The organism is Propionispora vibrioides (assembly GCF_900110485.1).
GTDB classification, from domain to species: Bacteria; Bacillota; Negativicutes; order Propionisporales; family Propionisporaceae; genus Propionispora; species Propionispora vibrioides.
In genome coordinates this window covers 1-85064 of sequence record NZ_FODY01000021.1, presented here as the reverse complement: position 1 = coordinate 85064, position 85064 = coordinate 1, and the positions used below count along the sequence as shown (strand labels likewise).

General features: G+C 50.2%; 79 protein-coding genes, 2 tRNA genes, 1 other RNA gene and 1 riboswitch. Of the genes, 9 read left to right on the top strand and 73 right to left on the bottom strand.

The window, feature by feature from the left end; genetic code table 11:
- Window positions 1-299: 299 nt before the first annotated feature.
- From BMW43_RS15400 to BMW43_RS15295, 24 genes are all read right to left on the bottom strand, one after another.
- Window positions 300-1436 carry a sensor histidine kinase gene (locus tag BMW43_RS15400; protein WP_091749540.1) on the bottom strand — a complete coding sequence of 379 codons (1137 nt, stop codon included), beginning with the start codon at window positions 1434-1436 and terminating at the stop codon, window positions 300-302.
- A gap of 389 nt (window positions 1437-1825) precedes the next feature.
- Window positions 1826-3817 carry a transketolase gene (gene tkt / locus BMW43_RS15395; protein ID WP_091749537.1) on the bottom strand — a complete coding sequence of 664 codons (1992 nt, stop codon included), beginning with the start codon at window positions 3815-3817 and terminating at the stop codon, window positions 1826-1828.
- Window positions 3818-4011: 194 nt separating this feature from the next.
- Window positions 4012-4842, bottom strand: a complete 831-nt coding sequence (locus BMW43_RS15390; RefSeq protein WP_245732517.1) for an HAD-IIA family hydrolase — start codon at window positions 4840-4842, stop codon at window positions 4012-4014.
- 25 nt (window positions 4843-4867) lie between these two features.
- Complete coding sequence (locus BMW43_RS15385; protein ID WP_091749533.1) at window positions 4868-6235, bottom strand: sn-glycerol-1-phosphate dehydrogenase; 1368 nt, start codon at window positions 6233-6235, stop codon at window positions 4868-4870.
- Window positions 6236-6512: 277 nt separating this feature from the next.
- Window positions 6513-6725, bottom strand: coding sequence for a hypothetical protein (locus tag BMW43_RS15380; protein WP_091749529.1), 213 nt, complete (start codon window positions 6723-6725; stop codon window positions 6513-6515).
- 183 nt (window positions 6726-6908) lie between these two features.
- Window positions 6909-7163, bottom strand: a complete 255-nt coding sequence (locus tag BMW43_RS15375; RefSeq protein WP_091749527.1) for a hypothetical protein — start codon at window positions 7161-7163, stop codon at window positions 6909-6911.
- Window positions 7160-7774 (bottom strand): hypothetical protein, encoded by a 615-nt coding sequence (locus BMW43_RS15370; protein WP_091749524.1) that lies wholly within the window; start codon window positions 7772-7774, stop codon window positions 7160-7162. Before BMW43_RS15370 ends, BMW43_RS15375 begins: the two co-directional genes overlap by 4 nt.
- Window positions 7775-7785: 11 nt before the next feature.
- A complete protein-coding gene (locus BMW43_RS15365; protein ID WP_091749521.1) occupies window positions 7786-8346 on the bottom strand; it encodes a peptidoglycan recognition protein family protein in 561 nt (186 codons plus the stop codon).
- 11 nt (window positions 8347-8357) lie between these two features.
- The gene (locus BMW43_RS21225) at window positions 8358-8531 is read right to left on the bottom strand and encodes a hypothetical protein (protein ID WP_177173621.1); all 174 of its coding nucleotides are present in this window, start codon (window positions 8529-8531) and stop codon (window positions 8358-8360) included.
- Between the two features lie 45 nt (window positions 8532-8576).
- A complete protein-coding gene (locus BMW43_RS15360; protein WP_091749517.1) occupies window positions 8577-9359 on the bottom strand; it encodes a glycine-rich domain-containing protein in 783 nt (260 codons plus the stop codon).
- 9 nt (window positions 9360-9368) lie between these two features.
- Entirely contained in the window at window positions 9369-10241 is an 873-nt protein-coding gene (locus BMW43_RS15355) for a hypothetical protein (RefSeq protein WP_091749515.1), read from the bottom strand.
- A 21-nt stretch (window positions 10242-10262) separates the two neighbouring features.
- Window positions 10263-15191, bottom strand: coding sequence for a host specificity factor TipJ family phage tail protein (locus BMW43_RS15350; RefSeq protein ID WP_091749512.1), 4929 nt, complete (start codon window positions 15189-15191; stop codon window positions 10263-10265).
- Window positions 15188-15592, bottom strand: coding sequence for a C40 family peptidase (locus BMW43_RS15345; RefSeq protein WP_091749509.1), 405 nt, complete (start codon window positions 15590-15592; stop codon window positions 15188-15190). Before BMW43_RS15345 ends, BMW43_RS15350 begins: the two co-directional genes overlap by 4 nt.
- On the bottom strand, window positions 15585-16202 hold the full coding sequence (locus BMW43_RS15340; protein ID WP_091749506.1) for a DUF1833 family protein: 618 nt from the start codon (window positions 16200-16202) through the stop codon (window positions 15585-15587). The genes BMW43_RS15345 and BMW43_RS15340 overlap by 8 nt, the downstream gene beginning before the upstream one ends.
- Window position 16203: 1 nt before the next feature.
- The gene (locus BMW43_RS15335) at window positions 16204-16566 is read right to left on the bottom strand and encodes a hypothetical protein (protein WP_091749503.1); all 363 of its coding nucleotides are present in this window, start codon (window positions 16564-16566) and stop codon (window positions 16204-16206) included.
- A 196-nt stretch (window positions 16567-16762) separates the two neighbouring features.
- On the bottom strand, window positions 16763-17398 hold the full coding sequence (locus BMW43_RS15330) for a T6SS immunity protein Tdi1 domain-containing protein (RefSeq protein ID WP_091749500.1): 636 nt from the start codon (window positions 17396-17398) through the stop codon (window positions 16763-16765).
- 12 nt (window positions 17399-17410) lie between these two features.
- Window positions 17411-19369: a hypothetical protein gene (locus tag BMW43_RS15325; protein ID WP_091749497.1), complete on the bottom strand. Its 1959-nt coding sequence runs from the start codon at window positions 19367-19369 to the stop codon at window positions 17411-17413.
- Between the two features lie 182 nt (window positions 19370-19551).
- Complete coding sequence (locus BMW43_RS15320; protein WP_091749494.1) at window positions 19552-20496, bottom strand: phage tail tube protein; 945 nt, start codon at window positions 20494-20496, stop codon at window positions 19552-19554.
- A gap of 10 nt (window positions 20497-20506) precedes the next feature.
- Complete coding sequence (locus BMW43_RS15315) at window positions 20507-20983, bottom strand: hypothetical protein (protein WP_091749491.1); 477 nt, start codon at window positions 20981-20983, stop codon at window positions 20507-20509.
- Window positions 20984-21006: 23 nt separating this feature from the next.
- Window positions 21007-21156, bottom strand: coding sequence for a hypothetical protein (locus tag BMW43_RS21220; RefSeq protein ID WP_177173620.1), 150 nt, complete (start codon window positions 21154-21156; stop codon window positions 21007-21009).
- A 59-nt stretch (window positions 21157-21215) separates the two neighbouring features.
- Complete coding sequence (locus tag BMW43_RS15310; protein WP_143050637.1) at window positions 21216-21410, bottom strand: hypothetical protein; 195 nt, start codon at window positions 21408-21410, stop codon at window positions 21216-21218.
- 4 nt (window positions 21411-21414) lie between these two features.
- A complete protein-coding gene (locus BMW43_RS15305) occupies window positions 21415-21816 on the bottom strand; it encodes a LuxR C-terminal-related transcriptional regulator (RefSeq protein WP_091749485.1) in 402 nt (133 codons plus the stop codon).
- 784 nt (window positions 21817-22600) lie between these two features.
- Window positions 22601-23020 (bottom strand): pyridoxamine 5'-phosphate oxidase family protein, encoded by a 420-nt coding sequence (locus tag BMW43_RS15300; protein WP_091749483.1) that lies wholly within the window; start codon window positions 23018-23020, stop codon window positions 22601-22603.
- Between the two features lie 85 nt (window positions 23021-23105).
- Window positions 23106-23465, bottom strand: a complete 360-nt coding sequence (locus BMW43_RS15295; protein ID WP_091749480.1) for a winged helix-turn-helix transcriptional regulator — start codon at window positions 23463-23465, stop codon at window positions 23106-23108.
- 825 nt (window positions 23466-24290) lie between these two features.
- Here BMW43_RS15295 and BMW43_RS15290 point away from each other — a divergent pair.
- Entirely contained in the window at window positions 24291-26267 is a 1977-nt protein-coding gene (locus BMW43_RS15290; RefSeq protein ID WP_091749477.1) for a methyl-accepting chemotaxis protein, read from the top strand.
- A 730-nt stretch (window positions 26268-26997) separates the two neighbouring features.
- The gene (locus BMW43_RS15285; RefSeq protein WP_091749474.1) at window positions 26998-28977 is read left to right on the top strand and encodes a methyl-accepting chemotaxis protein; all 1980 of its coding nucleotides are present in this window, start codon (window positions 26998-27000) and stop codon (window positions 28975-28977) included.
- 114 nt (window positions 28978-29091) lie between these two features.
- On the opposite strand, the gene BMW43_RS15280 is transcribed toward BMW43_RS15285, so the two are convergent.
- Both BMW43_RS15280 and BMW43_RS15275 read right to left on the bottom strand, forming a co-directional pair.
- Window positions 29092-29475, bottom strand: coding sequence for a DUF1634 domain-containing protein (locus BMW43_RS15280; RefSeq protein WP_091749471.1), 384 nt, complete (start codon window positions 29473-29475; stop codon window positions 29092-29094).
- The gene (locus BMW43_RS15275; protein WP_091749467.1) at window positions 29472-30311 is read right to left on the bottom strand and encodes a sulfite exporter TauE/SafE family protein; all 840 of its coding nucleotides are present in this window, start codon (window positions 30309-30311) and stop codon (window positions 29472-29474) included. Before BMW43_RS15275 ends, BMW43_RS15280 begins: the two co-directional genes overlap by 4 nt.
- Window positions 30312-30550: 239 nt before the next feature.
- On the opposite strand from BMW43_RS15275, the gene uvsE reads away from it, so the two are divergent.
- Window positions 30551-31504, top strand: a complete 954-nt coding sequence (gene uvsE, locus BMW43_RS15270) for a UV DNA damage repair endonuclease UvsE (RefSeq protein WP_091749464.1) — start codon at window positions 30551-30553, stop codon at window positions 31502-31504.
- A 43-nt stretch (window positions 31505-31547) separates the two neighbouring features.
- On the opposite strand, the gene BMW43_RS15265 is transcribed toward uvsE, so the two are convergent.
- The 8 genes from BMW43_RS15265 to BMW43_RS15230 all read right to left on the bottom strand — a co-directional run bounded on the left by BMW43_RS15265 (window position 31548) and on the right by BMW43_RS15230 (window position 39147).
- Window positions 31548-33275, bottom strand: a complete 1728-nt coding sequence (locus BMW43_RS15265) for an ABC transporter ATP-binding protein/permease (protein ID WP_091749461.1) — start codon at window positions 33273-33275, stop codon at window positions 31548-31550.
- 270 nt (window positions 33276-33545) lie between these two features.
- Window positions 33546-34148, bottom strand: a complete 603-nt coding sequence (locus tag BMW43_RS15260; protein WP_177173619.1) for a DUF3794 domain-containing protein — start codon at window positions 34146-34148, stop codon at window positions 33546-33548.
- A 90-nt stretch (window positions 34149-34238) separates the two neighbouring features.
- Window positions 34239-34922, bottom strand: coding sequence for a uracil-DNA glycosylase (locus tag BMW43_RS15255; RefSeq protein ID WP_091749455.1), 684 nt, complete (start codon window positions 34920-34922; stop codon window positions 34239-34241).
- Between the two features lie 115 nt (window positions 34923-35037).
- Window positions 35038-35367, bottom strand: a complete 330-nt coding sequence (locus tag BMW43_RS15250; protein WP_091749451.1) for a hypothetical protein — start codon at window positions 35365-35367, stop codon at window positions 35038-35040.
- A 136-nt stretch (window positions 35368-35503) separates the two neighbouring features.
- Complete coding sequence (fosX, locus tag BMW43_RS15245) at window positions 35504-35959, bottom strand: FosX/FosE/FosI family fosfomycin resistance hydrolase (RefSeq protein ID WP_091749448.1); 456 nt, start codon at window positions 35957-35959, stop codon at window positions 35504-35506.
- A 15-nt stretch (window positions 35960-35974) separates the two neighbouring features.
- Window positions 35975-37162, bottom strand: a complete 1188-nt coding sequence (locus BMW43_RS15240; protein WP_091749445.1) for a M24 family metallopeptidase — start codon at window positions 37160-37162, stop codon at window positions 35975-35977.
- A gap of 251 nt (window positions 37163-37413) precedes the next feature.
- Complete coding sequence (locus tag BMW43_RS15235) at window positions 37414-38364, bottom strand: TraB/TrbI/VirB10 family type IV secretion system protein (protein ID WP_091749442.1); 951 nt, start codon at window positions 38362-38364, stop codon at window positions 37414-37416.
- A gap of 135 nt (window positions 38365-38499) precedes the next feature.
- Complete coding sequence (locus BMW43_RS15230) at window positions 38500-39147, bottom strand: hypothetical protein (RefSeq protein WP_091749439.1); 648 nt, start codon at window positions 39145-39147, stop codon at window positions 38500-38502.
- 229 nt (window positions 39148-39376) lie between these two features.
- On the opposite strand from BMW43_RS15230, the gene BMW43_RS15225 reads away from it, so the two are divergent.
- Window positions 39377-41383 carry a tetratricopeptide repeat protein gene (locus BMW43_RS15225; protein ID WP_091749436.1) on the top strand — a complete coding sequence of 669 codons (2007 nt, stop codon included), beginning with the start codon at window positions 39377-39379 and terminating at the stop codon, window positions 41381-41383.
- A 63-nt stretch (window positions 41384-41446) separates the two neighbouring features.
- On the opposite strand, the gene BMW43_RS15220 is transcribed toward BMW43_RS15225, so the two are convergent.
- Window positions 41447-42613, bottom strand: a complete 1167-nt coding sequence (locus BMW43_RS15220) for a type III PLP-dependent enzyme (protein ID WP_091749433.1) — start codon at window positions 42611-42613, stop codon at window positions 41447-41449.
- Window positions 42614-42962: 349 nt separating this feature from the next.
- Between BMW43_RS15220 and BMW43_RS15215 the strand changes: the two genes are divergently transcribed.
- Window positions 42963-43313 (top strand): DUF4870 domain-containing protein, encoded by a 351-nt coding sequence (locus tag BMW43_RS15215; RefSeq protein ID WP_091749430.1) that lies wholly within the window; start codon window positions 42963-42965, stop codon window positions 43311-43313.
- Window positions 43314-43449: 136 nt separating this feature from the next.
- Here BMW43_RS15215 and thiE read toward each other — a convergent pair whose 3' ends face one another.
- From thiE to cimA, 18 genes are all read right to left on the bottom strand, one after another.
- Window positions 43450-44076, bottom strand: coding sequence for a thiamine phosphate synthase (gene thiE / locus BMW43_RS15210; protein WP_091749428.1), 627 nt, complete (start codon window positions 44074-44076; stop codon window positions 43450-43452).
- Window positions 44073-44873, bottom strand: a complete 801-nt coding sequence (thiD, locus tag BMW43_RS15205) for a bifunctional hydroxymethylpyrimidine kinase/phosphomethylpyrimidine kinase (RefSeq protein ID WP_091749425.1) — start codon at window positions 44871-44873, stop codon at window positions 44073-44075. The genes thiE and thiD overlap by 4 nt, the downstream gene beginning before the upstream one ends.
- Before the next feature lie 104 nt (window positions 44874-44977).
- The gene (locus BMW43_RS15200; RefSeq protein ID WP_143050636.1) at window positions 44978-45646 is read right to left on the bottom strand and encodes a hypothetical protein; all 669 of its coding nucleotides are present in this window, start codon (window positions 45644-45646) and stop codon (window positions 44978-44980) included.
- Between the two features lie 298 nt (window positions 45647-45944).
- A complete protein-coding gene (locus BMW43_RS15195) occupies window positions 45945-46160 on the bottom strand; it encodes a hypothetical protein (RefSeq protein WP_091749419.1) in 216 nt (71 codons plus the stop codon).
- Between the two features lie 73 nt (window positions 46161-46233).
- Window positions 46234-46318, bottom strand: a riboswitch (cyclic di-GMP riboswitch).
- A 586-nt stretch (window positions 46319-46904) separates the two neighbouring features.
- Complete coding sequence (locus BMW43_RS15190; RefSeq protein ID WP_091749416.1) at window positions 46905-47573, bottom strand: hypothetical protein; 669 nt, start codon at window positions 47571-47573, stop codon at window positions 46905-46907.
- A gap of 38 nt (window positions 47574-47611) precedes the next feature.
- The gene (locus BMW43_RS15185) at window positions 47612-48568 is read right to left on the bottom strand and encodes a ferredoxin-like domain-containing protein (RefSeq protein WP_091749413.1); all 957 of its coding nucleotides are present in this window, start codon (window positions 48566-48568) and stop codon (window positions 47612-47614) included.
- Between the two features lie 121 nt (window positions 48569-48689).
- Window positions 48690-49466: a histidinol phosphate phosphatase gene (locus tag BMW43_RS15180; protein ID WP_091749410.1), complete on the bottom strand. Its 777-nt coding sequence runs from the start codon at window positions 49464-49466 to the stop codon at window positions 48690-48692.
- Window positions 49467-49933: 467 nt separating this feature from the next.
- Window positions 49934-50878: an AEC family transporter gene (locus BMW43_RS15175; protein ID WP_091749407.1), complete on the bottom strand. Its 945-nt coding sequence runs from the start codon at window positions 50876-50878 to the stop codon at window positions 49934-49936.
- 53 nt (window positions 50879-50931) lie between these two features.
- Window positions 50932-51705 carry a tRNA threonylcarbamoyladenosine dehydratase gene (locus BMW43_RS15170; RefSeq protein ID WP_091749404.1) on the bottom strand — a complete coding sequence of 258 codons (774 nt, stop codon included), beginning with the start codon at window positions 51703-51705 and terminating at the stop codon, window positions 50932-50934.
- A 105-nt stretch (window positions 51706-51810) separates the two neighbouring features.
- Window positions 51811-52821 carry an NADPH dehydrogenase NamA gene (gene namA, locus BMW43_RS15165; protein WP_091749401.1) on the bottom strand — a complete coding sequence of 337 codons (1011 nt, stop codon included), beginning with the start codon at window positions 52819-52821 and terminating at the stop codon, window positions 51811-51813.
- Between the two features lie 318 nt (window positions 52822-53139).
- Entirely contained in the window at window positions 53140-53559 is a 420-nt protein-coding gene (locus BMW43_RS15160; RefSeq protein WP_177173618.1) for a bacteriohemerythrin, read from the bottom strand.
- A gap of 103 nt (window positions 53560-53662) precedes the next feature.
- On the bottom strand, window positions 53663-54832 hold the full coding sequence (locus tag BMW43_RS15155; RefSeq protein WP_091749396.1) for a metallophosphoesterase: 1170 nt from the start codon (window positions 54830-54832) through the stop codon (window positions 53663-53665).
- Between the two features lie 26 nt (window positions 54833-54858).
- Entirely contained in the window at window positions 54859-55494 is a 636-nt protein-coding gene (locus tag BMW43_RS15150; protein ID WP_245732516.1) for a nitroreductase family protein, read from the bottom strand.
- A gap of 543 nt (window positions 55495-56037) precedes the next feature.
- Window positions 56038-56209: non-coding RNA, 6S RNA (gene ssrS / locus BMW43_RS15145), on the bottom strand.
- 663 nt (window positions 56210-56872) lie between these two features.
- Window positions 56873-57949: a 3-isopropylmalate dehydrogenase gene (gene leuB, locus BMW43_RS15140; protein ID WP_091749391.1), complete on the bottom strand. Its 1077-nt coding sequence runs from the start codon at window positions 57947-57949 to the stop codon at window positions 56873-56875.
- Between the two features lies 1 nt (window position 57950).
- Complete coding sequence (leuD, locus tag BMW43_RS15135; RefSeq protein ID WP_091749388.1) at window positions 57951-58457, bottom strand: 3-isopropylmalate dehydratase small subunit; 507 nt, start codon at window positions 58455-58457, stop codon at window positions 57951-57953.
- A gap of 2 nt (window positions 58458-58459) precedes the next feature.
- Window positions 58460-59728: a 3-isopropylmalate dehydratase large subunit gene (gene leuC / locus BMW43_RS15130; protein ID WP_091749385.1), complete on the bottom strand. Its 1269-nt coding sequence runs from the start codon at window positions 59726-59728 to the stop codon at window positions 58460-58462.
- A 27-nt stretch (window positions 59729-59755) separates the two neighbouring features.
- On the bottom strand, window positions 59756-61330 hold the full coding sequence (gene cimA / locus BMW43_RS15125; protein ID WP_091749382.1) for a citramalate synthase: 1575 nt from the start codon (window positions 61328-61330) through the stop codon (window positions 59756-59758).
- A gap of 204 nt (window positions 61331-61534) precedes the next feature.
- On the opposite strand from cimA, the gene BMW43_RS15120 reads away from it, so the two are divergent.
- Window positions 61535-61825, top strand: coding sequence for a hypothetical protein (locus BMW43_RS15120; protein ID WP_091749379.1), 291 nt, complete (start codon window positions 61535-61537; stop codon window positions 61823-61825).
- Between the two features lies 1 nt (window position 61826).
- On the opposite strand, the gene BMW43_RS15115 is transcribed toward BMW43_RS15120, so the two are convergent.
- From BMW43_RS15115 to BMW43_RS15070, 10 genes are all read right to left on the bottom strand, one after another.
- On the bottom strand, window positions 61827-62801 hold the full coding sequence (locus BMW43_RS15115) for a GntR family transcriptional regulator (protein ID WP_091749377.1): 975 nt from the start codon (window positions 62799-62801) through the stop codon (window positions 61827-61829).
- A 402-nt stretch (window positions 62802-63203) separates the two neighbouring features.
- Window positions 63204-64376: an ABC transporter substrate-binding protein gene (locus BMW43_RS15110; RefSeq protein ID WP_091749374.1), complete on the bottom strand. Its 1173-nt coding sequence runs from the start codon at window positions 64374-64376 to the stop codon at window positions 63204-63206.
- Window positions 64377-64671: 295 nt separating this feature from the next.
- The gene (locus BMW43_RS15105) at window positions 64672-66411 is read right to left on the bottom strand and encodes an ABC transporter ATP-binding protein (RefSeq protein ID WP_091749372.1); all 1740 of its coding nucleotides are present in this window, start codon (window positions 66409-66411) and stop codon (window positions 64672-64674) included.
- Window positions 66404-68194 carry an ABC transporter ATP-binding protein gene (locus tag BMW43_RS15100; protein WP_091749369.1) on the bottom strand — a complete coding sequence of 597 codons (1791 nt, stop codon included), beginning with the start codon at window positions 68192-68194 and terminating at the stop codon, window positions 66404-66406. Before BMW43_RS15100 ends, BMW43_RS15105 begins: the two co-directional genes overlap by 8 nt.
- A gap of 192 nt (window positions 68195-68386) precedes the next feature.
- Entirely contained in the window at window positions 68387-69343 is a 957-nt protein-coding gene (locus tag BMW43_RS15095; RefSeq protein ID WP_091749366.1) for a helix-turn-helix domain-containing protein, read from the bottom strand.
- A 204-nt stretch (window positions 69344-69547) separates the two neighbouring features.
- Window positions 69548-70498, bottom strand: coding sequence for a tRNA glutamyl-Q(34) synthetase GluQRS (gene gluQRS / locus BMW43_RS15090; protein WP_245732515.1), 951 nt, complete (start codon window positions 70496-70498; stop codon window positions 69548-69550).
- Window positions 70499-70692: 194 nt separating this feature from the next.
- Window positions 70693-72081: an NAD(P)/FAD-dependent oxidoreductase gene (locus tag BMW43_RS15085; RefSeq protein ID WP_091749363.1), complete on the bottom strand. Its 1389-nt coding sequence runs from the start codon at window positions 72079-72081 to the stop codon at window positions 70693-70695.
- 272 nt (window positions 72082-72353) lie between these two features.
- Complete coding sequence (locus tag BMW43_RS15080) at window positions 72354-73571, bottom strand: EAL domain-containing protein (protein WP_245732518.1); 1218 nt, start codon at window positions 73569-73571, stop codon at window positions 72354-72356.
- A 137-nt stretch (window positions 73572-73708) separates the two neighbouring features.
- Complete coding sequence (locus BMW43_RS15075) at window positions 73709-74050, bottom strand: branched-chain amino acid transporter permease (protein ID WP_091749357.1); 342 nt, start codon at window positions 74048-74050, stop codon at window positions 73709-73711.
- On the bottom strand, window positions 74037-74750 hold the full coding sequence (locus BMW43_RS15070; RefSeq protein ID WP_218140700.1) for an AzlC family ABC transporter permease: 714 nt from the start codon (window positions 74748-74750) through the stop codon (window positions 74037-74039). Before BMW43_RS15070 ends, BMW43_RS15075 begins: the two co-directional genes overlap by 14 nt.
- 217 nt (window positions 74751-74967) lie before the next feature.
- Here BMW43_RS15070 and BMW43_RS15065 point away from each other — a divergent pair, with 217 nt between their 5' ends.
- Both BMW43_RS15065 and lepB read left to right on the top strand, forming a co-directional pair.
- Window positions 74968-75519 carry a hypothetical protein gene (locus BMW43_RS15065; RefSeq protein ID WP_245732513.1) on the top strand — a complete coding sequence of 184 codons (552 nt, stop codon included), beginning with the start codon at window positions 74968-74970 and terminating at the stop codon, window positions 75517-75519.
- 42 nt (window positions 75520-75561) lie between these two features.
- On the top strand, window positions 75562-76125 hold the full coding sequence (lepB, locus tag BMW43_RS15060) for a signal peptidase I (RefSeq protein ID WP_091749353.1): 564 nt from the start codon (window positions 75562-75564) through the stop codon (window positions 76123-76125).
- A gap of 117 nt (window positions 76126-76242) precedes the next feature.
- Here lepB and BMW43_RS15055 read toward each other — a convergent pair whose 3' ends face one another.
- Genes BMW43_RS15055 through BMW43_RS15040 form a run of 4 tightly spaced genes read right to left on the bottom strand, consistent with a single transcriptional unit; the run spans window position 76243 to window position 80142 of the window.
- Window positions 76243-77367, bottom strand: a complete 1125-nt coding sequence (locus BMW43_RS15055; protein ID WP_091749350.1) for an ABC transporter permease — start codon at window positions 77365-77367, stop codon at window positions 76243-76245.
- A complete protein-coding gene (locus BMW43_RS15050; protein ID WP_245732511.1) occupies window positions 77364-78272 on the bottom strand; it encodes an ABC transporter ATP-binding protein in 909 nt (302 codons plus the stop codon). Before BMW43_RS15050 ends, BMW43_RS15055 begins: the two co-directional genes overlap by 4 nt.
- Window positions 78269-79171 carry an ABC transporter ATP-binding protein gene (locus tag BMW43_RS15045; protein WP_091749344.1) on the bottom strand — a complete coding sequence of 301 codons (903 nt, stop codon included), beginning with the start codon at window positions 79169-79171 and terminating at the stop codon, window positions 78269-78271. Before BMW43_RS15045 ends, BMW43_RS15050 begins: the two co-directional genes overlap by 4 nt.
- On the bottom strand, window positions 79168-80142 hold the full coding sequence (locus tag BMW43_RS15040; protein WP_245732509.1) for an HlyD family secretion protein: 975 nt from the start codon (window positions 80140-80142) through the stop codon (window positions 79168-79170). The genes BMW43_RS15045 and BMW43_RS15040 overlap by 4 nt, the downstream gene beginning before the upstream one ends.
- Window positions 80143-80340: 198 nt before the next feature.
- On the opposite strand from BMW43_RS15040, the gene BMW43_RS15035 reads away from it, so the two are divergent.
- A complete protein-coding gene (locus tag BMW43_RS15035) occupies window positions 80341-80691 on the top strand; it encodes an ASCH domain-containing protein (RefSeq protein WP_091749341.1) in 351 nt (116 codons plus the stop codon).
- Window positions 80692-80867: 176 nt separating this feature from the next.
- Here BMW43_RS15035 and BMW43_RS15030 read toward each other — a convergent pair whose 3' ends face one another.
- From BMW43_RS15030 to BMW43_RS15005, 6 genes are all read right to left on the bottom strand, one after another.
- The gene (locus BMW43_RS15030) at window positions 80868-81020 is read right to left on the bottom strand and encodes an aspartyl-phosphate phosphatase Spo0E family protein (RefSeq protein WP_143050635.1); all 153 of its coding nucleotides are present in this window, start codon (window positions 81018-81020) and stop codon (window positions 80868-80870) included.
- 356 nt (window positions 81021-81376) lie between these two features.
- Window positions 81377-81613 (bottom strand): hypothetical protein, encoded by a 237-nt coding sequence (locus BMW43_RS15025; protein WP_091749335.1) that lies wholly within the window; start codon window positions 81611-81613, stop codon window positions 81377-81379.
- Window positions 81614-81788: 175 nt separating this feature from the next.
- A tRNA-Leu gene (locus BMW43_RS15020) sits at window positions 81789-81875 on the bottom strand.
- A gap of 5 nt (window positions 81876-81880) precedes the next feature.
- Window positions 81881-81963, bottom strand: a tRNA-Leu gene (locus tag BMW43_RS15015).
- A gap of 203 nt (window positions 81964-82166) precedes the next feature.
- On the bottom strand, window positions 82167-83495 hold the full coding sequence (locus tag BMW43_RS15010; RefSeq protein ID WP_177173616.1) for an S-layer homology domain-containing protein: 1329 nt from the start codon (window positions 83493-83495) through the stop codon (window positions 82167-82169).
- 373 nt (window positions 83496-83868) lie between these two features.
- A complete protein-coding gene (locus tag BMW43_RS15005) occupies window positions 83869-84960 on the bottom strand; it encodes a DUF871 domain-containing protein (RefSeq protein ID WP_091749329.1) in 1092 nt (363 codons plus the stop codon).
- Window positions 84961-85064 lie beyond the last annotated feature (104 nt).

Sequence of the window (85064 nt, the reverse complement as noted above, 5' to 3'; positions counted from 1 at the left end):
GTAACACAAGTCTATTGTGTTACTTTAGCGCCTTAGCAAAAAGAAAGCATAACTTTACCGTTCCAAAGTTATGCTTTCTCTATTCTATTCCGTTAGAGCGTGTCTTCAAGCTACCCGAAACGCCCCCTGACGGCGCTTTTTGCCTTGTCTGGCGCCAAAATTACTCGCCATGGATCATCCGTTAGTTTGAAGACACGCCCTAGAAAACTGTTGATAAGGCAGCTGTCAGACGGAAAATAGCCGTCCGGGCGCGCCGGATAAATAAATCAGTGATTCCCTGAACTGCCCGGTTGTATCCATTAGTTCAGCGGGATTTTGATGATAACCCGGGTCCCTTTGCCTTCTTCCGATTTGATTTCCAACCGTCCCTTTAAGAGGTTAATACGTTCCCGCATGCCAAGAACCCCGAAGCTTTCAACACCAATGGCAGCACTATCCACGTCAAAGCCCCTGCCGTTATCATCGACAATGGCCATAACAAAATCGCGGCGAAACTCGATAAAGACCAGAACCTTGCTGGCTTGAGCATGTTTTTCCACATTATTGACCGCTTCCTGAATAACCCGGAATAAGCCGATTTCAACATAAGGATCAAGGCGTCTTTCCTCACCAATGGTCCGGACTTCACAAATAATATCGCTCCGTTCCTGCATGGTCTCCAAGAATCGCCGCACCGTGGGCAATAATCCCAAATCATCCAAAGTCATGGGCCGCAAATCAAAGATAATCTTCCGGGTTTCTTTCAAACAGCCCCGCACCTGAGTCCTTAAGCTTTTCAGTTCGGTTTTTACCCGTTCCACATCCACATCAATCAACCGCTCACAGACCTCGGCCCGAAAGACCACATTAGCCATAGCCTGGGCCGGACCGTCGTGAATCTCCCGCGCCACCCGCAGGCGTTCTTCTTCCTGGGCTTTGATAATTTTCGCGCCAAAGGCTTGGCTCTGCTGCAGGGTTTCCAGTTGAACGGCCACGCCTTCCATCTGGCTGCCCAGATAACCTAACACCACCCCGACCTGGGAAACTAAATTCTGGGCTTTATCTACCGTCTTTTTCAGCGACCTCAGGCGAATCTCGAGATCATCCCGCTGCCGTTTCAGGTTTTGTTCATGCTCCCTGGCCACCGCCAGCTCTACCTGGATATTCTTGGTCTCGTCATATGTCTTCTTTATATCCTCTTCGGTGTGGATGTGAAAATTGCGGCTTACAGCCATCAGTTTCAGCCGGGCTCTTTTTTCCTTTTGCTCCAGTTCGTCCACGACGAAAATAATATCCACTGTAGCCTGCTTTACCCGTTCCACATCTTTTTTCACAGACTCCATTTCATTCTTCGCGGCCTCATAAATATCAAAAATCTGCAACTTGCTTTGTTCAATGGCGTCTAATGTGTTTTTTACAATTTTATCAAGTATTTTCCCGTCAATTGTATTGTTCATGCTTTCACCCTGTGTTTACCGTTTTCTGTCTTTCTTTAACCGCGCCAGCCGCTCAGCATAGCTCATACCCATCCAGATTCGGTAAACGCGCTTCCATTACCTGCTTGCCGAACATTTTTTCTTTATCTATTTTTTACATTTTTATGAGCCAGCCAGTGGTCCGCCAAGTTTGGAACAGGAAGCTGATAGCGAGGCAGCATTTTATCAGCCAAGGCGGAGGAAAGAGGCCTACCGCCAGTATGCCGACTGACGACAACGACGGAGGACGACATGTTGACCGTCAGCAATTTTTGTTTTCAAGGTTAGTGGACCACTAGACCAAAACAAAAAGATTACTTGCAATGAGTAATCTTTTTGTTTATTCTATCACAGCTATATCAAATCACGCGCTAAACCAGCAGTGCTTTCACCCGGTCTACTACATTTTCCACGGTAAAACCGTATTCCTTAATCAGCCGTTCGCCATTGCCTGACGCTCCGAAGGTGTCAATGGTCAGTACGTCGCCACCGCTGCCGGTATAACGGTGCCAGCCCAGGGACGCTCCCATTTCGATGGCTAACCGAGCCGGTACGTCAGGTAACAGTACGCTCTTTTTGTATTCCAGCGATTGTGCTTCAAAGCGATCCCAGGAGGGAAAACTGATCACGGAAACGGCAATATTTTCCGCCGCCAGTTGCTTCTGTGCCGCCAGCGCCAATTCCACTTCCGAACCGGAAGCCAGGAGCAAAGCCTGTGGATTTTCTGCCGCAGCCAGTACATAAGCGCCTCTAGCCACACCGGCACGGGCAGCTTCCGGTGTCGTCACGTGGGACAAGTCCTGCCGGGAAAGCACCAGAGCCGTAGGCGTCTTCGAGGATTCCAGCGCCAGCTTCCAGGCGGCAGCCGTCTCATTGCCGTCAGCCGGACGAATAACGCTGAGATTAGGCATCGCCCGCAGCGAAGCCAACTGTTCGATCGGTTCGTGCGTCGGGCCGTCTTCGCCGACAGCAATGCTGTCATGAGTAAATACATAGGTAACCGGCAGGCCCATCAAGGCAGCCAGCCGGATAGCCGGCCGCAGGTAATCGGCAAAAACGAAAAAGGTTCCGCCGAAGACCTTAAGTCCCCGGTGTAAAGCCATTCCATTTAGAATGGCGCCCATGGCGAATTCCCTTACACCAAACCAGATGTTGGCGCCCTGGTAGTTTTCGGCGCTGAAATTGCCACCGTTTTTCATTGCCGTCTTGTTGGAGCTGGCCAGATCGGCTGAACCACCAAATAAATAGGAAATCTGATTAGCCAGCGCATTGATGACTTCGCCGGAAGATGACCGGGTTGCCAGCTTTTTCTCGCCTTCATAAACCGGCAGCTGCCGTTCCCAGCCTTCCGGCAATTTACCGGCCATAGCCGTTTCCAATTCACGGCCCAATTCGGGAAACTCCTGTTTGTAACTGGCAAACATGGCCTTCCAGACCGCCTGTTCCTGAATACCCCGTTCTTTTACCGCCTGACCAAAATGTTTGTACACCTTGGAGGGAACATGAAATTCCTCATGAATCCATTGGTAGGCTTGTTTGGTGGCTTTTGCCTCTTCCCGCCCCAACGGTGAACCATGGGCAGCGGAAGTCCCGGCCTTCTTCGGCGAACCGAAGCCAATCACCGTCTTTACTTCAATTAAGGTCGGTTTGTTCAATTCCTTCTTGGCCGCCGTCAACGCCGCGTCGATCGCCGCGATATCATTGCCGTCTTCCACATACAAGACCTGCCAGCCATAGGCCTCAAACCGCTTTTTTACATCCTCGGAAAACGACAGGTTCAGCTTGCCGTCCAGTGAGATATCATTAGAGTCATACAGTACGATCAGTCTTCCCAGCTTTAAATGTCCGGCCAGTGAGGCAGCCTCACCGGAAACCCCTTCCATTAAATCGCCGTCGCCGCAAAGGCTGTAGCTGAAATGATTAATCAGGTCATAGCCCTTTTGGTTGTAGCGGGCTGCCAAATGCCGTTCGGCCATGGCCATGCCTACGGCCATGGGCACGCCCTGTCCCAATGGGCCCGTCGTTGCATCTACCCCCGGTGTATGTCCGTACTCGGGATGTCCGGGCGTTTTACTTTGCCATTGCCGGAAGTTTTTCAAGTCCTCCAGCGTTACGTCATAGCCGGACAAGTGCAGCAGACTGTAGAGCAGGGCCGAGCCATGCCCCGCCGACAATACAAAGCGGTCCCGGTTGAACCAGTCCGGATTAGCCGGGTTGTGAGTCATGTGCTTCGTCCAGAGCGTATACGCCATGGGCGCCGCGCCCATAGGCATCCCGGGATGCCCGGAATTGGCTTTTTCAATGGAGTCAATCGCCAGAGTACGCAGCGTGCTTACCGCTAGCTGCTCAATACCACGATCCATAAACAATCCTCTCCTTTATACCATAATCATGCCCAGCGCCCAAATGCAGTTCAGGTTGCTAACAGCAACATAGTATTAGCAACCTGAACGATAACGTATCTATGTTGTTGATCTGTAAAATTACAGCAACCGCTCTTTGACGGCGCTTTTTGCGCCTAAGATCATTCCGTTAATCTAGAAACAAACCCCAGCAATTAATAGAGTGCGTCAATGACAGGCTGTGCTTCTTTCAACGACTGGAAAATCAAGGTCGGTTTTACCTCCGCCTGCGGTACATCTTCCAGTGTACTTTCACCGGTGAGCACCAGAATGGAAGTCACCTTATTGCCCTTCGCCAAGGCAATATCGGTATACAGCCGGTCACCGACAATAGCAATTTCCTCTTCCTTTAAGCCGGTTTTCTTCAATATATACTCCAGGGTATGAACGGTCGGTTTGCCGAAAAACTCGGGAACCTTGCCGGTAGAAGCGGTAATCAGTGCGCAAATGGAACCGCAGTCAGGAATATAGCCGTCTACCATTGGGCAGTTAAAGTCAGGATTTACACCGTAGAAAGTAGCCCCGTTACGAATAAAGGTACAAGCTTTGGTTAAACGGTCATAGGCCAGGGACGTGTCAAAGCCAACAACCACAATGTCCGGGTTCTCTTCCACCAGTTTTACGCCGGCTTCTTTAAAATCGTTCTGCAAGTATTGGTTACCTAGTACAAATACAGTCTTTTCCGGCATGTTATCCAGCAAGTGCGTAATGATAACATGATTGGAAATAAAAATCTTTTCCTCAGTTACAGGATAACCCATTTTGGTAATACGGTCCACATATACTTTATTATTTTTTGAAGAATTATTAGTGAAGAAGCGGATCATTACATTGTTTTCTTCCAGTTTGTGCAGAAACTCAATGGCCCCGTCCAAAATCTTGCTTTCCAGATAGATGGTCCCGTCCATGTCAAACACAAAGCATTTAATCTTTTTCAGTACTTCCTGGGCATACGCCTTATCCATGGCTTGCTCAATGCTATACATATAGTTATTTTCTTCCTTTACCTGTTTATTTTACGTATTCTGCGGCTTCCTTAGCCAGATCTTCCAAAATAGCTACATCAGACAGCAAGTTAAGAACGCTATAGCGGGGACGAACTTCTTTGGCCATGATAATACCGTTCAGAGCCGTTGCGTCATCAATACCGACTTGACAGGGTTTTACCGGAGCGCCGGCGTTTTCCATAAGCGATCTTACCTTTGCTGCCGACGGTGCTGCTTTGGCAATTTTCATAATCGCTTCATAATTTTCTTTGATCTTTTGAATCCGGGCAATCCGTTTTTCGATAGAATTTCTGCCGTCTTTTTCGCTTAATTTCAAAATTCCCGGTGAAGCCTTACCATACATGGCAATGACTTTTTCCTTCCAGGCTTTTTCATCAAAGGCTTTAGCCACACTAATCGCCTTGTCAAAATCTATTTTGGCCGTAGTCAGAAGTTCATACAGTTTGGCGGTAATGACGCTGGTCATGCCGACTTTGGTGCCATGCAACAAAGCTTCTTTACCGGCAAACAGGAAGGCCATTTCCCAGAAGTGGGCAATATGATGTTCGCAGCCCGAAGCGGGACGGGAGTTACCGACAAAGCTCATGGCGATACCGGTGCGGACCAGACCTTCCATCAAATTCCTGATGGCATCGTCTTCTCTTCTTTTCACGCCTTCCATTTGGGTTACGCATTTTTCAATGGCGTCGCTGGAGATTTTGGCGGTTACCGAGCAATGATATTCACCATTGACAATTTCACTGATCAACCAGTCATTGAGGGCCGAATACTTGCCGATAATATCACCGAAACCGGCCAGGATCATGCTCATGGGCGCTTCCTTCAGGATGTCCACGTCGCCGATAATAACTTTAGGATAATCGGATGTTACACTGGTCTTCAAATTGTCGATAATTAAAGCCGAAGTATCGGAGGCATAGCCGTCCATGGAGGGAGCGGTGGCCACACAAACCGAAGGAACCTTGATCAGCCAGCTAGCGAACTTAACCAAATCATTCAAGCTGCCGGAGCCTACAGTTACAATCACGTCGGTGGTTTTTTCCACCTGCAGCACCAGTTTGCCTACCGCTTCTTCGTTCGGCACCAGATGGCCCTGTGACTGATAGACAAATACCTTATGCTTCAGATTGCTGGCAGTTAAGAGTTCATCCACTTTTTTACCGGCTACGTCAAAGGTATGCGAATCAGCTACAACCAAAGCGTTTTTGCAGCCCATTTCAGCCAATACACCGGGAAGCTTATTAATGGCTCCATTTTCCACAATAATTTTGTCAATGTTAACACTATGGGGTTTACCGCATTGGCATTCCAGCGTGCTTCCCAAAAATTCATTGATTTCCATTTTACCCACATTTTCTAATGTCAAACCCATGAACATCACATCCTAACTTAATATTTGTAGTTTCACGCAAACCAGCCTACAAAGCTTTGGCAAAACCAAAGCCTATAATCTCAATAAAAAGTGCTAACATAATTGACTGCGAATCTTATTTTATCATTTGCAAACATGTTCTTATTCATTATTTTATATTTTTATTTTATTATTGTATGTTATCACTTTTTATTGTATATTATCACTTTTTATTTTATATGATGACGATATTATTTTCAAGTAACCTAGGATATTTTTTTATAGTTTCCTCATCACCCTAACTAAACATACCTTGTTCTAAGCTCTTTGCAAGGAAACAACAACAATAAGGATTTTCGTAAATAACCAAGGTGCCCAGCATGAAGGCCGCTTCGATAACCCGGTTGCTTTTGCCGCCTTCCATGATTTGTTCCACCGCTTTTCGCCCGAATTTGCAACCATTCATCCACATGGTATACATAATCGTAGTCATGATGGAAATTTGCGCCAATACCCACTCCTTTCCACTTGTGCTTTCGCCATTTATATAATGCAACTGGCGTGCCAAGTCACTTGGTCGATGTGTCTCATTTCCCATATGTAAAAAAGTGGGGCTGTCTCGATCGCTTTAAAAAAAGCTATTTCGAGACAGCCCCACTTTACCTACCTTATATGTTCTACATAAGACCATTCATTATGAAATCTTATCCTTTAGCTTTACAGCCAAATGCTTAAGCTCGGCCAACGCCACCACCGACATGGTTTCCAGCGCCGCAATCTCCAGCCTGTCCCTGGCGGCTACCGTAAAGTTAGCGGTGGAATTCATCTCCTCCCGCAGCTTTGCAATCTCCCCGCTAACCCAATTGGTTACAGAAGTACTGCCGGAAGCCACAGCCGTGTCAACAACCGAGCCGGCTATATCGGAGACTACACCGGCAACGCCTGTCATTGATACAATAGAGTATTTGTCGCATCAGTTTTATCTGCCGAACTGTTGCTTATAGTTTCTTCACTCATGGTTAATTCCCCCTTATCGATTTGAAAATAGCGGATCAGATCCATCGGTGTAATACAATCGGCCTCCACACCGGGCAGTACATTGATTCCACCGGCTCTGATAATCCGGGCAGCCGTTTCGGAACAGTTCATCGACCAGGTTCCAATATCAACCGGCAGAACTGTACCGAATAACCGAATCTGCAGCCAGTCACTGAGCTTATTTAACCAAGGCTGCAGCCTGATCCCGGTCAGATCATATATGCCGCCTTCCAGGCAGCCGATATAACTATATAACCGGCCAAGCAGCCTGCGGGCCTCCTGTTCGGCGGCGGCTTCCTCCGGCAGTGCCAGCTTCATCGTTGCAACTGCTTTACCGTCATACTTGTCTGTCGGCGACAATCGCACCCCCGGCACAAACCCTCTTTCCGGTACGCCTAAGGCTTCCACGATCCCCCAGGCGAACTGAACGGCTACATGGCAAAAATCCCCCTGACTAACGGCTTCAATCGTACGATCAATCATACTGACTGGATCTCCCCGGACGAAAATAAGCGTAACCATATTCATCGCTCCTACGAATGATATTGATACCAGATAGCTTTTCCTCTAAGGATATCGCCGCCGGAACCCCATCCATCACCGGTATGCAGTATGGCGATATCCCAACGTTCGCAAGTACTGTTCATACCGTACTTTTCGGTTATATCAAGGCCATCCATATTGTCACCGGCCTCGCCATGGGTCAGAACATGCTGCAAATCAATGGGAATTCCCAGGACACTGGCCAACACACTGATCACCTGTGCCATAGCTTCCATCTGTGCAGCCGTCGGCGGTTCGTTCCCCAAGTCTTTCGTTGTGGCGCCATAACAGCAAGCTAGTGCCATTCCCACACTGCCCGTATTTCTCCGCCAGGTATGGGCTAATACGGCGCTCAGATCTTCCGTGCTGACATACACACTGCCATCCCGGTCAATATTGATATGATAATCGTCAAAAAACTGCCCATAATGACCGGCAGACCAGTGCAGATATAATTTCACCTCGCGATTCAGGCTGCAAGCCTTTTGCCAAAGCGAGGCCTTGCTGTCTAAGGCAAGCTGTCTTAACTCTTCCAGTGTTACCCCTTTCATATCCATTCCCCCTATTTGTGAAGCACACCATAAACGGCTATCGCGGTAGTAGCCAGCCATGCCAGCAGTCCAGCCAAACTGATTTTGTTTTTTTCCCGCTCCTCCAGCAAGGTTTCTACTCTGGCCAGCCGTTCACTTACATCATCAAGCTTATTAATTAACCGGGCAACACCTTCATCTCCCACAGCCCTGTCTCCTTTTTCGTATAGGTATATTTCATAGGGGATAGCCTATTGTATCCCAATGCCCCATTCAATCTTAACCATACCATTTACCCCTGCTGTGGCCTTAGCTCCCCCATATCCCGCCGGTTCTCCACCGTTTCCACCTTTCCCGTATGGTGCATATGGAGCGGGAGGAACCCCGCCGGTGCCACCTTTCATCGGCAATTGGTTGATATCTCCTTTTGTCCCATTAACACCACCTATTCCACCATCAGTGTTTGAGCCGCGACTACCAGTCTGGCCACCATTAACGGACACAATATTACCAACCGAACTGCTTTTTCCATATGTCTGCTTATAGTTACTATTTATACCGGCTCCTGCGCCAACAGTTACTATATAGGAAGTATTTGGGGTCACATCATATATCCCTGTTGAAAAATATCCACTTCCACCACCGCCGCCACAGGAATAATTAGGATCTATATACCCCTCTTTGTTATCCTCCTCCCAATAATCATCGGCGGCACCGCCACCGCCGACTAAGGTAATTTTGATTTTTGTGACTCCACCTGATGTGGTAAAAGTATAAGTTCCGGCTACTGTATAGGATATGCTACCATATGGCGGTGTTGCCTGGGTTAGAACAGCATACACAGAACTACTCTTTCTAATTCGCAGTGGACTGGCATTTGCATCTGTTGTACTACCTAACTTTGCGTATACTATATTTCCATTAATATTTAAAATTACATAATCACTACCGACTTCACTTGTGGTTGTGTATAAACAAATATCTGTAATAATGTTGTTTTTTCTAATGTGTAATTTTTTTGTATAAGTAGCCATTTTCCCCTCCTACGCTATCCAAATATTCCCGCCAACATCTGAATTAGGGATATTGTAGGCAGTTGTTGCTGTTGCAGCCTTTCCTGCAATATCAGTTTGAGCAGGATGAACATGATCACCCCGTGCATATAACCCATTATCGGTACCAACTGCCGCCGTTCCTGCAGCAGCAGGCGTATCAGTGGATGCCTTGGCGTGCCCATAGCTTGATGCCGTTGCTATTCCATAAGTCGTACTAGTAGATGCATGTGAAATGGGTGCTTTCGTGGAATCAACTATAGCTATATCGCTACCTCCATCAAACGCCACACCATTTATAGCTCGTACGGTTGCTAGTTTTGTTGCGGTTGCCGCATTTCCCGTACAAGCTGCTGCGATAGTCGCCGTGGTAGCTGACGGAACTGTCCCTGACACTGCAATCGTTACTCGGTCATTGGTTGCGTCTGATGTAAGCGATATGTTTGCCCCGGCGGTAATTTCCAAAGTATCTGCTACACTGTCTGCTTGTATGGTAGTACTACCCACCAGCACACTAGAAAAAGCGTTCTGATTAACTTCCGCCCCAGTCGCGATGGCATTCAGTTTTGCTTTGTCGGTATTTGACATAAAACCGTTTGACGAATCAGTAGCAACAGCATGGATATGCGCAGCACTCGCGAAGGCAGCAGCATCCAGCCCGTCCAGTTTATCGGCATTCAGTCCTGAATTGACCACCCCGTTAGATAGCGGAATATTGCCTCCGGAATTGCCTGGTGCAAGGCCGGCCAATGTACCGGCATCAACGATTTGGTCCTCCTTTAAGGCCCGGAAATTCTCACGGATATCCGCCGGACCTGACGCGATATACTCATCATCCATTGGCAGTTTTTCATTATAAGACATATCATCACCTCATAAAAATATTTAGTATCCCCTGATCAGTAGATCCACCGTTCCACCGACATCGTTGTTGGAAGAGTCTTTTACTTTAATGGTTGCTCCTGTGGTATTTTTTTCTATCACCTGTGCATGCAGGTCCTCGCCAACTGCGGTAGGTGTCACTACCGGAACTGTGTAAAAAGTCCGCCCATACGGTATTGTAGTTCCACCGGCAGCTATATCAGCCGTGACACACAGCTCGCTCTCCGGCACATCCACTGAAATAACCAGATGGTTAACTTCCGGCGTTTTAGCGATATCCGTAGTAGCCAGCAGGACCCGGAATTCCAGATAGCGGAACGTGGCCTGAACAGTGGTAAAGTCCTGCCACTCAGTAAATGCACTGCCATCCCGGCTTGTTCTGTACTGCAATGTTGCAGAGGTCCCCGGCACCATGAACACAGAAGAAACAAAATACGACGTTATATTAGCTGTCAGCGTTTGCCCAATATCCAGTTGTTTACAAGTATATGTACCACTAGAACAGTACTCTGAATCATTTTTCGCCAAAGTCAGCACGGTGGAACCGCCAATTTCACTAAACCGCGTCGTCGGATAGTCGCTAAATTTACCACCTAGATTGCTAAACTTGTATTGCGAGGTCTGAAAGGCAGTATTGTCGTGCGTCCCGGATTGCAGTGCAAACTCATCGAAGGCTTCGATCACATTTCTTGCCGGCAAGTCGTCCACCAGAACATTAGCATTGGCCGCTGTTATGCTGTAAAAGCCGCCTTTATTGATGGCTTTTATGTGATACCGGTACATTCGTTCGGTGTCAACCATATACTTATAGCTAGTTGTCGTCTGCCCTGTTACTACCAGGGAACCACCACTAAAACCTGATCCTTCCCGGATTTCATACCCGGTCACATCGGTCTCAACCGCTTTGTCCCAGTAGAGTTCCACGTAAGCCCCATTTTGGTATACCCGAAAATTGCTGATCGCTGCCGGTTCCACCGTACAATACAGTGTAGCTACAGTCTCATCGGAGTAAAACTTAGCCACATTCATCGCTTTTATTAATATTTTCACCGCCCCACTGGCCCGTACCGTATAAGTACAGCTTGTTTCCTGCGTGGTTGCAATGGGAACAGCTTCCTCCCAGGAACTTCCTACGCGTACGTCATAATAAGCCAGGTCACTTTCCAGTATGCCTGTCCAGGCAATGTTCAGCACCGACGTATCTGTAGCCGACTGGGTTACCACCAGATTGGTCACCGGATCAGGATGGAGATTGAATATGCCGCTGACCTGAGCCGGATATTGACTCTCGTTTCCGGCCAGGGTAACCGCCTTAATTAAAAAAGTTTGCTCCGTTTCCTCAGTGACCGACGTTTCAAAACGGGTGCCGGTAATCCGTGTTGCCAAAACAGAAGCTGTTTCCCATGCCGTTCCTGCCTTAATGATGTAGTACGCCACATCCAGTTCTGCCGGTGCAGCCCAGGTTAGAATCACCTTTGTCCGGTCAGTACCGGATTGCTGTACGGTCAGTCCGTTCACATCCTCTGCCGCTATAGTTACTGCGAGGCTGCAGTTTGTGGTTTTGGAGACATATCCAGCTATCGTAACAGCCTGCACGGCAAACATATAGGTCACATCTTCCCTCGCCTCATAGCGGTAAGTAAGCTCTTTAGTCATATAGGCGCCATCCTTGGTTGTTACCCGATAGCCGGCAATATCTTCTCCCTTTACCGCGTCCCAGGTTAAAAGAATCATGCTTTTATCTTTTGCGCTTTGAACAGCCGTAAGCTGGGAAACCGCATCCGGCTTCAAGACCACCTGCAGTGCAGCTTCGGCTGCGTTTTTGCTGTAATAGCCGCTGGAATTAACCGCTTTGATAAAGAAATAGGTATAACCCTCTACTGCAAGCTGATAACTAAAACTGGTGGCTTTAAGCTGACTGGCAATAACTTGGGCCGAATCCCAGTCCTCCTTATCGCTCATGCGAATTTCATAATGGGATAAACCGGCATCAGCATTTGCCTTCCAGGTCATATCCACGTAACTACGATCAGATAAACGCTGATTGATAACGAATCCCTGCACAACGGATGGCTCCACCGTCACCTGCACTGTTGCTGCAGCGGCAACGACAGACTCATTGCCCGAGTTATCCACTGCCGTAACCGAAAAGGTATAGGCACGACTTTCAGTTGCCGCGTAGGAATAGGTGGTAATCTGCGCCAGATTTTCCAGGACTGTCGCCCCTTCTCTGATCCGGTAGCCAGCCAAATCAATATCGGCTACCGCCGGCCACGACAGCTTAACCTTAGTTACATCGACAACATCAAGCGAGGCGGCTAAGCCGGCCACATCCGTTGGCGGCAGGTCTTTGCCGGCTACATAGATCGACGCCTGTACCCCTTTGGATACAACACCAAAACTATTGATAGTGCAAACCTTCACCAAATATGTGGTTGCCGTTTTCACACCGGAAATAGTCGTACTTTGCGTAATCAGGCCAGTACGCCACTCGGTCCAAGTGGAACCGTTGTCGTCGCTGTAGAGGACCTTATAGCTACTAATTGCCGTAGTACGAGGAATATTCCAGGAAACATTGAGGTTAGATATCATAGTTCCATCCTTTTGCCGGTACGTTTCTTCGGCAACGCTGACCTGTCTAACCTCGACCGTTGTATCCAGCGCACTATAGTTGATGTCCGGTATGTCCGCTGTTTCCTTATAAATGTCTTCAATATATTCCAGGCAGGTAATTTTACGCCGTAAATCCTGATCCCGGCTAATATTAAGTACCTGGAAGGGCTTGACCACCTTGTTCGTTTCCCCGAAGCTATAGAGATCCCACTTCATAGGAACTGTTGACAACGGACTAGCCAGGGTAATGACATTAGTAACCGTTTCCTCTGTTACTCCTTGTACCGCTACCGTCACCAGGCTTTGCACTTCCTGGCTGGTCCGTGCCGCCGGATTGGTAACTTGGAGAGCCACCGCATATGATTTTCCTGGTTCCAAAGTGACTTCCCGGTCGAGTGTCAGGGTAGTCTTCGTCGCCTCAAGCAAACGCCCGGAAAAGCCCCACTGCGGCACATCATGAGCCAATAGTACCACATCATTAATCTGACAGGCGATGGCATCAATGTCTGCACTATGTTCCACCGTCCGTACCAGATGTTGATTAAGCCGCAGCCGGTATTTGGCTTCCCGGTAAGCTTGTTCAACCGTAGTAGCACCATCTAGCGTAATCTGGGTAATGTTCGGCCCGTCCGCCTTCTCATAATCGTCGGCGTAAACCGTAATGATTTCCTTCTCATAAGCCTTGTTTTTATTGGAGAAAGACACTTCGATCGCATTGGCCCGGTCCTTTAGGCTGACGAAAGTTTCCTTAAACTTGTCGGTCAGAATATTACCCACCGTGAACAGTTGCACTGGCTCACCGGGTGCGTCGCAGACGCAGCCGAACTTGGTGCCCCGCATGATCACTTTACCCCGTCCAACCCCTTCCGGCTTCTGTAGTAACGACCAAAGGTCGTTTGCCGTATCGAAAATATAATCAAATGTCAGCTTCCGGTCATCGCAAAAAGCTGCCCACCGGACAAAATCCTGATACATGGCCCGCGCTGCCGGGGCCCCCTGCACCACAAACTCGTTATTACCGGTATGGATATTTTTGATCTGTCGGCAACGGTGTATCATATCATAAGCTGCCCAGGCCGGATTGCTGGCCGCCTTCTGTTCGTAGGCATTGCTTTCCGGATTCCACACCCAGACCTGGCTGCGCGTCTGCAGCCAGGTCACAACCGGTGTTCCGCCGCTCAATTGACTGGTAGCTAGCGCTTTAATGCCGATCAGCACTTTGCCGGGACGGGCAAAATCGTCATACATAATGCTTGATAATTGAGACCAATAGACCCTGGTGGAGTGCCGGGTGGTGGTGCCGCTTTTGGCGGTGCACTGGGCTCTCACCTCATACTGGGCGGCACTAAGATGATCCAAGCGATACGTACGGAAAAATTCGGTATTCTTAGCTGCCGTAATAACCGCAGTCGTAAAATCATTCCAATTCGTATCTCCAACCTTGCGGTACTGTAGCTTTACCGTAACCGAGGCATTGCCCAGACTGCTGTTGTCATTGATGTAATACAAGCCGCCAGGAAATTGCAACGTGACTTCCAGCCCTTGCACGGCATTCCCTTCCGTCTGCTGTGTAGCCCAAGTATTATCAGCGTTCAATTCGTAGGCCAATGGCTGATCATCATAGGTATCATTAAAGTTGGCAATGGCCGACTGGTCATTCGCACCCAACCGGGTTTCAACAACTACATCCTTGTAGTAGGAAACAGGATTGTCGTTAATGCGAATGTCACTGATGCTGTCAATCGGTCCTTCGCCGCCGCATAGTAAAATATTCATGTATTGCTCCTCATCATTACTGGATATATGCTGGGCCAGTATCTGTCCTGCTGTCCGCATCGTGCCATACGTAACGGCCAGGGCATTGCCCTGGCCGGACTGAGACTGTGCGTTACTCCAGTTGTAGGAGGAATTGGTTTGGACTGTAGCCTGGTCCGCTTTTGCCGGTGGAAACCAGTGATTCAGCAACATACCGCCAGCAATACCAATAGCTCCCGCCGCCATATTGGCCCAGAACTTTCCACCCCATGTCTTCGCTAATGATCCTGTTGCATACCCTAATGCTAATGTTCCAATCATCCGGAACCAGTCCTTGCCGCTTTTACCTACCACCGGGCAGACGGCCAGCCAGTCACCGGAGGTTACCTGCTGTGTTTGGATATTTTCAACAATATCACCATTTGCACTGACAATATACTCCTCCAGCCCCATCACATAAGGCTGAATGTACTCATACACTGTTTTGCCAGGAACATATTCGCAGGTATGTAGTTCCTTTTCATTATAGTTAAAAGGATTTTTAAGAATCGTTAGGCTAATCATGGCAACACCTCCGGTACATAGAAGCCTTCAATCCGCTTGACCCAGGCCGGACTGTCGATACGATCAATGTTAACGCCGACCCCTTTGCGAGTGTGAATAAACCGGCCGTTACCGATGTACACCCCGGTATGATCACAGTAAACGGCAAACCGGATAACAACAAGCGCAGGAACCGGAATTTCCCCGGTACACCTGCGCCAATGCGGTCTTTGTTCGTTTACTTTATGAGAAATCAAGCTGGCCTCTTCACAGGATATCTTGTAGTCCGGCAATTTCACGCCATGGCGCCGAAAAACCTCTGTCGACAACCCCCAGCAATCCAGCCCGACAGCCGGATCCCGTCCGCCATCGACAAAAGGAAGACCGATGAGATCGGTAAAAACTCCATTCATGCTATGCATAGAGGCCTCCTTCGGGAATACTGGGCTCACCGCCATAGCGAACCGAATTACCTCGCAAGCGGCAAGCTTGCAGCGTTCCGTCGCACTCTGCCAACGACCCGTTATAGCCGCACTCTATCCCCTTGTATTGATCACGCCAGGCGCAGAAATTTTTTAGCACTCGCCTGGGAGGAAAACGCCGTTGAATAGATATTTCACAACCAAGATAGAAGGTGATCCATTGACTGTCACAAGTCGTCGACTGCACAGTAAAGACCTCTTCCAGTTCCGGTGAAGCATTGTCCAGGTGCTGGGAATGAACCACTCTCAGAATAACTGTCGTACCGGTCAGACCACTATTAGCCTCCACATAGGCCTGGACGGTTTGCGTCATATTCGAAATCTGGAGCGGAATGGATTGCGGTTTGCCTTTATTGTCTTCAGTGATATCACCCAGTTTAAAATTAAAGGCTGTCCAGGCATGGCCACTCCAGCTAATGTCTTCGTTATTGCGGACCAGCCGCAGCGACTCAGGCGAATCGGGCAGCATCACCTCCACCAGCAAGAGCCACACGCCGTCACTGGACAATTGACTTTTCTCCAGCATACCGGCTACCGATAAGTTCAGCATATTACACCTCCTGCAGTGTTACGGCGCCGGAATAATAGCCCGGCGCCGCCAAATCAAAACTAATATCCTCACTTTTAAAACGAACAGAAAACAGCTTGCCGGCATACGGATCACCGGCCACTGCCGGATAACACCAATCAAAGACCAAGCCGCCACCATACACCGTATTGCGGTAGAAATCACGCAAGATTGTGTAATCAGCGGCCGGCAACGCCGTCCATTTCAAAGTAAACATCTGCGGCACCCTGGTAAACCTGGGCCGGGACAGAACCATCCCATTTTCCATCTCAGCTTGTAAAGATGGGTCCTTGATCTTGGTGGTAAACGGATAGACCGGCTGTTGAATATCGGGAAATTGTGCCATACTGCTACCTCCTTAGTTTTTATATTGGGAAAAGAAATCCCAATGGAAATGGCAGCACTTAAAATGCTGCCATTTCACAATTATTACTTTATTTCCGAGTTTCCGAAGCATAATTCCATTGACTTCACACGTTCTTTATTGAATATATCCTTATAATTATCGTATATCGCGACACCAAGTCTTCCTGCCTAATTACTTAAGATATGATTATATCCTCCATTTTCGTTCCTGATGGCAAATTACGTACTTTATTTAGTAATTGTCCACATATTTCCCAGTACACTTCCATATCATTCATTTCTAAATTTACTAAAGAGTCTTCTCCACCTAGAAAAAGAGGTACTTTGTATCCAATACATTTATTGGGCAATAGAATTCCCTCATTTTGCTCTTTCCATTGCTTAAAAAATTCTGTCGCTAATACAGCCTCTTGATACTCAACTAATTCCTCTTCATGAAAGGACATAAAAGTTGCGGGTATCTCAAGAGCCTCCCCTGTCCCTGGCTCTAACATAAGAATTAACGGTTCATTCTTGTCTAATCTTCCAAAATCTATTGCAAAATGACGACCTAACCAGTCATACGAAAAACATATAATATTTTTTGAGACTTCAGGAAAAGCACTCTTTATAATTGCATTCCATTTCGCAATTTGATCTGTCTTATGAATTCTATATAAACCTTCTTTGAATGTTTCGCCCGAATACTGTCGTAAAAATTCTATTGCGCCATTTGATTTATTAAAATACATCTCCAATTCTTCACTAAGCAAAATGGGTTCTTCATTCTTCACATTGACTTTAAATTCACTACAAAATTTTTCAAACATCATTTTTATATCATCCTAATCATCAATATTAAACTTATCAATTTTGGTTCCATTGAGAAAGTCTTTTATCTGATTATTTATTTGCTTACCTAAGCTTCGATTAACGCTATTGTCAAGTGTCCACATATTACTTACCTCATCTACTCCCCCTAGCTGTAAATCCAGTTTGTGATCAACATCCGAATTTTTAGGTACTGAATCAACACCATTAGCTTTCTTATATCTCGAAGAGGCGGATGTACCACCTCTTTGTGGGTTTGTTTTAACTGCATTCGAATTATTTAGAAATTCAGTTTTTGCATCAGCCTCTGCTCGCTGCTCTTTTGTCCATCCCTTTTTATATTTTAAATTTACAACAACAGAATCATTTTTATTTGATTCCTGAAAATTCGATGGACTAGAATCATTTTCCTTCGAACTACTAAAAAAAATATTATTAGGAATGTTTTTCGCAGCAACTCTAGCTATTGTTGCCCCCTCAACAAATTCACTACTCAACGCCGGTCCACGTCCTGGAATTATTGGAGGCGCGGTCTCTATTACTTTTGCAGCAGCGCCAGCCAATTCCCCCATCGCATTATTTGACAGATTCCAACCAAATTTATATGCATTGCTCCTATCACTATATGCGCCATCAGCTCCTGCCAGCCCATGCAAATACCCCATTGCAAAATCATAATAAGGGATGTTTCTCAACTTTTCTAGTCCTTCAAAATACTTATTATACCCCTCCTCAATATCCAATTGAATTTGAGATGGTGTTCCAGTATGGTCAGTAAACATCCCATCACTAAACTCTATCTTAATATCTGAATTCAGCGTATTATTTCTGAGCAGTATCTCAGGATCAGCAAACATGCTATGAGAAGGATCTACAGCACCGACCACGCCAATCGAATTTAAATCTCGTTCTATTGTCTCATTACGCGCTGTTATTATTTCATTTATTTTCCCGTCAACATCTAAATTCGATTGTCTAAATGCATTTAGCACTCCATGGCTTTCATAATAATTTATTTTTTGTTGTAATTCATATAAATTTCTACTAGCCTTTAAATCAGAAAGTGTATTATTAAATCTATCATTCCACTCCTGTATCCTTCTTGCATATTCTGCAGATGCCTGCTCATTAGTAAATCCAGGATTTTCCTCCTTTATTATCAGGATATCTTGTTCATATATTTCGGCATTGCTTAGGGCTATCGACCCCATGCCTTGTCTCTCTCTAATATCCTTTATATCTTTTGCTACAGAAATTCCTGATGCTTCATACTTTTTTAATTCTTCAGTATGTGCTTTAATTAACGCTTCTCTTTCTTCCGGAGTTCTACAATGGGCAATTTGGTCTCTAAGATCAAGATAATTATTTTTCCATATCGTCTCACCTACTAACACTTTTTGCTGCTCCTCATCCAACTCCGGGTGGTCATTTCTTACTTGTTGTACTAGTGCAGCATAGTATTCTTCCCCTGAGATAACCGGTCTTATTGGTAATGAAGAAATATACCAATCACCGTCTGAATTACGAAAATACGGAACTCCATTATTACTATAGACCACGTGATCTTCATATCCGTATTTTCGTAATAGCCAATCTCCTTTAGTACCCGCTGTAGTTGTATAATAGTCATTTCCTAAAATCCGAACAAATAAATTCCCTTTTTCATCCGATACAACGGAGTCATCCTTATATAGATGATATAATAAATTTCCACGGGTTTCCTGAGTCGGTAGCCAAGCAGAATTCCATGAAGTATTTCCACTGCCAGATTGACTGCTTTTTGAATCTGGATATATATAATTTACCACTGCATTTTTAGTATAAGTAGCCTCATTTACTATTGCATTTTTAGCGTAGGTGGCCTCATTTACTATTACATTCTTAGCGTAAGTAGCCTCATTTACTACTATATTCTCAAGCTTATCTTTTCCTTCTTTATATGCAGCTCCTACATCCCAATCAAATATTTTCATTACATCATTCTTCCTTAAATCATCAGTTTTAGTACAAACTATTTAAAAACCATTGTGATTTTCAAGTTATTTAAAATAAAAAGTTCCAAGTAAAATTTAGTTATTTTAGATAAATCAACCTTTAAAACATTTTACGCATCGTTATTAAGAAACGATGCGTAAAGTGTTTTAATTTTATTTAATTACGATATTGCATAACTATTAACTAGTGTTGCCACCAAAATACTGCCGCCAGCACCGCTGCTGTAAAAGGCCTTAAAGGGAAGATTAATGATAATGCCCTTCTCATCCTCAATGCCAGGCGAGGTTTGTTGAAGAACCACTTCCTCCATAAAAAAGCCTAAGCTATGGGTTCCGTTGGTAAATTTGAAGTTCAATGATGTCTTGGTATTGTTAATTGCCTTATTCAGCAACACTGCATCCTCAAAGAAAGCCTTGATATTGCCGGAGACCTGTAGGGTTCCTTCCGGTAAGGCGGTGCGGCAGCCGCCGCTGCCAATGGCGTAGCTATTGCCATCCAGGCCAAAATCGACCTGCAGGTTGGCTTCGGTCACGATAGCCAGCGGCGCGCCTCCTTCTTCCAGCGAGCCTTGAAAGTTATTGTATTTTACGAGCGGGACTTCCGTCAGGTTTGCGGTAAACGGAGTCGTATTAACCGTTCTTTGGGCACCCAACAGTTCCATTTGAGCCGTTAGTTCGGTATCCCCGCCATAAGTAAAGGAGAATTTGTTAATTTTGCAGCCGTTAAACGTTTCATAGGTCGCAATATCCGGATATTGCTGTTCCAGTACCAGCGAAGGTTGTCCGTCAGTTACTTTAAAAACATGGGTATAGGGATCACCGGAGCCGGTAGTTGCCGGACTGCCAAACATGGCCGCCAGCCAATAGCCGATGCCGATTTGATCCACCGGCAGCGTAATGCTGCCGGACACATCAATATTTCCAATGGCCGGCTGTTCCTTGTCACGGCGCCCGCGAATTGTGCTGGATTCAATTAGATTTTGTTTAATGCCGATTTTCGACTGATTAAAAGGCATATTATACCCTTTAACATCTGCTGGTGTCGTGCCGTATGCGGCCTCGTACCCTAGGGCTAATTGTGAATGATATCCTTTTGCTCTTGTCATGTTATACCTCCTAATATTCAATGGAATAGCCATTGACCGGCGTTATCTTCAGGGTGATATCCATACGTCCGGGAAACCGTGGATAATAGGCTACAGGCTCTATACTATAGTTGACTTCACTGATCGGACTGGCTGCACTTAACCCCGCCAGTTCCAGATATATCAGTTGTCCAAGTTCGTCGCACTCATCAACACCGGAATATTCCGTAAGATTGCCGGTCGTTGTCACTCCATCTTGAAGAATAACCCAGCCAACGGAAAGCTTATAGGTGTATTGCTGCTGTTCCAGACCTTCCGTTTTTGCAACGGGATACAAAGCAATTAGCGGACAATCAGCATCTTCCGGCATGTTTTTGCCGTTGAGACCGACATATATTTGCGGTGCCCGGCTGTATTTCGCCATACAGTAATTTTGAATTGCCGTACTAGCCTGTAACGTATTCCGCCACTTAACGGCAATGTCACTTAGTTTTAAAGTGGAAACCAAGCTATCAACTCCTTTTTAGTGAATTATTGTTTGGCGGCATATTCCCCCATCCGGCAGATGGCACAGGCACCGGTGTTATTATCGGCAACCCACCAGGAGCATGCCTCCTTTAGGCACTGGTTGTCGGAAACCAGCATGTTATCAGGTCTGATGCAGAGTAATGGACAAAACATAATTTCACCTCCTATTCTTTATACGTACATAAAACACCAAATAAGGTTAGGATCATTGATCAAAAATTTTTCAAGAAGTCCTGAAGCTGATTGTGCTCGTAAAACCGTCGATTGCTGCGGGACCAACTGATTTCCAATGTATTTAACGCCCGCTTTAACTCTTTTGCCTTTTTCTGCACTTCTTCTTCCGAGAGCTGTGGCTCTTGATAACGATAAAACTCTTCCAGCATTTCTAATGTATAATAGCGTCCCATATTCTTATCCATTCCCCCTACCTGAAGTATTCAGATATTCGGCTAACCGAGTACCGGCCTGACGGATATGATAGTTTACTGTCACCTGGCTAATCCCAAGAATTTTACCAATCTCTTGAATCAGATAGCCCAGCTTTAATAGTCTGACTACAGCCATCTGCCGTGCCGGCAACCCGGCCACCCCCTGATCAATATCGGCCAGCACGCATAAAATATCGTCTTTGCCCCCGTTATGGCTGCTGCTGTAATTGATATGCTCATATTGCGCCGCCGTCATTTCAGCTGCACTCCGGAGCTCATAATAGCGCCGGATGATATGCAAAATTCCTTGACCGTCATATTCAGAAAAAACATATGGCGTAGCAACTACACTTTGATTCAAGCATGGCTGTGATTTACTATACATAGTAATCCTCCTCTGTTCTAGCTACAGGTGGAAACAGCTTTACCAACATGCGTTAGTAAAGAACTTTCCCGGTTACACCCTTACCATGTCAAGCTGACGCTACTAAAAGTTATCTTAAAAAAACAAAAAAACTGCTATCTTGCAGTCTTTTATACTGGCAATCATTTCAATGGCAATTAAAGCATCGATTCAATATACCACCCATGATATATTCAGTTTTCTAATTTAATGAGGTTCCTCGTTCCCCATATTCCAGTCCCAATACACGCCCCCTTATTTGGCTGAGTCACCATCAGAATTTCACTGAAACTGAAATAAATGAAAAATCCTTAAATTTTAATAATCTATTTCCAGTATCAGAGTCTATCTAAATAAAGAGTAAATAATTTAGTAATATTTGTAAAATATTACTAAATTTTAAATTAATTTGTATATTTTATACTTTCCTTACAATTTAACCCGCTAAATTTATCAAATATGGAAAAGGATTTATTTAACTAAAATCCCTCCCGGAAAAGAAATTAATTCTCCCTCTATTTATTATCCGTACAAAATATGCCTAAAAAGTATAGGAGATTTTATATATTTTCCCTATAAATAGTTTTATTTCTTCTTTATGGAAAAATAGTAGGTTTACAAATAGCTTTCTTCATCAAAACACAGATACGATAAGTATGTTTTTTAATTACACAGACAAAAAAGGACCGGATTCACTCCGGTCCTTAGCTTTCGATATTTATTCGCGAAAAATCGCTTCCGTTCCCCACAGCTTAAGCTCCTTATCTTACTCTACAACAAAACTTTCCGAAGCAAAGTTGCTGTAATACCGACCTGCTTCCGCTACAAATCTCAGGACACAATAATCAGGATCGGTGATGCCCAACGGATAGTACAGCGTATCTCCCTCGCGCCAGATCATTGCTTTGGCAGCCGCGTCTTCCAGTACTTCCATCCTGCCTTTTAACATGACGCCGCGAAAAAAGCGCCTGTCGCAAAAATACAGGCTGGCTTTGGAGTTTTCCCTGTATTGCCGTACCCGTAAGGACGAGGTATTGGTCGTTAAATAAAACTCCTTAAGGCCGGCCCGCTGGCGGGGTGCCAGCATGGCTTTCATATGGGGGAACCCTTCGTCATCTACCGATCCGATAAAGGCAATGCTTTGCTTATCAATCAAATTACCAATCGTTTTTTCCACATTACGCACGATAACCACTCCTACACTATATTGTTATCTTCATTATAGCGTTGTGGCCAAGAGTGGTATATTACCCACTTTTTCGTGGGTAAGTCTATTCCATAAAGCCCTGAGCCCGCAAGTCCTCTTCCATGCCGTTTTCCCTCATGAGATCGACGCCGATGCCCTGCATGATGGTAATAGCCTCCAGCATTCTCCGGCCCCGCTCCAGAAGAAAATATTCCACCTTTAACGGATAGCCGGCAAAGGTCTTTTTATCAATCATCCCAATATCGGCAAGTTCCTTTAATTGTTCCAGCAGCATTTTCTGATTAATGCCCTGTATGTTTTTCTCAAGCCCGGCAAGGGACGACGGTTCCTTGCCTAATAGCCACAGGATGATCGGTTTCCATTTCCCCTTGGTCAGATCGTGCGTTAATTCCAACGGACAAGTATAGGCTTCTCTAATCTTCATGCCTTCCGCCTCCCATTATAACGGACATTGGTTGTTCTGCTGTCGTTGTGTTTAAATGGACATCCATCATTTCGACGATATAGGCTCAAACAGTCTCTCTATGTGCAAAAGCCAGGCTGTAGACAAATTTGGCATCAACCGGCACAGAAAACATTCCAGACGCCTCTTGCAGGGTTTCTTCCACAATCCGGACAAACTCCGGCGTGACAATCTTGGATAATACCTCTTTATCCAGCTTGTCGAAGACCCCCTATTGGGCCTGCTCAAACTAACTCTACTGCTATACCCGGTCCTTACGGCTCAATCTGTCCTGCTGCGTACATATTCTTGGGCAGTAAATCCTCTCTCTTTTTCGAGTCCTCGTAAATTCTGTTGTTTACTTCTACACTGTCGTGATGTTCTCCTGTCTTCTCATCATGCACACACGCAGACAAAAGAAGCGATATTTTGACAAAATCAGTCAAAAGTTAGTATTTTTTGTTGACTGCCGGAGAATTATCAATTAAGATTAACGTAAGGTTTTCTATACCTTTATGGCATTTCCTCAACTTTATATCTTTCATGTATACAATGACGTATCAGCCAGAATACCGCAGTTGTTTGGACATATGGCTGATTTTTTGTTGCACAAAAGCAAGCAATCCGTCCGGCTAAGTGTACTGCATTTTGCAGTTTACTTGCCGGTGGTTTATTATAATAGAGGTCATATCACAAAAGAGGTGATTATGTTCACTATTTTCTGTGCACAAATTGACCGGCAATTTTACTTTCCAAGCATTCCGCAATACGAGGACTGGAACAAATCATTTTTAGAGGTGAACCATCATGAACGTAAGAAACAAACTCATCCTTATTTTTTCATTGTTAGCGGCCGCTATTCTTCTTGTGTCCACAGGGGCCGGCTATTTTTTTACCAAGGATCAATTGACCAAGGAGATATATACGGCCTTGGACAATGTATCCAAAGCGCAAGTACATAAGCTTGATGGCTGGCTGATTAGCAAGGCCAAAATCTTAGAATATATGGATGTGACCATCCAAAAAACCGTTGGCGATAATGCTCAGCCGGCTCACATGTCGGGCTACAAACTGGTTGATAAAGAGATTTCCGACATGTACATCGGCACAGCAGGCGGCGTCATGATTGACGGCAGCGGTTCATCCCTGCCGGCCGACTACGATCCCCGCAAACGTCCCTGGTATAAACAGGCCCTCACCGAAAACAAACTGGTTTTCACCGATCCTTATCTGGACATGACCACCAATCAAATGGCGGTATCGGTAGCCAAGCCGGTTAAGGGAGAGACTGGCCAGGTCAAAGCCGTCATCGCCGAAGATATTTTGTTGCAGACTTTAGTCGATACGGTCAAGCAAATTAACCTCGACGGCCAGGGCTACGCCTATTTGTTAGACAGCAAGGGCTTCATGCTGGCCCATCCCGATCCGAATGTGGTATCCAAAAATATTCTGGAAGACAGTCAGTTCAAGACCCTGGCCGACCTGACGAAAGACGCTATTGGTAAAAACGATGTCTTTAAATCCTACCAGGAAAATGGCAAAAGCATGCTGGCTGTTTTTAACACCGTGCCCACTACCAATTGGACGCTGGTCATTTGTGTGCCGGAAGACTTTATCTACCAGCCTCTGACCACGCTGCGCTGGCTGTTTATTGGCATCGCCTTCCTCTCCATCCTGATCGTTATTGGCGTTACCTACTTTATTGCCAAGCAAATCACCCAACCGCTGGAAAGTCTGGCCGGAAACTTCAAGGCACTGTCGGAAGGCGATTTGACGGTCCAGGCTGTAGTAAAAGGCGAGGACGAATTCGCTGTTTTAGCCAAGGGCTTTAATTATATGATAAATAACTTACATAATATTATCCGTCAGTTGCGGGCCAATGCCGAAACTGTAGCTTCCTCTTCCGAACAGCTTACAGCCAGTGCCGAGCAATCGGCTCAGGCTTCCTCTCATATCGCTGAAAGCAGTATGAAGCTGGCTGAAGGCAGTGAAAAGCAAATCAGCAGCATTGACGCAGCAACCACCAGCATCAATGAAATGGCCGCAGGTATTCAGCATATCGCCGCCAATACCCAGTCGGTAACCGCTGCCAGTGAAGCCACTGCCAATGCCGCCCAAAGCGGTGGCAAGACGGTGGAAGCCGCGGTCCAGCAGATGGACGTCATTTCCCGGACAGTCATGGAGTCGGCAGAAGTGGTTAGCAAGCTAGGCGAACGCTCCAAGGAAATCACTCAGATTGTCGACACCATCTCCAGCATTGCCGGTCAGACCAACCTGCTGGCCCTCAATGCCGCTATTGAAGCCGCCCGGGCCGGTGAACAGGGCCGCGGCTTTGCCGTAGTAGCCGACGAAGTTCGTAAGCTGGCTGAACAGTCCCAGGATTCGGCCAAACAGATCGCCGAGCTGATTACCGAAATTCAACGGGAAACCGACCGGGCCGTACAGGTCATGCAGGACGGCACCCGCGAAGTGAAAAACGGTTCCAAAGCCGTTGACACCGCCGGTCAGTCCTTCACCGAAATTACCGGCCTGATCAGCCAGGTATCGGCCCAAATCACCGACATGTCGGCCGCCATTCAGCAAATCGCCGCCGGCAGTCAGGAAGTCGTCACCGCCGTGAACCGGATTGACGAAATCGGCAACCAGTCGGTAGAAGAAATCGCCAATGTCTCGGCTGCTGCCGAACAGCAGTCGGCTTCTATGGAGGAAATCGCCTCTTCCAGCAGTCATTTAGCCAAGCTGGCTCAAGAACTTGACCAATTGATTCATAAATTTAAAGTTTAACAGTAAAATACATCCGTGATTCCTAGGAAACACGGATGTATTTTTTTCTAAGACAATTATATAAGCTGCATCATATATCGGAAAAGTTAAAATATTAATCCAAAATTGGAGACCGCTTTATCCTTTATGCAACATAATTTTCATATTGAGCGATAGGTTTACAAATAGTTATTGACAGGCAATTACATAGACGATATGATAGGAATCACTTATATTCCTAGCTCATGCAGCGTATGAAAGAAACCGCTTTTGCTGGCAGTACAAAATCGTATTTATGCATACGACCAACTGGAAAACCGGAGGCCGGAATGATTGACGTTTGTCATCATTCCGGTCTTTTTATTAGGAGGTGAGAGCAATGTCTATATTAATTAATGAAGCTGAAACTAAAAAGGAATTGCAAAGATTAGGCATCCAACATATCGGACATATTACAGACCGATGCGACCAGTAATAAAGTTGTATCCGTGGCCTTGCCGCTTACCACGCCAAACACTCAAAGCACAGCGATCGTGTGGATATCCTGCTGCAAACACTGGTAGAAGCAGCTAATGACCGACTGTGGGGGGGACTTATTTTATACAAAATTCGACATCATTAATCAGAAAATAACATATTTTGCCTTGAACATCTCTTTGGCAAGAACTATAATAATCCCTAACATATAAGCAAGACAGCTATACTTTGGAATACATTTTGCAAGTATAAAAAAATATCAGAGGTGACTGTCATGACTGTAAGAACCCGCCTTATTCTTATTTTTTCACTTTTGTCCGCCGCCATGCTCTTAATTGCCACAAGCACAGGCTATTTTTTTACCAAAAGCCAATTGGATGAAGAAATTCATAAAGAACTGGCGCTTGCCTCTCAATCGCAAATCCACCAACTGGATGGCTGGCTGATTAACAAAACCAAGATTTTAGAATCCACCGCCTCTACCATTGAAAGCACAACCGGAACCGCCGCCGTCCTCGGCCCTCATTTATCAGGCTATCAAAAAATTGACAAGGGAATTCTCTCCGTATATATGGGCACCAGTGACGGAAAAATGATTGACGGCAGTGGCTGGACGCCGCCGGCCGATTACGATCCCCGGACCCGTTCCTGGTATACCCAGGCCATGCAAGATAAAAAACTCACCTTCACCGATCCTTACATAGACGCCGATTCCAAACAAATGGTTGTATCCGTAGCCTTGCCGCTTACCACGCCGAACGGTCAAAGCACGGCGGTCATGGCGGAAGATATTCTGCTGCAAACGCTGGTAGAAACAGTTAACGAAATTAAGGTTAACGGCCAGGGCTACGCCTTCCTGCTGGACAGCAAGGGCTTTATGCTGGCTCATCCTGACCCGAACGTAGTGTCTAAGAACATTTTGGAAGACAGCCAGTTTAAAGCCCTGGCCGACCTGACGAAGGACGCTCTCGGTAAGAACAATGTTTTTAAAACCTATCAGGAAAATGGCCAACACATGCTGGTCATTTTTAACACCATTCCATCCACTAACTGGACTTTGGCCATCAGCGTACCGGAGGACTATATCTACCAGCCGCTGACCACGCTGGGCCGGCTGTTTATTGCGATCGCCGTACTGTCCGTCTTGATCGTCATTGCTGTCACCTACTTTGGTGCTAAACAAATTACCCGGCCGCTGGAGAAGCTGGCGGTAAAATTCAATTCCTTATCGCAGGGCGATCTTACTGTTCAGACCGAAGTAAGAGGTAAGGACGAATTTGCCACTCTGGCAAAAGGGTTCAATTACATGATAAATAACTTACGCGACATTATCCGTCAGTTACGTACTAACGCCGAAATCGTGGCTTCCTCATCCGAGCAGCTCACCGCCAGCGCCGAGCAGTCGGCTCAGGCTTCCGGCCATATTGCCGAAAGCAGCATGAAGCTGGCCGCAGGCAGTGAGAATCAGCTTAACAGCATTGATACAGCCATGACCAGCATTAATGAAATGGCCACAGGCATCCAGCATATCGCCGCCAATACCCAGGCTGTGACGGCCGCCAGCGAAGCTACCGCCACAGCAGCCACAAACGGCGGTCAGAGAGTGACAGCGGCGATCAGACAGATGGAAATAATATCTGACACAGTTACTGAATCAGCCGCCGTGGTCAGCAAGCTGGGTGAACGGTCCAAAGAAATCACCCAGATCGTTGACACCATTGCCAGCATTGCCAGCCAGACCAACCTGCTGGCGCTCAATGCCGCCATTGAAGCGGCCCGGGCCGGCGAACAGGGCAAAGGATTTGCCGTGGTAGCTGACGAGGTGCGCAAACTGGCGGAGCAATCACAGAATTCGGCTAAACAAATTGCCGAACTCATTACCGAAATCCAGCAGGAAACCGACCATGCCGTACTGGTTATGCAAAACGGCACCCATGAAGTGAAAAACGGTACAGCCGCTGTTCATACCGCTGGTCAGGCCTTTACTGAAATTACCGATCTGGTCGGTCAGGTATCAGCCCAAGTCACCGACATGTCGGCCGCCATTCAGCAAATCGCCGCCGGCAGCCAGGAAGTCGTCACCGCCGTGAACCGGATTGATGAAATCGGCAACCAGTCGGTGGAAGAAATCGCCAATGTCTCGGCTGCCGCCGAACAACAGTCGGCTTCCATGGAGGAAATCGCCTCTTCCAGCAGTCACTTGTCTAAGCTGGCCCATGAACTGGACCAACTGGTTCATAAATTCAAAATCTGATCACAAAATCAACCTGCAAAATATAAAAGGACGGTTATTCTCGTTTTGAGAAATAACCGTCCTTTCCATTTCGTGCCGAATCACGCTACCATCCCTCTCTTGTATCCTAAAATACTATTTGCCAAACAGCAGGCTGCTGAGAAGAATCAGAAAAACAAGCGAGGAAATTCCCACGTACAGCCAGTCTTTTTCCTTAAGAAACACCAGAATGGATACGCCCACCCGCAGCACCGGCGTCAAAATCAGGCAAAACAGACCGCTTTGAATGATGGCAAAAGGCTTTAACTGCAAGGCTCCGGCAAAAAACTCCTTGATATTGGTCGGATAGCTGTGACCGGGATAACCGCCTTCCCCGGTATGAATGAACCGGATTAGTCCAAACAGGATAATCACCGCACTGACTAATACACCAAACCGCAGCGCCTTGCTTACAAACAGCTCCACCTCACGCAGTTCAGCTTCGGCGTCTTTTTGCCTATTTGTTGCGTCCGTCGTCATATTCTAACCCCCAATCCCTGTCCCATCATCTGCAGAGCGATGTAGATCAGTACAGGAATAAACAGCTTTCGTATGGTCTTGCTTTTTAACCGCTGCATGACTCTGGCCCCCAAGGTCGAACCCATCAAAACGCCCAGTGCCACCGGTGCCGACACCGCCGGGTTGATATCACCGCGACATAAGTAGATCACCGCACTGGCCGCACCAGTTACTCCCATCATGAAATTACTGGTCGCACTGGATACTTTAAGAGGAAGCTTCATGAACATATCCATGGCCATCACTTTGAAGCTGCCGCTGCCAATCCCCAACAAACCGGAAATCACGCCGGCCAGATACATAACCCCAAAGGCTCCCGGCACATTGTCCACATTGTAAACGACCTGCTTGTCCAGGGCTTTATCATAGTATTCACCCTGTAATTTGAGTGTCTTAGCCGCCCCGCTCAAAGGAACATTCTCCGGCAGCTCCTGTTTAGTCTTTTTCATCATGGCCAACGCCGAATAGAGAAGCAACAAGCCGAAAATAATATACAGCAGTTGCGGCGCGATCATACCGGCAATCAACGCACCGGTGATAGCTCCCACCGTCGTAGCAATCTCTAAAAACATGCCTACCCGGATGTTGGTGATTTTATCCCGGATATAGGCAATGGCCGCCCCGCTGGAGGTGGCAATGACCGAAATCAGGCTAGCGCCGATGGCGATTTGGATATCGATCCCGAACAGCAGTGTCAACACCGGCGTCACAATAATACCGCCGCCCAGGCCTAATACCGCCCCCAACATACCTGCAAATACGGAAAATAGCAATATTTGCAGTGTCATACTTACCATTTGTTTCGCCTCCTTTGTAAAGCCGCGCCTGTCCAAAATTCTGACAGCCGCGACAGCGCCATATCCGGGTTTCACTTTCATAGCCGCCGGACGTGACCCGCTTTTAATAGTATCACATTTCCCCAGCCATTACCAACCCTTCCGGCCACTCTCTCAACCGTTACCAACTGCTCAACAAAATACGGCTGCTATAAAACCGCTTACTACCCCAAACCGACTATAAACAGGGAGGATCCTATATGCTGCTTCGCTTTGGATATGTCGCCATAGCCCTGGATGTGCCTCAGGGCTCGCCTAATAAAACGGTTACTGTAAAAGTACTGGAGAAAATCACTGACCCGGTAGGACGCCTGCACCGTCTGCGGCGCATCCTGCGGGAAAACCTGGAAACCACGCTGCGCGTGCTGCGCTACAATGCCAAAAATCAAATCCATCTTTACCGTTTCACCTCTAAGACAGTCCCTTTAGCCACCCATCCACTAACGGCCGGCTGGGACTATATTGAGGAATACCGGCCGCAATGGGAAGAGTTGGGCGACTACATCCGCCAGACCGGCCTGCGGGTAAGCGCCCATCCCGATCATTTTACCCTGCTCAACAGCCCGCAACCTGAAGTCCTGACAGCCTCACTGCAGGATCTCGAATACCATGCCCGCCTGTTTGACGCCATGAGACTGCCGCCGGGGCCACAGCTTGTCCTGCATATCGGTGGTCTGTATAAAGACAAGGCTGCGGCAATGGACCGCTTTATCCAACAATACACCCGGCTGCCGGCAACCCTCGGGCAACGGCTTATGCTGGAAAACGACGACAAGAGCTACCATGCGGCCGACGTGTTGGCCCTCTGCCGTAAGACAGGCTGTCCTATGATACTCGATGTCCACCATCACGCCTGTCTGCCCTGCGATACACCGTTGGCTAAGCTCTGGCCGGACATCGTAGCCACCTGGCAGGGCAACCGGCCCAAAATTCATATATCCAGTCCAAAAAGCGCCAAGGACTTTCGCAGCCATGCCGATTTTGTCAATGCCGCCGATCTGACTGAATTTCTCGCCGTAGCCAAAGACTGCGGCCAAGACATTGACATCATGGTGGAGGCTAAGCAAAAGGACCTGGCCCTCTTCCGTCTGGTGGAAGACTTGGCCCGGCTGCCCGGCATAACCCGGGTGGAACCGGCGGCGCTGGAACTGTAGGCCGGCCAGGGACCGCCTTCTTTCTGTTTGCCGGGTTGCCTGTTCAGGGCCCTATGGCACTTAAACGCCAGCCACCCCGTCCGTCCAGTTCCAGCCGGCGCCTGTGATAAGTCAGCAGAGTCCGGCGGTGGCCGACACTGATCAGGGTGGTTCGCGGCAGCCGCCTTCCGACTGTCTCGTACATAAACCGCTCGGTTTCCTCATCCAGGGCGGAGGTCGCCTCGTCCAGGAACAGCCAGTCGGGCCTTTGCAGCAGCACCCGGGCAAAGGCTACCCGTTGCTGCTCGCCCAGTGACAGCACCTTATCCCACTCCAGCACCTCCTCCAGGCGCCCGCTTAAATGCGACAGGCGGCACAGCTCCAGCATCGCTGCCAGTTCCTGCCCGTTGACCGTCCTTGCTGTTCCCGGATAAAGCAGTGCCTGGCGCAGCGTGCCGATCGGCATATACGATTTTTGCGGAATAAACATGACGGCCGCCGCCCGGGGCTGCCCGATGTGTCCGGCAGCATAAGGCCAGATTCCCGTCAAAGTCCGCAGCAGCGTACTTTTGCCACAGCCCGACGGACCGCTGATCAGCACCCGGTCGCCTGGCTTGAACATAGCCGTGAGCTGTCGCACCAAAAGCTGGCCGTCCGGCTTCTGGACGTCCAGCGCGTCGATGGCAAAACCGGCTTGCGATCCCTGCGTCCGTTCGATCCGCTCATAGGCAGATGGCGCCATATGTACCAGCTCCATATACACCAGAAAATGATTGAGCCGGTTAATGACTGCCCGCCACTGAGCCAGCCGCGTAAAGCTGTCGACCACAAAGGAAAAGCCGCTTTGCACATGGCCATAAGCATCGGCAATCTGAAACATCTGTCCCAGATGGATCTGATTGCTGAAATAGCGGGGAGCGGCCACCAGCACGGCAAAAATCACCGCCGTCTGCGAGTAGCCGCTGGTCAGCCACAGCAGTTTGCGGCGCACACTGCGAATCTGCAGGAAATTATCCATAATGTACCGGAATTTACCCAGGGCATGCAGTTCTTCCTGACGCTCGCCCTGGTAAAAGGCGATGCTTTCAGCATTTTCCCGCAGGCGGGACAGGAAAAACCGAAAATCGGCCTCAAAACGCTGCTGGTCATAATCAAGCCGCACCAACGGCCGCCCCAGCTTGACGGTCCAATAGGTACCGGCGCCGGCGTAGAGAAAGGCCATCCACACCAGATACCCGTAAACGGGGATGACCGTATCACCCAGCCGTAGCGTTAACACGCCTGACAGGTTCCATAAAATATAGACAAACGACGATACGGTGACCAGATCCTGCAGGAGATCAAGCGACAACCGGAGCGTAAGCTGAACGAACTGTTCCACGTCTTCGCTGATCCGCTGGTCCGGGTTATCCGCCTCATTCCCTGCCAGCAATTGGAGCCGGTAATAGGTCTGCCCCTGCAGCCAGTGCGACAAATATTCCTTGGTCAGCCAACGCCGCCAACGAATATGCAGCAGCATGCGGGCGTACAGTTGATAACCCCGCAGTACAACCAATATCAGCGACAATACACAAAAGGTGATAATGGAATGAATAAAGCCCTGTTCATCATAGCTCTGAATAGACTGATAAAAGGCGCTGTGCCATACGTTAATCCGCGTCGAAATATATACGGTTCCCAGATTCAACACCACAACCACCAGGAGCAGCCTCCAGGCCGCCCACTTTTCTTCGGACAACCAGAAAGCCCTGGCAATTCGCCATGCCCGTTTCAGCACAATACCACGCCGCATACCGCACTCACCTCTTTACTTGTATATTCCAAAGCCGGCGGCGTCATTCCCTTATCAGCCAGAGCGTGTTTTCAAACTAGCGGAATGATTCATAACGAGTGATTCTTGCGCCAGACGAGACAACATAGGGGCGAAATAATGGCATAAGAAGCGCCGTCAGAACTGGAATAATTTAAAACCGCGCCGCACTCCCCCTTGCCTGCTACGACGTTTTAAGCAAGAAAAAATCCGGTATACGCTGCTTGCAAAGCGTATACCGGATTTGTGTTCTTATCCCTTCGGATGGTACGGCATTGACGGGGGAATCTGCGGCCACAAAGGTCTGTTGCCAAACACGCTGGCTGTGATGCCCAGCGAGATGCTGACGTTGCACCGCCGGGTACAGCATTTGTGCCGCAACCAGTCATCATATTCATACAGATACGGTATCTCACTGTCATCTTCTTCGCAGTAATTCCGCCAGTAATCACAGTCCGCATCGACATAATCCGCATATACCCGAGCCGTAGCTGTCATGCCATAACAGGCTCCCGGCACATATACGGCGGCAGTAAACCGGACGCGCCGCGATGCCACGGCGTGTACCGACTGGCTGGGCACACAGCCAACATATAACAGCTTCACATCGAAATGGCCGCGGACAATGACTTCATTCATCACCACGTCTACACAGGTAACCCGCAACCGGTGCACATAGGCCTCGATGACCTGTTCAATGGCAGGCCGGCGGCGGGGGACAACAATACAAATGTCCATTGACTTGGAATCGGTTCTACGGCCTATCAGTTGCTCGGTCAGCATCGGCCGGGCATAGTATGGATAACCGTAGCCATAGCCGGGGTGAGGGAAATGCCTGATCCAGTGTCTGTTCATGGAATCACCTCTTTTCATAACAGGTCTACTGTATTATATGCAGCACCTGTACAAGGTGAAACTATCCCCGGAAAAAGCGGTCATCAACCCTCAGCGGTTCCCCAGATTTTCAATCTGCCAGTCAATCGGCGTCTTGCCCATGGACACCAAAAGCTGATTAGTCTTGGAAAAGGGCTTGCTTCCAAAGAAACCCTTGGTAGCCGACAGGGGACTGGGATGGGGGGAAGCCAGAATCCGATGGCGGGGATTAGTAATCAGCGCCCGTTTCGACTGGGCATGGCTGCCCCAGAGGATAAACACCAGCGGATCGGTACGGTCGTTTAAGAGGCGAATCACTTTATCGGTGAACATCTCCCAGCCACGGCTCTTGTGGGAAGCCGCCTGACCGGCTATTACTGTTAGAACGGTGTTTAGCAGCAGCACTCCCTGCTCGGCCCACTTTTTCAAATACCCGTTATTCGGTATGTAGCACCCTAGATCGTCCTGCAGTTCTTTATAGATATTCAAAAGCGAAGGCGGCGGAACAATCCCCGGCTTAACGGAGAAGCTAAGGCCATGGGCCTGGTTCGGTCCATGATAGGGGTCTTGTCCTAAAATGACCACCTTTACATCCCGGTACGCCGTGAAATGAAGGGCATTAAAAATATCGTATTTGTCAGGATAGATTCGCTTGGTTTGATATTCTCTGATTAACCATTGTCTTAACTGCAGGTAATACTCCTGGTTAAACTCTTCTTCCAGCAGTTCCTGCCAGTCGTTTTTTAATATGCTCATCTTCATCACCAGTATTATTATACCATGGACTGTTACAGCACCGTATTATCTTTGGCGAAAAAAATAGGCCCTGACCGGCGAAACCATGTCTCGCCAGCCAGGGCTTTGCTCCGTTTCAGACAACGCAAGTGCCGGAATTGGGGCCAATGGCCGCAATGTTTCTGGCATTAATAGCCACCAAATTACCCGGCAGGAAGCTGCCAAACGAGCAAGTCAACTGGATAACCAAAAACTCATCGGCGCCGGACACATTGATAAACGGCGACAGGGAGCCAATCAGCGGCGAAAGGCCATTGTTGGCGGACAACGTCTGGGAGCAACCAAAGTTATTGCTCTGCGGGTCAATGATGCCTAAGAACGTCCCCTGAATCGTGCTGCCGTCGGTTAATACCACCGACAGACTGACGCCGCCGGTAAAATTCAAACCATGTCCTTTTAATCTCATATCCCTACTCCTTTACCTAATAGTAATAGCAACCTACTATATACTATGTAAACAAATGGAATATGCGCCTACTCAAGAAAAACAATTCGCCCGTCCTGCCCTCAACAGGCAGGCGGGCAAAGCGCCGGAGGTTTATTCATATTTTATTTCCCTCAGCAGGTCCACCGCTGTCGCCTGCCGTAATCCGATTTTCCTGCCGGTAACGTGCCAGCCGTTCCGCCAGCGTCCCGGTATGCAGCTCAAATAAATGATTGTCGAAATCATAAAAGTAAATCGACTGGCCTTCTCCCGGTACCCGCGGCCTGGGCGCCCGGCATTCCAGCCCCAATGCTTGAATCCGCGCCTGATACAGTTCCACATCGTCTTCGGCGATTTTAAAAGCCATATGGTTATAGCTGCGCACCGGCAGCGCTTCTCCCTCCATCACGGCGATCCATTGATCGTGAATCAGGAAAAACTTTTCCCGTGACAACGAAAAGGTATCATCTCCACTGGAGTAGACCTCTTTTGCATCAAATATCTTTTCAAAAAACTCCGTAGCCTTTGCCAGGTCCTTGACAATGAAAGTAATGTGGCTGATTCCCTCAATCATAGTATTCAGCTCCTATTAGGGCAAATAAGTAATCACTTCCGGTGTAACACTCAGATACTCCGGTCCTGTATCCGTCATGACAAAGCTGTTCTCGGTGCCGATAGCCCCTTCGGGGAAGACGAATTTAGGCTCCAGGGCGAACGTCATGCCCGGCTGCAGCGGTGTCTTCATCCCTTTGGCAAAAATCGGCCATTCATCCAGTTCCAGACCGATACCATGGCCCAGGAACTTAACCTGGTGATCTTTATAGCCCATGAAATGATCCTTGTAGCCCAGTTCCTCGGCCAGCTTAAGCGCTAAAAGATACGGTTCTTCCGCCAGAGTCCCCGGCTTCATGCTGGCCAGCACTGCTTTTTGAATGGTAAGCGCCGCCTCAAAAGCTTTGACCAGTTGCGGACTCAGTTCACCGATACAGAACACCCGCGACTGATCGCCCGTATAGCCCTCGATAAGCGAGGTATAGTCAATATACACCACTTCATTGCGGCTGATCTTTTTCCAGCCGGCTCCCTGGGGATGGGAAGGGCACGCCCCCGAACCGCCCACCGGCCCGTCAAAGAAGCTGGGATCAAAGCCACTGCTGCCGCTGCAGACATTGCCGTAAAAGAACTCCTGGTTAAACGATCTCATTTTGCAGCAGCCCGCATAGCCCCGTTGCCGCAGTTCGGCTTCAAATAAAGCCGCCGCTTCCAGCTCGGTCATACCTTCCTTTAAAAAAGCCGGCACAGCTTGAAATGCCTTGTCCACCACCTGCAGAGCCTGCCGGAGAAGGCCGATCTCATGGGGCGACTTAATGGCGCGGATTTCCTTAATGAGCGGCGAAACATCGCTAAGCTCCGCCTGGGGAAACAGCTTTCTGTAGGTCTGGTAAAGGTTAAAGGGCAGTACATCCAGCTCCATGCCGATGCGCTTACTATCCCGATAGCCGAAGGAAGCAAGAATATCCGGCATTTCCTTCGGACTTCTGATGGGCACAATGTTCTTCAACGGTGATTCCGTCCGTCCCCGGCTGACACTGCGTCTGACCATGAGTACCGGCTCGCCGCCGGCCGGGATATATAAAAACGAATTTTGCACCGTACCGGTAAAGTAATACAGATCGGCGTTTAACAGGAGCAATGCGCCATCCATCTCCTGAGCGGCCAGCTTCGCCTGAAACTTCCTAACTCTTCCTTCTATTTCTGCCACTGGCGTATAGTTCATTTGTCATCATCCTCTCTCGCTGTATAGATAATTACCAAATCTTTGTTTTTTTATTGCCTTTTACAAGTATTGTATCATCTGGCCGGCTGCTGAGCAAACGGGGTAGCTTCGCAGGCCGCGCAAAAAAAGCCTTACTATCCTATCAGCAGGATAGTAAGGCTTTACGCTAATGAGCCAGTGATTACTTGGCGCTATGCGGCCTGGCGGATCTTTTCCGCCAGACCGGCAGGCTCATTGAATCAGCGGTTCCCCTAAAATTTTTTGCCCGGTTGTTTTACCAAAATGACCGATTCCTGATCAGCCTTGGGCGAATCGGTGATGGTGTACTGTACGGTATTATCGGCTCTCACGTAAAGCTGCACCATATAGCTTTTTCCCTTCTCCTTGTCTTTGGCCTTAAAGGAAAAATACTGATTGCTCTTGGCGGTCTCATAGGCCTGTTCAAAGGTCAGCAAGCCTGGACCGCTGGACGAAATTTTTCCCTTGATTGTCTTTTTCCCGATTTCATCAATGGTAACATGAATCGTCCCTTTACTTCCCTCATAGAACCAGGCATCACCGGCCGCTACGGCAATATCGGTCACCGGAGCCGTTTGGACAAACACAGCCTTACCAGGCTGAGCGGCCGCCCCCTCTTTGCTGCTAGTAGGTAATTGCTCAGGTTTCATCTGCAAGTCCACATTAACCGGCACAAACACCGTTAACTTGGTACCTGCGGCAATTTTCTGATTGCTGCCCGGAAATAAGCTGGATATCGCGGCCCCAGCAATGGAATTGTTATAATTTATTTCCACCGAATGATCGCCGCCTATTTTAGAAACATCCATCGTTAAAGGAACTTCTATCCCGCTGGCGGTGTTTACATTCGTTGCATCCAACTGAATGGAGCCGCCCTTGCCAAACAGGCCGGCCTTCTTGGCGGTTTTAACATAGCCTTCGCCGGTGGTTCCCTTGGCAATGACGATGACGTTACCTACGGCAACATCCTCCAGCACCTTAAAGTTAATTTTATCACCGGCCTTATTCTTGCCGGAACTGACCTCCGTCAACAGTTCGCAGGGTATCATCGTTCCCCGGGGAACATAGGCATGACCAGGCAACACTTCCGTAACACCGGCATTGGCCGGCTCCTGACTTGGATTGGCACTCACCAGTGAAACCGTCAGCATAATAAACAAAACGAACATAAAAATCTTTTTCATCGACAACTTCTCCTTTTCTGACTAAGGCTGCTTGTAAATTAACGGAATCATGGCGAGAGATTTGCGCCAGCACCGTCAGGGGACATTTCGGTTATTTTACAAACAAACCGAAAGATGATCTTGCTATAAAAAGGGCTAATTAACAAGCTCCGGTTTTATGGGTTCCGCCGCTTCCGGTGCCGGCGGCTCCGTTTGCTCCCGCAACTGTTCCGGCGTGACCTGCAGATCTACAGCATAGGGTAACTCCAAAATCAATTTGGTGCCGGCACCGATTTGCACCTCCGAACCGCTCGTGATGCCGCTCATGACACCAACAGTTAAGGCCGGGGTGGCGCTGGATGCATCATCATACCAATCCAAATCCGCCGTGTGCCCGCCGTCAGCACTGCGCTGCCGCAGGGTTACCGGGACTTGAATGCCGTTAACGGTCTTAAGGCCGACGCCTTCCAATTCAATCATACCTCCCCGGCCAAACAAGCCTGCCCGCTTTACAGTTTTTACGATGCCCTCGCCGGTCGTCCCTTGCGCGATAATCACGGTATCGGCAATAATCACGTTCTGCAAAAGCTTAAATGAAAACTTATCTCCCGGCTTACTGGTTTTCGAGTCCAACGTGCCCAACAACCGGGCCTGCAGCTTGATACCCTTGGGCAGATAGGCATGGCCCTCCGCAACCTGCCCCAATCCCGGCACTCCCGCCGGACCGGCCGGTTCTGCCAGCACGGGGCTCACAGCCAATAACAAAAATAAAAAACCACTTATAAGTGCAACAATCCTTCGCAATCTGCTCCTCCTTTTCCGGTTTGATATCACACAATGTACCGGTTTAACCGCACTTTTGCCTACTTTGACAAATGTGCACCAAAACTGCTTGTAATATATTCTTTGTATTCCATTAAATCCCTCTATTTCCTGTTTCTTTTATGTCACCTGCCTATTTTACAGTCCCTCATTTCCAAATAAAATTCCAAGGTTATCTCTATATGATAGATGCTAAACAGGTCGTATATCTATGTCTGCAGAAAGAAGGAACACCATGCTGCCTGAAACCTACCTGAAAGAGGGAATCACTCTGGCCCTGGCCGGTAAGCAGCAAGAAGCCCGGCAGGCTTTTCAAGATCTGATCCATCTATACCCTGACCGGCCGGAAGGCCACTATAATCTGGGCCTGCTGGCTCAGCGGGAAAAACGGCTGGATGAGGCCGAAGTTCATCTGCGCCGTGCGCTTGCCCTCAAACCCGATTATGCCGAAGCTCTCTATACGCTGGGAGTGCTGCTAAAAGACAGTCACCGTCCGGAGGGAGCGGCCGATGCCCTATCCCGCGCCGCTAAACTAAACCCAGACTCACCTTATACGTATTTTCAGCTCGGCCTGGTACTTCATACCCTCAAGCACCCGGACGGCGCTAAAACCTGCTTTACCATGGCCCTGGACCGGAAACCCGACTTTGCCGAAGCCTACAACAACCTGGCCTTGGTCGTGGCTGCAGCCGGCGAATTGCACCGGGCGCAGTTTTATCTGGACCAGGCGCTTGCCGTGTGCCCCAATTATACGGAGGCCTACAATAATCGCGGCATCATTCTTTCACAGGCCCAATTGCCGGAAGAGGCCGTCAGGGCTTTTCAGCAGGCACTCCAGCTGGAACCGGGCAATCCTGTCACCCACAATAATCTAGGGCTGACCTACCAGAAACTGCGACGGCTGCCGGAGGCCCTAAGCTGTTTTCAAGCGGCGCTGGGGTTGCAGCCCCATTATGTCGAGGCTCACAACAACCTGGGGCTCATCCTGCATGAGCTGAACCGTCCGGTTGAGGCGGTCACCCACTTGAACCAGGCCCTTGCGTTAAAACCGGACTTTGTCCTGGCCGCAACCAATTTAGTTTCCGTTTTAAACAAACTAAACCGCCACAACGAAGCGGAAGCCTGCCTTCGCCGGGCCCTTACCTATCATCCCGGTAAGCCGGGCCTTTTGCGCCGGCTGGCTCTCATCCTCCGTAAACAGGAACGCTACGCAGAAGCTGAAGACTACTACCAACAGGCGATTCAAAACGGGGCACCGGCAAAAACGGCGGAAGCGGTTTTCGGTCTCGGCACCCTTTACCTGCTCCAGGGCCGCTACCTGCCCGGCTGGGATTATTACGAAAAGCGCCTCATTGCCTTTACCTATTCACAGCCCCCTCTGCCCTCCTGGCAGGGAGAGGATATTAGCGATCGCCGCCTGCTTTTATTCTTCGAGCAGGGCTTTGGCGACACCCTGCATTTTATCCGCTATGCCACACTGTTCACCGGTTTGGCAGCCACTGTCGGGGTGGTGGTTCAAACGCCCCTGCAGCGGCTGCTTGCTCACTCCCTGGACTGTCCGGTATATGCGGAGGGGCAGGTTCCGCTGGAGGAGTACGATATTGCCTGCTCGCTCCACAGCCTGCCCTATCGGTTCGGCACGGAAGAAGCAAGCATTCCCTCCGTCATCCCCTATCTCAAACCGCCGGCCACATTAGTAACCAAATGGCGCAAGCGCCTTGCCGCCCTGAAACCAGACCATCCCAGAATCGGCATTGTCTGGGCCGGCAATCCCCGGCATGACAACGACCATAACCGTTCCATCCCGTTTTCTGTCTTCCGGACTTTACCGGAGCGGCATCCCCAGGTTCACTGGATCAGCCTGCAGGTGGGCAAACGGGCGGCGGATCTGACCGACAGTGGTTTGGCTATTCTTAACGTCTCGGCAGAACTAAATGATTTCACCGAAACGGCCGGCTTAATCAGCCAGCTTGATCTGGTGATCACCGTTGATTCCGCCGTAGCCCACCTGGCCGGTGCCTTGGGCAAACCAGTCTGGATTTTATTGCCCCTCGATCCCGACTGGCGTTGGCAGTTAGCACGGCAGGACAGTCCCTGGTATCCCTCGGCCCGCCTCTTCCGGCAGTGCCGGACCGGCGACTGGCAGGCAGTGCTGGAGCAGGTTATGACGGCTTTACCCGACGAAACTGCAGCTTCCGTCACCAGAAAAAAACCATAAAAAGACGCGACGGCTTCTCCCTCAGGAGAGACCGTCGCGTCTTTATTGTAAGCCGGCTGCCGGTTAGACGGCCGCCGCCAGTTGTTCGGAAGCATCAAACAAGTGCTGCACTTCTTCCCAGACAATGATCGGCGTCTTGGCAAAACCGTTGAATACGGTAGCCGAAGCCGAAGTATAGGAACCACAGTTGGGCACCAGGATAAGATCGTCCAGTTCCAGCCGCTGCGTCAGCTTGTCCCGGAACATGATATCCAGGGAATCACAGCTCGGACCGGCAAAGGTGGCCGGAATGAGTTCACCCTTTTTAAAGGTTTCCAGTTCAAACTCCCAGTGATCGAAAATCACAGCCGAAAAAGTTCCATACAGGCCGTCATCCAGGAAATACCATTGCTGATGGTTACGTTCCTGGGTGCCAATGACCCGGGTGATAAGATTCATTGCTGTGCCGCAGATAAAACGGCCCGGTTCAGCCCAAATTTCGGTGTGGGGGAAATATTTTTGGACCCCCGTGTTGATTTCGGTAAGAATGCCGGGAATATCAATTGTTTCGTTAAGGGCCGGGATGGGGAACCCGCCGCCGATGTCCAGGACCCGCAGGTTAAAGCCCTCGGCTGCCGCCTGATCAAATAAGCGGCGGCAAATTCTAAGCGCATCGTAATACGCTTCGGAGCTGACCGACTGGCTGCCAACATGGAAGCATAGCCCGGCCACATCCAGTCCCTGCTCCCGGGCCAGCCGCAACAAACGCAGGGCATCATCGGGATGGGCACCAAACTTTTTATTCAAATCGACCAACGCCTTGGGGTTGTCCACCCGTATCCGGAGCAGTACCGCACCGCCGGGCACAGCCTTGGCCATCTTGCCAATTTCACTTTCACTGTCAAAGGTAAATTTATTTATACCGGTACATCTGGCCGTAGCCAGCCCGCCTGCCGTCTTAACAGGATTCGCATAAACCATGCGATGCGGTTCAATACCCATGGCGGTCAGCGCCTGCATCTCGCCATCTGAAGCCACATCGAAGCAGGATCCTAGCTCTGCCAGTGTCCGGACAATAGTCTCATTAGGATTTGATTTAACTGCATAATACAGATGTACTCCCGGCAGATATTCTGCCAGCATATTGTAATTTCGCTTAATCTGCTCTGACGACAGAATTAAGAGCGGCGTCCCATAACTCTCCGCCAGCCTTTCCACTGCCGTCTGGGACAATTTGAATGTTTTTTCCATTATCCTCTCCTACCTTTCGTATTGTACGACGCGCTAAAACGCAACGATATGATTTTATCATAATCAGGTGAAAGTGCAATAATAAATTAAGTAAAAATAAAAATAATTATTTATGCAGCATACTCACTAAATATGCAGGTCTTGTCGCCGCGCCGCCGCTGGGTTCTCACGGCATTGCCGTTTTTTGTACAGACCACTATACAACCGGCGGCTAATTTGCCATACTATATAGTAAACAGCTCCGCCCGGGGTATGTTTTCAAACGATCCGAAACGTTCCCTGACGGCACTTTTTGTGCCATACTTCGTTAATTCTTGGGGAATAGGAACTAATTAGGAGGTGTTTTCCGATGAACGATATTACCGGCGAACAAAAACTGCTGGCTGTATTATCCCATCTGGCCTACCTGCTTGGCGGCCTGGGTTTTATCGTCGCTCCCCTGGTGATCTTTCTGCTTAAACGGGAGGACCGCTTTGTTTACGAGCATGCCAAACAAGCCCTGGTGGCTCATCTGGTTATTTTGGTATTTTCGGCAATTACCGGCTTATTATGCACTTTGCTGATTGGTTTTCTACTGGTGCCCGTCCTGGCCATCTTCTGGCTGTTACTGCTTGTCACCTCGATCATCGCCGCCGTCCGGGCGGTTGACGGACAGTTGTATGAATATCCCTTAATCCAGCGCTTTGTCAACAAACTGTAGCCATAAAGGAGGCTGTCGCAAAAATGCTTTTATTTACAACAGCCTGCATGTAGGAAAAATAGCTTGTCGTTCTTTTGACATTGCCCCAACAGAACTAAAAAGGCTGTTACGCTTTAGCGCAACAGCCTTTTTGTTATTATGCCGTTATGATCAACTGGCGCAGGTGCTGCGCTGCCGCCCGGACATCGTCCTGGGCCAATATGGCTGAAACAACTGAGACGCCGGCAATGCCGGTACCCATGACTTCCGTCACATTGGCCGTTCCAATCCCGCCGATCGCCACAACCGGAATGGTTACATTTTGCCGGATGGCGGTCAGTTCTGACAGACTCACCGCCCGGGCATCCGTTTTGGTGCCTGTCGGGTACATGGCCCCAATCCCCAGATAATCGGCACCACCTGCTTCGGCCAGTTGCGCCTCGGCCAGTGTAGTCGCCGACACACCAATCAGCTTGTCCCGGCCCAGCAGCCTTCTGGCCACAGGCAGCGGCAGGTCCTGCTGACCAATGTGCAGTCCGTCGGCATCAACGGCCAGGGCAATATCCAGCCGGTCATTAATAATGAGCGGCACGTCGTAACGGCCGCAGATTTCCTTGACCTTAAGCGCAATCTGGTAAAATTCGGCCGACGAGGCTTCCTTTTCCCTAAGCTGCAGCAGCGTTACCCCACCGGCCAGGGCTTCTTCCAAACTCCGATAAAAGTCCTTCCCGCCGACCAGCCGGCGGTCAGTCACCAGATACAAAGAATAGTCAATGGCGTTCATTCCAGCCCCGCCTTCCGGTATAACTCGTAAAAATGATGGGTCGGCCCTACCCCTTTGCCAATAGCCAGCGAATGTTCAATGGCTATAGTAATATACGCCTTGGCCCGTTTCACCGCTTCGGTCACCGTGCAGCCCTTGCCCAGATTGGCGGCAATCGCTGAAGATAATGTACAACCGGTGCCGTGGGTATTCTTGGTGGCAATCCGTTTGGCCGCCAAATATTCGAAGTGACTGCCGTCGTACAGGATATCGGTGGCGTCATCCGGCAGATGACCGCCCTTCACCAGGACGCAGGCCGCCCCCAGCCGGTGTATCCGCCGGGCGGCTTCCTCCATATCCGTCAGATTATGAATAGTCATCCCGGCAATCACTTCCGCCTCGGGAATGTTGGGTGTAACCAGTGCCGCCAGGGGCAGCAGTTCCTGCACCAGGGCTGCTTCGGCTTCCGGCTGCAGCAAATGATAGCCGCTTTTGGATACCATGACCGGGTCGACCACCACGTTGACCGCCTGGTACTGACGCAGCTTGGCGGCAATGGTATGGATGGTGACAGGCCGGGAAACCATGCCTATTTTAACGGCATCCACCTCAATATCTTCGAAAATCGCTTCAATCTGCTTGGCGATGATTTCCGGCTCAATGTCCTGCACCGCCAGTACGCCCTGCGTATTTTGCGCTGTTACGGCAGTGATGACACTCATGCCGAACACGCCCTGCGCGGAAAAGGCTTTTAAGTCGGCCTGGATGCCGGCGCCGCCGCTGCTATCCGAGCCGGCAATGGTTAATACTTTTTTCATACCAGGTTGTCCTCCCGTCTTAGGGTGTGTTTGTAAACGATCCGAAACGACCCCTGACAGCGCTTTTTGTGCCATAAATCATTCCGTTCATTTAAAAGCACATCCTATAACCAAACATTTTTAATCATTGTTTTTATCTGCTCCGGCAACGCAAGGTTAGTGCTGATATCGGAAAAGCCGTCCTGCGGCGTAAGCGAATACACGGTAAGATAATCCACCGGCCGGTAACCGAACAGTTCCAAATTGCCAAGCCGGGAATTGTATAGCGCCTGACGAAAATCAATGGTGACAGTATTCCCATGAATATTGACATCTAACCCGTAAGAGGGATCCAGGTGTCCCACAACCTTGCTCACCATCGCCAGACTGACCCGGGAAAAAATCCATGACACGAAAGGCTTGTCCGGCAGCTTTTTATCGGTTACCTTCAGTGTTAGCAACGACTGATCCTGATTATGTACTAATTGCTCCACCGTGCAGACCAGCACGACCCGCCCTTCCTTGGCCGTCTTCGCTTCAATTCTAAGCTGGTGGTTTTTTAGCGAGGTAACCTTCATTTCCGTAACCGGTCCGCCGGGCTCCAGCATTGAGGCCAGCGCCTGATTGATCACATCATCCGGTACGTGGACCTGTCCGCTGACCAGGTCGGAAAAAGTTTGTGCATCCCATACTTCCTTTATTGTAGCAACTGTCTGCGTCATGTCCGGCACCGCGCTGGCCGCCGACGGCAGCGAGAAACCGCTGCTGAACGCATCCTGTATTATCGCAGGCATATCCAAGCTATCCATCTCCTTTGATTTTCCCGGGGAACCGCTGATTCAGCCCCCACCACAGCCGGACCGGAAAAGTCCGGCACAAACAGACAGGCTAAGTATCCGTTTGCTTCAGGTATGTTTTCAAACTAACAGCATGGCCCATGTTAATGGACCACTAGTAATAGTTCCCTGTTTGCTGCCGTTTTCCTGCTACACTAAGACTCAGCCTGCCCACTGGCAAAGCTGCCCTGGCCACTGATTTCTGCAGCAGTTCATGAGAATCGCCTGAACCGTCCCCTTGTCCAAATCCGGGCGATCATGCCCGCAGGATAGAGCCCATACCATCCCGCAGGACTCTTGCCCAATGGCTTACCAGCCCGGTCTCCTCTTCCTCCGGCCAGTTTCCCTGTCCCGCCACAACTAAGCCGCAGCGCTTGCAACGGGTGAACGATCTCTTCTCCTGGGCCCCCGCCGGCGTTATGTCAACCTCTTCATACTGCTTGCTGCCACAAGAACATTTTCCTACAGCCAATGTTTCCATCTCCTTATCATATGGGGAACAAGCTTCCCTCGCGGCTGGTAAAAAAACAAAAAAAGCCGGTGCGTTATGCAACCTGGCTATCATAGATTTACATCCTTAGACCCATGGCTTTGCGTCCCTTCCTTTAAAAAGGTTTGCTAAAGAATGCTTATAAGGTTATCTATATGATCACTTCATAACTGCTTACTTCGGACACCGCCTGAACAATCACCAGAAAAAGTAAGCAATCCGACTCCTACTGCCGGTGATTCGACAAAAAGATTTCTCTTTTGCCAATTATCTACGCTTTCTATGTTTTATTATACTCGTTTTATCCGTATCTTGGAAGGAATCATCGGAATTATTTTGTGCACGCCCAACAGACTGCATAATAATCATAAAAAAACAGCCTGGTGGCTGTTTTCCTGTTTCAGCGATTCTTTTTTAGTCCCTTGTAACCCTGATTCTGCACTATTCTTGCGGTAGATTTTCCACAATACTGCGTTGTCGTCAGTCAGCATACTCCCCTAGTGTAGTGGCCCATTCACATTTCGCTAAATTACTTGTCTACATTTCCATCTGTGTCGTTGTCGTCAATCGGCGTAGGAACCGCGCTATGCCTCACTCCTCCGCCTTGCAGATGAAAATGTATCCTGCGTCCTTTAGTTGAAATATGAACGTGTCACTCCCCTAGTCTTGGAAAAATTCCGTGCCAGCCAATTTAGTCTCAGGGGTTACAAGACACCAGGTCGCCCATCAAACCCGTTTAATCTCGTAGCGGTTAACGGCGCCGCCCTGAGCGGTATCGGCAGTCTGGCTGTATTCCATGGCTGGGTTCATGGCCCGGACAAAGTTTTGGGTCCATTCCTGATATAACTTTTTCATGGGTTTTGCGCTGATGCCGACCCGTTTCCAGTTAGGCTCCTGCAGACAGGTGCCGCTCTCCCAGATAACCTGATCAGCGCTGCTCGCAACCATGACATCGGCCTGATCGCAGGGCATGCCGTTCAGCAGGTAATCATTCAGCGCCTGATAGATGCCGTCGGCCCGGTCGGTTTCATATTTATTTTGTTCGGCGGCATGACGGCCGCAGCTCTCGCCATGTTCGGCAAAAGCCCGGAGAATCACCGTCTCGGCGTCACCGCCGCAAACCTCAAGCAACTCCTTGATTAAGGCGGCTTCTCTCGATTCGGCCAGATTGATCTGCCGCTGTAGCCAGCCATGAATATTGCCGTGCTCAATCAAATCACCCAGATCGGCATCAGGCAGCGGCTGCCCGTAAGTCTGCCACACCTGGTCCCGCAGTTCTTCTGCCGTATCACCGCAGCTTTCCTGGGCTTTGGCAAAGACCAGTTCCTCCCGGTTGATAACCAAGCGGATCTTATTGTATAGCCAATAGTGAATATGTCCTAAAAATGCACTCATCTGTATTCCTCCTGCTGTAATAAATGTAGTAAAAAAGACTATATGACCTTGTTCAGTGCCGCCAGAATTTCATCCACCTTGATCCCATGGATTTCCGCCGCCTTCTGGACCGCTTCCCCCGTCGAGGACGGACAGCCCAGGCAGCCCATGCCAAATGAGCGGAAGACAGGCACCGTTTGCGGATACACCCGGATAATATCGCTGATCACGCTGTCGGCGGTGATCTTGTCACCCAGTACCAGCGTCCCTTCGGTCAGGCCGCCCGCCACAGGAATGATTTTTTCTCCGGCAGCCGACTGGCTGACCAGCGGTTCGGTGGTTTCGCTGACGCCCTTGTAGAATTCGGCCAGCACATCGGCCTTGAATTTTTTTAAGCCAATCCGGTCAATAAATTGTCCAACCCGTTCAATATCGGCATTCTTTTGATAATACCGCACAATAATGTCCACTATGTGCAGCGCTTCCTCCGCCGTCAGGTCCTCAATCAGCAAATCGGCCAGACGGGGATGCGAGCCGGCGCTACCGCCCACATATACATTCCAGCCCGCATCGGTCGCCAGCAGTCCGACATCCTTTACATACACTTCGGCACAGGAGTTGGGACAGCCGGCCACTCCCATTTTCATGCGGGAGGGCATTTCCTTCTTGTGATACCGTTTATCCAGTTCGAGCCCCAGCTTGATGCTGTCCTGCTTGCCTCGCTTGCAAAAGGCGATGCCCGGACATATTTTCACACTGCGCACGCAATTGGCAAAGCCGATCGCCGGCTGCATTTCCAGATCGGCCCAAACCTGCTCCACGTCCTCGGCCTTTAAGCCGGTGAGCATAATGCGCTGCGCCGAGGTCAGTTTTAAGGTAGCACCATATTTTTCCGCCACATCGGCATATTTGCGTAAGGCGTCGGCTTTCACAAAGCCGCCCGGAATATGCGGCGTGACAGCGTAGGTTTTCTTTCCGTTCCATATCTTCTGTAGGTTGGCACCTGTTGGTAGCATAGTATCATCCTCCTGTATCTGCTCTTATCATACCAGGTTCTCTATCTAAAAAATGTGATCTGCATCAATCAGCCATGTGATATGTATCATACCCGATAAATGAATCCGGTAAACGGAGCCTTTAATCGCGAGCCTGGTATTCCGGCTTTCCCGTTTTGAAATAAACCGGTCTTAAACCGCAGCAATCGGCAAAGTCAAAAGCCGTCTTCATATCCCGGCCGATTTCGCTGGCCCGGTGAGCATCGGAACCGACGGTTACATGGCGTCCGCCCAGCTCGGCAAACCGCCGGTAAACCGGCAGCAACAGCGCCATATACTCCGGTGTCAGCACCCGCTTGGTATTGATCTCCAGAGCCTGCCCGCGCTCGGCCAGCACCGCCAGCACCGGATCAATGACTTCCTTAAATTCGTCATAGTAGACATGGGTATCGGCAAACCGGGCATAGCGGGAAATGTAATCGATATGGGCCAGGCTGTGAATAAAGTCGTGAGCTTTGACACATTCCAGCATGGTGGCAAAATAAAGAGAATAGACCTCCTGCTTGCTATGGCCGCGATAAAAGGATTCCCAGTATAAATCAATGTCATTAATCACATGAATCGAGCCAATCATATAGTCCAGCGGATAGCTCCCCGCCAGTTCCCGCGTCGCTTCCAAACAATCCATGCGCAGACCGAACTCTACACCCAGCAGCAGCTTTTCACTCCGGTAAGGCCCATACTCGCTGCAGTAATCCCCCAGGTCAAAAACAAACTCCCCCGGATTGGGATAGTTCAAATCCATATGATCGGTAATTGTAATGCCGATGCCTAGCTCCTGCGAGCGCGCCATCGCCTCCGCCAGGGTCATTTCCGAATCGGTGGAATAACGGGTATGCATATGGGTATCTATCAACATCGTTTCAGCCTCCTTCTGCCGCCATTCTAAAATCATCTTTACTTACAGGTATAGCTATATTGTATCATCCCGCGACCGCCAGTAACAGAGCGGTGTACTATTCCACCTGAACCCCGCCGCAGTCAGTTGCCGCCGGAAAATCAAAATAAGCCTCGGCTGCCGCCAAGGCTTACTTCTTGATTGGTAAAAGAAATGGTTTATCTATGGTCATCGTTAGATGACGGAAACGCCAACCGGTTAAAGGTTGTACGCTTTTTACAAGTTAACCGCGCAACGGAGCTTCGCCCTAATTAACCAGCGTCCGCCAAAACACTGGCTAACCCCCCTTTTGTGCTCCGTTGCTTCGTTAATATTATATCAATTTTCTATATAAATTACTACCCCAAATACAAACTTTATGTGTTATTTTTCTTAATTTTCTGTGTAAGTCCGCCATTGGCTGACTTTTTCCCTAAACTCACACCCTGTCAGTACATGATCCAGAAAAACAGCACCGGGTAGACAACTGCCAAAAACAGCACGGTCAAAACCACGAAAGAGGCCATGGCAATATCCACATTCAGATTGTGAATCTTAGCGGTAAGCACTGAATTAATAGCCGGCGGCGTGCTGGCCAGCACCAGCGCCGTATGATCGGCCACCGTGTCGCCGATCGTGACCTGGGCCAGCCAATAAATGACCAGCGGCGTCACCACGAATTTAATAGGAATCAAATCGAGAATATCCACGTAATACTTCTTCATTTCACCGAAGTTAATGGAAAACCCGACCGGCAGCAGCGCGGTCCAGGCTCCGAAATGAATCAGGACACTAAAAAACTCACTGACCGCTACCGGTTTGGGCAGGCCGCCAAGCGTCAAGCCCATCCCCGCCAGCAGGCCAACAACCGGCAACTGGTTCCGGCTGAATAAGACAGCCGACCAGCAAATAACCGGTTTAGCCGCTGACTGCCCTTTTATATAATAGTATTGCGCCAGGGGAAAGCAGACGGCGAAAACCACCACATTAAAGAACATAGTCATCAACTGGGTATAGGCAAACCCGGTCTCCCCGTACATAAAAAAGACGCACAGCCCGCCGACCGTGCCCATATTGGACAAGGCTGCCGCCAGCAGGTAGCTGCCCTGATCCAGTTCGCTGCCGTACTTCCGGCCTGACCGGTAATAAGCAAGAAGACCGGGGATCAGGCTGACCCCGACCCCCAGCACCGGCAGCCAAACCAGGCCGGCATCCAGCGTCAACCCCCAAAAGCTGAGCGCTGCCAGCAAGGTGCTGACCACCACAATATTAAACGAAACAATCCGATCAATCACACGCTCGCTCAGCCAGCCGCGCCGGCAGCAAAGATAGCCGGCCACTAACGGCAGCAGCAGATCAGCGGCAAAGTAAAGCAGTCTAACGCCTGTATCCATACAAAACTCCTTACACCTTAAGGGGATTAACGGTCAGCCCCCGCCAACGATCCTTATGACTTGGCCGCCACCCGGTCAAAGATAATATCTTTGATGACTTCACCGGCAATAATCAGGCCGGCAACCGAGGGAACGAAAGCAATACTGCCGGGGATTTGGTTTCTGGTCGTACATTTCCTGGTCGTACCGGACGGGCAAATGCAGCCGGTGCTGCAGCTTCCCCCTTCCGATTCGCGTGGCTTTAACGGTTCCTCCTTGGAATACACCACTTTCAGCGACGGAATTCCCCGTTTTCTAAGCTCCTGGCGCATTACCTTGGCCAGTGGGCAGACGGAAGTACGGAAAATATCGGTTACTTCCAGCCGGGTCGGGTCCAGCTTATTGCCGGCTCCCATGCAACTGATGATCGGTATTTGCCGGGCATGGGCACGAACCACCAAATCCAGTTTGGCCGTTACCGTGTCAATGGCATCGACGATATAGTCATAATCATCCTGAATCAATTGCTCGGCATTGTCCGGCAGATAAAACTGCTGGAATACGGTAACCTCGGCCTGGGGATTAATCTCCAGAATGCGGTCACGCATGACCTCTACCTTCGGTCTGCCCACCGTTTTCCGGGTAGCGTGAAGCTGACGGTTGATATTGGTCAAACAAATACAATCGTCGTCAATCAGTACAAACTTGCCTACACCTGAACGGACCAACCCTTCCACCACAAAGGTTCCCACACCGCCAATGCCGAAGACAGCCACCTTCGACTGGGATAATTTTTCTAACGCTTCCGTTCCGATTAAGAGCTCGGTCCGGGAAAATGCATGCAGCATAACTTCACCCTTTATTTTTAACAATTCGCCTGTTAAAGCACTATGTCATTTAACAATACAATCTTTAACTTAGCAGAACCAGATACATAAGTCAAGACGCATCACTTATTTCCCCCGCAGATACGGCTCAGGCCAGGCAATCTCCTCACCTAATGCGCCGGCTGCCTGCAGCGGCCAGTAAGGATTGCGCAGCAGTTCCCGCCCTAAAAACACCAGATCCACATCGGCCTTCAATATATGTTCGGCTTCCCGCGCCCCGGTAACGAGTCCGCCGCCGATTACCGGCAGACCGGTCTGCGCCTTGATCCGCCAGGCCATATCCACCTGATAGCCCGGATAGGCTTTCACCCGGAAGGAAGTTACCCCGCCGGAGCTTACATGAACGGCATCCAGCCCTTTCGCTTTTACCTGGTTAATGATTTCCGCCACCGTTTCCGGCCCGTTGCCCTGCGGCTCATATTCCTCGGCCGATACCCTCACCCATACCGGCATATCGGTTGGCGTGACCGCTTTGACCGCTTCCAGCACTTCGCCCAGCAGCCGTCCACGGTTGGCGCTGCTGCCGCCATACTCGTCGGTACGCTGATTGACCAGGGGCGACATAAACTGATTGATCAAATAGCCATGGGCACCATGAATCTCGATGGCATCAAACCCGGCCTCCACCGCCCGCCGCGCCGCCGCCGCAAAATGCGCTACAATCTCTCTAATCTCGGACACACTCAGGCTTTTCGGAACGCGGTACTCCTCGCTGAAAGGCAGCGCCGACGGCGCCACCGGCTCCAAATACTCCACCTCGCTCTTGCGCCCGGCATGATTTAACTGAATGGCAATACTTGCCCCCTGGGCATGAACCAGCTCTACTATTTTCTTTAGACCATCCCGTTGGGCATCATTCCACAAACCCAGGTCCCGTGCCGAAATCCGGCCCCGGTCCTCAACTCCGGTAGCCTCCACAATGATCAGCCCTACCTGGCCCACCGCCCGGCTGGCGTAATGAGTGGCATGCCAGTCATTGGGCAACCCATCCCGGCCGGCCATGTACATGCACATAGGCGGCATAACAATCCGATTGCGCAAAGACAGTTTTTTCAGGGAAAAAGGGGAAAACAACATAGCTCTCATCCTCTCATTTTTTGTTTTCAGTTTGTTGGTAAATAGTTAGAAATATACGGAATATCCGTTTTTATCTAGCCTTAGCCTCCCGGCCGTTCACTCCTAAGCTAAAGCAAACTAATAGCAAAGCCCGGGTCCGCACCCGGGCCTTATCTAGGTAAGCACTGATTAATTCACGCTGCGCGTCCTGACGGAGCTTTTTCCGCCTGGCTGCGTCAGCAAAACTTTGCAATAGGGGCCACTATTCCTGCGGTTTTACTTCCTACCAGACGAAAAAATCTCTCGCCAGCCCGACAGGTTCATTTAATCAGTGCTTACCTAGCGTATTCCTTTTTGGTTGAGAAATTCACTGTAGTTTTTATCTGTTTCCAGAATATGCTGCGCTACCCAGCCGCCAATAAAGGTAATGGTGTCCTTAAGCAGCTGTTGCTCATTTTTGTCCAGATCCTCCTGCATAATTTTTGTTACCTTTTTAACAAAGGAACCGTGCTCCAGTTTATGCAGTTTCCCCTGCAGCGGATCATAGCCGTACTCATCCAGCAGCTTTTCTTCATACTGGAAATGATAAACCGTATAATCGCTTAGTTCCTGGAAGATACCCATAATTTCATCATAATGATCATAGTCATCGTCCAGAGTGGCAATGTCATACAAGTCACTGGCCAGTTCAAACAAACGCTTATGCTGTTTGTCAATTTCGGCAATTTGACAGCTATATTCCGCTTTCCATTCAAACATACTTTCTCCCCCAAATAACATTGTATAGTAACAGATAATTACTTTACATTATATCATGTATTTCTACAGAGAGGTAGAAAAATATGTAAAATTTAATATGATTTTAAGGCAGCCGGAAGGTAAATACACCGACTTCGGCGGGGCAGCCCAGCCGGAAGGGCAGCCAATGCCCCGTCCCGGTACTGACATAGCCTTGCCGGTCTCCCTGGCGGTAAAAACCGCGCATATACCGATAGCTTAACGGCAATAGCGAATGTCCAAACAAACCAATCTGACCGCCATGGGTATGGCCGGACAACGTTAGTGGAAGCCCGGCAGCAAAGGCATTTTCGATAAAGTCGGGATGGTGACTTAAGAGTACGGTAAAGGCTTTGGCCGGAACCGACTGCAAGGCCTGCTGAAACAAGTCCTTCCGGACCGCTTCCTGCTCCTGTCCGTTTTGAGCCCATGGGTAATCCACACCGGCCAGATAGAACGGCTTCTCCCCGTCCAGTACCAGAGCGCTGCTATTGCGTAGAATCTTCACCGGACTTTGCTTCAAAGCGGCTTCAATTTGATCGAAATTACGGAAATACTCATGGTTACCCCAGCAAAAATAAATGCCATAGGGAATCTGGCCGCTCAACGCAGTCAATCTGGCTATCGTCTCCTCCAGCAGCTCCAGATCGTCAATTAAATCACCGGTAATAACCAGCAAATGCGGCCGCTCCTGACGTACCACCGCCAAAGCCCGGTCCAGCTTGTCCAGGCCGAAAAAGGTGCCCACATGAGTGTCGCTTAGCTGGACTATTTTAAACCCGTCCAAAGCCGGCGGCAGCTCTGGCCACTGCAAAGTGTACCGTTGTACCAGCAACTGCTGTTCAGCGTTATAGACACCGCGGGCACTGCCGCCCAAGGCAAGTAGCGGCGCGGCGGCAAAGGCCCGCCGCAGAAAACCGCGCCGGCTCATCTCGCCACCACCGCTGCGGCCAAGCAAACGTCTTTGCGTATAATCAACACCTGATAAAATCAACAGTAAAGGTAGTAATAGCAGCAGCGTCACAATCCACAAAACGGGGAGCGCAAACCAGTTGGCAGGCACACCGGCCGCATACAGCCAGCGGCTGGTGTACAGCCCGCCAACCATCAGCACCGCAATCGCCCAATAGGCCCATACGGCCCATGGCCGATCAAACGCCGCCGTACGGGCCTTTACTATCCGGTAAATCAGATAAGTGATACCAGTCAATAACAATAATGTTCCAATCAAAAATACATAGCTGGGTCCGTGCACGGTAACCTCCTGTTCATCTTGCCTGTTTATTCAATAATAGTAACAACTTCCTCTAAAGGCTTACGCTGCGGGCTGCTGCCAGCAGTCAAGGGAACACCAAGCGGCGTCATGGCTGCCAGGAAGTAGCTCTCCTTCACCGGACCGATCATGGCGCCAATTTCCTCCGCCGCATAAGTCGGACCGGTCATCCAGCAGGTGCCATAACCCAGGGCTGCCGCTGCCAGCGTCAGGTTTTCCATCGCCGCCGCCACATTCTGAATCGCCGGATTGGCCTTGGCATACTGGCGTGCCTCCTGCTCAGGCATCCGGCCGCCTTTCAGCAGGCTCTCAGCCACAGTGGGATAGGGTCCGGCATAAGCCAAAATCACCACGGGTGCCTGTTTAAACACCGTATGATATTCCACCATGCCGGTAAAGGGCTTTCGCTCCTCTTCCGGCAGATACTCGGCCAACTGCCTGTTTTTCTCCCGTACTGCCGCCGCCATTTTGGCAATGAGTGCCGTATTTTTTACAACGACAAAATGCCAGCTCTGCAGATTCTTGCCTGAAGGCGCCTGGGTAGCTGCCGCCAGAATCTGTCGCAGGTCTTCCGCCGGGACAGGCGTATCCTGATAGCGCCGTACGCTGTGTCGTTTATAAATAAATTCCAATTCTTTCATCATCTGTGCTCCTTTAGTATATCATCTTATCCGGCTAACCGGCTCATCCTAGTGCTCCATCAACTTTGAAAGTGCAAATTAAATTTGCGGAGATTTTTTCGTAAGGCAAGGCGGAGGAGGCGCACCTATCGGACATAGATAAGCCGACGATAACGAAGCCTTACGGAAAAAGATCCGTGAAAAAATTGTAGTTTCAGAGTTGGTGGAGCACTAGTGTAGTGACATGTTCACATTTCAACTAAAGGACGCAGGATACATTTTCATCTGCAAGGCGGAGAAGTGAGGCATAGTGGTTCCTACGCCGATTGACGACAACGACGCAGATGGAAATGTAGACAAGTAATTTAGCGAAATGTGAATGTGCCACTACACTAGCATATAGCTTTATTATACATCGTTGCCGCCCCGGCAATCCATAAAAACAATGCCGAAAGAGCTTTATATAAAAAGTCTATACCCTCGTCCGACGGCAAGCAAATAAAAAACCAGGCGGCTTGCTATGAGCAGGCCCCCTGTATGTTAGCGTTTGGTATTTGTGTCGATAAATAAAAGCCCATAGTACCGTTCCCGCGATGTTCAAAACCCGCTTTTGGCAGGTGGGTGTCCCGGGCAGGGCCTTTGCCTTCCACTTATAGCGGCTTGACAGCAGAGCTACCGTTAGACTCCCTTAGAAATTTGTAGGTTGAACATGTAAAGGTGACGAATACCACAGGCTAACAGCCATTCACTTGACTGGTTGTATGATACCACGCCGGCCAGCTTACCGCAAGAGCGCATTATTTCATTAAGCCTGCGTCCCGCCGAGCATACCTGCCCTATCACTGTCTGCATTCTGTTGCCGGCTGTTTATCGTGGTTTCGTTGGGTTGCAAATTGCGAGCGCCTACTTTCAACCTTCTTCCCATATACAATTAACACAGTTTAGCACAGTTTTCTCTGATTGACTACCTTACTTTTGTCATCGCTACAAAAGTAAGCAAAAGATCTAGGCCTAATACTCCAAAAGACTTGCCGGAAGAGGCAGCTTCCTAAAATCCGAAACTCGCTTCGCTCAAACAAACGAATTTCTTAACGGAAGCTGCCTCTTCCGGCATCCTGCGGACCGTCTTTTTCCGTAAAGGCCACAGGGGAGCACTCACTGTAAGTAAGATAACTGCCACATAGCAAGTATATGGACTCTGCAAAGTAATAGTTAGGAAAGACTAACCCTACTTATTCTTTAGATACTGGTCGTATCCTAATCATTGAGAGCTTTGAGGTATTTGTTACAATATGATCCGCATCTGCTGCTCCCTGATGAAATAAGTCATCTTCCAATCTCTATTCCCTTTTTCACTGCCACAAAAAAAAGACCCAGCAAGCTGGATCTTTTTGATCTTTTCTTATAGCGCGGCCAGGACCAGATCGCCCATGCGGGTGGTGCCGACTTTTTCCGTGCCTTCGGTCCAGATATCGCCGGTGCGGTAGCCTTGTTTTAAAACCGATTGCACGGCGTTTTCGATGTCACGGGCCGCTTCGCTCATTCCTAATGAGTATTCAAATAACATGGCCGCCGACAGAATCTGGGCCAGCGGGTTAGCCAGGTCCTTGCCGGCAATATCCGGCGCCGAACCGTGAATGGGTTCGTACATGCCGAAGCTGTCCTGGCGGACGCTGGAGGAAGCCAGCATGCCGATCGAACCGGTTATCATCGAAGCTTCATCCGACAAAATATCGCCGAACATATTGCTGGTTACAATGACGTCAAACTGAGCCGGATTTTTTACCAACTGCATGGCGGCATTGTCCACATACATGTAATTCAGCTCCACGTCGGGATAGTGCTTGGCCACTTTGACCACCACTTCCCGCCACAGCCGGGACGATTCCAGAATATTGGCCTTATCGACAAGGGTTACCTTCTTTTGCCGCAGGCGGGCCGCCTCAAAAGCGTTTTTCGCAATGCGGGCAATTTCAAATTCGTTGTACACTTCACTGTCAAAGGCTGACGCATAGCCCTCATCCGTAGTCGTACGGCCCCGTTCGCCGAAATAGATGCCGCCTGTCAGTTCACGAACGATTAAGAGGTCCACCCCTTGTTCGATAATGGAATCTTTCAGCGGCGAGGCACCTTTTAATTCATCGTAAATCTTGACCGGCCGCAGATTGGCATACAGGCCAAGGCCGCTGCGCAGGCCCAGTAGTGCCTTTTCCGGACGCTGGTTGCCGCCCAGGTGGTCCCACTTCGGACCGCCCACCGCCCCTAACAGCACGGCATCGGAATTCTGACAGGTTTCCAGCGTACTGTCCGGCAGCGGTTCCCCATAAGTGTCAATAGCGCAGCCGCCTGCCAGCACTTCGGTAAAGGCCAGCCGCACATCGTACTTGGCCGCCACCTTTTCCATGACCTTCAGCGCAATGGCCGTAACTTCCACGCCGATTCCGTCGCCGGGAATCACGGCAATATCGAATTCTTTCATGTCAGTTTTTCCCCCATGCCACTTTGTTATCTTTGACGCAGTTGACCAAACCGTCATTATCCATAATGTTGATCATAAATTCCGGGAAGGCCTGGGCCTTATATTCCTTGCCCAGCGTCACGTTCTTAATCATGCCGGCCGTAAAATCAACCTCCAGGGAATGACCTGTTTGGGCGTCGTCAACCGCTGCGGCGCATTCCAGGATGGGAAAGCCGATATTAATCGAGTTGCGGTAAAAAATGCGGGCAAAGCTTTTGGCAATGACGCAGGATACGCCGGCCGCCTTAATAGCAATCGGAGCATGCTCGCGGGAAGAGCCGCAGCCAAAGTTACGGCCGCCAACCACGATATCGCCCTTTTTTAGTTTCTTAAGAAAATCCACGTCCAGGTCTTCCATGCAATGCTTGGCCAAATCGGCCGGGTCCGAAGAGTTTAAGTACCGGGCCGGAATAATTACATCGGTATCAATATTGTCACCATATTTTAAAACGTCGCCCACAGCTTTCATGTTTACATTACCTCCTCAGGGGATACGATTTTACCGGCTACGGCCGAAGCAGCCGCCACCGCCGGGCTGGACAAATATACTTCACTGTTGGGATGGCCCATCCGGCCGACAAAATTGCGGTTAGTTGTAGCCAAGGCCCGTTCGCCTTCGGCCAGAATGCCCATGTGACCACCCAGGCAGGGTCCGCAGGTAGGTGTGCTAAATACGCCGCCGGCTTCGACGAAAATTTTGGCCAGTCCCTCTTCCATTGCCTGCACGAAGATGTTTTGCGTGCCGGGGAAAATAATGAGCCGCACGCCTTTTTTGACTTTTTTGCCTTTCAGGATGGAAGCGGCAATCCGCAGATCGTCCATGCGGCCGTTGGTGCAGGAGCCGATAACCACCTGGTCGATGGCCACCTCACCCACCTGGTCGATGGTCCGGGTATTTTCCGGCAGGTGCGGGAAGGCGACCGTTGGCTGCAGCGTGCTCAGGTCAATTTCAATAACCCGGCTGTACACGGCGTCGGAATCGGCGGCAAAAGCCTTAGGCGCCCGGTCGGTGCGGCCTTTGATATAGTCCAGTGTCTTTTCATCCACCGGGAAAATACCGTTTTTAGCGCCGGCTTCAATTGCCATATTGGCAATGGTAAAGCGGTCGTCCATCGTTAAGGCGGCGACACCTTCGCCGGTAAATTCCATCGACTGGTATAACGCGCCGTCGACGCCGATCATGCCGATAATATGTAAAATTACATCCTTGCCGCTGACCCATTTGCTGGGTTTGCCTTTCAAGACAAACTGAATGGCTTCGGGAACTTTAAACCAGGCATAGCCGGTAGCCATACCGGCAGCCATGTCGGTGCTGCCCACCCCGGTGGAGAAAGCGCCTAAGGCACCGTAAGTACAGGTGTGGGAGTCGGCGCCGATAATGACATCGCCAGGAATGGCCAGGCCTTTTTCCGGCAGCAGACAGTGCTCGATACCCATTTCTCCCACTTCAAAATAGTTGGTAATTTCGTGTTTATAAGCAAATTCACGCACCATTTTGGCGTGTTCGGCCGACTTGATATCCTTGTTCGGTGTAAAATGGTCGGGCACCAGGGCTACCTTATCCTTATCAAACACCGTCGGTGTTTTCATCGCCTGAAAGGCTTTGATCGCTACCGGCGTGGTTACGTCGTTGCCCAGCACCAGATCCAGCTTGGCACTGATTAACTGGCCTGCCTCCACATACTCCAGACCGGCGGCAGCGGCGAATATCTTTTGCGTCATTGTCATTGGTTTTCCCATTACGATATCTCCCTTCATATTGTCTTGCTATTTGTTGATCAATCTATATTCAACGGAATCAATCAGCGCCTGCAGGCTCGCCTCAATGATGTTGGTCGAAACCCCGACAGTGGACCAGTTTGTCACACCGTCGGTGGACTCAATCATAACCCGGACCTTGGCCTGGGTCGCGCTGTCGCTGTCAATCACCCGTACTTTGTAATCGGCTAAATGCATCTGGGAAATGGCTTCATAGAATTTATGCAGCGCCCGCCGCAGCGCTTCATCCAGGGCATTGACCGGGCCTATCTCATCGGACACGCCGACTTCCTCGATCATATCGTCCACTCTGATTTTAATAAAGGCCAACGACGGACTTTTGCCGCTGCCATTACCTTTTTCAATAATCACCTTGTAGTCCAAAAGCTCAAAGGAGTGCTGGAACAGCCCCAGTTCCTTGCGGGCCAACAGCTCCAGACTGTGCTCGGCCCCCTCAAACTGATAGCCGTGATATTCCTTATCCTTCAGTTTATCAAGAATACGCTGCGTCTCCTCAGAGTCGCGGGTAATATGGGGTGCGATTTTATTGATAATCGCCATCAGTGTACTGCGGCCCGACACTTCCGACATCAGAATGCGCCGTTCATTGCCGACCGCCTCCGGCGGCACATGTTCGAAGGAGGCGCTGTTCTTGTTGACGGCGTCAATGTGCATGCCGCCCTTATGAGCAAAAGCACAGTAGCCCACATAGGCCTCCCGTTCATAGGGAATGACATTGCTGACTTCACTGATATAGCGGTAGGCCGCCGACAGTTGCTTAAGATTGTCGGCCGGGATACAGTCATAACCGAGCTTTAGCATCAGGTCGGCAATAATGCTGCTTAAGTTGGCATTGCCGCATCGCTCGCCGAAGCCGTTGAAGGTGCCCTGCACCTGCCGGGCGCCGGCCTGCACCGCCAGCACCGAATTGGCCACCGCCGTTCCCGCGTCGTTGTGGCAGTGAATGCCCAGGTTGGTATAACCATGGCGGCCGCTCAGTTCGCTGACAATCGAATAAATCTCCAAAGGCAGCGTGCCGCCATTGGTGTCGCACAGCACCAGCCAGTCGGCCCCGGCGTTCTGCGCCGTCGCCAGGACGGTAAGGGCATAAGCGGGATTGTGCTTATAGCCGTCAAAGAAGTGCTCGGCGTCAAAGATCACCTCTTTACCCAGCAACTTAAGATAGGCAATGCTGTCTTTGATCATCGCCAGATTTTCTTCCAGGGTGGTCTTGATAATATCGGTCACATGAAAGTCCCAGCTCTTGCCAAAGATAGCCGTTACCGGCGCACCGGCACTGACCAGCGCCAGCAGGCCGGCGTCTTCCTCCACCCGGCTGCCCGGCCGGCGCGTGCTGCCGAAGGCGCACAATTTAGCCTGCGTGAGCTTCAATTCCTCCCTGGCCAACATAAAAAATTCCAAATCCTTGCGGTTGGAGCCGGGATTACCGGCTTCAATATAACTAACACCAATTTCGTCCAGCTTAGCCGCAATTTTCAGCTTGTCATGGACGCTGAACGAAATACCCTGCGCCTGGGAACCGTCCCGGAGCGTACTGTCAAAGATATGTACTTTACCATTCATTGCCTCACCTCTTCTCTTAGGGCGTTTTTGAAAATAAGAGCCATGATTGATTCCTGCAAAACATTTGCCCCTACAGCACAAAAATCACTTACTATGGATCATTCCTTTAGCTCGAAAACATACTCCAGGGAGCCAATAATTTCACATAATATTTTTACCATCATATTATGTAATAGATAATAAAAAAGGAGGAGTTTTTACCATATGCATAACTTCTTCAAACCAGCTCCCCGCCAAACCATTATTTCAGTGACGCCCACCAATCAGACCAATAATGCCTATTTCTTCCTGCTCCAGTTGCGGCCTGTCGTTAACCGCGGCCTGAAAGAGCTGGAAAAGGATGTCGATTCCAAGCAGGTTCTCATTGAGGTTGCCTTAATCAGTTACCTGATGGGCATGGGCTTTGACTACCGCACCGCCTGTACCATCGTCAAGACCTGGGCCAGCGATGAAACGCTGCTGGAGGAAGGCCTGCTTATTCGTGAGCCCTATTGATCTATTGACGCTGCAGTGCTGCTAACTGCGGTGCCAGATACTGCTTGATCAGGCTGATGCCAGCCTGATCCAGCGCGTTGATGAATTCCAGTACCCGGATGCCGGGAGGCACCATCGCCCGGATGCGGTCAACCACGGCCCGCGAGCTGACAACTACATCGACCTCGCCCAGCAGGCGGCGCAGGGAACCTTCATTATTCAGCCCGGCATGACAGAGAATCACATTATCCATACCCGTTGACTTTAACGACGCTTCCATCCGCTCGGCTCCTGCCTCGGTGGCACAGACCAGACCGACCCGTGTTCCCGGTGGCAACTGACCGATCTGAAACAGCGTTTTGATCTGCGGCACCGCCATGACGGCAATCACGGCTTTGCCGTAAGGCTCCATAATCTGTTTCACCGCCTCTACATGACTGAAGGTGGTCACCGCAAACTGCACTGTACCGGCCAGCTCATTATCCAGCCTGGCACGCAGTTCGTCCAGTAAGCAACCTTCCACCGGCAGTTCGATCTCCTGCTCCAGTTCCTGACTGTAGTAGGCAATATCATGCTGGTTGCATTCCACGAACAGCACCTTTTCACCGGCCGCGGGCTGATCAAAACCTAAGATAGCCTGCCCGAATACCACTGTAAACAAATCCTCCGGGCTAAAGCCCAGCTCCCGCGAACGCTGAATCATCTCCTGGGCCAGCGTCAGCAGTTCCTGACGCCGTTCGGTTCCTGGAATGAGCGGCAGCCGCTCAGCGACATAAGTGCCTTGACCATGCTTCATCTCAATCAGGCCCTCGCCCTCCAGTTCTTTGTAAGCGGCCGTCACCGTATTGCGATTGATGCACAAAACCGCCGCCAAATCCTTGGGGGAAGGCAGCCTGTCACCCTTTGCCAGTTCGTCACTTAAGATAAAGTATTTGATTTGTTCCTTAAGCTGCTGATAAATGGGAAACTCAGAAGCTTTATTAATACGAAATTCCATTACGACGAATCTCCTAAAAGCTAATATATAGATAATTAGTACAGTGTCAGATCTACCCGGTAAATACTGACGGTTATTTTCCGTAACCCTTCGCCGTTAGTTGGCATACTCCCGGTATGCCGCCTTTCGCCGCCTTGTGCTACGAAAAATACCTCGTCAGATTAAGTCTGATACTGTACTAGTTTTCTAGTACTCTATTTCTATAATAGCAATTCTTGCCGGCAGCGTCAATCCCCTTTGTCAAAAACCGGGGCGGCGCCAAGGCTCGTCAAATACCGTCCTGCCGCCATAATAAAATGCCGGACTCTGGCAGGCAGCCAAAGTCCGGCAATAATATAGTACCTTATCAACCCTAATCCCGTGTCTACAGTTTAGGATTGACAAGGTACTATCGTCCGTTTCTTACGGATTTACTGTTTCTCTATACGATTGTTTACCATCTTTAAATTCGATGATAACGGCGCCTTTTACTGCGTCATGCTTATCATTGAGCGTGATTTTACCGGTTACGGCGGCAAAATCCTTAGTGGCAGCCAGGGCGTCCCGGATTTTAGACGGGTCTTCGCTGTTGGCCCGCTTAATAGCGTCCATCATAACATTGGCCGCGTCATAACCAAGTACGGCCATCGCATCGGGAGTTTCGTTATATTCTTTCTTATAGGCATCAACAAAGGCTTTCGAGGCCGGACTGGTATCTTCCACCGAATAGTGGTTGGTGAAATAGGTGTTGTTCAGAGCAGGCGCGCCGGCAATTTCCAGCAGTTTCGGCGAATCCCAGCCATCGCCGCCAACAAAGGCTGCATTGATATCCAGTTCACGGGCCTGTTTAATGATCTTGCCGACTTCTTCATAGTAGCCGGGAACATAAATCACATCAGGATTGGATCCTTTAATTTTCGTCAGGATGGTTTTGAAGTCCTGGTCTTTTTGCAGATATGCTTCTTCGCCTACAATTTCCCCGCCGCCTTTGGTAAAGGCTTCTTTGAAGAACTGGGCAAGACCTTTGCTATAGTCGCTGCTGTTATCAATTAAAATAACGGCTTTTTTCGCTTTCAAACTGTTAAGCACGAAGTTGGCGCCTACAGTACCTTGGAACGGGTCAATAAAACAAACGCGGAAGATATTCTTTTTTACCTCGCCGGTTTTTTCATCTACCGTTACTTTTGGGTTGGTAGCCGCGGCGGTGATAAAGGGAATTCCGTTGGATTCCGCTACCGTCGATGCGGCAATGGCATTGGAACTGGTGGTGAAGCCGGTTACGGCAACAACCTTATCCTGAGTGATAACTTTTGTCATGGCATTGGTGGCTTCCGACGGTTCGCCCTTATTATCGGCAATCGCCAGTTCCACTTGTTTGCCCAGGACGCCGCCCTTGGCGTTCATTTCTTTTACCGCCAGTTTAGCACCGTTAAGCGCCGAATTGCCAAAAGTGGCTGTACCGCCAGTCAACTCGTATACGGCACCGATTTTGATAACCTTACTGTCGCCGGCGCTGCCGCAGCCTGCCAAAAGGCCGCCCATCAGCATAACGCTCATTGTTACGGAAGCAATCCATTTGATCCCACGCTTTTTCATATTTCTCCTCCTCCAATATAATTGCCGGAAAACCTATCAAGAAATGGTGTGAGTATCCCTTCCTTCCCCTCAGCTCTTCTTCTATCAAAAACAGGTAGTAAAAGCAAAATACTGTCGATAAGATGCAAAAATGGCGCTTTTAAAGACATTTCTCTTTAAAAGCGCCATTGCTTCTCATATTTAAAAAATATGAACTTTCCCTATGCGATTTATATACTATATAGTATCGGGAAAAAGGGAAAAAGGCAAGTATTTTTTCGTTATATCAATAACTTTTTTTCTCGGCAATCACTAATCAGTGATTCTCTGCCTGCTGCTTTTGCAGGGCTACCATCCGTCGGTAAGGCCCATCCTGCCGCAGCAGTTCGGCGGGAGTTCCCGCCTGAACCACATAGCCGCCATCCAGAACGATAATCTGATCGGCATCGGCCACCGTTCTCATCCGGTGGGCGATCATCAACACCGTTTTATTTTTAATCAATGCCGTTAACGCTTTTTGCAGCTTGGTCTCATTTTCCACATCCAACGAAGCGGTAGCTTCATCCAATAAAATGACCGGCGCGTCTTTTAATATGGCTCTGGCGATAGAAATGCGCTGCCGCTCGCCGCCGGACAGCAGCGAACCATTTTCACCGATGACGGTATGATAACCCTGGGGCAGCCGCTCAACGAACTCGTCGCACAGGGCCAGTCTGGCGGCTTCCTTCACGGCTTCGTCACTGGCGTTTCGTTTTCCCAGCCGGATATTTTCCAGCACCGTATCGTTAAACAACAATACATCCTGAAAAACAATCGCGTAATTCTGCAGTAAGGCTTCCGGGTCGATGGCCGTTACATCCTGTCCGCCCAGTGTAATCCGGCCGGCTGTGGCATCCCAGAAACGGGCCGCCAGTTTGGCCGCCGTGCTCTTGCCGCCGCCTGAAGGTCCTACCAGTGCGGTCACTTCACCCTGCCTGGCTGCGAAAGACACCTCTTGCAAAACCGGTTCGCTCTTTTCATAGGAAAAAGCGACCTGCTCAAATACGATATCATAACTCACCAGCGTACAACCGCTTTGCCCCGACTGGACAGGTTGTGCCGCCAGTTCCTTCATCCGGTCGAGCGGAATCTCCACCATAAAAATTTCGGCGATCCGGGACAGCGTCTCCGCCAACGGCTCGTATAGCCTGGACGCCGCCACCAGAAAAATCAGGTAGGTTAAGAGACCGGTCTTCCCTGCCACCAGCAACTGGGCACCCACCAGCACAACCGAAGCAAGCCCCAGCCGTAGTACTGCCTGCGCGCCGGTAACCAGCGTCGCGGCAATCAGTTCGGAGTGAATCTGGGCCTGCTCCGCTTGATCGAACTTGGCGTCCAACCCGGCCAGATACCGCTCCTTCATCCCGCAAGCCTTGATTTCTCTGACCGTTTCCAGGCACTCCTGGATTCCGTCGGCACAAGTTCTTTTGGCCAGATAATGCTTGCGTTCCGCCCGGTTCTGCCAATACTTCGAGCCGATAATCAGCAAAAAAGCCACCGGAATGACCCATAGCAGAGCCAGTCCTAAGCGCCAGTCGGTATATAAAAGTCCCGCGGCAACCGCCAAAGTGGACAGGATGGCGCCGAACAACTGGGGGACGGCATGGGAAAAAGCATGCTCCAGCGCGGTGCAGTCACCCATAATGGTATTGGTGAGATCGGCCAGGTCCCTCTTCCCGAAAAAGGACAAAGGCAGCCGGCGCAGCGTTTCGGCCAGGGAAATCCGTCGGGCGGCGCTTTCGGCGTAGGTGGCGAGAAAAACGCTGGAATACTGTAAATAATGACAGAAAAACAAAACAAGCCCTGTAGCGGCTGCCAACAGGCCATAGGTTAGCGGCCCATATGCCGGCTGCCCCTCTCCCAAGAGTGGCCTCAGCAGTTCACCCAGCAGCAGAATAAACAGTCCCACCGGCAGCAGCAGACTAATATTAACCAGTCCGCTGTACAGGCTGCCTTTGACCAAATCCCTGGCCCCTGTTTCGCTAAGGGCAAATTGCTTTTGAAAAAAGCTAAGCATTCTGTTCCTGCCTCCTTACCTTCCAGGCTATGGCTGTCTGATATTCCCGCCACAGCCCGGCATATACGCCGTTTTGCTTTACTAACTGCTCGTGGGAGCCTTGCTCAACAATCTCGCCCGCCTGGAGGACGGCGATGCAGTCAACCTGCCGAACGGAAGAAAGACGATGGGCGATCATCAGTACTGTTTTACCCTTGGTCAAATGCCGAAAGGCCTGCTGAATCCGGTACTCATTCTCCGGGTCGGCAAAAGCGGTTGCCTCATCCAGTACAACAACAGGAGCGTCCTTTAAGATGGCCCGCGCCAGGGCGATCCGCTGCTGCTCGCCGCCGGAAAGATATATACCGCCGCTGCCTACCACCGTATCCAGTCCCTGCGGCAGCTTGGCCAGAATGTCGTCGCACTGGGCCAGATGGGCCGCACGAAGCACTTCGCCCCGGCCAGCCCCGGGCCGGGCGGCGCGGATGTTGTCCAGCAGGCTGGCCTTAAACAGCCTGGTATTTTGAAAAACAAAGGCAATTTGCCGCATCAGTTCTTCCTCCGGCAACTCCCGGACATCCACGCCGCCAAGCTTTACACTGCCGGCCTGTACATCCCAAAAGCGCGGCACCAGAGTAGCCAGCGTGGTTTTCCCTCCACCGGAGGGGCCGACCAGCGCATAGGTTTTCCCCGGCGGTATGGTGAGACTGACTTGCCGAACAGCCGGCGTTGCCTTCCCGGGGTAGGTAAAGCTAACCTGCTCAAAGCAAAGGCCGGTCTGCCGCAAAGTCCCGCGATAATTGCCGGCTGCCAGCGGCTGCGTCTGCAGAACCGCCTCTACCCGGCCAACCGCTTCCTGCGCCGCCATCACGCTTTCCCCCACATACATAATTTTCCCCATTAGTGTCGTACACACCGGAACAAACAGCATGTAGAAAATCAGATCCAGCAAGAACCGTTTATAGTCGGGCGTCGTGGTGATCAGCAGCAGCCCGGCAGGCAAAAGCAGCAGGGACGGAGCGTGAATGGTAAGCATAAACCCGACCATTGGCAAGCGGCAGGTCAGGGCAAATTCTGAGGCAAACTGCCAGTAGCGGGTGATTGATTCACGGAAATTACGGAAAGAATGCACCGTTTGTTGAAATACCTTCACCACCGGCATTCCTCTGACATATTCCACGGCAGCCGTATTCATCGTCTCCAGTGCGTTCATGTACTGATGCATCGAATGGCTTCGTTCGCCGCCCATCATCTGCCGCAAAAAGGCCAGGCTTAGCAGCGGCGGCATCAGACAAATCAGACCCAGCCGCCAATCAAAGGCAAAGAAAATAATTAAAATGGCCAGCGGCAGGACGGCAGCGCCGGCCAGGTCCGGCAGTTGGTGCGCCAGGAAAGCATGGGTCATACCGGCATTATCGTCAATGACCTTGCGCAATTTGCCGCTGGCGTTGGCATCGAAATAGCCCAGCGGCGCTTCCACAATGGCGTGCATAGCGGCCTTTCGCATATTTTTTTCCACCCGGAAGGCAGCCAAATGCGAGCACAGCAGCGCGGCAAAATAGCAGGTAATGCTGGCCAGGGCAAAGCCTACCGCCAGCCAGCCAAACCGGGTGATTCCCATTGCCCGGCTGACATCGGGCAGCGCACCGAAAATGTCTCGGATAACCAGCCAGATGCAGAGAAAAGGCCCCAGTGACAGCACCGAACTGCCAGCGGCTAACACCCAGGACCAGACCAGCAGTGCCCGGTAATCTCCGGCAAAGACCAGCAAGCGGGAAAATAATGATTGTTTCTGAAGCTCCATAGCGATCCCTCCTAACAGTTGGCAGCAGGCGGCGGCCATTTTCGCGGCTTTGCCGTCAAAAAAATAAGAAGCCCGCCGCAGTACCTTGCGTCATTTACAACATAGGGTAAGGTACTAACTGCAACTGACTTCTATTGTAAAGAATCTGCAATCAACCGGACACTCCATCCCAACCGGTTTGGCTCCATTTGATCAGCGCGATTTCCGGTAAGCCGAAGGAGCCACCTGCATGACCGACTTAAAGGCGCTGGCGAACTTGCTGGCATTCTCATAGCCGACCTGGCCGGCAATCATCGTAACGCTGTCCTGTGTTTGCAGCAGCATGGCCGCCGCTGCTTGCATACGGTAGATCCGGATATAAGCGTAGATAGATACGCCATACACCGCCTTAAAGCAGGCATTCATTGCCGTAAGCGATATATCGAACCGCTGTGACAGCTCCCGCAAGGTGAAATGCTGCTCCATATGCTGCGTGACCAGCTCCTTAATCGCCTTGATTTTATTGACCTGGCGCCTGGCAAAATAGGACCGCTCTTCCACCTGCTCCGCCAGGTCGATGGCGCTGAGAAACAGCAGCAGTTCCAGAACCTTGAGCTTAAAATAACCGTACTTTACCGCATCAGGAATGGTGTACAGCTCCGAGAAAATATGCTCAATCGAATCCTTGGCCCGGACGATAAAGCAGCGGCCATCGCCGCACAGCTTGTCACGCAAGGCGTACAGATCAATCGGAATATCCTGCAGCACGGTGGAAATCGTGTCGGCCGCCCTAGCCAGGTCGATCAGAATAGAGACGCCATGATAATGCTCCAGTGGAAAGGCGGCATGGGCAACCCGGTTGTTCACCGCCGTATTGACCGCCAGATCGCCTTCACTCAGGTAGGTGTACAACCCGTTTAAAAACTCGCATTCAAATCGCCCCTCACGGCAATGGTTGATCTCCAGAAGGTTTTGATCCCAGATCAGGTTTTCCGGACAAGTGTCCATATGAAAATCATTGTAGGCCAGGCAGACTCCGGGGAAAACCTGATAGCTGGTAACCCGTCCGGTTCCACCGGCATTCCTCAGTTCGTAAACCGTACAGGTTTCCGACAGCCTGCTGCTGGTTAGCTCAGTATTGCGGAGAGCCGCCGCTTGTGTTTGCTTCATTGCCGCACCTACTTATTGATAATAATAATCAATTACAATAATAAGCAAGAAACGGTTATTTGTAAATAAAAAAAGCGAAGGCTTCTGCCAGACCGCGTTAGCGCCGGCGAAAGCCTTCGTCCTGTTTGTTGCAAAACGGAAAGAACCGTCCTTTTTAGACAACGCCGTACAATGCTGCTCCGACGTTTTTATTTGTTATTCACCTTATCCGTTCAGCAGCCGGCGCCAGCTTTCCCCTGTTATGATCACCGGCTGTTTTTTCACTTTAGCTAGATCAAACCGGGCAATCAACTCACTGGCCGGCAGCGGCCGGAACGCTTTCAACAGCCCAGCAGCAGTGGCCAGACTGCCCACGATGGTTTCCGGGCGGACACCGCGCTGCCGAAGCGACCGGATAGAAACGTCACCGTGCCGCTTGGACAGACGGTGACCGTCTTCGCCCAGCAGCAGGGGCACATGAGTAAACACCGGCGGCTCCCAGCCCAGCAGACGGTACAGCAGAAGCTGCCGTGGCGTGGAAACCAGCAGGTCGTCGCCGCGAAGCACATGGGTGATGCGCATCTGGGCATCATCGACCACCACCGCCAGTTGATAGGCAAAGGTCCCATCAGCCCGCCGCAGGACAAAATCACCGATTTCAGCCGCCACATCCTGAGAATGTTCTCCCTGCAGTTGATCGGTAAACGCCACTATACCGGCCGGCACCCTGAGCCGCGCCGCCGGACGGCGGTTAGGCGGCAGTCCCGGCCGGTTCCGGCAGGTTCCCGGGTAGGGCGTCTCCCGGTCAGATCCGTGCGGCGCGGCAGCTGCCAATTCCGCCCTGGTACAAAAGCAGGGATACACTAGATCAGCCGCCGTCAACCGGTCAAAGGCCATCTGGTACAGCGCCGTCCGCTCGCTCTGAAAATACGGCCCGTATTCTCCCCCCGTTGCCGGTCCTTCATCCCAGTCCAGTCCCAGCCAGTGCAAGTCCTCCTGCAGCAGTTCCGCATAGCGGGACCGCGAACGGTCAGGGTCCAAATCTTCCATTCTAAGCACCATCGTCCCGCCGGCAGCACGCACCTGCAGCCAGGCTAGCAAAGCCGCCCAGGCGTTTCCCAGGTGCATTTCGCCGGTGGGGCTGGGCGCAAAGCGACCGCGCATCGTAGCAGTCACCGTCATCCCCTCCTCCGTCTGACAGGTTCTAGGTAACCACTGATTAAATGAACCTGTCGGCCTGGCGAGAGATTTTCTCGTCTGGCAGGAAAGCAAAGCCGCAGAAATAGTTGGGCTATTTCAAGGGTTTTACTGACGCAGCCAGGCGGGAAAAGATCTGTCAGGACGCACAGTGCAAATGAATCAGTGGTTTCCTAAGCCTGCAGCCGTTTGACAATGGCCCGGGCCGCATGGACACCGCTGGCGCTGGCCTGAGACAGGCCGCGGGTGACACCGGCACCGTCACCGATGGCGAACATATTGGTAATTTGCGTTTCCAGCTCACTGGTCAATTTCAGTCGGGAACTGTAGAACTTGACTTCCACCCCGTAAAGCAGTGTGTCGTCATTGGCCGTACCCGGCGCCAGCTTGTCGAGAGCGTAAATCATTTCAATAATATTATCCAGATGACGTTTGGGCAGTACCAGACTCAAATCGCCGGGAACTGCTTTTAGCGTCGGCTTGGTAAAGCTCTGCTCCAGCCGGTGCTCGTTAGTCCGGCGGCCTTTAACTAAATCGCCAAACCGTTGCACCAGCACGCCACCGCCCAGCATGTTGGAGAACGACGCAATGCGCTTACCGTACTGGTGAGGCTCGTTGAACGGCTCGGTAAACCGGTTGCTGACCAGCAGGGCAAAATTGGTATTTTTGCTGTGCAGTTTTTCGTCACGGTAGCTATGGCCGTTGGCCGTAACAATCCCGTCGGTATTTTCAGCTACCACGTAGCCTTTGGGATTCATGCAGAAGGTACGCACCAGATCGCCGTACTGCTTGGTGCGGTACACCAGCTTAGCCTCATACACTTCATCGGTGATATGCTGGAACACTTCCGCCGGAATCTCCACCCGCACACCGACATCAACCTGATTGTTGAACAGCGGCAGTTTCAGCTTCTTGCACTGTCCGGAAAACCATTCAGAACCGGCCCGGCCCGGTGCGGCAATCAGATAATCGCAGCGGATATCTTCGGCATTATCCACCGTGATGGAAAAGCCCCGGCCTTCTCCCTCCGGCTTGATCTCGGCTACATGACGGTTAAAAATAAAAGTAATCCGTTCCTTTAATACTTCATATATTTTCTTCAGGATTTGCAGGTTGTTTTCGGTGCCCAGGTGACGAACCCGGGCATTTAAGAGGTGTAGGTCAAAGGCCAGCGCCTGCTTGCCAATCGAACTGTTCGCCGTACTGAAATCCTCGGCCGGCGCCCCAAAATCCATGTTGATATCGTCCACATAGGAAATTAAATCCAGAACCTTTTGGTCAGGCAGGTATTCGTTCAGCCAGCCGCCAAATTCGGTGGTAAAATTATATTTTCCGTCCGAAAAAGCGCCGGCACCACCAAACCCGCGCATAATGCCACAGGGTTTACAGTGAATACAGTTGTCTACTTTTTTTTCGGCAATCGGGCATTTGCGGGTATAGATGTCCTGACCTTCCTCGATCATAACCACCTGCAGACCAGGCTTCATTTTGCTTAACTCATAGGCCGCAAAAATCCCTGCCGGCCCACCGCCAATAATGGCTACATCATACTTTGCAGTCATCATATTCCCTCACTTTACCTATATTAGATCGAAAACCAAAAGCTATTATACTGTATCTGGCGGAGTATGTATAGCATTTTTTTTGCTACTGGTGCTCCGTCAACTTTGAAACTGAAAGATGATGACGAAATTTTGTCCGTCAGCAATTTCTGCTTTCAAGTTGTTGGAGCACTATATCCGTTTTTTTAATTCCGCCCTGCCACGCTGCCGCTTCGGACTTTCGACGAAGTAACGCAAACCTGCCTGGCGGCGTCAAAGCCGGAAATAGGCCCTCAAAAATCACTGCGCGGTTCAAAATCGGCACAGACGATAAAGCGCCGCCCCTCCCGGTCGGTAAAGGCCGCCGAACTGGTGATGCAGACGTTGCCTGTAGCCAGCGACAGATAGGGTTCGCTGATATAGCAGTCCTTGCCGGCCATCATATGCAAATAGTAATCCTTTAACGACTGATCGGCCCCTTTGCCGGCTACTTGAAACAGTGAATGATTTTTACAGGCCGGATGCCGGGAACTGCAAATGCTGTCGGTTACCTGCACCCCGGCCGCATCGACAATATAAAGGTATTCCATATGGTTATACTGTTCGGCCAGGGCCTGCAGCCTTTTGCTGAAATTCTCGGCGGCACAGCCTTCCAGAACCTGCAGCATACAGGTCATAACCGACTCGCAGACCCGCTGCCGTTTGACGCCCTGCCGTATTTTGTCAATCTTGCTTTTTTTAAACTCCGCGAAAATACTCCCGTTGGCGTATGTCACCGCTCCGTTTAGTTTTTGCGGTTTGGCAAAATAATAGCCTTGCAGCAAATCCGCCCCCAGCTCAAAGCTCATCATGACCTCTTCCTTGGTCTCCACGCCCTCAGCCACCACCAGCGCTCCGATGCGCCGGGATAAGCTGACCAACGAGGTGAATATTTCCTGCTTGTAATAATCATTGCCAATATCCCGGCACAAACCGCGGTCAATTTTCAAAATATCCGGCTTAATCTGCAAAATCCGGTCCAGATTGGAATAACCGTTGCCAATGTCATCAATGGCGATGGTAAAGCCGTACTCTTTATAATTATGGATAAATTGTTTCAAAGCAGCCACATCGCTCGCTTTGGCCTCAACAATTTCGATAACCACTTGCTGCGGCTTGATCCCCGCTTCCTGTACCGCCTCCAGCAAATGCTTCGACCCGACCGTATCGGCGGCAATCACGCCGGTATCGATGTTCAAAAAAAGCAACTCCTCGCTATGTAAACCGGCAAAGGCCTCCAGTGCTTTGGCCCGGCACAGCCGGTCCAGCTCCAGACTAAGCCCGGCGGCGGCAGCCTGGGAAAATAGCGTAACCGGGCTGATCCAGCCTGCCGCTGCGTGATAGCCCCGGGACAGCGCCTCCAGGCCGGCAACTTTGTTTTTCTTCGCGGACAAAATCGGCTGAAATTGTGTTTCAATTTGCTTTTTTTCGATGATCTCTTCAATGAATATACTGTTTCCCTGCTCCATCACTTTTTCCAAAATAACACCGCCAGTATTCATATTTACAAATAAAAAAACAGACTCCCGGCCCGCCAGGAGTCATCATTGACTATTATGCATAATTATACCATAGTTCCCGCCTATTTTCCTGTCATCGCTTATCGCTTCTAAATAAACAGGGCCGTCAGAATCCGTGTCTGCACCAGCAGCATATATAGTACGGTGGAACCGAAAATACTCAGCAGCGGATTGCGCTTCCAGGCATGCAGCAGCACAACGGCCAACACGGCCAGCACCTCATTCAAACCGTGCGGCACACTGCCCCACTGAATATCTTTCAAACAATACAACACCAGAATGGTCATAATAACCGGCGGTATATATTTGCCGACAAAGAGCAATAGCTCCGGCGGCTGACTACGATCAAAAAACAGAAAAGGAAACGCCCTGGTAAACAAGGTAATCGCGGCAATCACCGCAATAGCCACATATACGTTATTTAGACTCATCTTGCGTAATCCTCCCCCGGAAAGCCAGCAGCAAGCCAATCGACAGGACAATGGCTGCCAGCAGCATGTTGCTCTTACCAATGAAGATGATGGACAGCAGGGCACAGCCACCGCCGATCCAGAACGGAATTTTAGTGGAGTAACCGGTAAACTGCTCATAGAGAAGCACGATGAACAGTGCCGTCAGGGAAAACTCCAGTCCGGTGGTGTCAAAGGCTATCAGGCTGCCCGCGGCGGCGCCGAGCACGCTGCCCAGCACCCAGTAACTCTGATTCAGCAAAGACACATAAAAATAGAACAGATCTTTGCGCACCCCCTGCGGCTCCTTTAGTCCAGTCAGCAATGCATAGGTTTCATCGGTTAGGGAAAAAATCATGTATGGTCTGAGCTTGCCGGTTGCCCGGAAAATATTAAACAGTGACAGGCCGTAGACCATATGGCGGAAATTAACCAGAAAGGTTACAGTGGCAATTTCGGCCAGCCCGGCGTTCTGGATAAAAAAACCTACCGCGATAAACTGGGCCGCCCCGGCGTAGATCACCACACTCATCAGCAGGGCCACCGGCCAGGTATAGCCGGCATTATACAACAGCAGGCCAAAGGCGATGCCAATGGCAATATAGCCGAAAAACACGGGCAGCGTCGCCTGCAGCGCCAGCCGCAGGGCAGCACCGTCCACCCGTTTTTGCATTTCTTTCATACCGGTTAGCGCTCCTTTACTTATTCATCGGGAAATCAGTGCAAGCAGCAATAATTCCCGGCTTCTTAGAGTAAGTACACCGTCTTTCCGGCAAATTCCTCCTTGGCGGCAGAAAAAGCTGGCTGCCGGATTATCGGTAAATTTTCACTTCCCCGCTGCCTGCCGTGTGCTATAATATGGCTGTACGCAAAAAAATGTCTTAAAGAAGGTGTTCGCTTTGAAATCATTTGCCTGTGTCGGCCTGCTGCTGATGCTGCTATTACTGGCCTCGCCGGCTTGCCTGGCGGCTTCGCCGGAAAGCAACTCTCTGGCCGCCGTAGCCCTGTATATCGATACCTCGGGACATTATATCCCCGGCATCGACATGCTGAATAAAGCGCTCAACGAAGTGATCCGCTTTAAAATCAACGCCCTGTTCCTCGGCAGCGAGGTGCAGTCCGGCAATGAAGTGCTGCGTGACTTAGACCGCTGCGGCATTGCCACGGCCGCCGACGCCAGTCCCGAATCGCTGTCGGCCTACGGCGACGCCCGCCATGTCAATTATATCCTGCTGCTGTCCGTCCATCCCCTGGACATATCGATGGATTTAAAAGCCTATTCCACCGTCGACCACAGCTACATTATTGACAAAACACTCACCCGCCCGGACGGCACTGAAGCCTTGTCTACCCTGGACGCCTTGTCCAATCTGGTAGGCGGCGGCCTAACCGATGTCCTGCAAACCATCCGGACCTCACTGGCCGGCACACCCGAACCGGCAGCCGGCTGATCATGCGCGGAGAAAGCTACCCTACAAACTAGGAGGAACCATATGAAATTACTAACTGAACTCGGCGACTGGCTGTACAGCATTCTGGTCGCACTAGCCCTCGCCCTATTCATCAACATATTCCTGTTTCAGCCGTCTTTGGTCGTCGGACAGTCCATGGAGCCGACGCTGCACGACGGTCAGCGCATCTTTCTGTCCAAGCTCTCTCACACGCTGGGTAAGCTGCCCAACTACGGCGATATCGTCACCATCGACAGCCGCGTCCTCCGTGAACGGGACTGGCAAGACGATATGACCGATCCGTTAATGAACTGGGTCAATCTTTTAACAGGCAAACAGCCCAGTCATACCGTCTGGGTGAAACGGGTTATCGGCAAGCCCGGTGACACCCTGGAATTTAAGCAGGGACACATTTATCGCAACGGCGCGCTGCTGGACGAACCCTACATCAAAGAACCCATGCGCAATGTGGCCGACAAGCAGATTACCGTTCCCGACGGCCAGCTCTTCGTGCTGGGCGATAATCGCAACAACAGCAGTGACAGCCGCGTGATCGGTCCCATTCCCCGCAATCATGTCCTCGGCACTATGGTCTTTGGACTTTAGCTGCCCTTAGCCGGCTGACGGCAAATCTTGCGCCCGCCGGCTCTGCCAATATTCAACCCGCAAAAATCCCTGTCCGCAGCTTGAATCAACAGGCTGCGAACAGGGATTTTTTTGTAATCAACCCAGCTTCTTCTGGAACTTGATGATGCTCGCCGTCAACGCCAGGCCAATAAAAGTAATGAGCGCCAAGGTCTGGCTCCAGAGGAAGGAGAGGCCAATCCCCTTCAGCACGATACCACGCATGATTTCCAGATAGAAAGTCAGGGGAATCACTTCACCCAGGCAGTAAAACAAGGTCGGCATGGCCTCGCGGGGAAACATAAAGCCCGACAACAAAACGCTGGGCAAAAAAATGAAAAAAGACATCTGCATGGCCTGCATCTGCGTTCTGGCCATCGTGGAAATCAGCACGCCCAACGCCAGGGAGGCAATGATAAAGAGCGTCGTCAGGGCATATAAGAGGCCAATGCTGCCCCGCAGCGGCAGGTCGAAGACCAGGATGCCCACCAACAGGGCCAGTGTCGCCTGCACATAGCCGACAAATACATAAGGGATTATTTTCCCCAGCATCAGCTCATAGGATTTCATCGGCGTGACAATAAGCTGTTCCAGTGTCCCCTGCTCCCGTTCCCGGACAATCGCCATTGACGTAATCATCACCATGGTCATCGTCAGGATAATGCCCAAAATCCCCGGCACCATATAAAAAGCGGAAACAAAATCGGGATTGTACCAGGGTCTAATCCGGATATCATAGGGCTGTTCCATTCCGGTAATGCCGTTATTCGCCATTTTGCGCAGCAAAATCTCCTGCGATTTAAGCTGGCCGATCATCTGCGCCGTGCTGATCGCCGACGAAGCGGCCATCGAGTCGGAAGCGTCGACAATCACCTGTACGGCGGCGCTGCGGCCATGCTTGGCATTTTCACTGAAATCCGGCGGCAGGACAATCCCCACCTTGGCCTTGCCGGCCTCAATCGTATCGTTCACATCCTGGAAACTGTCCGCCACATATTTGATGTCAAAATAATCACTGGCCGTAAACGACGCCAGCAAATCGCGCCCCTCCTGACGGTGGGACTGATCAAACACAATGGTTGGCAGATGCTTGACATCCGTGTTGATGGCAAAGCCAAACACCAGCAGCTGAATGACCGGCAGCCCGACCATCATAGCAAAGGTGAGCCGGTCACGCCGCATTTGAATAAATTCTTTCAGCAAAATAGCCCAGAGGCGTTTCATCGTGCCCCCTCCTTTCGCCGGGACTGAACATAATAGACAAATACATCCTCCAACGAAGGGTTAATGATACGGTAAGCAAAAGACTCATACCGTATCAGGTCCTCCGGCGTGACCAGCACATGTACCGTTAAACCATAGGGATAGCGGTCCAGGCAGGGTACATTGTCCTTTGCCATTTGCTGCACCAGCGCAATCGGATCATCGGTGGGAATTTCCAACAGCCGTCCGGGCAAAGCGCCCTTTAAATTTCCCGGACTGTCATCGGCAATCAGATCTCCTTCGAAGATAAAACCAATCCGGTCACAATGTTCCGCCTCATCCATAAAATGGGTTGTAACCATAATGGTGGTACCCTCTGCAGCAAGCTGATAAATAATATCCCAGAACAGGCGCCGGGAACGGGGATCAACCCCGCCGGTAGGTTCATCCAGAAACAGCAGGGAAGGCTTGTGCAGTATGGCACACCCTAAGGCCAGACGCTGTTTCCAGCCGCCGGACAAACTGGCTGTCAGATCCTGTCTGCGTCCGGTGAGCCCGGCCATGTCCAGCATTTCCTCTATACGCTTCTTCCGTTCGCCCGTGGACAAACTATACAGCCCAGCATAAAATTGCAGATTTTCCTCTACAGCGAGGTCATCATACAAGCTGAATTTTTGTGACATGTAGCCCAACTGGCTCTTAACCGCATCGCGATTTTTTCTAAGGTCAATTCCCAGAATTTCCCCATAACCGGCTGAAGGCTCTAAAATACCGCATAGCATTTTAATGGTTGTTGACTTTCCCGAACCGTTGGGACCCAGAAAACCGTAAATACTGCCTTTTTCAATCTGTAAATTCAAATCCCGCACTGCAGTAAAATCGCCAAACCGCTTGGTTAATCCGTGTGTTGTTACGGCATACATCATGAGCCCCCCTCACCGGCTAAGGAAACAAAGACGTCCTCCAGGACCGGCTTTACTTCCCGCATCGCCAGAATCGGAATGCCGGCAGAGTCCAGCACCTGCTTAATGGCCGCAGCGACTGTCTCATATTCATCCACCACAATGTGATATTTGTCGCCAAACGAATTAATATCGCGAATAGCCACACCTGCCAACTGTCTTTTTAGGGCTTTACTGTTTGTCTCCAGTTCTATGATTCGGTACGGATACTGTTCCTTTAACTGCTGCGGCGTACCCACCGCCGTCAGCGAACCGTTATGCATAAAGGCAATCCGGCTGCAAAGCTCGGCTTCATCCATGTATGGCGTTGACACAAACACCGTCGTTCCTGTCTGGTTCAGCCGGTACAGCACTTGCCAAAACTCCCGGCGCGACACCGGATCAACGCCGGTGGTCGGCTCATCAAGAAACAGCAGCTTAGGCTGGTGCATCAACCCGGCAGCCAGTGCCAGCTTTTGCTTCATGCCGCCCGACAGGTTGGCTGCCAGCCGCTCCTTAAACGGCAGCAACTGGGTCATGGCCAGGATGTCATTTGCCAATAGCTCGATTTCCCGGCCGGAGGAACCGTATAAAGCGCCCATCAGCCGGATATTCTCCATTACCGTCAGATCGCCGTACAGGCTGAACCGCTGCGGCACATAACCGATATGAGCTTTTACCCGTTCCATATCCTGTTCGCCCAATACGGTAATGCGTCCCGCCGACGGTGTCATCACTCCTGTCATCATCCGGATGGTCGTCGTCTTGCCGGCCCCGTCGGGACCGACCAGCCCGAAAATCTCGCCGGGCTGTACCGCAAGAGAAATCGCATCGACAGCTTGCCGGCCCCCGAACACCTTGCCGACCGCCTCCAACCTGATCATGGGATGATCACATCTGCCGGCAGCCCCGGCTTTAAAATGCCCTCGGCGTTATCCACTTTGACCTTGACGGCAAAAACCAGATTGGCCCGCTCCCGCTGTGTGATGCTTTGGCGGGGATTAAATTCAGCATTGCTGCTGATCTCCTTGATGGTGCCCGCAAACACCCGGTCGGGAAAGGCGTCCACTTTGACCTCGGCCGCCTGCCCCACGGCAATCAGCGCCAACTGGGCCGAAGGAACATATACTTTGACCCAGCAGTCGTTCATATCCCCCACTGTCGCAATGGGTGCTCCTGCGTTAACATACTCGCCCTGTTCAAAGTTCTTGGTTAACACCAGCCCCGTTAACGGACTGGTGATCACTGTGTCGGCTACCGCTGACCGGCTGGCGTCGACAATGGCCTGACACCGTTTGACCTCTTCCTGCTGCGCCTGGATTTCGTCCGGCCGGTTGCCTTCCTCGGTCAGGCTGCTCTTGGCCTGGGCCGCCACCAGCGAATTGTAGGCCACGTCATAAGCGGAACGGATGCTCTCCAATTGCTGGGCGGCAATAGCACCCTGGTGGTAGAGAACGGTATAGCGTTCCAGATCATGCTTCGCCTTGTCAAATACCGACTGGGCGGCAGCCATATCGGCTGTCGACGCGGTTTTCTCCTGCTCCCGGGACCCCTTCACCAAATCCTGAAGCTGTACTTGGGCTTTGGTCAGCGCCGCCTCATCCCGTAAAAGCTGGGCTTCCAGATCGGACCGGGAGATGCGGGCCACTACCTTGCCGTTTTCCACCGAATCACCGGCCTCTAACAATAGCTCGGTAAGATAGCCGCCTACCTTAGGAGTAATATCCGCCCGGGTGACCTCAATCGTTCCGGTAGCCGTGATGCCCTTTTCCGTCTGTCGCATCAGCTTATAGCCTGCCGCTCCGGCAAGCAGCGCAAAGCAAAGCAAACCGGCAAGAAATTTACGGTTGATCATCTCAGCACCTCCTAACTATACGTCAATCAAGCATGCTACTATTTAATCATTTGATTAAATAGTAGCATGCTCCTCCTGCGGTGTCCAGCTTATTTTTCCCCGTTGCCGCATTTCCCTTTGATAAACCGGGGGAAATATCATATAATAAAGTTGTAGTTTATGGAAATTTTTCAATTCTACTTAAAAGGAGCAAAGTTTATGTATGCACTTAACTTTCAGTCACCTAATCACAAAAAGCTGTTGCTGGAACGCAAAAAGAACTGTACTGTCCGCCTGGGCGATGTGAGTGACGTATATTTGGAAAATTCGGTTGTCTGGATTACTGTAGGCAAGCCTTTTCAATCCAAACGCAAATTATATACCGCCATTATTGACCGGGTGCTGACCAAAAAATTCTCCGAACTGACCACCCATGACCTAGATCATCAAAATCCGGAAATTGAAACCGTTGACGAGCTGGCGGTCTTCTTTGAAAAAGTATATCAAAAATCCATCAGCCTGGAAGATATCGTCACCGTCATTTACTTCTCCGAAATCATTGACGAATAACATAAGCCTATACATAAAAACAAGCGCCCAGAGCGCTTGTTTTTATGTATAGGCTTATCCCGGCTGCTTACACTTTTTCAGCTACTGCTTCCCGTATCATATCGTCAAGTACTGCTAATTATTTTTCCACTAAGATAACTGTGGTCTTACCACTATGAAGGCCTCACACGAACCGGTCAGTTCGTCGCTGCCACGGTCCGTACCAGAAATTTAACGATTAAAACATCCAAATTCCGGCTTTCCGCCAGAACCTCCGGATGCTGCAACCCTTTCTCCATCCCCAGTTTGACCAATTTTCGACGCATTCTTTCAATTTCTTCGGCTAACATAGCTTTCGTTCCTCTTCCTTCCACATTTACAACAAAAACATGTCTTATTATAGTCATTTTGCCATATAATGTCAACTATTTTTTCCCATTCTCCGGCAAAATTTCCCTAGGTAAGCACTGATTAAATGAACCTGTCGGGCTGGCGAGAGATTTTTTCGTCTGGCAAGGAAGAAAAACCGCAGGAATAGCGGCCCCTATTGCAAGGTTTTGCTGACACAGCCAGGCGGAAAAAGCTCCGTCAGGACGCACAGCGTGAATTAATCAGTGCTTACCTAGCATTTTTCAGTTCCCCAAGGCCGCTTGCGTCTCCCAAAATAAAAAAGAGCCCGTAGGCTCTTTTCGGCACGCAAACAGTACTATTCCCATTGAAACTCAAGCGTAAGCGTCAGTTCATCGCCATCGGGACGGATATTATAGTAGGAACAATGGGAAATAAGCTTTTGAAACGACCGGATTTGCTTGGGAGATTCACCAACAACCTCAGGAACCCGAATGGTGATAAGTGCTTTATTATTAAAATTTTCAACAACACTGACATTATTGGATACCAGCTTAATCCCAGTCAGAATGCGGATAAAGGTTGCCCGTTTCATCGATGGCTCCCCTCCTTGCTTGATAGTTTATATCTGTATTATAGCACAACTTGTCCCCTTCCGGGGTCCCTGTTTGTCAAATCAGCACGGGAAAATCCAGGGAGCCGATTAATGAACCTGACTGGAAGAAAACAAAAAACCCACAGCCGCAGCTATGAGTCTCATCTTTTGAAGTTGGTGCCGGAGGTCGGACTCGAACCGACACGGAGTTGCCCCCGGCAGATTTTGAGTCTGCTACGTCTGCCAATTACGTCACTCCGGCAAATATGGTGCGGGAGAAGGGACTTGAACCCCCACGGTCACCCGCCAGATCCTAAGTCTGGTGCGTCTGCCAATTCCGCCACTCCCGCAGGTATTGTGTAACACCAACTTCTATATTATATTCTTGCCATAGTTAATTGTCAATAAATAATTATTACCAAAAAGAAATGCGGCTGCCCGTCACGGGACAGCCGCATTTCCTTTAGCCATGTATGGGGTTCCAGTATGAGATAATTGCCATGGAGTGTACTTGCTTGTAGCTGACAGGCCGGAGAATCCCAGACCTCTGGGCTTAATAGCTAAACGTCAGATCCCAGCCGAATTTTTGCCCTTTCTCATCGCTTTTCAGGTTTTTATAATCGCCGTACCAGGCTTCGGCATAGCAATTGGTGCTTACCGGATGACCGAGAATCAGGCGATAGCCCTTATGACCGAAGTTATTGTATTCATCGCCCCAGAAGGTGGTATGGTTGCCATTTTCGATCGGCAGATCAATATTGGCTTCCTGTTTCCAGTATTGCAGGAATACATCGGTCTTATTCAGCTTTTTGTAGAGCTGCAGTTTATACATTTCGTTGTCTTTATCGGCTTCGCTGTTCCGGCCGAAACCGCCCGACAGGTTGACGCCGCTGTCGCCCAAATTGGCGCCGGCTGTTACCGCAAGGATTTTAGTTTCTTTATTGCTGGCCAGCGCGTGATTACCCGTCAGGTAATGAGCTCCTACATCCACCGTACCCAGTTTGGAGTTGATCCCGACATAATTGATCTGGGTATCCTGGGTGCTGCGACTGAAATTGACATTGCCGCCGGCATCCACTGTCGCCTGCAAGCCCGGCCAGTTGGCATTGGTTTCATACCGGCCATGGATCATCTGCAGACTGGTTTTATCGTCCAGCTTGGTCGTGTAGTCAACGGCCCGCAGGTAGTCATCGCCCAGGAAGCCACCGGCCAGCCAGACGGCCTCTTTACCGAAGTTCAGGGTGTTCTTGGTATCCGGCTTATAGGTCACATAAGCCAGACGGGTGAAGACACTCTCCTGGTTGCCGTTGTTATAGGCCCGGCCAAAGTTGTTATTGTTTTGGGCGCTGAAATCATCCCAGTAGGTTTTGGTTTCCAATTGGTGCAAGATAGACAATTTGTCACTGATCTGCTTTTCAAAAGTCATCCGGTATTCCAGCTCGTATTCATGCATGGAATCGTTGGCTTTGGCCGTAGTATTGCCATAGGTATTTTCCGTCTGGAACCAATGGCTGATTTTCAGGTCTTTTACACCGGCCGTCTGTTTTTCCAGATTGTTTACGCGAATGCCCAGACTATTTAATTCCTCGCTATATTCGGCTGATAGTTTGTCAATCAACGCTTTCTGCTCCTGGTTGGCCATTTTTTCGTGAGAAATAGCCCGGCCGACCACCTGAGCCATTTCGTACCGGGTCATAGGCCGGTCACCACGGAAGGTGTTGTCATTGTACCCGTCGGCAATACCGGCATCGGCCAGCTTCTGCACGGCGTCATAAGCCCAGTGTCCTTTCGGTACATCGTCGAAGGGATTAGCCAGGGCGGTGCCGGTCGTCAAGATACCGGCGGCAATCAGGCTTAGCACTAACTTTTTGTTTACTCGCATGCTCTCTCTCCTCAATATCATATAGTCGCGCTACAAAGTGCCGGCAAGAGAAAGCCTTTCGTAAGTTACCATGTTTCCTTAGTCCGTTTTCTCTGCTTGTACTTTGTATTGCAATCATATATAAATGCAAGACTCATACCAACGCATGCCCGTTTAAAAAAATTATTGAAAATCCCGCCAGGCCGCTATTTATCTGCCTTTCGGCAACGCAAGCTCTATTTTTTCTGAAAAGAAGAGCTCGTCAGTGTGTAATTTTCACTGCACAGTTTTTATTTCATCACACAATCCAACTGATTTTCCTGCACACAACAGCAGCTCAAAATAGAAACCCGGCAGCAAAACTCTTGCTGCCGGGTTTACCTGTTTGTGCCAGCTATTTGACTTCACTGAACTTAAACTTCATCCAAGGCTCCAGATAGTCGAGCAGGAACCATTCCTCCGGCACGATCCGGGCGACCACATTGGTTTTGCCGCCGTTCTTCATCGGCCGGCGGGCAATTTGCAATTCACCGGCATACCGTTGATACAGTGAGGATTCAATAAGCACGTCACCCGGTTTGATATCAGGCGTATGAAACGGCGGAAAATCATGGCCTTTATATTTTACCCGCGATTGGGTGGACCGGATAACATAGTCCGATACATCGCCCCGGTTGAAATGGATTTCCTCCAGAACGATTTTCTTCTCCAGCTCGGATATTCCGTCGATGAAGGTAATGGCGAACTCGGGCATATATTTGTCGATCCGGCTGAGTTCCGCCAGCTCGCTTTCCGTGGCAAAGGCATTGGCAATGATGACATCGTCAATCAGATTGGTGGCAAATAAATGCTTGGCCTGCACGGTCAACGGCAGGCTGCGGTGTTCCTCCAGCGTGCACAAGCCCTCGGTCACCGGCCAGGGTCCATGCTGTGCCCCCGGTGCGTTGACAAAGGCGGCTGTCCGGATACCCAGGTCTTTGAACTGCCGGCTGCACCGGATGAAATGTTCATAGCCCAGACCGGTATAGATATGGGGATAAAAGTTATGGCAGCCCAGAATATTCTCCTTATTAGGCCGGTGGGACAAAATATTGTCCACATACTTTGTGCCATTGCTGGCATTCAGCTCGATTTTCAACCCGTACGGGTTGAAGCTCATGACCGACTCTTCCATGCCGCCAAAACCCAAATCCAGCCGGATTCCGTCCAGTCCCAGGTCTTTAAAGAAACGCAAATTGTCGAAAGACACCCCGAACTTCTTAAACACCGCCGGCTCCACATCGCCGATGATCTCCATGCCGCAGCGCTTGGCCACAGCGGTAAGCCGTTTAAACTCGTCGATCACCGTTTCCAGAGGCTTGTCTTCCTCGGAAATCAGGCAGGTAAAAATACGCTGGTAGCCATAGCGGGCAGCCTGCTCCAGATAAGCCAGGTTATCTTCCAGCCGGGCCTGGCTTGGATAAACAGATACTCCTAATTTTCTCATACGCTTTCCCCCTCGTATAATAAGTTTTGCAGGATGGAATTTAGGTGCTCCTGCTTCACCAGCCAATCAATCGGCTTGAAAATGCCCATGATACAATTGACTAA

Bases quoted from the DNA above. Each gene is read 5' to 3' on its own strand.
- BMW43_RS15035 (WP_091749341.1), top strand. From the start codon at position 80,341: ATGTATGCACTTAACTTTCAGTCACCTAATCACAAAAAGCTGTTGCTG.
- BMW43_RS15025 (WP_091749335.1), bottom strand. From the start codon at position 81,613: ATGAAACGGGCAACCTTTATCCGCATTCTGACTGGGATTAAGCTGGTA.
- leuD (WP_091749388.1), bottom strand. From the start codon at position 58,457: ATGAAAGCTGTGGGCGACGTTTTAAAATATGGTGACAATATTGATACC.
- BMW43_RS15385 (WP_091749533.1), bottom strand. From the start codon at position 6,235: ATGGGTTTGACATTAGAAAATGTGGGTAAAATGGAAATCAATGAATTT.
- BMW43_RS15150 (WP_245732516.1), bottom strand. From the start codon at position 55,494: ATGATGAAAGAATTGGAATTTATTTATAAACGACACAGCGTACGGCGC.
- BMW43_RS15160 (WP_177173618.1), bottom strand. From the start codon at position 53,559: ATGTTTGAATGGAAAGCGGAATATAGCTGTCAAATTGCCGAAATTGAC.
- leuC (WP_091749385.1), bottom strand. From the start codon at position 59,728: ATGGGAAAACCAATGACAATGACGCAAAAGATATTCGCCGCTGCCGCC.
- BMW43_RS15390 (WP_245732517.1), bottom strand. From the start codon at position 4,842: ATGTATAGCATTGAGCAAGCCATGGATAAGGCGTATGCCCAGGAAGTA.
- BMW43_RS15045 (WP_091749344.1), bottom strand. From the start codon at position 79,171: ATGATCAGGTTGGAGGCGGTCGGCAAGGTGTTCGGGGGCCGGCAAGCT.
- BMW43_RS15355 (WP_091749515.1), bottom strand. From the start codon at position 10,241: ATGTCTTATAATGAAAAACTGCCAATGGATGATGAGTATATCGCGTCA.
- BMW43_RS15075 (WP_091749357.1), bottom strand. From the start codon at position 74,050: ATGAGTCTAAATAACGTATATGTGGCTATTGCGGTGATTGCCGCGATT.
- leuB (WP_091749391.1), bottom strand. From the start codon at position 57,949: ATGAAAGAATTCGATATTGCCGTGATTCCCGGCGACGGAATCGGCGTG.
- BMW43_RS15180 (WP_091749410.1), bottom strand. From the start codon at position 49,466: ATGTTGATAGATACCCATATGCATACCCGTTATTCCACCGATTCGGAA.
- BMW43_RS15285 (WP_091749474.1), top strand. From the start codon at position 26,998: ATGACTGTAAGAACCCGCCTTATTCTTATTTTTTCACTTTTGTCCGCC.
- BMW43_RS15325 (WP_091749497.1), bottom strand. From the start codon at position 19,369: ATGAAAATATTTGATTGGGATGTAGGAGCTGCATATAAAGAAGGAAAA.
- BMW43_RS15305 (WP_091749485.1), bottom strand. From the start codon at position 21,816: ATGTATAGTAAATCACAGCCATGCTTGAATCAAAGTGTAGTTGCTACG.
- BMW43_RS15370 (WP_091749524.1), bottom strand. From the start codon at position 7,774: ATGGTTACGCTTATTTTCGTCCGGGGAGATCCAGTCAGTATGATTGAT.
- uvsE (WP_091749464.1), top strand. From the start codon at position 30,551: ATGCTGCTTCGCTTTGGATATGTCGCCATAGCCCTGGATGTGCCTCAG.
- BMW43_RS15200 (WP_143050636.1), bottom strand. From the start codon at position 45,646: ATGCCTGCGATAATACAGGATGCGTTCAGCAGCGGTTTCTCGCTGCCG.
- BMW43_RS15280 (WP_091749471.1), bottom strand. From the start codon at position 29,475: ATGACGACGGACGCAACAAATAGGCAAAAAGACGCCGAAGCTGAACTG.
- BMW43_RS21220 (WP_177173620.1), bottom strand. From the start codon at position 21,156: ATGTTTTGTCCATTACTCTGCATCAGACCTGATAACATGCTGGTTTCC.
- BMW43_RS15095 (WP_091749366.1), bottom strand. From the start codon at position 69,343: ATGAAGCAAACACAAGCGGCGGCTCTCCGCAATACTGAGCTAACCAGC.
- BMW43_RS15255 (WP_091749455.1), bottom strand. From the start codon at position 34,922: ATGAGCATATTAAAAAACGACTGGCAGGAACTGCTGGAAGAAGAGTTT.
- BMW43_RS15115 (WP_091749377.1), bottom strand. From the start codon at position 62,801: ATGGAATTTCGTATTAATAAAGCTTCTGAGTTTCCCATTTATCAGCAG.
- BMW43_RS15105 (WP_091749372.1), bottom strand. From the start codon at position 66,411: ATGCTTAGCTTTTTTCAAAAGCAATTTGCCCTTAGCGAAACAGGGGCC.
- BMW43_RS15005 (WP_091749329.1), bottom strand. From the start codon at position 84,960: ATGAGAAAATTAGGAGTATCTGTTTATCCAAGCCAGGCCCGGCTGGAA.
- BMW43_RS15085 (WP_091749363.1), bottom strand. From the start codon at position 72,081: ATGACTGCAAAGTATGATGTAGCCATTATTGGCGGTGGGCCGGCAGGG.
- BMW43_RS15110 (WP_091749374.1), bottom strand. From the start codon at position 64,376: ATGAAAAAGCGTGGGATCAAATGGATTGCTTCCGTAACAATGAGCGTT.
- BMW43_RS15295 (WP_091749480.1), bottom strand. From the start codon at position 23,465: ATGAAGATTAGAGAAGCCTATACTTGTCCGTTGGAATTAACGCACGAT.
- BMW43_RS15225 (WP_091749436.1), top strand. From the start codon at position 39,377: ATGTCTGCAGAAAGAAGGAACACCATGCTGCCTGAAACCTACCTGAAA.
- thiD (WP_091749425.1), bottom strand. From the start codon at position 44,873: ATGAAAAAAGTATTAACCATTGCCGGCTCGGATAGCAGCGGCGGCGCC.
- BMW43_RS15040 (WP_245732509.1), bottom strand. From the start codon at position 80,142: ATGATCAACCGTAAATTTCTTGCCGGTTTGCTTTGCTTTGCGCTGCTT.
- BMW43_RS15265 (WP_091749461.1), bottom strand. From the start codon at position 33,275: ATGCGGCGTGGTATTGTGCTGAAACGGGCATGGCGAATTGCCAGGGCT.
- BMW43_RS15100 (WP_091749369.1), bottom strand. From the start codon at position 68,194: ATGGAGCTTCAGAAACAATCATTATTTTCCCGCTTGCTGGTCTTTGCC.
- tkt (WP_091749537.1), bottom strand. From the start codon at position 3,817: ATGGATCGTGGTATTGAGCAGCTAGCGGTAAGCACGCTGCGTACTCTG.
- BMW43_RS15320 (WP_091749494.1), bottom strand. From the start codon at position 20,496: ATGACAAGAGCAAAAGGATATCATTCACAATTAGCCCTAGGGTACGAG.
- BMW43_RS15275 (WP_091749467.1), bottom strand. From the start codon at position 30,311: ATGGTAAGTATGACACTGCAAATATTGCTATTTTCCGTATTTGCAGGT.
- BMW43_RS15235 (WP_091749442.1), bottom strand. From the start codon at position 38,364: ATGAAAAAGATTTTTATGTTCGTTTTGTTTATTATGCTGACGGTTTCA.
- BMW43_RS15345 (WP_091749509.1), bottom strand. From the start codon at position 15,592: ATGCATAGCATGAATGGAGTTTTTACCGATCTCATCGGTCTTCCTTTT.
- BMW43_RS15120 (WP_091749379.1), top strand. From the start codon at position 61,535: ATGCATAACTTCTTCAAACCAGCTCCCCGCCAAACCATTATTTCAGTG.
- BMW43_RS15260 (WP_177173619.1), bottom strand. From the start codon at position 34,148: ATGAACAGACACTGGATCAGGCATTTCCCTCACCCCGGCTATGGCTAC.
- BMW43_RS15010 (WP_177173616.1), bottom strand. From the start codon at position 83,495: ATGCGAGTAAACAAAAAGTTAGTGCTAAGCCTGATTGCCGCCGGTATC.
- BMW43_RS15340 (WP_091749506.1), bottom strand. From the start codon at position 16,202: ATGCTGAACTTATCGGTAGCCGGTATGCTGGAGAAAAGTCAATTGTCC.
- cimA (WP_091749382.1), bottom strand. From the start codon at position 61,330: ATGAATGGTAAAGTACATATCTTTGACAGTACGCTCCGGGACGGTTCC.
- BMW43_RS15050 (WP_245732511.1), bottom strand. From the start codon at position 78,272: ATGATGTATGCCGTAACAACACACGGATTAACCAAGCGGTTTGGCGAT.
- namA (WP_091749401.1), bottom strand. From the start codon at position 52,821: ATGTTGTTTTCCCCTTTTTCCCTGAAAAAACTGTCTTTGCGCAATCGG.
- BMW43_RS15400 (WP_091749540.1), bottom strand. From the start codon at position 1,436: ATGAACAATACAATTGACGGGAAAATACTTGATAAAATTGTAAAAAAC.
- BMW43_RS15330 (WP_091749500.1), bottom strand. From the start codon at position 17,398: ATGATGTTTGAAAAATTTTGTAGTGAATTTAAAGTCAATGTGAAGAAT.
- BMW43_RS15170 (WP_091749404.1), bottom strand. From the start codon at position 51,705: ATGCTGCATGCATTTTCCCGGACCGAGCTCTTAATCGGAACGGAAGCG.
- BMW43_RS15360 (WP_091749517.1), bottom strand. From the start codon at position 9,359: ATGGCTACTTATACAAAAAAATTACACATTAGAAAAAACAACATTATT.
- BMW43_RS15375 (WP_091749527.1), bottom strand. From the start codon at position 7,163: ATGACAGGCGTTGCCGGTGTAGTCTCCGATATAGCCGGCTCGGTTGTT.
- BMW43_RS15240 (WP_091749445.1), bottom strand. From the start codon at position 37,162: ATGAACTATACGCCAGTGGCAGAAATAGAAGGAAGAGTTAGGAAGTTT.
- thiE (WP_091749428.1), bottom strand. From the start codon at position 44,076: ATGAACGCCATTGACTATTCTTTGTATCTGGTGACTGACCGCCGGCTG.
- BMW43_RS15070 (WP_218140700.1), bottom strand. From the start codon at position 74,750: ATGAAAGAAATGCAAAAACGGGTGGACGGTGCTGCCCTGCGGCTGGCG.
- fosX (WP_091749448.1), bottom strand. From the start codon at position 35,959: ATGATTGAGGGAATCAGCCACATTACTTTCATTGTCAAGGACCTGGCA.
- BMW43_RS15365 (WP_091749521.1), bottom strand. From the start codon at position 8,346: ATGAAAGGGGTAACACTGGAAGAGTTAAGACAGCTTGCCTTAGACAGC.
- BMW43_RS15055 (WP_091749350.1), bottom strand. From the start codon at position 77,367: ATGAAACGCCTCTGGGCTATTTTGCTGAAAGAATTTATTCAAATGCGG.
- BMW43_RS15030 (WP_143050635.1), bottom strand. From the start codon at position 81,020: ATGTTAGCCGAAGAAATTGAAAGAATGCGTCGAAAATTGGTCAAACTG.
- BMW43_RS15175 (WP_091749407.1), bottom strand. From the start codon at position 50,878: ATGGATACAGGCGTTAGACTGCTTTACTTTGCCGCTGATCTGCTGCTG.
- BMW43_RS15290 (WP_091749477.1), top strand. From the start codon at position 24,291: ATGAACGTAAGAAACAAACTCATCCTTATTTTTTCATTGTTAGCGGCC.
- lepB (WP_091749353.1), top strand. From the start codon at position 75,562: ATGAAATTACTAACTGAACTCGGCGACTGGCTGTACAGCATTCTGGTC.
- BMW43_RS15220 (WP_091749433.1), bottom strand. From the start codon at position 42,613: ATGGAAAAAACATTCAAATTGTCCCAGACGGCAGTGGAAAGGCTGGCG.
- BMW43_RS15335 (WP_091749503.1), bottom strand. From the start codon at position 16,566: ATGGCACAATTTCCCGATATTCAACAGCCGGTCTATCCGTTTACCACC.
- BMW43_RS15310 (WP_143050637.1), bottom strand. From the start codon at position 21,410: ATGGGACGCTATTATACATTAGAAATGCTGGAAGAGTTTTATCGTTAT.
- BMW43_RS15185 (WP_091749413.1), bottom strand. From the start codon at position 48,568: ATGCTACCAACAGGTGCCAACCTACAGAAGATATGGAACGGAAAGAAA.
- BMW43_RS15250 (WP_091749451.1), bottom strand. From the start codon at position 35,367: ATGAGATTAAAAGGACATGGTTTGAATTTTACCGGCGGCGTCAGTCTG.
- BMW43_RS15215 (WP_091749430.1), top strand. From the start codon at position 42,963: ATGAACGATATTACCGGCGAACAAAAACTGCTGGCTGTATTATCCCAT.
- BMW43_RS15350 (WP_091749512.1), bottom strand. From the start codon at position 15,191: ATGATTAGCCTAACGATTCTTAAAAATCCTTTTAACTATAATGAAAAG.
- BMW43_RS15190 (WP_091749416.1), bottom strand. From the start codon at position 47,573: ATGAGTGCATTTTTAGGACATATTCACTATTGGCTATACAATAAGATC.